The sequence below is a fragment of the Sulfitobacter sp. 1A13353 genome (genome assembly GCF_043557255.1).
Lineage (GTDB): Bacteria > Pseudomonadota > Alphaproteobacteria > Rhodobacterales > Rhodobacteraceae > Sulfitobacter > Sulfitobacter faviae.
The window spans coordinates 164055-268860 of the sequence record NZ_JBIFFS010000008.1 but is presented as its reverse complement, the minus strand read 5'-3'; the positions used below and the strand labels follow the sequence as shown (position 1 = coordinate 268860).

Annotated in this window: 109 protein-coding genes and 41 tRNA genes (1 of these 150 running past the window's edge); 55 read left to right on the top strand and 95 right to left on the bottom strand. The window is 56.2% G+C overall.

Annotated features, from left to right (window positions below):
- The 4 genes from ACGYLO_RS19225 to ACGYLO_RS19210 all read left to right on the top strand — a co-directional run.
- Window positions 1-756: type 4 pilus major pilin (locus ACGYLO_RS19225; protein WP_394377236.1), on the top strand; the 756-nt coding region annotated here is incomplete at its 5' end.
- Window positions 757-772: 16 nt separating this feature from the next.
- Window positions 773-1702: a type 4 pilus major pilin gene (locus tag ACGYLO_RS19220; protein ID WP_394377235.1), complete on the top strand. Its 930-nt coding sequence runs from the start codon at window positions 773-775 to the stop codon at window positions 1700-1702.
- Between the two features lie 425 nt (window positions 1703-2127).
- Complete coding sequence (locus ACGYLO_RS19215) at window positions 2128-3018, top strand: type 4 pilus major pilin (protein ID WP_394377234.1); 891 nt, start codon at window positions 2128-2130, stop codon at window positions 3016-3018.
- Between the two features lie 413 nt (window positions 3019-3431).
- Window positions 3432-4370, top strand: coding sequence for a hypothetical protein (locus tag ACGYLO_RS19210; protein ID WP_394377233.1), 939 nt, complete (start codon window positions 3432-3434; stop codon window positions 4368-4370).
- A gap of 118 nt (window positions 4371-4488) precedes the next feature.
- Here the strand turns inward: ACGYLO_RS19210 and ACGYLO_RS19205 are convergent, their stop codons facing one another.
- Complete coding sequence (locus tag ACGYLO_RS19205) at window positions 4489-5307, bottom strand: phage tail tip lysozyme (protein ID WP_394377232.1); 819 nt, start codon at window positions 5305-5307, stop codon at window positions 4489-4491.
- Window positions 5304-5942, bottom strand: a complete 639-nt coding sequence (locus ACGYLO_RS19200; protein ID WP_394377231.1) for a hypothetical protein — start codon at window positions 5940-5942, stop codon at window positions 5304-5306. Before ACGYLO_RS19200 ends, ACGYLO_RS19205 begins: the two co-directional genes overlap by 4 nt.
- Before the next feature lie 162 nt (window positions 5943-6104).
- On the opposite strand from ACGYLO_RS19200, the gene ACGYLO_RS19195 reads away from it, so the two are divergent.
- The 4 genes from ACGYLO_RS19195 to ACGYLO_RS19180 all read left to right on the top strand — a co-directional run bounded on the left by ACGYLO_RS19195 (window position 6105) and on the right by ACGYLO_RS19180 (window position 11192).
- On the top strand, window positions 6105-7754 hold the full coding sequence (locus ACGYLO_RS19195) for a hypothetical protein (protein ID WP_394377230.1): 1650 nt from the start codon (window positions 6105-6107) through the stop codon (window positions 7752-7754).
- Window positions 7755-7757: 3 nt separating this feature from the next.
- Window positions 7758-9896, top strand: coding sequence for an AAA family ATPase (locus tag ACGYLO_RS19190; RefSeq protein WP_394377229.1), 2139 nt, complete (start codon window positions 7758-7760; stop codon window positions 9894-9896).
- Between the two features lie 82 nt (window positions 9897-9978).
- The gene (locus tag ACGYLO_RS19185) at window positions 9979-10617 is read left to right on the top strand and encodes a hypothetical protein (protein ID WP_394377228.1); all 639 of its coding nucleotides are present in this window, start codon (window positions 9979-9981) and stop codon (window positions 10615-10617) included.
- 2 nt (window positions 10618-10619) lie between these two features.
- Complete coding sequence (locus ACGYLO_RS19180; protein ID WP_394377227.1) at window positions 10620-11192, top strand: hypothetical protein; 573 nt, start codon at window positions 10620-10622, stop codon at window positions 11190-11192.
- A gap of 140 nt (window positions 11193-11332) precedes the next feature.
- Here the strand turns inward: ACGYLO_RS19180 and trxA are convergent, their stop codons facing one another.
- The 3 genes from trxA to ACGYLO_RS19165 all read right to left on the bottom strand — a co-directional run bounded on the left by trxA (window position 11333) and on the right by ACGYLO_RS19165 (window position 13619).
- Window positions 11333-11656, bottom strand: coding sequence for a thioredoxin (gene trxA / locus ACGYLO_RS19175; protein WP_394377226.1), 324 nt, complete (start codon window positions 11654-11656; stop codon window positions 11333-11335).
- Between the two features lie 96 nt (window positions 11657-11752).
- Window positions 11753-12100: a helix-turn-helix domain-containing protein gene (locus ACGYLO_RS19170; protein ID WP_394377225.1), complete on the bottom strand. Its 348-nt coding sequence runs from the start codon at window positions 12098-12100 to the stop codon at window positions 11753-11755.
- A gap of 49 nt (window positions 12101-12149) precedes the next feature.
- Complete coding sequence (locus ACGYLO_RS19165; RefSeq protein WP_394377224.1) at window positions 12150-13619, bottom strand: hypothetical protein; 1470 nt, start codon at window positions 13617-13619, stop codon at window positions 12150-12152.
- A 185-nt stretch (window positions 13620-13804) separates the two neighbouring features.
- On the opposite strand from ACGYLO_RS19165, the gene ACGYLO_RS19160 reads away from it, so the two are divergent.
- The 10 genes from ACGYLO_RS19160 (at window position 13805) to ACGYLO_RS19115 (ending at window position 18060) form a co-directional block, all read left to right on the top strand.
- Window positions 13805-14638, top strand: coding sequence for an RNA ligase family protein (locus tag ACGYLO_RS19160; RefSeq protein WP_394377223.1), 834 nt, complete (start codon window positions 13805-13807; stop codon window positions 14636-14638).
- Window positions 14635-14946, top strand: a complete 312-nt coding sequence (locus ACGYLO_RS19155; RefSeq protein WP_394377222.1) for a hypothetical protein — start codon at window positions 14635-14637, stop codon at window positions 14944-14946. The genes ACGYLO_RS19160 and ACGYLO_RS19155 overlap by 4 nt, the downstream gene beginning before the upstream one ends.
- Window positions 14947-14966: 20 nt before the next feature.
- Complete coding sequence (locus ACGYLO_RS19150; RefSeq protein ID WP_394377221.1) at window positions 14967-15335, top strand: hypothetical protein; 369 nt, start codon at window positions 14967-14969, stop codon at window positions 15333-15335.
- Window positions 15336-15346: 11 nt separating this feature from the next.
- Complete coding sequence (locus tag ACGYLO_RS19145) at window positions 15347-15706, top strand: hypothetical protein (RefSeq protein ID WP_394377220.1); 360 nt, start codon at window positions 15347-15349, stop codon at window positions 15704-15706.
- A 4-nt stretch (window positions 15707-15710) separates the two neighbouring features.
- Window positions 15711-15923 (top strand): hypothetical protein, encoded by a 213-nt coding sequence (locus ACGYLO_RS19140; RefSeq protein ID WP_394377219.1) that lies wholly within the window; start codon window positions 15711-15713, stop codon window positions 15921-15923.
- 13 nt (window positions 15924-15936) lie between these two features.
- Window positions 15937-16212: a hypothetical protein gene (locus ACGYLO_RS19135; protein ID WP_394377218.1), complete on the top strand. Its 276-nt coding sequence runs from the start codon at window positions 15937-15939 to the stop codon at window positions 16210-16212.
- 73 nt (window positions 16213-16285) lie between these two features.
- Complete coding sequence (locus ACGYLO_RS19130; protein ID WP_394377217.1) at window positions 16286-16630, top strand: hypothetical protein; 345 nt, start codon at window positions 16286-16288, stop codon at window positions 16628-16630.
- A gap of 32 nt (window positions 16631-16662) precedes the next feature.
- On the top strand, window positions 16663-16842 hold the full coding sequence (locus tag ACGYLO_RS19125; protein WP_394377216.1) for a hypothetical protein: 180 nt from the start codon (window positions 16663-16665) through the stop codon (window positions 16840-16842).
- Window positions 16839-17141 (top strand): hypothetical protein, encoded by a 303-nt coding sequence (locus ACGYLO_RS19120; protein WP_394377215.1) that lies wholly within the window; start codon window positions 16839-16841, stop codon window positions 17139-17141. The genes ACGYLO_RS19125 and ACGYLO_RS19120 overlap by 4 nt, the downstream gene beginning before the upstream one ends.
- The gene (locus ACGYLO_RS19115; protein ID WP_394377214.1) at window positions 17134-18060 is read left to right on the top strand and encodes a hypothetical protein; all 927 of its coding nucleotides are present in this window, start codon (window positions 17134-17136) and stop codon (window positions 18058-18060) included. The genes ACGYLO_RS19120 and ACGYLO_RS19115 overlap by 8 nt, the downstream gene beginning before the upstream one ends.
- A 10-nt stretch (window positions 18061-18070) precedes the next feature.
- On the opposite strand, the gene ACGYLO_RS19110 is transcribed toward ACGYLO_RS19115, so the two are convergent.
- Together ACGYLO_RS19110 and ACGYLO_RS19105 are read right to left on the bottom strand one after the other, a co-directional pair.
- A complete protein-coding gene (locus tag ACGYLO_RS19110; protein WP_394377213.1) occupies window positions 18071-18751 on the bottom strand; it encodes a hypothetical protein in 681 nt (226 codons plus the stop codon).
- The gene (locus ACGYLO_RS19105; protein ID WP_394377212.1) at window positions 18748-19500 is read right to left on the bottom strand and encodes a hypothetical protein; all 753 of its coding nucleotides are present in this window, start codon (window positions 19498-19500) and stop codon (window positions 18748-18750) included. The genes ACGYLO_RS19110 and ACGYLO_RS19105 overlap by 4 nt, the downstream gene beginning before the upstream one ends.
- A gap of 123 nt (window positions 19501-19623) precedes the next feature.
- On the opposite strand from ACGYLO_RS19105, the gene ACGYLO_RS19100 reads away from it, so the two are divergent.
- Together ACGYLO_RS19100 and ACGYLO_RS19095 are read left to right on the top strand one after the other, a co-directional pair.
- Window positions 19624-19926 carry a hypothetical protein gene (locus ACGYLO_RS19100; protein WP_394377211.1) on the top strand — a complete coding sequence of 101 codons (303 nt, stop codon included), beginning with the start codon at window positions 19624-19626 and terminating at the stop codon, window positions 19924-19926.
- Window positions 19927-19935: 9 nt separating this feature from the next.
- The gene (locus ACGYLO_RS19095) at window positions 19936-20202 is read left to right on the top strand and encodes a hypothetical protein (protein WP_394377210.1); all 267 of its coding nucleotides are present in this window, start codon (window positions 19936-19938) and stop codon (window positions 20200-20202) included.
- A 26-nt stretch (window positions 20203-20228) separates the two neighbouring features.
- Here ACGYLO_RS19095 and ACGYLO_RS19090 read toward each other — a convergent pair whose 3' ends face one another.
- Window positions 20229-20642, bottom strand: a complete 414-nt coding sequence (locus ACGYLO_RS19090; protein ID WP_394377209.1) for a hypothetical protein — start codon at window positions 20640-20642, stop codon at window positions 20229-20231.
- Between the two features lie 125 nt (window positions 20643-20767).
- Here ACGYLO_RS19090 and ACGYLO_RS19085 point away from each other — a divergent pair, with 125 nt between their 5' ends.
- From ACGYLO_RS19085 to ACGYLO_RS19075, 3 genes are all read left to right on the top strand, one after another.
- Window positions 20768-22087, top strand: a complete 1320-nt coding sequence (locus ACGYLO_RS19085; RefSeq protein ID WP_394377208.1) for an AAA family ATPase — start codon at window positions 20768-20770, stop codon at window positions 22085-22087.
- Between the two features lie 31 nt (window positions 22088-22118).
- Window positions 22119-22535, top strand: a complete 417-nt coding sequence (locus tag ACGYLO_RS19080; protein WP_394377207.1) for a hypothetical protein — start codon at window positions 22119-22121, stop codon at window positions 22533-22535.
- Between the two features lie 80 nt (window positions 22536-22615).
- Window positions 22616-23467 carry a DNA polymerase beta superfamily protein gene (locus ACGYLO_RS19075; RefSeq protein ID WP_394377206.1) on the top strand — a complete coding sequence of 284 codons (852 nt, stop codon included), beginning with the start codon at window positions 22616-22618 and terminating at the stop codon, window positions 23465-23467.
- Here ACGYLO_RS19075 and ACGYLO_RS19070 read toward each other — a convergent pair.
- The 3 genes from ACGYLO_RS19070 to ACGYLO_RS19060 form a co-directional block, all read right to left on the bottom strand.
- Complete coding sequence (locus tag ACGYLO_RS19070; RefSeq protein ID WP_394377205.1) at window positions 23442-24140, bottom strand: hypothetical protein; 699 nt, start codon at window positions 24138-24140, stop codon at window positions 23442-23444. The genes ACGYLO_RS19075 and ACGYLO_RS19070 overlap by 26 nt on opposite strands.
- A 68-nt stretch (window positions 24141-24208) precedes the next feature.
- Entirely contained in the window at window positions 24209-24913 is a 705-nt protein-coding gene (locus tag ACGYLO_RS19065) for a hypothetical protein (protein WP_394377204.1), read from the bottom strand.
- Window positions 24910-26382: a hypothetical protein gene (locus ACGYLO_RS19060; protein WP_394377203.1), complete on the bottom strand. Its 1473-nt coding sequence runs from the start codon at window positions 26380-26382 to the stop codon at window positions 24910-24912. The genes ACGYLO_RS19065 and ACGYLO_RS19060 overlap by 4 nt, the downstream gene beginning before the upstream one ends.
- Window positions 26383-26589: 207 nt before the next feature.
- Here ACGYLO_RS19060 and ACGYLO_RS19055 point away from each other — a divergent pair, with 207 nt between their 5' ends.
- Window positions 26590-27258 carry an NYN domain-containing protein gene (locus ACGYLO_RS19055; protein ID WP_394377202.1) on the top strand — a complete coding sequence of 223 codons (669 nt, stop codon included), beginning with the start codon at window positions 26590-26592 and terminating at the stop codon, window positions 27256-27258.
- On the opposite strand, the gene ACGYLO_RS19050 is transcribed toward ACGYLO_RS19055, so the two are convergent.
- Window positions 27247-28128 (bottom strand): alpha/beta fold hydrolase, encoded by an 882-nt coding sequence (locus tag ACGYLO_RS19050; RefSeq protein ID WP_394377201.1) that lies wholly within the window; start codon window positions 28126-28128, stop codon window positions 27247-27249. The genes ACGYLO_RS19055 and ACGYLO_RS19050 overlap by 12 nt on opposite strands.
- Window positions 28129-28256: 128 nt before the next feature.
- Between ACGYLO_RS19050 and ACGYLO_RS19045 the strand changes: the two genes are divergently transcribed.
- Genes ACGYLO_RS19045 through ACGYLO_RS19030 form a run of 4 tightly spaced genes read left to right on the top strand, consistent with a single transcriptional unit; the run spans window position 28257 to window position 30212 of the window.
- Window positions 28257-29036 (top strand): thymidylate synthase, encoded by a 780-nt coding sequence (locus ACGYLO_RS19045; protein WP_394377200.1) that lies wholly within the window; start codon window positions 28257-28259, stop codon window positions 29034-29036.
- Window positions 29036-29518 carry a dihydrofolate reductase gene (locus ACGYLO_RS19040; RefSeq protein ID WP_394377199.1) on the top strand — a complete coding sequence of 161 codons (483 nt, stop codon included), beginning with the start codon at window positions 29036-29038 and terminating at the stop codon, window positions 29516-29518. Before ACGYLO_RS19045 ends, ACGYLO_RS19040 begins: the two co-directional genes overlap by 1 nt.
- Window positions 29515-29883: a hypothetical protein gene (locus tag ACGYLO_RS19035; protein WP_394377198.1), complete on the top strand. Its 369-nt coding sequence runs from the start codon at window positions 29515-29517 to the stop codon at window positions 29881-29883. The genes ACGYLO_RS19040 and ACGYLO_RS19035 overlap by 4 nt, the downstream gene beginning before the upstream one ends.
- Before the next feature lie 20 nt (window positions 29884-29903).
- Entirely contained in the window at window positions 29904-30212 is a 309-nt protein-coding gene (locus tag ACGYLO_RS19030) for a hypothetical protein (RefSeq protein ID WP_394377197.1), read from the top strand.
- Here ACGYLO_RS19030 and ACGYLO_RS19025 read toward each other — a convergent pair.
- Window positions 30192-31520, bottom strand: a complete 1329-nt coding sequence (locus tag ACGYLO_RS19025) for an RNA-guided endonuclease InsQ/TnpB family protein (protein WP_394377196.1) — start codon at window positions 31518-31520, stop codon at window positions 30192-30194. The genes ACGYLO_RS19030 and ACGYLO_RS19025 overlap by 21 nt on opposite strands.
- Before the next feature lie 36 nt (window positions 31521-31556).
- Between ACGYLO_RS19025 and tnpA the strand changes: the two genes are divergently transcribed.
- The 3 genes from tnpA (at window position 31557) to ACGYLO_RS19010 (ending at window position 33399) form a co-directional block, all read left to right on the top strand.
- The gene (tnpA, locus tag ACGYLO_RS19020) at window positions 31557-31955 is read left to right on the top strand and encodes an IS200/IS605 family transposase (RefSeq protein ID WP_394377195.1); all 399 of its coding nucleotides are present in this window, start codon (window positions 31557-31559) and stop codon (window positions 31953-31955) included.
- Window positions 31849-32322, top strand: a complete 474-nt coding sequence (locus ACGYLO_RS19015; protein ID WP_394377194.1) for a rhomboid family intramembrane serine protease — start codon at window positions 31849-31851, stop codon at window positions 32320-32322. The genes tnpA and ACGYLO_RS19015 overlap by 107 nt, the downstream gene beginning before the upstream one ends.
- Before the next feature lie 129 nt (window positions 32323-32451).
- Window positions 32452-33399 (top strand): SCO family protein, encoded by a 948-nt coding sequence (locus ACGYLO_RS19010; RefSeq protein ID WP_394377193.1) that lies wholly within the window; start codon window positions 32452-32454, stop codon window positions 33397-33399.
- A gap of 93 nt (window positions 33400-33492) precedes the next feature.
- On the opposite strand, the gene ACGYLO_RS19005 is transcribed toward ACGYLO_RS19010, so the two are convergent.
- Window positions 33493-33666 (bottom strand): CsbD family protein, encoded by a 174-nt coding sequence (locus ACGYLO_RS19005; protein ID WP_394377192.1) that lies wholly within the window; start codon window positions 33664-33666, stop codon window positions 33493-33495.
- 197 nt (window positions 33667-33863) lie between these two features.
- On the opposite strand from ACGYLO_RS19005, the gene ACGYLO_RS19000 reads away from it, so the two are divergent.
- Window positions 33864-34376: a murein L,D-transpeptidase family protein gene (locus ACGYLO_RS19000; protein ID WP_394377191.1), complete on the top strand. Its 513-nt coding sequence runs from the start codon at window positions 33864-33866 to the stop codon at window positions 34374-34376.
- Window positions 34377-34426: 50 nt separating this feature from the next.
- Window positions 34427-35509, top strand: a complete 1083-nt coding sequence (locus ACGYLO_RS18995; RefSeq protein WP_394377190.1) for a hypothetical protein — start codon at window positions 34427-34429, stop codon at window positions 35507-35509.
- 10 nt (window positions 35510-35519) lie between these two features.
- Here ACGYLO_RS18995 and ACGYLO_RS18990 read toward each other — a convergent pair whose 3' ends face one another.
- From ACGYLO_RS18990 to ACGYLO_RS18980, 3 genes are all read right to left on the bottom strand, one after another.
- The gene (locus tag ACGYLO_RS18990; RefSeq protein ID WP_394377189.1) at window positions 35520-36581 is read right to left on the bottom strand and encodes an HD domain-containing protein; all 1062 of its coding nucleotides are present in this window, start codon (window positions 36579-36581) and stop codon (window positions 35520-35522) included.
- On the bottom strand, window positions 36565-39567 hold the full coding sequence (locus ACGYLO_RS18985; protein WP_394377188.1) for a hypothetical protein: 3003 nt from the start codon (window positions 39565-39567) through the stop codon (window positions 36565-36567). Before ACGYLO_RS18985 ends, ACGYLO_RS18990 begins: the two co-directional genes overlap by 17 nt.
- An 88-nt stretch (window positions 39568-39655) precedes the next feature.
- Window positions 39656-40717 carry a hypothetical protein gene (locus ACGYLO_RS18980; protein WP_394377187.1) on the bottom strand — a complete coding sequence of 354 codons (1062 nt, stop codon included), beginning with the start codon at window positions 40715-40717 and terminating at the stop codon, window positions 39656-39658.
- Window positions 40718-40911: 194 nt separating this feature from the next.
- On the opposite strand from ACGYLO_RS18980, the gene ACGYLO_RS18975 reads away from it, so the two are divergent.
- Genes ACGYLO_RS18975 through ACGYLO_RS18960 form a run of 4 tightly spaced genes read left to right on the top strand, consistent with a single transcriptional unit; the run spans window position 40912 to window position 44174 of the window.
- Window positions 40912-42084 carry a hypothetical protein gene (locus tag ACGYLO_RS18975; RefSeq protein ID WP_394377186.1) on the top strand — a complete coding sequence of 391 codons (1173 nt, stop codon included), beginning with the start codon at window positions 40912-40914 and terminating at the stop codon, window positions 42082-42084.
- A 10-nt stretch (window positions 42085-42094) separates the two neighbouring features.
- Window positions 42095-42685, top strand: a complete 591-nt coding sequence (locus tag ACGYLO_RS18970; RefSeq protein WP_394377185.1) for a hypothetical protein — start codon at window positions 42095-42097, stop codon at window positions 42683-42685.
- A gap of 41 nt (window positions 42686-42726) precedes the next feature.
- Complete coding sequence (locus tag ACGYLO_RS18965; protein WP_394377184.1) at window positions 42727-43338, top strand: GNAT family N-acetyltransferase; 612 nt, start codon at window positions 42727-42729, stop codon at window positions 43336-43338.
- Window positions 43329-44174, top strand: a complete 846-nt coding sequence (locus ACGYLO_RS18960; RefSeq protein ID WP_394377183.1) for an SLOG family protein — start codon at window positions 43329-43331, stop codon at window positions 44172-44174. The genes ACGYLO_RS18965 and ACGYLO_RS18960 overlap by 10 nt, the downstream gene beginning before the upstream one ends.
- A 157-nt stretch (window positions 44175-44331) precedes the next feature.
- Here ACGYLO_RS18960 and ACGYLO_RS18955 read toward each other — a convergent pair whose 3' ends face one another.
- The 3 genes from ACGYLO_RS18955 to ACGYLO_RS18945 all read right to left on the bottom strand — a co-directional run bounded on the left by ACGYLO_RS18955 (window position 44332) and on the right by ACGYLO_RS18945 (window position 46550).
- On the bottom strand, window positions 44332-44694 hold the full coding sequence (locus ACGYLO_RS18955; RefSeq protein WP_394377182.1) for a hypothetical protein: 363 nt from the start codon (window positions 44692-44694) through the stop codon (window positions 44332-44334).
- 68 nt (window positions 44695-44762) lie between these two features.
- Window positions 44763-46124 carry a hypothetical protein gene (locus ACGYLO_RS18950; RefSeq protein ID WP_394377181.1) on the bottom strand — a complete coding sequence of 454 codons (1362 nt, stop codon included), beginning with the start codon at window positions 46122-46124 and terminating at the stop codon, window positions 44763-44765.
- Window positions 46125-46127: 3 nt separating this feature from the next.
- Window positions 46128-46550, bottom strand: coding sequence for a helix-turn-helix domain-containing protein (locus tag ACGYLO_RS18945; RefSeq protein WP_394377180.1), 423 nt, complete (start codon window positions 46548-46550; stop codon window positions 46128-46130).
- Window positions 46551-46801: 251 nt separating this feature from the next.
- Between ACGYLO_RS18945 and ACGYLO_RS18940 the strand changes: the two genes are divergently transcribed.
- The 4 genes from ACGYLO_RS18940 to ACGYLO_RS18925 all read left to right on the top strand — a co-directional run bounded on the left by ACGYLO_RS18940 (window position 46802) and on the right by ACGYLO_RS18925 (window position 49380).
- Window positions 46802-47782 carry a hypothetical protein gene (locus ACGYLO_RS18940; RefSeq protein WP_394377179.1) on the top strand — a complete coding sequence of 327 codons (981 nt, stop codon included), beginning with the start codon at window positions 46802-46804 and terminating at the stop codon, window positions 47780-47782.
- On the top strand, window positions 47779-48066 hold the full coding sequence (locus ACGYLO_RS18935; RefSeq protein ID WP_394377178.1) for a hypothetical protein: 288 nt from the start codon (window positions 47779-47781) through the stop codon (window positions 48064-48066). Before ACGYLO_RS18940 ends, ACGYLO_RS18935 begins: the two co-directional genes overlap by 4 nt.
- An 80-nt stretch (window positions 48067-48146) precedes the next feature.
- Entirely contained in the window at window positions 48147-49052 is a 906-nt protein-coding gene (locus ACGYLO_RS18930; RefSeq protein ID WP_394377177.1) for a hypothetical protein, read from the top strand.
- Window positions 49053-49200: 148 nt separating this feature from the next.
- A complete protein-coding gene (locus tag ACGYLO_RS18925) occupies window positions 49201-49380 on the top strand; it encodes a hypothetical protein (RefSeq protein ID WP_394377176.1) in 180 nt (59 codons plus the stop codon).
- A 150-nt stretch (window positions 49381-49530) separates the two neighbouring features.
- On the opposite strand, the gene ACGYLO_RS18920 is transcribed toward ACGYLO_RS18925, so the two are convergent.
- From ACGYLO_RS18920 to ACGYLO_RS18910, 3 genes are all read right to left on the bottom strand, one after another.
- Window positions 49531-49785 (bottom strand): hypothetical protein, encoded by a 255-nt coding sequence (locus ACGYLO_RS18920; protein WP_394377175.1) that lies wholly within the window; start codon window positions 49783-49785, stop codon window positions 49531-49533.
- A 126-nt stretch (window positions 49786-49911) separates the two neighbouring features.
- Complete coding sequence (locus ACGYLO_RS18915) at window positions 49912-50451, bottom strand: HNH endonuclease (RefSeq protein WP_394377174.1); 540 nt, start codon at window positions 50449-50451, stop codon at window positions 49912-49914.
- Between the two features lie 362 nt (window positions 50452-50813).
- Complete coding sequence (locus tag ACGYLO_RS18910; RefSeq protein WP_394377173.1) at window positions 50814-51071, bottom strand: hypothetical protein; 258 nt, start codon at window positions 51069-51071, stop codon at window positions 50814-50816.
- Window positions 51072-51172: 101 nt separating this feature from the next.
- Here ACGYLO_RS18910 and ACGYLO_RS18905 point away from each other — a divergent pair, with 101 nt between their 5' ends.
- The gene (locus ACGYLO_RS18905; protein ID WP_394377172.1) at window positions 51173-51721 is read left to right on the top strand and encodes an exonuclease domain-containing protein; all 549 of its coding nucleotides are present in this window, start codon (window positions 51173-51175) and stop codon (window positions 51719-51721) included.
- Here the strand turns inward: ACGYLO_RS18905 and ACGYLO_RS18900 are convergent.
- The 8 genes from ACGYLO_RS18900 to ACGYLO_RS18865 form a co-directional block, all read right to left on the bottom strand.
- Window positions 51718-52164 (bottom strand): hypothetical protein, encoded by a 447-nt coding sequence (locus ACGYLO_RS18900; protein ID WP_394377171.1) that lies wholly within the window; start codon window positions 52162-52164, stop codon window positions 51718-51720. The genes ACGYLO_RS18905 and ACGYLO_RS18900 overlap by 4 nt on opposite strands.
- Window positions 52164-52595, bottom strand: a complete 432-nt coding sequence (locus ACGYLO_RS18895; RefSeq protein ID WP_394377170.1) for a GatB/YqeY domain-containing protein — start codon at window positions 52593-52595, stop codon at window positions 52164-52166. The genes ACGYLO_RS18900 and ACGYLO_RS18895 overlap by 1 nt, the downstream gene beginning before the upstream one ends.
- 32 nt (window positions 52596-52627) lie before the next feature.
- A tRNA-Arg gene (locus tag ACGYLO_RS18890) sits at window positions 52628-52705 on the bottom strand.
- Window positions 52706-52717: 12 nt separating this feature from the next.
- Window positions 52718-52793: transfer RNA gene (locus tag ACGYLO_RS18885), tRNA-Arg, on the bottom strand.
- Between the two features lie 64 nt (window positions 52794-52857).
- Window positions 52858-52934 (bottom strand) — tRNA-Met (locus ACGYLO_RS18880).
- A 74-nt stretch (window positions 52935-53008) separates the two neighbouring features.
- Entirely contained in the window at window positions 53009-53287 is a 279-nt protein-coding gene (locus ACGYLO_RS18875; protein ID WP_394377169.1) for a hypothetical protein, read from the bottom strand.
- 85 nt (window positions 53288-53372) lie between these two features.
- Entirely contained in the window at window positions 53373-53789 is a 417-nt protein-coding gene (locus tag ACGYLO_RS18870) for a hypothetical protein (RefSeq protein WP_394377168.1), read from the bottom strand.
- A 305-nt stretch (window positions 53790-54094) separates the two neighbouring features.
- Window positions 54095-54736 (bottom strand): hypothetical protein, encoded by a 642-nt coding sequence (locus tag ACGYLO_RS18865; protein ID WP_394377167.1) that lies wholly within the window; start codon window positions 54734-54736, stop codon window positions 54095-54097.
- A 1061-nt stretch (window positions 54737-55797) separates the two neighbouring features.
- Between ACGYLO_RS18865 and ACGYLO_RS18860 the strand changes: the two genes are divergently transcribed.
- Window positions 55798-57363 carry a calcium-binding protein gene (locus ACGYLO_RS18860; protein ID WP_394377166.1) on the top strand — a complete coding sequence of 522 codons (1566 nt, stop codon included), beginning with the start codon at window positions 55798-55800 and terminating at the stop codon, window positions 57361-57363.
- Between the two features lie 61 nt (window positions 57364-57424).
- On the opposite strand, the gene ACGYLO_RS18855 is transcribed toward ACGYLO_RS18860, so the two are convergent.
- From ACGYLO_RS18855 to ACGYLO_RS18580, 56 genes are all read right to left on the bottom strand, one after another.
- Window positions 57425-57500 (bottom strand) — tRNA-Arg (locus ACGYLO_RS18855).
- A 311-nt stretch (window positions 57501-57811) separates the two neighbouring features.
- Window positions 57812-58036 (bottom strand): hypothetical protein, encoded by a 225-nt coding sequence (locus tag ACGYLO_RS18850; protein WP_394377165.1) that lies wholly within the window; start codon window positions 58034-58036, stop codon window positions 57812-57814.
- A gap of 261 nt (window positions 58037-58297) precedes the next feature.
- A complete protein-coding gene (locus ACGYLO_RS18845; protein ID WP_394377164.1) occupies window positions 58298-58690 on the bottom strand; it encodes a hypothetical protein in 393 nt (130 codons plus the stop codon).
- 29 nt (window positions 58691-58719) lie between these two features.
- Window positions 58720-59013, bottom strand: coding sequence for a hypothetical protein (locus ACGYLO_RS18840; RefSeq protein WP_394377163.1), 294 nt, complete (start codon window positions 59011-59013; stop codon window positions 58720-58722).
- A 219-nt stretch (window positions 59014-59232) separates the two neighbouring features.
- Window positions 59233-59306: transfer RNA gene (locus ACGYLO_RS18835), tRNA-Gln, on the bottom strand.
- 189 nt (window positions 59307-59495) lie between these two features.
- Window positions 59496-59585: transfer RNA gene (locus tag ACGYLO_RS18830), tRNA-Ser, on the bottom strand.
- Window positions 59586-60158: 573 nt separating this feature from the next.
- Window positions 60159-60242: transfer RNA gene (locus tag ACGYLO_RS18825), tRNA-Leu, on the bottom strand.
- 14 nt (window positions 60243-60256) lie between these two features.
- A tRNA-Val gene (locus ACGYLO_RS18820) sits at window positions 60257-60334 on the bottom strand.
- An 85-nt stretch (window positions 60335-60419) separates the two neighbouring features.
- Window positions 60420-60494 (bottom strand) — tRNA-Val (locus ACGYLO_RS18815).
- 8 nt (window positions 60495-60502) lie between these two features.
- Window positions 60503-60577, bottom strand: a tRNA-Thr gene (locus ACGYLO_RS18810).
- 135 nt (window positions 60578-60712) lie between these two features.
- Window positions 60713-61132 carry an HNH endonuclease gene (locus tag ACGYLO_RS18805; protein WP_394377162.1) on the bottom strand — a complete coding sequence of 140 codons (420 nt, stop codon included), beginning with the start codon at window positions 61130-61132 and terminating at the stop codon, window positions 60713-60715.
- 166 nt (window positions 61133-61298) lie between these two features.
- A tRNA-Leu gene (locus ACGYLO_RS18800) sits at window positions 61299-61382 on the bottom strand.
- A gap of 14 nt (window positions 61383-61396) precedes the next feature.
- A tRNA-Thr gene (locus ACGYLO_RS18795) sits at window positions 61397-61472 on the bottom strand.
- 422 nt (window positions 61473-61894) lie between these two features.
- Window positions 61895-61970 (bottom strand) — tRNA-OTHER (locus ACGYLO_RS18790).
- Window positions 61971-62023: 53 nt separating this feature from the next.
- A complete protein-coding gene (locus tag ACGYLO_RS18785) occupies window positions 62024-62440 on the bottom strand; it encodes a hypothetical protein (RefSeq protein ID WP_394377161.1) in 417 nt (138 codons plus the stop codon).
- Window positions 62441-62543: 103 nt separating this feature from the next.
- A tRNA-Val gene (locus ACGYLO_RS18780) sits at window positions 62544-62620 on the bottom strand.
- A 91-nt stretch (window positions 62621-62711) separates the two neighbouring features.
- A tRNA-Ile gene (locus ACGYLO_RS18775) sits at window positions 62712-62788 on the bottom strand.
- Window positions 62789-62935: 147 nt separating this feature from the next.
- A tRNA-Lys gene (locus ACGYLO_RS18770) sits at window positions 62936-63012 on the bottom strand.
- 181 nt (window positions 63013-63193) lie between these two features.
- Window positions 63194-63267: transfer RNA gene (locus ACGYLO_RS18765), tRNA-Gly, on the bottom strand.
- Window positions 63268-63318: 51 nt separating this feature from the next.
- A tRNA-Lys gene (locus ACGYLO_RS18760) sits at window positions 63319-63393 on the bottom strand.
- A 92-nt stretch (window positions 63394-63485) separates the two neighbouring features.
- On the bottom strand, window positions 63486-64163 hold the full coding sequence (locus ACGYLO_RS18755; RefSeq protein WP_394377160.1) for a hypothetical protein: 678 nt from the start codon (window positions 64161-64163) through the stop codon (window positions 63486-63488).
- Window positions 64164-64240: 77 nt separating this feature from the next.
- Window positions 64241-64317: transfer RNA gene (locus tag ACGYLO_RS18750), tRNA-Met, on the bottom strand.
- A 104-nt stretch (window positions 64318-64421) separates the two neighbouring features.
- Window positions 64422-64497: transfer RNA gene (locus ACGYLO_RS18745), tRNA-Gln, on the bottom strand.
- A 122-nt stretch (window positions 64498-64619) separates the two neighbouring features.
- Window positions 64620-64694, bottom strand: a tRNA-Thr gene (locus tag ACGYLO_RS18740).
- Between the two features lie 112 nt (window positions 64695-64806).
- A tRNA-Leu gene (locus ACGYLO_RS18735) sits at window positions 64807-64893 on the bottom strand.
- Between the two features lie 155 nt (window positions 64894-65048).
- A tRNA-Ser gene (locus ACGYLO_RS18730) sits at window positions 65049-65138 on the bottom strand.
- 139 nt (window positions 65139-65277) lie between these two features.
- Window positions 65278-65352: transfer RNA gene (locus tag ACGYLO_RS18725), tRNA-Cys, on the bottom strand.
- A gap of 52 nt (window positions 65353-65404) precedes the next feature.
- Window positions 65405-65632, bottom strand: a complete 228-nt coding sequence (locus tag ACGYLO_RS18720) for a hypothetical protein (RefSeq protein WP_394377159.1) — start codon at window positions 65630-65632, stop codon at window positions 65405-65407.
- Window positions 65633-65916: 284 nt separating this feature from the next.
- Window positions 65917-65992: transfer RNA gene (locus ACGYLO_RS18715), tRNA-Ala, on the bottom strand.
- Between the two features lie 88 nt (window positions 65993-66080).
- A tRNA-Ser gene (locus ACGYLO_RS18710) sits at window positions 66081-66170 on the bottom strand.
- Between the two features lie 19 nt (window positions 66171-66189).
- A tRNA-Trp gene (locus ACGYLO_RS18705) sits at window positions 66190-66265 on the bottom strand.
- A 311-nt stretch (window positions 66266-66576) separates the two neighbouring features.
- A tRNA-Asn gene (locus ACGYLO_RS18700) sits at window positions 66577-66652 on the bottom strand.
- A 325-nt stretch (window positions 66653-66977) separates the two neighbouring features.
- A tRNA-Ala gene (locus ACGYLO_RS18695) sits at window positions 66978-67053 on the bottom strand.
- A gap of 148 nt (window positions 67054-67201) precedes the next feature.
- Window positions 67202-67277: transfer RNA gene (locus ACGYLO_RS18690), tRNA-Asp, on the bottom strand.
- Between the two features lie 102 nt (window positions 67278-67379).
- Window positions 67380-67465, bottom strand: a tRNA-Leu gene (locus ACGYLO_RS18685).
- 346 nt (window positions 67466-67811) lie between these two features.
- Window positions 67812-67888 (bottom strand) — tRNA-Met (locus ACGYLO_RS18680).
- A gap of 58 nt (window positions 67889-67946) precedes the next feature.
- Window positions 67947-68022 (bottom strand) — tRNA-Ile (locus tag ACGYLO_RS18675).
- Window positions 68023-68384: 362 nt separating this feature from the next.
- Window positions 68385-68459 (bottom strand) — tRNA-Gly (locus tag ACGYLO_RS18670).
- Window positions 68460-68857: 398 nt separating this feature from the next.
- Window positions 68858-68943: transfer RNA gene (locus ACGYLO_RS18665), tRNA-Ser, on the bottom strand.
- A gap of 207 nt (window positions 68944-69150) precedes the next feature.
- A tRNA-Ala gene (locus ACGYLO_RS18660) sits at window positions 69151-69214 on the bottom strand.
- 357 nt (window positions 69215-69571) lie between these two features.
- Window positions 69572-69647, bottom strand: a tRNA-His gene (locus ACGYLO_RS18655).
- Window positions 69648-69762: 115 nt separating this feature from the next.
- Window positions 69763-69846, bottom strand: a tRNA-Tyr gene (locus tag ACGYLO_RS18650).
- Window positions 69847-69873: 27 nt separating this feature from the next.
- Window positions 69874-69950 (bottom strand) — tRNA-Arg (locus ACGYLO_RS18645).
- Between the two features lie 111 nt (window positions 69951-70061).
- Window positions 70062-70137, bottom strand: a tRNA-Phe gene (locus ACGYLO_RS18640).
- 373 nt (window positions 70138-70510) lie between these two features.
- Window positions 70511-70587, bottom strand: a tRNA-Pro gene (locus ACGYLO_RS18635).
- Window positions 70588-71530: 943 nt separating this feature from the next.
- Complete coding sequence (locus tag ACGYLO_RS18630) at window positions 71531-71986, bottom strand: hypothetical protein (RefSeq protein ID WP_394377158.1); 456 nt, start codon at window positions 71984-71986, stop codon at window positions 71531-71533.
- Window positions 71987-72277: 291 nt separating this feature from the next.
- Window positions 72278-74716 (bottom strand): DotA/TraY family protein, encoded by a 2439-nt coding sequence (locus ACGYLO_RS18625; protein WP_394377157.1) that lies wholly within the window; start codon window positions 74714-74716, stop codon window positions 72278-72280.
- A gap of 339 nt (window positions 74717-75055) precedes the next feature.
- Complete coding sequence (locus tag ACGYLO_RS18620) at window positions 75056-75637, bottom strand: type 4 pilus major pilin (protein ID WP_394377156.1); 582 nt, start codon at window positions 75635-75637, stop codon at window positions 75056-75058.
- Between the two features lie 352 nt (window positions 75638-75989).
- Window positions 75990-77069, bottom strand: a complete 1080-nt coding sequence (locus tag ACGYLO_RS18615; protein WP_394377155.1) for a type II secretion system F family protein — start codon at window positions 77067-77069, stop codon at window positions 75990-75992.
- An 11-nt stretch (window positions 77070-77080) separates the two neighbouring features.
- Window positions 77081-78805, bottom strand: coding sequence for a GspE/PulE family protein (locus ACGYLO_RS18610; protein WP_394377154.1), 1725 nt, complete (start codon window positions 78803-78805; stop codon window positions 77081-77083).
- 77 nt (window positions 78806-78882) lie between these two features.
- Window positions 78883-79980: a hypothetical protein gene (locus ACGYLO_RS18605; RefSeq protein ID WP_394377153.1), complete on the bottom strand. Its 1098-nt coding sequence runs from the start codon at window positions 79978-79980 to the stop codon at window positions 78883-78885.
- Window positions 79981-80009: 29 nt separating this feature from the next.
- Window positions 80010-81692 (bottom strand): type 4b pilus protein PilO2, encoded by a 1683-nt coding sequence (gene pilO2, locus ACGYLO_RS18600; protein WP_394377152.1) that lies wholly within the window; start codon window positions 81690-81692, stop codon window positions 80010-80012.
- 7 nt (window positions 81693-81699) lie between these two features.
- The gene (locus tag ACGYLO_RS18595; protein WP_394377151.1) at window positions 81700-83217 is read right to left on the bottom strand and encodes a hypothetical protein; all 1518 of its coding nucleotides are present in this window, start codon (window positions 83215-83217) and stop codon (window positions 81700-81702) included.
- A 17-nt stretch (window positions 83218-83234) separates the two neighbouring features.
- Complete coding sequence (locus ACGYLO_RS18590; RefSeq protein WP_394377150.1) at window positions 83235-83621, bottom strand: toxin co-regulated pilus biosynthesis Q family protein; 387 nt, start codon at window positions 83619-83621, stop codon at window positions 83235-83237.
- Window positions 83622-83677: 56 nt separating this feature from the next.
- A complete protein-coding gene (locus ACGYLO_RS18585) occupies window positions 83678-84334 on the bottom strand; it encodes a hypothetical protein (RefSeq protein ID WP_394377149.1) in 657 nt (218 codons plus the stop codon).
- Window positions 84331-84768: a hypothetical protein gene (locus ACGYLO_RS18580; protein ID WP_394377148.1), complete on the bottom strand. Its 438-nt coding sequence runs from the start codon at window positions 84766-84768 to the stop codon at window positions 84331-84333. The genes ACGYLO_RS18585 and ACGYLO_RS18580 overlap by 4 nt, the downstream gene beginning before the upstream one ends.
- Window positions 84769-85009: 241 nt before the next feature.
- On the opposite strand from ACGYLO_RS18580, the gene ACGYLO_RS18575 reads away from it, so the two are divergent.
- The 12 genes from ACGYLO_RS18575 to ACGYLO_RS18520 all read left to right on the top strand — a co-directional run bounded on the left by ACGYLO_RS18575 (window position 85010) and on the right by ACGYLO_RS18520 (window position 99999).
- Window positions 85010-85498, top strand: a complete 489-nt coding sequence (locus tag ACGYLO_RS18575) for a hypothetical protein (protein ID WP_394377147.1) — start codon at window positions 85010-85012, stop codon at window positions 85496-85498.
- Between the two features lie 47 nt (window positions 85499-85545).
- Window positions 85546-86910: a hypothetical protein gene (locus tag ACGYLO_RS18570; protein ID WP_394377146.1), complete on the top strand. Its 1365-nt coding sequence runs from the start codon at window positions 85546-85548 to the stop codon at window positions 86908-86910.
- Window positions 86910-87395: a hypothetical protein gene (locus tag ACGYLO_RS18565; protein WP_394377145.1), complete on the top strand. Its 486-nt coding sequence runs from the start codon at window positions 86910-86912 to the stop codon at window positions 87393-87395. The genes ACGYLO_RS18570 and ACGYLO_RS18565 overlap by 1 nt, the downstream gene beginning before the upstream one ends.
- Before the next feature lie 4 nt (window positions 87396-87399).
- Window positions 87400-88098, top strand: coding sequence for a hypothetical protein (locus ACGYLO_RS18560; protein ID WP_394377144.1), 699 nt, complete (start codon window positions 87400-87402; stop codon window positions 88096-88098).
- A 12-nt stretch (window positions 88099-88110) separates the two neighbouring features.
- Entirely contained in the window at window positions 88111-89766 is a 1656-nt protein-coding gene (locus ACGYLO_RS18555) for a hypothetical protein (protein ID WP_394377143.1), read from the top strand.
- 39 nt (window positions 89767-89805) lie between these two features.
- Entirely contained in the window at window positions 89806-90873 is a 1068-nt protein-coding gene (locus ACGYLO_RS18550) for an ATPase, T2SS/T4P/T4SS family (protein WP_394377142.1), read from the top strand.
- A 206-nt stretch (window positions 90874-91079) separates the two neighbouring features.
- The gene (locus tag ACGYLO_RS18545) at window positions 91080-92057 is read left to right on the top strand and encodes a hypothetical protein (RefSeq protein ID WP_394377141.1); all 978 of its coding nucleotides are present in this window, start codon (window positions 91080-91082) and stop codon (window positions 92055-92057) included.
- Between the two features lies 1 nt (window position 92058).
- Window positions 92059-93171: a hypothetical protein gene (locus ACGYLO_RS18540; RefSeq protein WP_394377140.1), complete on the top strand. Its 1113-nt coding sequence runs from the start codon at window positions 92059-92061 to the stop codon at window positions 93169-93171.
- Between the two features lie 303 nt (window positions 93172-93474).
- Window positions 93475-97074: a type IV secretory system conjugative DNA transfer family protein gene (locus ACGYLO_RS18535; RefSeq protein ID WP_394377139.1), complete on the top strand. Its 3600-nt coding sequence runs from the start codon at window positions 93475-93477 to the stop codon at window positions 97072-97074.
- Window positions 97075-97284: 210 nt separating this feature from the next.
- Window positions 97285-98085 carry a hypothetical protein gene (locus ACGYLO_RS18530; protein WP_394377138.1) on the top strand — a complete coding sequence of 267 codons (801 nt, stop codon included), beginning with the start codon at window positions 97285-97287 and terminating at the stop codon, window positions 98083-98085.
- Between the two features lie 135 nt (window positions 98086-98220).
- Window positions 98221-98754 carry a hypothetical protein gene (locus ACGYLO_RS18525; RefSeq protein WP_394377137.1) on the top strand — a complete coding sequence of 178 codons (534 nt, stop codon included), beginning with the start codon at window positions 98221-98223 and terminating at the stop codon, window positions 98752-98754.
- Window positions 98755-98856: 102 nt separating this feature from the next.
- Window positions 98857-99999 (top strand): ATP-dependent Clp protease proteolytic subunit, encoded by a 1143-nt coding sequence (locus tag ACGYLO_RS18520; RefSeq protein ID WP_394377136.1) that lies wholly within the window; start codon window positions 98857-98859, stop codon window positions 99997-99999.
- Window positions 100000-100005: 6 nt separating this feature from the next.
- Here ACGYLO_RS18520 and ACGYLO_RS18515 read toward each other — a convergent pair whose 3' ends face one another.
- The 8 genes from ACGYLO_RS18515 to ACGYLO_RS18480 form a co-directional block, all read right to left on the bottom strand.
- A complete protein-coding gene (locus tag ACGYLO_RS18515; RefSeq protein WP_394377135.1) occupies window positions 100006-100491 on the bottom strand; it encodes a hypothetical protein in 486 nt (161 codons plus the stop codon).
- A 113-nt stretch (window positions 100492-100604) separates the two neighbouring features.
- On the bottom strand, window positions 100605-101675 hold the full coding sequence (locus ACGYLO_RS18510; RefSeq protein WP_394377134.1) for a 3'-5' exonuclease: 1071 nt from the start codon (window positions 101673-101675) through the stop codon (window positions 100605-100607).
- 85 nt (window positions 101676-101760) lie between these two features.
- The gene (locus ACGYLO_RS18505; protein WP_394377133.1) at window positions 101761-102036 is read right to left on the bottom strand and encodes a hypothetical protein; all 276 of its coding nucleotides are present in this window, start codon (window positions 102034-102036) and stop codon (window positions 101761-101763) included.
- Window positions 102033-102323, bottom strand: a complete 291-nt coding sequence (locus tag ACGYLO_RS18500; RefSeq protein WP_394377132.1) for a hypothetical protein — start codon at window positions 102321-102323, stop codon at window positions 102033-102035. Before ACGYLO_RS18500 ends, ACGYLO_RS18505 begins: the two co-directional genes overlap by 4 nt.
- 12 nt (window positions 102324-102335) lie before the next feature.
- Window positions 102336-102869, bottom strand: a complete 534-nt coding sequence (locus ACGYLO_RS18495; RefSeq protein WP_394377131.1) for a hypothetical protein — start codon at window positions 102867-102869, stop codon at window positions 102336-102338.
- Window positions 102866-103330, bottom strand: coding sequence for an IcmT/TraK family protein (gene icmT, locus ACGYLO_RS18490; RefSeq protein ID WP_394377130.1), 465 nt, complete (start codon window positions 103328-103330; stop codon window positions 102866-102868). The genes ACGYLO_RS18495 and icmT overlap by 4 nt, the downstream gene beginning before the upstream one ends.
- Window positions 103330-104691, bottom strand: coding sequence for a type IV pilus twitching motility protein PilT (locus tag ACGYLO_RS18485; RefSeq protein WP_394377129.1), 1362 nt, complete (start codon window positions 104689-104691; stop codon window positions 103330-103332). Before ACGYLO_RS18485 ends, icmT begins: the two co-directional genes overlap by 1 nt.
- A 16-nt stretch (window positions 104692-104707) precedes the next feature.
- Window positions 104708-104806, bottom strand: partial view of a type IV secretory system conjugative DNA transfer family protein gene (locus ACGYLO_RS18480; RefSeq protein WP_394377128.1) — the final stretch only. 858 nt of this gene lie beyond the right edge of the window; only the last 99 of its 957 coding nucleotides appear in the window; the start codon falls outside the window, past its right edge — the gene reads right to left on this strand; its stop codon occupies window positions 104708-104710.

The following is a 104806-nucleotide window of genomic DNA, read 5'->3' as shown; positions in this document are numbered from 1 at the left end:
GGCGGGATCGTGTTTTTCCAGCAGTCGCAGCTTTCCAATGCCGTGACCGACACCGCCCGCGCCGCGGTGGGGATCTCTGCGCAAGCCCGGGCTTTGTACCAAAACCAAAGGAATTTTGGTGACAACGAAGACCTCACGATCGCCATGATCCGTGCGGGCGTTGTGCCCTCAAACTTCATCGATGGCACTGGTGACGCGATCGCGCACCCCTTTGGCGGGAGCATGGCGGTCACCGGTAATGGCAATGGGTTTGTCATTTCCTACAGCGATATCTCTCAGGCGGCCTGTCTGCGTTTGGCGAGTATCGATGAGACGGGTGTGGGGCCAATGGGTACAGGCCTTTTGGGTCTTACAATCTCCGGCGATCCTATCGACCCAACAACTTCACCAGAAATGAAGGGCGCGGTGACGGCTGAGGAAGTTGCTGCGAATTGCAGCGATGGCGTGGAAATGGCGATCTACTATGCGAAACACCCCAGTGGGGGCTTTTCATATTATTGCGGCCCGCCAGGAATGGTTTGGGAGGAGGCCAATGGGGGTTACAGGGTATCTGGCGTACAGATCCCTGGGGGATATCCCCTCGATCAAGTGCGATCATCTGCAGGACCAACATATACATCGTTTATAAGGCCGAATAATAACCAAGTCATCGATGTCTTTGCAGATTATCGCGGCTATGACGGCTCATGGCACGTATGGGGACAGACGCACCAGCTTGAGCCTTATGAAGTAATGCCTCCCGATGAGGATTGCTGAGGAAAGGCGGGACATCATGAGCATCACATTCAACCTGGTCTTTGCCGCCCGTCGGCGCGCCATATCCCTCATTGAAGGCGTGCTCTACCTCGTCATCGCTCTCGCTGTTATCGTCGGCGGCATCGTCTTTTTCCAGCAATCGCAGCTCAGCAATGCGGTCACCGATACCGCGCGGGCCGCGGTGGGGATATCATCGCAAGCTCGAGCTTTGTACCAAAACCAGACCGGGTTTGGCGACAATGAGGATCTTACGCTGGCCATGATCCGCTCTGGCGCCGTGCCGTCGAACTTCATCGATGGCACAGGCGATGCGATCGCGCATCCTTTCGGTGGGAGCATGTCGGTCACCGGCAATGGCAAGGGCTTTGTCATTTCCTACAGCGACATCTCACAGGCAGCTTGCTTGCGGCTTGCGAGTATCGATGAGACGGGCGTCGGGCCGATGGGCACAGGTATCGTAGGCCTTACGATCTCAGAAGGTGATCCAGTCGATCCTACATCTGCACCGGATATTACCGGTGCAATTAAAGCTGATGCGATGTCCTCCAGCTGTGCCGATGGTGCAGAAATGGCGGTATATTATGCACAATATCCGGGTGCGAAATTTGCAGCTGCCGGTGGGGAATCAAGCAGCAATCTCGATACGGATAACCCTTGGAGTTTCCCATTCCAAAAAAACAGATTCTATGACGTTTGTGGAGGTAGGCCGGCAAGAAGCGACCAGGTTAGGGTTTGGAAGACATGTGCTGCAGATTGGGGTGATGCAACCTACGGATTGCAGGATAACCTTGCCGAAATGTGTGGGCAAAAGCCCTATAAAAGCGGTTGGGATTTCAGACAAGATAATGCGAATTATTGGTATGCAGTAGCCAGACAAGATTGGGATACCTGCAAAATCGCATGGGAATGGCGGGGCTGGAAAGGTCTTGCATATAGTGAAGGATAAAACGCTCATATCTACTTGTTGCGCATTTTGAAACTTACAGCCAAGCAGGCGCCACCGGATGCGCGCCTACCTGCTGCATGCATGTAACCTGGGATGACGAGTGCTGGGTTGCATATTACATGATCCGCTTTAATCGGCGGCGAAAATAGGCGGAGCAATTACCAAAGATTGGCGGGTACGATCGACCATGCCCATGCTATCTATGATGATTGCGAGAGGGGGTGGCAGAACAGGTGTATGCCTATTTCCCTGACGACTTCAGCCATTATTTTTCTGAATACCCGATTGGTGTAAGCCCGAAAGGTTAGCCTAAACTCCAAAATCAGCTGAGTTCTGGGGACGGCGTTGCGAAAACAGTGCTTTGATGGCCTATCAAAACGCTCTGTAAGTTAAGCTCATGGATATAACACAACAGAAGTCACACCATGAAACTCACAGCCATCTTGGGCGCCAGCGCCCGTCGGCGCGCCATCTCCCTCATAGAGGGCGTGCTATATCTCGTCATAGCTCTCGCAGTTATCGTCGGCGGTATCGTTTTCTTCCAGCAGTCTCAGCTTTCCAATGCTGTAACCGACACGGCCCGCGCCGCGGCGGGGATCTCATCGCAAGCTCGGGCGCTCTATCAGAACCAAACCAGTTTCGGAGACAATGAAGACCTAACACTCGCCATGATCCGCGCCGGCGCCGTACCATCGAACTTTATCGATGGCAGTGGCGATGCGATCGCGCATCCTTTCGGTGGGAGCATGTCGGTCACCGGCAATGGCAAGGGCTTCGTCATTTCCTACGATGACATTTCCCAGGCAGCTTGCCTGCGGCTGGCGAGCATCGATGAGACTGGTGTTGGCCCGATGGGCACGGGTATCGTCGGGCTAACCATCGCGCAGGGCGAAACGGTCGACCCAACTGCAGCCCCGGAGATGACAGGTGCTGTGAAAGCTGATGTGACGTCGTCGGCTTGCACCGATGGTACGACGTTGTTGGTTTATTACGCGCAATACCCCGGTTCGAAATTCGTGGAAGCAGATGAGGATCCGGAAGAGCCCCTCGACCTCTGGGGCTACCCTTTTCCGGATGTGACCTTGGTAGAGGCTTGTGGGGTCAAAACTGCACCAGGATATAGTATATGGACAGCTTGTGTAGGTGAATGGTCCGTAAAGCAGTACGGGGCAGGAAACGGAAATGTTATTGCTTTATGTCATGGTGTTAGGCCCAGTCGGTACTACTGGCCGGCCGATAACAGGCCCCCACCTGAATACATAACCAGGGCGGAGAACGCTTGGAATGATTGCTATCTTGGCTTCCAACATCGCTGATGAGGATTTCGTAGTGTAGCATATGTCGATCTAATGGAATTAATTTTCTCGAATGCAGCAGCCTTGTAAGTTGACGTCATATATAAACGCATCTGGCATGCTTCATGACTCACTCCGATACACTAAGCGGGTGTGACAGTTTCCTTAGGCTTCGCGTGATCACTTTTGGGGATGGACAGGCCACACCAAGCCAATGAACTCCAATCGCCTGATCCGAGATGCGGGTGATAGGTGATCAATAAAAAATCGGCCAAAACAAATATGAAACCCGGGATGCTCAACTGCCCCGGCTAGGTTGTTTTCAACTTTGAGCTGCGATTTCCGTGGAGAAACCACCCAGATATACAGCGTTTGTTATTTTCGCATGGGTGTCCCCGTTATGCTTGGATGATACAAACCACGGAAGTCACAACATGAAACTCACAGCCATCTTGGGCGCCAGCGCCCGCCGGCGCGCCATCTCTCTTATCGAGGGCGTGCTCTACCTCGTCATCGCTCTCGCCGTAATCGTCGGTGGCATCGTGTTCTTTCAACAATCGCAGCTCTCGAACCGCGTCACTGACACCGCACGTGCTGCAGTTGGTATCTCATCGCAAATGCGAGCCCTTTATCAAAACCAGAATGTCTTCGGAGACAACGTGGATCTCACAGCTGCCGCAGTGAAGTCTGGCGCTGTACCCTCAAACTTCGTTGGCGGTGAAGCAGGTGAGAGCATCGTGCATCCCTTCAATGGTGGCGGGGTAGCTATTACGGGCCTCGGCCGAGGATTCGTAATGTCTTACTCTGGGATCTCTTCCCCAGCCTGCCAGCGTATGGCTGTGATAGATGAGACAGGCGCTGGACCAATGGGGATCGGTATGGCTGGCGTAACAATCAGGGCGGCTGGTGAAATCGACATTATGGACGGCCCAAGCATGACGGCACCCGTCACCCCGGAAGCGGTATCAGAAGCCTGTAAAACAGGCACCGAGATGGCCGTTTTCTATAGCGCATCCACAGGTGGAGACTTTGACGAGATGATGGCGGGGTTCACGGGTCCTGACTTGGGCAGCGCGGATCGAGACAATCCATGGAGCTATCCTTTCCCAACCCAGAGCGCGTATAGTGCTTGCGGTTTTAAGCCCTCGAGAAGCGACAAAATCGTCATATGGAAGCAATGTCAGGGCCAATGGTCATTGGACCAATACGGCCAGCATGGTGAGAATGGGTATGTCGTGTGCAATGGATCAAAGCCCACCGGCTCGAGTTTTCCGGGCGATCACCCGAACAAAGTATCCTTCCTCGCTAAGGCAAGGGGTGCATGGGAGGATTGCTATCAAGCTGTGTATTACAGACCGCCACCACCCGCATAAGGCCAGCTTTGTTGCTAATTGTTGTATGAAAGTGAGGCGCCAATGGCGCCTCACTCATGACCCTCATGCATGAGGCAAGCCGAGTACCGCTTTACCCAACAAGCCCCCGTGGGGGTGTCTATTTTATCTCAAGAAGTCCGTAAATCTTCTCCCGCGGCGCGCTTACATATGACGCTCGGGTTTCTACCGTATGGGAAGCGGACATCGCTACAGGCACCTCCCTTTCAGACGGCAACGGCCCATAAGACAGCAGGTCCGCCAGTACAGCCTGAACATCGCTCTCAAGGTGATTGAACTCGGCGACATCGGCTTCAGCAAAAGCCCATCCAAGGGGCGGACGCTCGACCTGTGGCACGGGATCCGGGCAGAGTGAGACAACCATCATGCGCCCAGATACTTCAACCTCGTGGTAGGCTTGGCAGCCCGCACCGGTGAAGTCCTCGTCGAGATAGGCCTCCGCATAAGCCACTCGCTCCTCAATGTGTTCATACTGGGGGTGGGGACGCAGGTATCCGTCCATGAAAACCACGGCGGCCTCTTCGGCGGAGCCTGTCTCCAGAACGCGGTCGACGACGTTCGAATAGTCTCCCTTCAGCTCGTGCTGCAGAAAACCGTAGTTTGTCTCGTATTCCGTAAGATCACGCTCACCTGCCCAGGCCTCAAAAGCCTCCCTTCGGCTTGCCGTCCATTGGGCATAGCCCAGGCCGCCGCGGGAGCCGTCAACGAGCGGGGAGATTTCTTGAAGATACCTGAAATTACCCGTCTCACGGGCGAGGTTGCCCGCGACGCCGGCCGCTTGGAAGTCCGCGAAGCCAAAATCTTCTTGCAGGTCACTGACCAGCCGGGCCGGGATGGTTTCAGCCTCAGCAGCAGAGGCGCCGATCATGGCAAAGGAGGCCACGGCACTGGCAAGGATCGTAATTCTGGTTTTGCTCATGGAGCCATATCCATCTCGTCATCGACCTGCTGCGCACGCAGCAGGTCAAGCGGCCAGAGAGCCGGCGTCCGGATCTCACCATCAAGGATGGCAATCTTATAGGAGGCCACAGTCCCGCTCGCCGCAGGCATCGCTGTCTTATTCTCATAGGCTTCCAGTGCCTCTTTGCCCGGGTATACTGCCTCCGCGCGCAACGGCTTGTCGAAGACCGAGACATCGATCCCACCCACGATCGCCGCATTGCCAAGCGAATGAAAGCGCTCCCCCTGCCCTTTGGGATAGAAATGCGGGATCGCCTTTGTGTTCCCTGCGTCGTCACGCTGATATTCCGTCAGAAGCTTGGCGCGGAACGGCACCCATTGGTTTACCTTGTCGAGAAGGTCCTCAAGATCTGTATGCATTTCTGCGCCGATCAACCGCATCGAGTGGCCGCAGTGATCAGCGAAACCGGTGACGGCCGCATGGGCCACCTCAAGGTTTTCAAAGCTCGGATCGTCATGCAGTCGCGCAACCTGCTCATGCGGGAAATTCCGCCCAGCCACGCTTTCCGCGAAGCTCGCGAGGTCATCTGACGCATTTGCGAAAACCTCAGAAATATGAAGAAGGGCTAGATGTGGATTGTGAGCCAGGGTCATGTCCTGATGTCCTTGAATGAGTTGAGAAGTTCATAATTTTGATGTTGATACCCTTGTACCACGGAAAACCGAAAAATCGAGCGTCTTGCGAAAAACGCTATTGCGCCTGATGCGAAAAAGAATATGTAACAGTCATAGTCAGGCAAATTTAGGAGACATTTGATGTCCGCAGCTTCCGCAGCAAAGAAATCATCGGTTTTGAACGATGCCGTCCTCGAGGCGTCCAAACCCAAAACCAAACAGAAGTCCAAAGCCCAAGACACGCTGAATGCGAATATTACGGCAAACCCATTTTACAACGTCATGTTCGACGAGGCTCTCTCGCTGTCCGAGAAACAGGCCGAAGTTGCGAAAATGACGACTTCCACACTGGATCGCAACCGCGACCGTGCGCAGGTCAAAGCCTATGACGAATTCCGTGAATGGCTGAGCGCCCAGCAGACCGAACTGGCCGAACAGGTGATCAACCTGTCCAACGTGGATTCCATGTCGGAACTGCAGTCTGTCCTGAAGGACATGAACACCGATCTGCTGAACTTTGAAGACAACATGAACCCCATCATGTCGATCATCGAGAGCATCCACTATCTGCGCACCAACGGCCTGATGGGCGATGCCTTCAAGCAGATCAAGGAAGACAAAGAGCGCGAAGAGCAGCTGCAGGGCGAGATCGAAGATCTGGAAAACCAAGAGCGCCGGTCCCGTGAAATGATCGCACAGCAGGAAGCCGTCAAGATCCAGGCCAGCACCGAGCGGACCTTCCTTGGCCTTGGTGGTCTGACCAAGGATGCACAGCGCAGCATCGCCGCCGCAGACATCGCCATTGCGGCGGAGCGCGCACAACAGGAAAAGCTGAAAGAGGACATCAAAAACCTCAAGGCTCAGAAGAATGTGCCTTCCGATGATGGCGATGCCGCCGAGCATAAAGCGCGTCTGCGTGAGCTCCTGGACATGTCTGACGAAGCCAACCGCGACCGCGTGATCGCCCTGCGCGACTCTGCCTCGAAGTTCATCACCACGGCTAAAGAGCGCACCGGCTCCCTGCGCGGTCAGTTCGACCAGCTCGCAGGCCAGATCGGCAATGTGGAAGACTCGAACCAGTCGATGATCAAGGTCTATGCGGTGTTGAACGAAGGTATGAAGGACGCCACCAAGGCCAATGCCGAGCTCCGCAAGCCTTTGACAGACGCGCCCGAAGACGAGAGCATCGTCGACAAGATGACCCGCGAAGAAAAACTCCGCGCACTCGATGGTCACGTCTCGCATATCTCCCGCTCGCAGGGCGAAACCATGGCGGCTTACGGCGATCTGAATCAGCAGGCGATCCGGGTTCACACGATGCGCCAGTCCACCGATCAGCAGATCGACACGGCACGCCAGATCAACACCCAGGGTGTGGCGGCAACCGCTGACCGTCTGGCGACCGTTCTGACCGCTGTGAGCGGCGCCGCACTTGGCGAAGCTTCCGAGGCTGCGAAGGATACGCTGAGCCGGATGCGAGAATCTACGAATGATATCTCTTCGCGCGAAGTCATCCGCGTGGCCATGGGCGTGACGACGGTCAACGACCAGCTGGAGACGGTCTTCAAGGAATTGGAAGACATCCGCGAAGTGCAGCAGGCCGCCACCGGCATCGTCCGCAACGGCATGACCGAAATGCAAGAACGCATGGTTCAGCTGCGCGAGAGCGCCAATGCAGCCAAGGAAGATCTGGCTGAGCACATTGCCAGCGCCTCGATCGTTGAAACTGAGCACAGCGGTGAGGGCTCTGCGCAGCAGGCCCCAAAAACCACTGGCTTCCCGGGGGTATAATCGATGTCGGATCATCTCATCACAGGGACGGCCAAACTGGCCGCCCATCCCGACTTCAAGCTGATTGGACGAGACGCGGAGCTCTCGAAGCTCTGCTCCATCCTGGCGCGCAAGCACTCAAGCTCTGTTCTCCTCGTCGGCCCTGCCGGCGTGGGGGCAACCTCCCTCTGCATGGGTCTTCAGGCGATGAAGGGGATGGACAATCCGCCCTTCGATATCGTGTCGAAGTCTCTCTTCTTTCTGGACGTCGACGAGATGTTCTCCTCGGGCGATCCCAATGAGATCGATGCAGCCTTCCGCCGTGGCTTGGCCCGCATGCAGAAAAGCGTCGAGCCTGTGTTGATCATCGAAGATGCTGGTGATTTCGTTGAGGCTTGCCGCGCCCATGGCGCCACGCACTTCATCAACGGCGTCAACGGTCTGATCCGGGACGGCAAGCTGCAAGTCATTCTTGAGACCTGTGACGGCGATGCCTCGAAGGTCCTCGCATGGCATTCAGAGATCCGCGAAGCCTATACGATCCTCGATGTGACCGAGCCTGAAGATCAGGATCTGATCGACATCGTCACCGCGGCAACTGAAAAGCTGCGCGAGCACCACGGCGTTGCGGTCAACGAAGGTGCTATTCACACCGCAGTAGAGCTCACCCAGAAGTATCGCCAGGCTGGCGGCACCTCTGCCCAGCCGAAGCGCTCTATCGCTCTTCTGGACCGCGCTCTGGCGTCCTACCGTCTTGCTGCACATGCCACACCGCCTCAGGCGGCCGATCTGCAGCGCAAGATCGATGCGGGCGCCGCGGCACCCGGTGACAGCGAAACATTGGCCGCGATCCTGTCGCGCCACGCGGCACGTCAGGCAAAGCTCCTGAAGTTCCACGAAGGCCAGAAAGGTGCTGAGCTCGAAATCGTAAAGCTCGAAGAGGCTCTGGAAGAGCTGCGCGCCAAGGCGGCCGAAAATCCGGAAGAAGAAGCGCCCAGCGCCGCACCGGCTTTCGCCCGCCTGACCTCTGGCAAGGGCTTCGGCTCACGCGCTGAACAGGAGATCGTGCAGCGCCTCGCCTCTTTCAAAGACGCTCTGACCCAGCATAAAGCGGACTATGAGGCGGTTGCCGCTGAAATGAACGCAGACCTTGAGCTGTGTCGTGACACTGTCGTGGCTGAATTCGCCCGTATCTCCGGCATCCCGGCGGCAAAGCTGGGTGAAGACGAGAAGGCGATCCTGCGCGAGCTGGAAGCCAACCTCAAGGGCTCCCTCTTCGGTCAGGATCCTGCCGTGGAGAAGGTCGCCAATGCGATCAAAGTCTCCAAAGTGGGCCGCCGCAACAAGGACAAGCCGCTTGCTTCTTTCCTCCTGCCTGGTCCTTCCGGTGTTGGCAAGACCGAGATCGCCAAGCAGGTCGCCCGTCAGTTGCTGGGCGACGCCAAGGCGCTGACCCGGTTCGACATGTCCGAGTATATGGAGCGCCATGCTGTGTCGAAGCTGATCGGTGCCCCTCCGGGCTACGAGGGTTTCGAGGCGGGCGGCATTCTGACCAATGCCATGCGTACGAACCGCAACCGCGTCATTCTCTTCGATGAAATCGAGAAGGCGCACCCGGATGTGTTCAACCTCTTCCTGCAGATCCTCGACGACGGCCGCCTGACCGACAACATCGGGCGTGTGGCAGAGTTTTCGGATGCGATCATCATCATGACCACCAACATCGGCCAGCCCCACTTCCTGGACGAGAGCATCAGCTACGATGACGCGATGGATGGCTGCATGCTGGATCTGGATAACAACTACCGCCCGGAATTCCTGAACCGCTTCAACGGCCGCCAGAACATCATCGGCTTCCAGAAGCTGGAATTGGACTCGATCCAGAAGATCATCCGCCGCGAAGTCGACGATCTGGCCTCCTCCTATGCAGAGCATGGCATCAGCGTCACCTTCTCCGACGCCGAGATCGCCACCTTCTGCGCGGACCGCTACGAGCCCCGCATCGGTGCGCGTGGCCTGCCGGGCATGATCAATTCGGACCTCGAACCGAAGATCGTGAACGCCCTGCTGGATCAGTCTGCGGATGATGGTGCGTCTTTCAACATCACCTACGACAAAGCGGCCCGCCGCTTTGGTGTCGAGATGCTGCGCGCGGCTGCCTGACCCGCGCCCAGCCACGACCGCGCCGGGGAGGCTATGCCCCGGCGCGGCACAATCGTATTCCACAGATCCGAGGACCCTGCCCGTGACCTATGAAAAGAACTTCCTTGAGCGCAGTGCGGCCCGGATTGAATCCGTGGTTTCCGCCGTGGCCGGCATCTTTTCCTTTCTGAACAAAGGCCCGCTGGGATGGGTGCTCCGCAAGCTAGGTCAGTTCGGTCGCTGGTACCGCAGCCGCATCTGGAACCGATATGCCCGCAATGCCGAAGGGCGCCTGACCAAGAAGCGGGTTACCGCCACGGTATTGGCAACACTCCTTGCGCTTTGGATCACGCCAAGCATCATCTATGCCGCTTGGCAGGGCACGCTCATGGCGACCACCTGGGAGAACGAAGAGCTCTACCTCACCGCGGCCGAGGAAGTGGGTGACGACATCCACTCCGTGCGCGGTTGCCGCAAGATCCCCTGTTCTGAAAGCGATGCGATCTATTTCCGCGTTCGTACCAGCCTGATGCATAATCTCTATGCCCTGACCGATCACGGCAGCGTCTTCTACCCTGATTACACCGCCTCCGTTGTGGCGCCGGGCGTGAACCGCTGTGATGTGACCTCCTATGGGTTCCGGGTGAAGGCATTGATGCGCGGTTGGGACATTTATCCCGACATGCTCGACGCCACATGTGTCCCTTATGAAACCGGGACCGAGTTCAGCGAGAGCGAGTGATCATGATCGGACCCCTGCCGCATATCCTTGAACAGCCCCTGATCCCAACCCCGCTGCACGGGCTTAACCCGCGCAGCATCATGGGGCGGGCAAAATGGGACGTGATGCGTCGGCAGGTCTACGCAAAATATGATCATACCTGTGCCGCCTGCGGGGTGAGAGCGCGGAATGCTAAACTCAAGAAGTATCTCGAGGCCCATGAGAGCTTTGAGATCAACTGGGCCAAGAAGCAGATGACCCTGATCAGCATGGAGCCGCTGTGCCATGCTTGTCACGCCTTCGTGCATTCAGGTCTTCTCGAAGTGAAGCTGCAGGCGGGCAAGGTCAGCAAGGAGACCGCAGCCGTGATCCTCGGACACGGTGTTGGTGTACTGGCGCAATCGGGTGGCAAGATGCCACCTGCGTCTGACTACCTCTGCCGCAAGCTGGGTCTTAAGCATGGTCTGCCCGTGGGGGCAGCCCCGCGCCGAACGACCTGGTCAGGCTGGACCATGGTTTGGGATGGTACGATCTACCCCTCTCCCTACAAGACAGAAGCGGAGTGGCGCCGCGCCATGGCGGAGCGGCGGTATTGACCGTTGCGAAAATAAGTCCTTGAAAGGGCCATCTGGTTGGTGCAATGTGATCAAGTCATGGGCCGCCACACTCCCGCAAGGGGTGCAAAAGGGCGGTCCTTCTTCGTTTCAGGGCCGCCCTCTCAATAAGATCCGGGAGGTTACTCCAGAGACGCGGCGATCCAACCCTGCAGCGCCATCTTGGATTGCGCACCCGTCTTGTTGGCGATGATCTCACCCTCATCGTAGAGAAACAGCGCCGGAATGCCGCGCACGCCGAGGCGCGCCGCGGTCTCGGGGTTTTCATCCACGTTGATCTTCACCACCTTGAGGCGGCCATCGAGCTGAGCTGCGATCTCATCCAAGGCCGGACCAACCTGACGGCAGGGCCCGCACCAAGGCGCCCAGAAATCCACGATAACGGGGATATCGCTTAAGGTGACCTCGGCATCGAAGGTCTGGTCTGTTGCTGCTGTGACGCTCATCTCTGGCTCCTGTAAATCAATTGGCCATGATGGGCCGGGCTGTCCAACATAGTTAAAGACGGAGTTTTTCGCAAGCAATACAAACGGCCATACCGGTCAACCTCCATCAACAATCTGTGGCGTCCTTTGACGGGTATCAAGATACGCGAAAAGAGCGTCTTGGATGTCCATAGGAAGCTGGGCGAAGTCGCCATGCATCAAGAAATTGAAATCAATGCGGTGCGCGCGGTGGTAGTACCTCATGACCTCTCGATTGGGGAATTGCCGCGACCTTTCCATATTATTAAGGGCGTTATTTGCTATCCCAGCCCTCTGCGATACTTCAAGTTGCGACAAGCCGGTCACATTTCGGGCGGCCAGGAGACGCACAGCGCATGCGACCTTACCCATATCGCCCAATCTCGCGAGACATTCTTTTTCTTTGATCTTCATGAAGCGCATCATCGACCGATCCGTGAGAGATGTATAGCCGATTTAGAGTGCCTAGCCGAGTTCAGGGCTCCATGCCGCATTCTGCCTCAAAAGATAGCCCTAGACGCTCCAGAAAACGCTCCGCACGAGGCGTGAAGGTCGCATGGTTACGCGCCAGTACAACAGCATCCTCCCAACTATCAATGCAGCCTTCTGTCTCGCCATGATGCCAGGTCTTAGGCTCGCCAAGATGGACATGCGGCATTGCTAGATAGGCCACACCTTCACAATCAGCGATGATGCTCCGCCCGCCTTCTGCGACCCCCTGCCCCGCAAAGGCGCAAGGATGGCCGCCCCCACCAGGCATATGCCCTGGTCCAGCCTCAAGGAAGACGAGACCCTTATCTGATTCCAGAAAATCCAAGGTGCAGTGCATGCGATCTTCCGGCCAATCCCGATCGAGGATCTCGATCGTCTCCTTGTCCCGGCCGCCGTTGCGGATGAAATCCTGGTTCATATAGGCGCCCGCCAGATTTTTATGCTCTGCGAGATCCACGATATCTTGAGCTGCCGCTGCCGCCTCTACAGCGTTCCAGGCATTCTCCGCTGTGGCGCCATCGCCCGTCCAGCCATAGTAATTGGCCACGCCAGTGACCTGACCGGCGCGCACGAAAACCCGCCATTCAGCAGGCCAGACCCCTCGGCCTGCAATCGGCGTATTGGCGCGGTGCAGATCTTCAGCCTCATGGAAGCGCCCCGCCGGCGCCCAGGGCCGGGCGAGATAGGAGACAAAGGGTTTGTGGCCACCGATGCCTGTCTCAAGAAAGCGTGGATCCGAGAAATCGATCAGCCGCCGGTTGCCAGCACGGACCCAGCCACCGCCGATCTCGAAATTCTCCTGCACCTTGGCGGTAACGTCGCCACGGGTCATCAGCCCGCAGCCCACGAGGGCTTTGAGGTTGTTCGACCCGGCAAGATGTGTGCGCACCATCCAGTCTGACGGAACTTCATCCAGGGCGGATTCCATTTTGGCGAAGGTCTCCGCTGCGTTGATCTGCAGCTCTTCGGCTTCTTCTTTTGCGGCATCGAACCTGTCGAACACGGCCTTGCCCAGCTCGGCATCTGATCCTGAAGCGGTGTTCCCAGCCTCAAGGCCTTCTTTGAGACCTTTGGTGATCGTCTCGCGCAGCTTTTTCGGCAGTTGCACACGCCCCAAGAGGACCTCGAGCTCATCATGTGAAAGCCGGGCCACCTCTTTGGCAGGTACGGCTGCAACATCGGCTTCTTCCGCGAGCTTGATCCAAATGCGCAGATCGCAAACGTCGAACTTCTGGGGTGTCTCGCTGTCGATCTCATCGAGATCCGTCCAGCCATCAAGGCGCTCGTTCTCAAAGGCTTCCGTTTGCGCCAGCTTTGAGACCATAGAGACCAGCTCGGCGGGATTTTTACGGGCCAGCGCCGCGGCGCCAACCAACAGCTTGCGCCATCCGGCTTTTTGGCTTTGTTCCGCGCCGATGCGGGCCTGGGCCCCAATGTAGTCTGTGATCTTCATGGTGATCTCCTTGCATTGCGAAAACTATAGGCGTTGAGAATGAAAGTTTCCTGATGAGCCGCCCTCTGCATAAAACAATGATCTTCAAAATCTGGAAAACTTAGCCAAACACTGTTGTGAAAAAGAATATCCTAAACTATATCAAAGTTACTGAATTGCGAAAAATAGGAAATAAGAGCTTCCCAATGGAGACGATCGACAAATATCCCAGAACCCCGCATGCGGCAGGGTCGCGTCTTCAGAAGGGTGATACTTCCGAAGGTCAGGTATCCCTGCGCGAGATGCAAAAGAAGCATCCAAACTGCAAGATGGTCATCGAGGAAAAGCTCGACGGGGCACAGACCGGTCTCTCCTATTCGGATGAGCTAGAGCAACGCCTGCAGTCCCGTGGACATTACCTGAATGGCGGCGCACGCGAGGGTCAGTTCAACCTCTTCAAGGAATGGGCCAACGTTCATGACGCGGCCCTCATGGAGCGTCTGGAGAACCGCTTCACCATGTATGGTGAATGGTGCTTTGCGCGGCACACGCAGTTCTACGACGCCCTGCCTCATTATTTCTTCGAGTTCGACATTCTCGATCGCCAGACCGGCGCCTTCCTGTCGACCCCTGCGCGTCAAGAGCTTCTGTCCGGGCTGCCGGTGGTCTCTGTCCCTGTCCTCGCCGATGATTGGCCGGGCTCCGAGAAGGAGTTGCTGGATCTGGTCGGAACATCAGCATACCGCAGCACGCAGTGGCGTGAGAGCCTCCGTGAGGCTGCGAAAACCGCCGGTGTGGACCCAGAGCAGGCTCTGGCCGAATGTGGTCCCTCCGCGGACCTGATGGAGGGGCTCTACCTCAAAATCGAGAAGGATGGCGAGACCGTCGGCCGCTACAAATGGGTTCACCCCGATTTTGTGCAAACAATCATCGAGGGCGGTGTTCATTGGAGCCAGCGCCCGATGATCCGAAATGGTCTAGCGCCGGGAGCTGACCTGTTCCAAAGCCCCAAATCTCCAACCAGTGAGATCGCCCTATGACCGAGTTGATTGCAGAGTACCGCCTGGTCGCGCGCAAGGTCCACTTCTGTGAGGAGTGTGGTCAGGAGATCCGCCCGGGCACACGCTATACCAGTCAGCGCTGCAAAGACGGCGGCGATGTATGGACCTTCAAAGCCCATACGGACTGCATGGCTTGGAGCCAGGCGTACCGCAACAAGCATAAAGAATGGCACCCCTATGGTGGGTTCATTCCGATGTATGATCTGGTTGAGCCCCATGAGTACAACGCATGGCGCGGCTTCTTTCCGCATGCTGTTTGCCGCATGGCTTTTGCCCGTATCAACTGAATTAGAAAGGCGACCTCATCATGACTTTGAACCCCGGCGATACCGCAGACGAGAACAGCATGATCACAGGTGCAGCCTTCCGCGATTTCTACCAGAACCATTGGCCGAAAGACTTCTATGTCGATGACATCGCCCATGAGTATGAGAACGATATCGGGGAATTTATTCTGGCCGATGATGCTGTAGTGCGACTGGATAATCTCGGTTATGCGGTGAACAGTATGGCTGTGGACGGTATCAAGCCGGGCATCTATCAACCCATGCATTGGCTCTGGAACCGCGTCATGGCGAAGCAGGATAAGCAAATGCTCGTGGCCTTCCATATCGCACCTGACAAAGTAGATGAGCTGGTCAAGGCCGCTGAAAAAGTCGGCGCAAAGCTGATCTGAGGAGAACGATAATGAGCGATACATTGATGCTCGAGGCCACCGGCCTTGGACCGGAACGCCTTCAAGGCTTCCTCAATTTGTGCGAAAATAATCGCATCACAGGCGTTCGTCAGGTGGGCAATGCCCTCCATCTCTTCTATGATGGCGACATGAGCAAGGGCAAACCAGTCACATTTCACCCTTCTTTAATGGTCGATACGATCATGGAATGGTTGGGCCGCTCCAAAAGCACGAATGGCGTCTATGCCGCTCCGGATTTTGGACCAGAGCCGGACATCGATGGAGACTGCAAAAAGGGCTGGCGGATCAAGTCCGGTGGATCGATGGACCCTATTGAGATTCACCCCACCTGGATGATTTTCGGAAAGTAAGCTGATGGCGCGACCTATCGAAGAACGTTTGAACGAAGCTATGGAAGAGCCTCAGGACGTCAGCATGCGTGAAATCTGTGAGATCAGCCGTGATGCGATGGATGAGATCGACCGGTTGAAAGGCCTTTTGAATGCCCATGGTATCAATCCGACATCTGAATATATCTGCAAATGCGGTTTGCGGCGCTCGGCCTCGGCCGGCACCCCGCCTTTTTGAAAGGTGAGATGATATGACCACTTCGGCAGATGCATATATTAACGGGTATGACGCAGCATGTGAGGGCGGGAGCGATGAAAACAACCCCTATCGCTCAGACAACTCTGGCAGGTTATGGGGGAAGTGGCGCCAGGGCTTTCACGATGCCCTTCAAGATCGGAAACCAAAACATAAGAAGCGCAAGATAACTGTGGCGTCTTTGTTCAATGAAAGACCAATGGGCAAGCGTGAGATGACCGAAGAAGAGCGGGCGATCCCTGAGGCCCCTCCTCCGTCGGAACAGCGTTGAAGTCTTAACACCTGCGCATAATTAAACTCTAAGGCTTCTCTTCGAGAAATGACCTGATGCGAAAAATATTACTATGAGCACAGAAGAGCCAGATATGACCCGGCACAATGATATGACAGTCCTCGATTTTGTCATGGCCAGCTTCATCACCGAAATCGGTGAGAGCTGCAGCCAGACCGCACCCCAGGATTTCCAAAAGAGAGCGGCCTTTGATCAGGCACGCATCGAGGGGTTGATCCGCCATGTCACCACATTGGCGCATGGCGGCCGATCGATTGAGGTCTATTCCCTTACCGACAAAGGAAGGCCCGTCGCTTATGCAGCCAAGGCCCGCATGCTGCGGTCCCAGTCCCTGCGAAGTTTCCCTTCCACTGACCTTTGGGACAGCCACCATGCCGCTATGGGCGCTGCCGCCTAAGCCCGCCCCAGACCCATCAAGGAAACGATGTCATGCCGCGCAAGAAGAACAAACGTAAGGATATCCAAAAGACCAAAGAGCGCGAGGCGGCAAAGCTGACCCCGCGGCAAAAGCGTCTTGCACAGCGAATTGAGCGCAGTCCATCCGCGATGTCTGGACTGGAAATGGCTGTGATTGCCTCAGGCATCTTCGGCTCGGAGAAGCCTCGGTGACCTGCTACACCTATCATCTTTATATCGAGTATGACCTCCAGACTGGCGCCTATCATAGCATTAAACTGCGTCGGAATGGCGACCCGACCCTGACCTGGGGAACGGGCGATGCGCAGGCAGATTGGAAGGCCTGTCATGATTTTGCCGAAAGACTGAACCTGAAGATCCAGAAGTCCAGATCAGTTCGAGACTTTGTCAGCGGTGTACCCGGCTGGTGCTTTGACGGTCAGGGCATGCTGCAAGCGGCGCAGAGTGCGCACCGCGCCTGCGATGCAAACACTGAAGATGCACATGTCTGAGCAGAAAAACTTCAGCGCACCGCGTCCCAGGTCCGGCCAGCTCAAGGTTCAATGGGGCAAGCTCTACGATGAGGACCCCGATCTCATCTATGCCGCAGGCGAGGGCGTGCCGCGGGAGGACCGTCACTTGATGCATCATGCTCTATCGGCACCCCGCTGGATGGGTCCGCTGCATGACAAATGGGCCTTCGAGCCGTCGGTTCTCGAAGAGCTCGAAGCGCGCGGCTACGACATCACCACATTGAAGATTTCGATCGCGAAAAAGAGGGAAGACCTCGTGACCGGAGCCCCAGAGCCCGAGCCCAAACCTGAGCCTAAGGCTGATACCTTGCATGAGATCTGTGGGGTCGATCCTGCCGTGTCCATGCAGCTGATCGGACAGGTTGACGAAGAGACCCGTGCCTTCTTCGATGAGAACATCAGCGACTACGCGAATGCCGGCTGGCCGCAGGAGAACAACGACACGGACCATGCCATCGCAAAGCAGTATGGCTTTGATGCGGAGGCTGCGGTCATCCTCGATGCCGAGCAGGACAACGACTTCGCGTGCTTTGCCCGCGATTTCAAATGCAGTGAAGAGCTAAAGAAACGCTTTGATGAAGCGCTTCCAGGTCTTGCGGCATGGGGGACTGACATTCAGGCCTTCTCAGCCTGGTATGCCCATTGCCACACCGACGAGATGGATGTCTGCACCACGCAGGTAAACCTGATCCTCGACAATGAAGCGCAACACCGCCTCTTGTCGATCGACAAAGAGGGCAAGCACCACGTCTGCACCCCGCAGCGTGGTGAGCTGATCTTGCTGGATGCAGGCTGCACCCATGCGGTTCTGCCCAATCAGGCCAAAGGCTTGAACCACATGCGGACGCATCCTATGCGGGCCGCCTTTGTCATCGTGCCGGATGTCTACAACCTCTAAGCCTGAATGTTCAGGGTTCAGGGTTATCGTCATTAAGTTTGACGATATTGACGCCGTCTTTTGCAGTATCAAAAACCCGCAGCTGCATCTCATCGCTGACCTGGCCGATTTGGTGGAGATGCACCCCCATGGGCGACCAAGAGGGTGTCGCGAATGCGGCCACCATTAATGTGCCATCATCAACAACCACAATGTCCTTCATGTCGCGTCGCTCTTCGACACACCTATCGAAATCTGGCCCTTTGGTGAAGACGGAGACCTCTTCGGGAATGACATCAGCTGCGCGCGCGGCCTCATAATCCTCTATGGAACCGCAGACCCAAATGTTGGGAACACGCAAAGGCCCACCCCGATTGGCCTCGAGTGTCTTGAGGGCTGCGCGGATTTCCGACTGCTCAGGATCGCATTCAGGATGTAGGACAATAGGAATACCCTCAGGGATATGCAGATTGTCCGGGATATGCTCTGTCGTCACAGTGATGGTGGCGCCGTGCCCCAAGAGCTGGATCACCATACGAATGCCGTCTGATTGACCATGCTCTGGTTTGGCCAGGATCGTGGCGCCATGCGGCGAGATTTGGCGACCGATTGCCTCGCTCGGACAAAGCACCACCAAACCCTTTCCTGGGACATGCATGCCTGCGCCGCCGGCATCGCGGCGCAGCTGCGCGAGGATCTCGGCGCCCTTCATGGCGCGGGCGTTTCTGTATAGCTGATCTCCGCCTCAACCTCGTTCATGACAACGAGGTTATCGGGGTCGCACATCTTGAAATCAAAAGCGTAGCGGTCATTGAGCGCACAGCAGAGTTGATGCAGGACCTCCTCATCTGGGGAAAGACCCGTCTTCTCAGGCGCTCCCTTCGGCATGCCGACGTCATAGCGCGACATCAGTGCCTCGGCGATATCCATGGGCTTGCCGAGAAGGACGGTATCACGTCCTGCGGGGTTCATGAAAACAGCCGCTTCGGGCGCGGAGGGCCGATCTCCCGTCAATTGGACATGCGGGCGCTTGAAAGGGATGTCTGAGCCTGCCGGCACATGGATGATCTCATTGAGATGGTCCTGCGACGGGGCGAGAAAGAAAACACTGTTGCCATTGGTGGTGACGATCGCGGCGGCGGGGTTGCTCCAGGTCTCTGTTTTCTCGAGCAACTCATGAGCTGGCGTAAAATCCGTGACCCGGATCTTGTACCCTTGTGTGTCGTTTGGATACCACTCAAGCTTCGCGGCAATGGTCCCGATCCCGGGCTCAGCCCCTTCCGGGTACTCCGGCCGGTAGAGGTCGTAAGCCATGCGGAACTCTCCATCGGCCGCACGGTAGCAGGCCACGCCAGCCGTTTCGTGATCTCCGGCCTTCAGGCCCTTCCGGCTTTCCAGAGAGGCCGCGGCGGCACTTGCTGATTGTGAGGCGAGTTGCGGTGGAAATGGGATGAGGGCCATCTTTGGTCTTCCTTCTTGGTGGGGTTTAGCTTGAAGGTAAAACGGACGTGCGAAAAAGACGACGATACACATTGTTCCTCAGGCATGCTGATCTTAGATATATGACAAGCGCAGGAGAGGTTCATGCCCCAGAGACACCACCTATACATCGATTACACCGAAGGCGAAGCCGACAGCTACCGCGGTGTAGTCCTCAAAGGGCCTGACGGGGGCGAGACCCGCTGGATGACCGGGGATCCGATCGCAGACTGGGCCTCCTACCTCGAGCACGCATCGGAAGCGCAGCTTCTGGTTCTCGAAAGCGCGTCAATTACGCATTTCTGCTTTGACAACACCGAGTACCGCTTCGTCGAGAATGAAGACGGCCATGAGGTGCTTGCACTTGAAGATCGCCCTGCCTGGCTAGAAGCCACTTCGGATTTCTGAGGTAAGGGGATGGCATTCGGAAAATACTGGGGACACCTTGGCGCGGTCACAAAGTTCGAACATGCGGGTTGGTACATCCAGCTCGCCCCGTTCGAATTCACCGACCCGGAGGATTGGAAAGGTCTGACCTCCTGGCGCTATCGGATGTCTCGCAACAAGATCACCCCGGGGGTTTGGACAGACAAAAACCCGCGTGGGCGAAAGTTCGAAACCCGTTGCTTCACATCGCGCGAAGAAGTGCGCAAAGCAGCCATGGTCGCGGCTGAGGCTGCATGATCGGAGACACCTAACCGCGGCAGCGCTCAAAAGCATTCATCGAAGATCGCCCGGCGCTCCGCGATTTGTGAAAGATCACGTGCTTCCTCATAACAGGTGATCATGCGCCCAATGATGCCCACTCTGGGCTTTCTGTCAGCTATCTGCAGCAAATTGCTGGCCGAGGTGAACTGGGTCACAGTGACCGCATAGCCGGCCCTGTTATTCGGATGAACCACCTGGGTGAAGCGCACCATACCGAGACCCGGTGTCGCGCCACGGGGATAATGAGGCCCATAAAGATCACTGCACAGCTCTACCCTCCCAGAGGGCAGCCGATAACAAGCCAGACCGTCTACCGCATAGCTCCTGGGCGGCCGCCCGCGATGCAGATCGTATGTATCGCGGGCGGCCTGCGCCGATCGCGCCGCAAGAGCATGGGGAAATGGGAGGTCGCTCACGACGCAGTCCTTGCAAATTGCTTTCATGTGAGGGTAAAAGAACCCATTGCGAAAATCGATATTGGTATAGGAATTTCATGGGGATTTCCTAGAATACCTTCAGTCATTTCGAGGGAGCAAGACACATGGCCGATTGGCTGAACATGATCCTTGAGGATCGGGTCGACCCCGAAACCTTTCACCTCGCCTTTCCCTGGGCCGAGGAGATGATCTGCTGTCCGCATGACAGCCTCCACCATGCGGAGGGCGATCCTTGGGTTCACACCAAGTTGGTTGTCAGTGAGCTGGTGAACTCTGAAGCCTATCTGGCCCTCCCCGACGACCGCCAGGCGATCCTCCGGCTCGCCGCCTGGTTCCACGATGTGGCAAAGCCCGCGACGACTGAGATCTCTTGGCTGTCTTATCTCAGCGCCCCCAAGGACGACGATGAGATCTATCGACCGACCTCATGGACCCCAAAGAGCCCCCAAGGTGCTTTCCCGACCGTGCCGCTGGAAGACCGGATGGGCCGTGTGCGCGTCCGACAGCCTGGCCATGCCCCCTTAGGTGCCTCAATGGCCTATCAGGCGCTGATAGATGCCGGCGCGGAGGCGCGCGATGCCCGTGAGGTACATGCTCATGTTTTCTGGCATCAGCGGCCGTTCTTTCTGATGAGCGAAAACAACAGGCTCCAGCGCGCGATCCGCTTCTCCCATGAGATTGACCGCGGCAACTGGCACGAGCTTTTGACGCTCTGCCGCGCCGACAACCGTGGCCGGGTCTCGATGAACGCCCAGGAAACCTTGGAGGGTTTCGACTATCTCGAGCTAGGCCTCGAAGAGATGGGCGAAAACATCGGCTGTAATCTCGTCCATGAGCCATGGCCCTTCGAGAGCGAAGAGGCGCGGCTGAAATACCTGCGCGGCAAACATGACGGATCGGCTTTCTTCATGCCAGAAAACCCCAACGGCAGCCGCATGATCATGATCTCTGGCCTACCCGGGGCGGGCAAGGACACATTGATCGCCACGCATTATGGCGACTTGCCAGTGGTGTCGCTCGACGACATCCGCGGCCAGATGGATGTGGGCTGGAAAGACAATCAAGGACAGGTTCTCCAGGCTGGCTTTGAGGCCGCGCGTGTCCATATGCGCGCCGGCCAAGACTTTGTCTGGAATGCCACCTGTCTCAGCAGAACCGTGCGCCAAAAGATCCTCGGCCTTGCGCGGGACTATGACTGCATGATCGAAGGCGTATCCTTGGATATCCCGCTGAATGTCGCCAAAGCCCGCAACCGTGGGCGTGATCGCGCGGTTCCAGACCATGTCATGGATAAGCTTGCTCGCAAGCGTGATCCGATCTTGCGTGATGAGGTCCATAGGCTTTGGAGCGCCGACGCCGAGCATCGGCTGACACCGCTCTTTGGTGTGCCTCAGGAAGAACCTGCCGTGGAGTTATCGGCCTGAAACCTGGACGAACCAAGGAGAACTACAGATCATGGCCTTGAAGAGCGCGACACACTTCGATGAACAACACAGGCAGACCGTCATGGTTCTGGCCACTCTGCGTGCTGTGGCCGCAAGCTGCACCTCCGCGACGCGCCTGTTGGGCAACATCAGATGTGATGACATTATGCGTGCCGTAGATGCGCTGATGCCATTGGACGAGTTCTGGCCTGGCGAAACTCAGGACATCAACCCGGCACATATCTATTCACGGCATGACTGGCGCGACGGCGCCGCATCTGACGAGGTTCTAATGGGCGTTCTTGATTGCGCGCTTCACCACCATCGCGACGCCAATCTTGCAGGCCCGCTGAACGCAGGTGAAGTCCAAGACGCAGTCTACCATGTGCTGACCGGGCGCGACCTATCCGCTGACCGGGAGCCGGAAGAAGATCCTCAACCAGGTTGATGTTCGTCACATGCTTCCCTCATTAATAGGAATTTTCGCACCCTCCTCATAGCTTTGGATCAACCAGAGAGGGCCCCGGCATGACAACGAATGCAATGCAGCAAGCGATCAAAGATGAGATCAAGGATCTTGAGCAGGAATATGGCATCGAGGCCCTGCTCGCAGTTGAATACGGCAGCCGGGCCTGGGGTCTTGAGCATGCCGGATCGGATCACGACATCCGCTTGATTTATCGGGACTCACCCCATCAGGCATTCTCACTGTTCCAAGATAGAGAGATGATTGCCCATCCCACCATGGTTGATGGCGTGGAGGTAGATTTGACCTGCTGGTCCCTGCCAAAAGCTTTAAAGCTGGCCACGGTCTCAAATCCTCAACTGAACGAGTTTCTGGCCTGCCCAGTCAGATACCGGTCGGAGGAGGCCTTTGTCGAAGACCTAACGCGGATCTGCAAGGCAGCCTCCCCGCGGGTCATGGCGCATTACTATCGCGGCAGCGCAAAGAAAAACCTGCTGCAGAAGATCTGCGACCAACGCCAAGTTGATGTCAAAGCCACCCTTCAGATGCTGCGCGGCACATTGTCCGCTCAGTGGATCGTTCAAAACCCGGATCAAGGCGCCTTCCCGCCCGTCGATTTCGAAACTCTTCTGGATGCGGTCGATCACAGCAAGGATCGGCTCTACTTTGATGAGACACGCGCGCAGATCGATCGGCTGGTTGCCCTAAAGCGTGAAGGCGGTCACTGCCGTGATCCGCATGACATCTGTCTGATCGAGCAATTTGGATTGGAAGCTATGGAGAGACTGCCAGAGCAGATTGGTCATCTGGACAATCCATACGTGGATCAGGCGCTGGCCGAACAGGCCTTCCAAAACCAATATCCTCAGATCTTCCCTAAAGAAGAGATCAACTACCCGGAGGTATGCCTTTAAACATCAGTATCCTGGCAACATCCCATTGGATGCCTTCTTGAGTGGCAAGCCTTTGAGAGCCGGCATGCGCGTTGCGCCACTCCTGCATGGTTCGAACCCTATTACCCTCTGGGGTCCTTAGTTTGACTACGATCTTGCAGAAATGTTTTACCCGATCGCCCTTCGATGGCTGTTTAGCCACTCCGCGCCGCCAGCCTTTCCCATGGATCTGCTGCATGACGAAAGAGGTCAGCCGGTAGGAACTCGCCTTTTTGAAGCTCTGAGGATCATCATAGCTCCATTGCTTCACCGTATGGGGGATCTTATCTCTACCCCCAAACTTTTCCTCCATCTGTTGTATGACATCTTGGATGATTTCAGCTGCTTCCGGCGATGTTGGATGCACGCTTTTGTGGGGTATATCTCCCACCCCAAGCGGAATCTTTGCATTTGGCGGATGTGGGTGTCCAAGGTGATAATTCACTACACCAACGATCATGGGTACCATCTTGCGTGGTTCAGCGAGTTCATAGCTCTCAAGGTCAAGGTTAAACCATTGGCCTTTGGTAAAAGGGCCAGAATTCTCGCGCATTTTGTCGGCAAGGATTTCAGCAGCCACGCGCCGGATAAAGGGCGGGCCCTTTTTGTATACCCGTCCGCGGTATGTGAAGGGAAAATACTGTTTCGTGGACAAGAGGAAGACCTTCAATAAGGCGAGATGCCCTGCGAAACTCTTCCAATCGTCTGCTTAGGTCAAGCTTTTCAACGGTTTCGACAAACCTGAGATAGGCGCAAATACTCTGAATGTGAATCCATCATCTCGTCTTTCATGGACGCCTTATCATAGGATCTGTCGTGCAGCTTTTGGATCAAGGCCAGCATTTCTGTCTCAAGGCGCTTCTCCGCACGCTTTGATTCATCCAAGGAAGAAATCTGATAATAGGCCTGACCCTTGAGCATAATCGGAAGCTCTTTGAGAACCGCGGCTTTGAAGCTGTCGAGATGGTCGTGGTAGTTCTGAACATGCTCGAGTTCATGTTCGTAGGTGACGCCATATTGGCAGCTTCCCTGTTTGAGGCGTGGGTTCATCCAGATTTTGGGGGTTTCTTGCCCCGACAGAATGGTCATCTCGGCCACACGCACACAGTATCCTTCGGACGAGCTGATACGCTCCAATGTGAAGCCGAGCTGGAATCCGTAGAACATATTTGCCAAGCCCTGCAACTCACCGTTTGTGGAGCGCAACCCACTCAAATTCTGCGGCTTTGCTTTAGTCAGCTCAGGACTGCGTTTGACGATGTCGGTTTTAATGACAGGGGGCTGCAAACAGGTCTCTGCCGGCTGCTTTGAAGCGGTGAGGTAGAGCGTCGATTTATCAATGAAACTGTCGAGAGCACCGGCGCTCGCGACAGAAGGGGATAAAAAGATCAGAGCCAGTGCCTGCGTGAGTTTTTTGTATGTATTCATTCGGTAACCGGTCCCACGCTATAATCGAAGATGTTAAGGATCTCACCGGGCAAGGACCGCGAGATGATCACCGCCTCGCGCAGGTCCAATTCTGGATCAACCGACAGGTCCAGACGCGCCGGCGGCTGGCGATAACTGATCGAGGCAAAGTTTGCAGCCGCAGTCGCGACATCCCGAATGACACCGCTGACAGACATATTCTCGGCTGCCTTCTCTTCTCTGATCTGATTGATCAAGACTGTCACGGGCATCCCCATGATGCTCGCCGCAGCATCGATGGCGCCATCATCTGTTTGGTCGTAGCGCAACTTGTTCACGTAGACTGGCGGGATCAGGTCGAGCGGGTCAGGGGCCCGCGTATGTTTGGCAATCGCTCCTTCTGGAAACGTCCCCATTCGCAGATCTGCTGTCATAGACGCAGAGAGCAAGCCAGTGATCGAAACGTCACCCTCGGCCAGTACATCTCCGGCAGCCATATCAACGGCCCCCTCGCCTGATAGGATTACGGTCGTGAGGCCACCTTCAGAGAATTTCGCAACACTTTGTGGCGGCAGGACATTGGCTGATCGCACCGTCATACTGTCGACATCGAAGTTGATCTCTCCTGTAGCCGCATTGAGGGTATTCCAGATCTTCATCCAATATCCGGAGCTTTTTGGATCCGCGCGATGCCTCAAGGTAAGCGTCGCAGCGGGCACCAATCCAAGGGCGGAAAACTCGGCATTGAACATACCCTCGTCGATGGCCCAGGCGGTGGCGCCGCCATTGATCAAATTTGCAGCTTCCGACGTTTCAACATTTAAGGAGACCAGCTGTTCGGGATCGGCCGCCAGACTGGCCAGACTGCCTGGCAATGTTGTCTCAACATCAAGGAAGGATGACACGGTGGATGAGCCATCGCCACCCACCGCCTGGTACCCTTGCATGGTAAAGCCAATATCGGCGGAACAGGCAGATGGCGTACCTTTGCTATGCTGGCGAAGCTCCATCCGCGATGCACGATATGTGCTATTGTCATCACGGCTCCCTTCAGGTGCTGCGATGATCATCCCAAAGCCACCGACTTCAACGCTTGCCGGTACACCCACGAAGGGGCAGGCATCTGTGACCATATCAAAGTCCCAAAGAGCTGAGAGATGCGCGCGTCCGCCTTTGAATTTAACCGTGTCCGCGCGCAGTAGAAGGATTTCTCCCTCCGGGTTGATCCTGACGTTCTCCGCATCAAACAGGATTGCCGTACCGTCGAAATCCATCTCGAACAGGCTGATGTCTACCCGGCGACCGTCCTCAAGCCTGAGCACTACATCCTTCAGTGTTTCTGTGGTGCCTTGCTGATACCCTTCCGACCAAGAGATCTCCCCTTTCCCCTCGAGGGATGTCAGAAGAACATCTGTCAACGGTCCCGCTGATGCCGAAGTCGACCCCAGCAAGGCGGCCGCGAGAGAAATGCCGGTGATGTATCTTTGCATTTTATGTCTCCCAATCGGGTATGGAGCCCAGTTTCGCATCTTGTTTGTCATGGCGTTTTTCGCAGATTACCAGATTTTCAGAAGAATGTGAGCATTGCTGCCGATAGATCCACAATTTTCTAAATGCCTTGCTGTTTTTCGCATTATGCCGGACACTATGTAAATGAGAACATACCAGAGGAGGGTGCCGGTAGGCATCGATACGCCATGACAACCGATACCCAAGATAAAAAGACCTACATTTTTGTGGATGGTCAGAACTTCTACCTCTCCGCAAGGACAGCCTTTGGTCTGCGCTATCCCAATTTTGATGTCAAAAGTGTTGCGAATATCATCTCTGAACGCGCCACCGGCCGTCCAGCAGATTACGTGACCTTCTATACCGGCATGCCGGTTCATAAGTTTTCCCCCACCTGGCATGGGTTCTGGACCAATAAGCTGCGCGCCATGGAAGAAGACGGGATCGATACTTTTACACGCCCCCTGCGCTACACCTATGAAACGGACCCTCAGGCAGCCACGGGCTTCAAGATCTTGAGCACCCGCGAAAAAGGTATTGATTTGAGGATCGCCCTGGATGCGATGGAAGCCGCAAGGCGTCCCGATTGCGGTGACATTATCATCGTGTCGCGTGACCAGGACTTCCAAGAAGTGATCGAAAAGATTGAAATCATGTGTGCTTTCGAGAACCGTGAGATTGGTCTTTGGTCTTCCTATCCCGATGGCGGCAATGGACCGTCGCACCTGCGGGGCATTGATGGCACTAAGGAAGTTGTCGTGACCCGTGATGACTACGCCAAATGCATCGACAACCATGATTATCGTGGCACCTACACGCCGCGGCAACAAGCCAGCGAGAGCATGTCACCCAGCTGATGCAATGCGAATAAGGGAGTTTGTCACATCCTCTACACGGGTATGATGTGGCATATGCCCAACGCCCGGCAGGGAGGTGAAGCGTGATCCCTTGATCTGCCCCGACAGCCAGAGGCCATGACGGTCGTGATCGAGGACATCATCCATTGTGCCATGCAGGATCTCCACCGGCATGCTGATATTTCCATATTGCGGGATGATCCGACTCAAAGTCTTCCCAAGAGTGGAGACCTGAAGCATCTGATGGCGGAAAAGACGTTCACGCAGGGCCATCTTCGGCCCAAGATGCTCGACGTAACCATTTGGCACGGGCTCTGGGTTGAATAGCTTTTGCATCGACATTTCGATGAAGCGGGGAGATGAGATGGTGGCCAAGGTGGCTTGCCGGATTGTTTTCAAACGCATCAGCATTTCCACCCCCTGGGCCGCGGTGGGAATATGGGTCGATGATGCGGCCGATACCAAGCAAAGACCATCCGGCGCGGTTGGCCGCAGCGTTGCCATCGCCAAAGCAACAGCACCGCCATAGGATTGTCCAAGAATGATTGGTGCGGTGATGCCGCGCATATCGCAGAAACGCCAAAGCAAAGCTGCCTGCTCGAGGGGAGAGACGACCATTTCCTCATTGAGGCCCCGGGTCCAACCATGGCCAGGGCGATCAACTGCAGTCAGCCGCAAATCCGGCGCCATTCGGGCGAGATGCGGCATGATCCTAAAGCTCATATCCCGCGTCGATCCCCCTGCCCCATGCAGCAAAATCACATCGCGCCCTTGTCCCTGGCTGACGTGGTGCATGTCCCAGCCATCAACCTGCTCGAAGGCGCCCTCTGGAGGGTAGTGACCTTCGACTTCTGCATCTTTGCTGTACATGGCTTAATCCTTAGTGGTGGCGCAGGTTTTTCACGCTGTCCGAAAACATATGCATTCGAATGTGGAAAAGCAATTGCCTCGTTTTTCGCAAGCGCCTATGTGATCAATGAAACCCAAGGAGCGAAGCCATGTATCAGTACCACCAAGCCCTGCGCGAAATCCTCGATTACGGGGACGAAACAACAGATCGAACCGGTACTGGCACAATCAGCCGCTTCGGGATGCAGATGCGCTTTCCCTCCTCTGAGGGGTTCCCAATTGTGACCACCAAAAAACTGTATCTGAAGGCCGTCATCCATGAGCTTTTGTGGTTCTTGTCCGGGAATACGAATATCAAATACCTGCAGGAAAATGGTGTCCGGATCTGGAATGAGTGGGCAGACGAGAATGGGGATCTGGGCCCCGTCTATGGCAAGCAGTGGCGCGACTTCAACGGCGTCGACCAGATCGCGAACCTGGTCGAGATGATCAAGACAAGCCCGGACAGCCGGCGCATGATCGTCTCCGCCTGGAACCCCGTTGATGTCCCGAGCATGGCGCTGCCGCCCTGCCATACGATGTTCCAGGTGAAGGTGCTAAACGGTAAGCTCCACCTTCAGCTGCACCAGCGCAGCGGTGATTTCTTCCTTGGAATTCCTTTTAATACAATGAGTTACGCGCTTTTGAGGGATATGCTTGCCTTGGTGACTGGTTATGAGCCGGGCGACTTCATCCATACGATCGGTGATGCGCATATCTACCTCAATCACATCGAGCAGGTCGAGCTACAGCTGTCGCGGGAGCCACGCGATCTGCCGACACTGAGGTTTGCACGCACGCCTTCATCGATCTTTGATTTTAAGTACGAGGACTTCATCATCGAGGGCTATGATCCGCATCCGCGGATCGCAGCTGAAGTCTCCGTCTGATGCTGACCCTGATTGCAGCCCATGACCGCAATGGCGCAATCGGGAGCCAGGGCACCCTGCCCTGGCGCGCGCCTGGAGATCTTGCCGCTTTCCAGCGCGAAACGCTGGGCGGTGCGCTGATCATGGGACGCAGAACTTGGGAAAGCTTGCCGCGGCGGCCGCTACCGGACCGGTTGAACATCGTCGTGAGTGCGACAGATGTCGACGGTGCCGTCATGGCGCGTTCCCCCGAGGAGGCGATCTCCATAGCGCGCAACCATGGATACCATCGCCTCTATGCCGCGGGCGGTGCTGGCATCTACGCAGCCCTTTTGCCCTATGCCCAGCGTCTCGTCCTGACGGAAGTCGATGTCACGGTCGAAAAACCCGACACCTTCCTGCCTCGGATCGACATGTTCTTTTGGCAGCTGATCTCACGCAGTGTCGTTGAAACCACGCCGCATTGCCTGTTGCGTGAGTTTATCCGCAAGGTGTCGGCATGACGGGGCGCCTCCTGCGCTGCTGCACGCTCTTGCTTCTGGCAGGACCCGCTGCGGCGCAAAATGTGTTGGATCCTAAAGCTTTGGCCGGGATCTATCAGCGGCCCGGGATGTCTTGCACATCCGCCGCACCGGGCGAACCTAACGGGCCCGTTCTGGTGGAGGTAGACAGGCTGGTCATCGGTGGGCTTGAATGCGGCTTTACGGCTCGCAGCAGCGTGGCGCGCATGTCTGCGCTGCTCATCGATGCGAGCTGCATGATTTCAAACCGGCCGAAATCGACGCGCCTCTTCGTGAACAAGGGCAACCGCGGCATCACCATTGTCTCGCGCGAACTGGGCACCTTCGTACTGGAGTCCTGCATGTAGATGCGTTTAATTTCAATGATATGATAAAACGAGATTACATACAGGCATTCGTGCGCCGCGCCACGGCGCTTGCTGCCTTTGTCGCAGTGCTTTGGGTGGTCCAAATCGTCAACTCGCTTTTCAGTTACGGCTTAAACCAGAACTTCGGTTTGATCCCCCGACATATCAGCGGGCTGGATGGTGTCATCGCAAGTCCTCTTCTGCACGGAAGCTTCGCGCATCTGATGGCCAATACACCGCCGTTGTTGGTTATGGCTGGGCTTCTGGCAGCCACGGCCACGCGGGCCTTGCTGGCCGTGAATGCCGTTTTAACATCTTCCACCCCCTGAAGAGAGGTGGATTTCCGACGCATGCAATGGGGCATTGAGCCCCTTGCCTGCGCAGGGAGTTGACGCTTCTACGGGCGCTATTGCGGTCCCCTCCACGTCCAGCAACGGTGTGTTCCACCGCCGTGTTCCCGCCGTCTCGCCCCGGAGGGCGCGGTCGCGGATCACCTTTGCCGCATTGGTATCGGCATTGTCCGCCGCGCCGCAGGCGATGCAGACGAAGACCGCTTGGCTCTTGCGGTTCTCCTTGTCTACATGCCCGCAGGCGGCGCATTCCTGGCTCGAGTATGCGGCAGGAACCTTGACCAGCACGCCTCCGGTCTCCTCCAGCTTGTACTCAAGCATCGTCTCGAACTGGTGCCAACCTACGTTCAGGATGGCCCGGTTGAGGCCGCGCTTCTGCGCCACATTCCGACCTGGCTCTGCCAGTGTGCCACGGGCGCTTGCGACCACGTTCTTCGTCCGGAGATCCTCAATCGCAATCAAGCCATAGTCCCGCACCAAGGAGCGGGAGGTAACATGTGCCAGGTGCTTGCGCGCTTTGGCGTTGCTCGACTTCAGTCGCGCGGCCCGGGCCCGGGCTTTCGCGTAACGTCGCGAACCCCGTCGCTTGCGCGACATTTTGCGCTGCGCACGGCGCAGAGCTGTCTCGCGCGCTGCCATGGTCGCTGGCAGCGATACCTGAGTGCCGTCCGACATCGCAAAGGGCACTGCGACACCGCGGTCGACACCGACAGCACCCGTAGGGATATCGTCTTCGGGAATGTCCCAGCGATGCGAGATCGAGACCTCCCAGCCGCCACCGGCGCCGCGGCGCAGGGTGGCGTTGCGGATATCGACTGCGCCCCTTTCACCGCGGCGCAAGGGCCGGGTGTCGCGGTAACGGATCCATCCGATCTTGGGGATCCTGACCTCGGACCATTTTGCATTGAGCTGCCGCACCGAGATCTCGCGGCCCGCCTGTCGAAAGGCGTCGTTTACACCTTTTCGCCGCGGCGTCGGGTAAGAAGCGCGGCCTTCGAAGAAATTCGCAAAAGCGCGATCGAGATCCATCAACGCCTGGTTCTGTGCGGTCTGGCTGACGGCACCGACCCAGTCATAGGCGGCGCGCAGTTCGCTGAGCTCGCGCGACGACCCTTTGGCGCCAAAGCTGCGGCGGGCGCCGCCTGCATATCGCTTGCCGCTCCAGATCCGCCGCTGCTCGAGGGCGAGATTGTAAACGAGACGCACCACACCGGCCGTCTGCGCCAGGAGCATTTTCTGCTCTGGCGTCGGGCGCAGGGTATAGACATGGGCTCTGATCACTTCCATATATCAAAGGTAAGGTTTGGTCTGAGGAAGCGCAAGATGGAATATCGCACGGGACGACATGTAGCTACATCACTGCATGTGCATTTGGTCTTTGTTACAAAGTACCGGCGCGGAATGCTCGACGATGATGCGTTGGCGCGCTTGTGCGGCACCTTCACTTCCGTCGCCGAAGGTTTCGGCGCGGTGCTGGTGGAATGCGATGGCGAGAAAGACCATGTCCACCTTCTGGTGGAATACCCCCCGACCGTGGCGCTGTCGCGCCTCATCAACTCCATGAAAGGGGTCGGGTCCCGGATCCTTTTGAGGGATCGGCCTGACCTGAAGGCCCATGCCTCCAAGGGTTTGTGGTCCCCGTCCTATTTCGCAGCCAGCTGCGGGGGCGCACCGATCGAGATCGTGCGGAATTATGTGGCCAATCAAAGATCAGCCTCATGACAAATCGCCCCTATCCCTCCCCGCCGTGAACAGACGGGGCTTCTCGGGGGATTGGGTGATTGGAATTGGCGGAGGTCTTGTCTGGCTGTTCGGAAGCACCGCCATTCATATCGGTGCGTCAGGGCTTATCTTCGGCTGGTTCGGTTTCCTGGTGGCGCGCGGACTGGTGGATCGCTCTCTCGTTACCTTGGGTGCAGCCCTGCTTACCGGCTTCCTTTATGGCTCCATTCTTTGGGGCGTTCTGCCAGGTCAGCCTGGCGTATCCTGGGAGGGTCATCTATTCGGCGCCATCGCAGGTGCAGTTGCCGCACTTCTAATCCGGACACATGTGCATGCGCCGCGTCTCAGTGGCGTCGATCAGATGTAAACCAAATCCAAATCCAGGCTCCACCTCCAAAAAGTGGACTTGTTCTTTCGTCGATAGACAACCTAAGGTGGAACTGCCGCATTCCCGGCGTCGAGCCCTTCTCAATCAATTCGAGCAACTGGATTTTATATGAAGCATATCATCGCCGCCACCGCCATCAGTATACTCCCGACTGTCGGGATGTCTCAGGACCTCTCCAGCTTCACTCAGTCCCTCCTTGGCTTCTCATGTGATAGTGAAGATCTACCGGACCTGAATATCGTATTCGGTGAATATGATGGGGCACTGCGCATCATCCACCCGGTCGGGCCAAAGGGGCATTTGGTCGAAAAGACCGGATATGGCTATAAATTCAGCTTAGACACGTCAAACGCTTATATGACGAAGAAAGACGATGGCTGGACATTCCACTATTCTGCAGAAGATGGCCCCTTTGAGGCAGAGTGTTCCTCGATGGGAGACATGCCGAAAGAGCTTTCAATCGCCATCTGGCAGATCGTGCTGGGCGGCTCTGACCTGACAACTGTTCCAACCCAACCGAAACCGGATCTGGCCAAGCTCTGCTTCGATAGTGATATTGGAGCGGCAGATATTGGCGGCCCGTTCGAACTGGTTGCCCCTGATGGCAGCTCCGTTACAGATGCCGATATCATTACAGAGCCTACGCTGATCTATTTCGGGTACACCTCATGTCCGGATGTCTGCCCAATTGATGTGGACCGCAACGCGGCGGTGCTCGAGGTTCTTGAGGAGGGCGGGTATTCTGCCAGATCGGCTTTCATCTCGCTGGACCCGAAGCGCGATACGCCCGAAGTGGTAGGGAGCTTCGCACAGGCCATGCATCCGCGCATGCTAGGGCTGACCGGTTCTCATGAACAGGTCAGAAAGGTGACGAAGGCGTATCGCGTTTATTATAAAGCTCACGCACCTATCGACGGCGAGTATCTAATCGATCACTCCACCTTCACCTATTTGGTCACACCGGATGAAGGCGTTCTGCAATTTTTCAGGAGAGAAATGGCGCCTGAACGGATTGCCAAGCAGCTTTCCTGCTACATCGACGCCAAAAAAGGTTAAAGCACCGATGAGATAAAGAGGGCGTGGCCTAGCCGGAAAGAAACACCCCCAGCCTGACGGTCGGGGGTGCGTATATTCGGGATCAGTCTTCGATCAATCGGTGAGCTTGTCTTTGGCGTCACCGACGCCCTTTTGCACTTTGCCCTCGGCCTGATCGGCCTGGCCTTCGCGCTTCATGTCTTCGTTGTTGGTCAGATCACCGGCTTCTTCTTTGATCTTGCCGCCGATGTCTTTTGCTTTGCCTTCGGTCTGGTCGTCATTCGCCATGATACTGCTCCTTTATCTGTGTAACGGGACAACACCTGCGGCCTACACCAGTTCCATTTATGAGGGCTCAAGTTTCCCGCACAGTCCGGCCGTATCGAGTGGTTCCACAAGACATGTGGAAAACCAAGATCATCCCGTTTCCTGCTGAGAGTAAGACGCATACAATTTGCGAATAAACAAACTCTATGGAGCCCCACATGAGCCTTTTGACTCGGCGGAACTTGCTTACCGGCCTCTCTGCGAGCCTTATCACACCCAGCCTTGCCGCACCGGCTATTGCGAAAAGCACCACCAGACAGCACGTCACACAGGTACAGGTTCGTAAGGCCGCCAGGAAAATCGATTTGATTGGCGGCGGCCGCGTATTGCGCAGTTACGACATGCGCCTGGGGTTCTCCCCGATCGGCAAGAAACGCTTCCAGGGCGATGGAAAGACCCCTGAAGGGGCCTACCGCATCGACCGGCGCAATGCTCAGTCCAAGTTCTATCGTAGCATCGGCATTTCCTACCCCAACCGTCACGACATTTCTTATGCCCGCGCCCATGGACGCAGCCCCGGGGGCGCCATCTTCATTCATGGTCAGGTGAATGGTCACAGGCATACCCAGCAACACGACTGGACTTTGGGCTGCGTGGCTGTTTCCAACCGCGATATGGATGAGATTTGGCGTTTTGTGCCTGTAGGATGCGGGATCACGCTTTTCAGCTGAAGTCTTTCGCAATCGGCCCATAGGATGTTTTCGAACATGGAGAATACCCGATGAAAAAAGCTATCAATGAGCTGGCCAGGTCCTTTGCACCAATGATGTATATGGTTGGTCAAAAGCCCAGCCCTGGTGAACGGTTCCGGCAATTTCTCGTTCGGGTTACCGACGAGAAGCCTGAGCTGTTCAAAAACCACTATCTGATGAAGGCGGCGGAGCGGCTACAGCAAATTTATCCCATTTTAAGTCTCGAAGACTTTTACGAATTCAAAAGACAGGAATCAGATCACGTTTTTGATCAGTATGAGAAAGCTCTGCGGGCCTATGTGTCTACAGGTGATCCCAAGAATTCGCTTAGAGCACTTCGTGATGGAAATATCGAGCTTCGAGATCGCTTCCACCGCATGGTGACGTCTGATACGATCTCCAAGATAACGAATGGCAAGAATGACGTTTATGAGGCTCTCATAGAGGTCGATATGCTCGCTGACATCTCTTTTGCACGTTTCGTCCGCGATGCAGATGAACTGGTTGCGGTCACCGATAATAAATATGATTTGAAGCAAATCCTCGAAGACCTGAATATTTCTGTCGAGACCCGTGAGGACTTTGAAGCGCTTCTCGATAAGCGCGATGTGCTGATGGAGCATAAGGGCCTGCGGTATGTGGCGCAAAAACTCTCCTCTGCTATTACCCCGCATCTTTCGCGAGAGGATCGTATCGAACCTCAAGATATCCGGCGTCATTTTGAGTTGAAGAACTCTGCGCCAAAAGATCAGACCTGCACCCCGGCCTCCGTTGCGCTGCCCGGCCTGATGTCTCCGGCGAACCTGGCGCATTTGATATCTGCCGTTGATACGCCTGACAAGCTTGAGCTCGAGGATATCAAATCCATCATGGACACCTATGGCCAGGACCTGGCCCCATTCAACAAGGGTGCTGAAAGCTTTGAAGCTCTGCTGGCCGTAGAACAGGCAAGCATGACCGATTTCATGGCGCGCATGGATTCATCACGTTATCACGGCGAACTCGGCCGACTGCCCTATGCTGATGAGGAAGTCGAGGTGGAACGAAGCCCCGATGGGATGATCCTGCGCGCACGCATTATCGAAGAAAAAGAACTGATCCCTGAATTGTAAAGTCAGCTGGTCAAGGCGCGTCCAGTGTTGGCGCCTCGGACGTCGACAAAGCCTGCTCTACGGCTTCATAGGCAGCCTCTGCGCGCTCATAGAGCGTCTCTGAAGCTCCTCGGCAGGACATGGCCACCCCGAGGGCACCCTTGGCGTAGCGTGCCACCCATTTGTGGTTCCGATCAGTCAGGGCCTTCAGGAGGCTCTCAAGATTGTCGGTTTGATCTGCAAGCTTAATCAGCTGCACCGCGGGTTCCGCATTGGCGTATTCTTCAGCCTGAACCTTTTTACGGTCAGCCGAGGACATGGCCTCCAACTCGGGGCTATCTGTGCAGCCATCTACCAGCTGCGCTACGCGCGCGCCGAAGAGCTCTTCAATCTCGGCGATCGTATGGGGCGTGTCCTCCACGACGTCATGCAGAACCGCGGCGACGATCGCCGCATCCTCGCCGCCGTGAGACGCGACCATCTTCGAGACGCTAATCGGATGAAGAATGTAAGGCCCGCCGCCTTTACGCTCCTGATCGGCATGTGCGCGCGCAGCAATGCGTACGGCAAACGCCAGTGCCTTGTAATGCTCGGCGGTGCTCGCGATGGCACCTTTCCCTATAGAGGATGGAAAATCAGCAATCACAGTCGGCTCCTCCATGGCATGGATAATGAGATCCTCGGTTACTTCAGCCAGCGGGTTTTCCGCACCATCAGATTCCATCTGGTCTGGCTCTTGACCCTGGGTCAAGCCCAATAACTCTTCAAGACTGGCCTCCCAGCTCGCCATATTCCAGATTTCATAGAGATCCTCAGCTTCAGCAGCCGCAACATCGGCAAGACGATCCCCCAGAACGTCCCGCGCGACCTGAACTCCGTCGATGTCATGCAGGGAATAGACATGGATGACGACGGGAACGTAATCATCCTCATCGCAGGCATTCGCCCATTGGACCTCGTCATGATCTTCAACGATCAAGAAGCGGTCGCCCCCATGAACCCGTGCAGCTGCGATTGCATGGATATGGCAGGCCCCGCTGCCATAGATACTGTCGTGGGGGTCTTCGATTCCGCTGCTACGGATGTAGGGCATGATCGTTTACCTTCTCCAGATCGGGCATTCCGACATAAAGACCGGTATGCTTCAAAACAAAATCAGCGCATCCTTCGAAAAACGAAAGCTGAACCGCCCCCATGCGTTCCAGCATTTTCTCAGGCTCACTGGGCGCGCGCAGATAGCTGGACGCCATGTCCAAGCGGGTCAACTTCTCACGCAGACTTCCTGGGAAAACAGCGTCATCCTCACCAGGTAGTACATCTTTGAACTTAAAGCGATGATATGATCCCCCTGGGTCACCGAGATTTGCAGTCTTGAAATTTGGATCTTTGAGGAGGTCTTCAGGCATGAGGACGCGATCAGCACGCATGCCGCAGATCGCCTTACCCTCATCCTTGAGCTGCTGCGCGCGCTGTTTCAGATCATCAAAGTTGAGTTTCGGCTTGCGGTAGACGCGATCAAAGATCGTGCGTACGGCCTCTTCTTCTCCCTTCAACATGAGGTGCATGATCGGGTCGACATAGGCTTCGAACCGGTAAAGCGTGGCGTCTTTCTTCGAGATTTGCCCATATCCGATGGTGCAGCGCAGATGTGGAAGCGAGACAACCTCAACGGAGTTCTTGCGAACCCATTCGATGATCAGCTTTACCCAATAGGCTGTGTCTACCGATTTGTCGGGGTCGATCATGGTCTCGATCACATCGATGGGCCCTTCATCGCCCGGGCCCTCAGTGATTACAGAGCATGCGCGTACATCCCGGAATACCGGGTGACATGTCTCCATATGATTCAATCGATCTGCAGGCGCTTCACCGTGAAGCCGCAGGGCGCCAGGACCGGCTGAGGCGTAGAGGGGTGAAATTCGCTCTGACTTCTTCTGCCACCCTTTGCGCGCGCTATAGGCATGAACATCGACATGGGCGAAGAAGTATTCCTCACCAAGAATGGTTTCGCCGTGCGGATGGCTGACCTCGAGGGCGCCTGCTGCGGTAAGCTCTGCATAATGCGCATCCTCTACACCTTGAGGCAGCTCAGCTTCGATCAAACCCGCCAGCTGGACCACCTTCTTGAAGGCTTTTTCACCTTCCGGGATCGCGCCTTTGGACGAGCTCCGCCACAGAGCGATGGCCTTGCGCGCTGTATCCTCCTTTACGCCTGCATCAACTGTGCGGCGCAGAAACGCTGCGCATGCTTTCTCTTCAGCCTCAAGAATGCGCAGCGCCTCATCGAAAAGGTGGATATATTCGAGATAGTTCTGCCGGTGAATGCGGCTGTTGAAGTAGTAGCGCAGATCATCGGCCGAGGTCTCGTCGATGCAGATGAAACCCTCCGGCGTATGGGTATTGAACTTCCCCCAAGACTTCTCAGTCCATGTCATCTTAACAGGGGTGTGGTAGGTCTTCTCGTTGTCGTTGTAGCTGCGCTTGGACACGGGGCACTTAACAACGAGGGCATCGCCCCGGGTTTCAACGGTCGTAAGCCCAAAGTCCTCCATCATATTCACTTTCCGAAAGGAGAAAGATCGATTGGAGTCCGTATCGAAAATCTGCGGAGCGGAGTCTTCGGTGGCGACTTTTGACCATTGCGCCAGAACACGTGTGCCTGAACGGATCCGCGCCCGGTTCTCTTTGAGGTAGGTCATCACAGAGGGTCGGCCGTCGTGAATGACCCCTTCTTCGTCATGTACAAAGGTGAAGGACTTGGCGTGGACATCTTGCTCAAGCCAATTCTCTTGCTTGCCAATGAAGTCTCCGAAAATATTCTCGCGCTCAGCCAGGCCCCAGAGGATCAACAGGACGCGTTTGTAAAACAAAGCACGGCTGTCGTGATCCGCGCGCTTATCTGAATACTCGACATCCTGGGGCGTGATCATCCGTGCCTCAGTTCCGAAACGCGCCCGTTCGGTAAAGATCGCATCAATCTCGGCCTTGGATGGGAACAGACGATTGGCCTTGGATGTGATCTCATCCGTGGTCACCATGGAGACTTGCTCACCATTCCGGATCAGGATGTGGATTTTTTGGTCCTGCTCATAAGCCGATATCAGAGCCAACAAGGCTGAAACATCTGTGGGTGGGTTGAAGGGGCGCGCGGAACGCCGGACCTTGGCAATTGCCACGCAGCGGTTGAAGGGCAGCATGCGCGCAACGAGATCAGGGTTGTCTTGCAGTAAATGCGGCAGATCCATCATATCGTCACCGTTGAAACCATCGAGCCGACTATGAGTGAAGAGTTCCTCATCAAGGTAGAGCATGCGCTGCATGAAATGCAGCTTATCAGCTGGCCCGGCGCCCTGCCCTCGCACCAGCGAGGTAAAATCTTGCTCCTCTCCCAGCCACAGACGCATGGTCTGCACATTTGCGAGCATGGTCTCGGCCATTTTGCGCTGCTCGGAGATCCCGGCCAGCCCCAACGAGACCTTCTCTTTTTGGAAATTCGCAACGAGATGCATCTTTTCCTGCATCTCAGCGGTCTGCGCTTCCACCCATGATTGGCGCGCTTCGAGAACGGCGATTGCCGTCTCGACCTTGCGCTGGGCTGCGTTCACGTCCCCACTTGGCAGCAGAACGGAGGGGACCTGCGCTTCACCACGTTCCTCCGCAGACTCCGCGGCCGGGGCGGGCAAGGACTTGATGAGGTCTGCGTCGCTTGGCGGGGAAGACATCTTTTCCGTGATCTCGGTGATTTCCCCCATAAGCTCGGCAAGCTCTGCCGCGCGAAGCTCTTCGCCATTCGGCGCATGGGTGAAATTAACCAGTAGATCCTCGATGAGGACCAGAACCGTGCCCCCGCCGAAACGCGGGTGCTCATGCAAGACAACGGTATGGATCTCACCATCGATGATGCGGACATCGCCCAGCAGAAAGATCAAACCATGATCAGGGGCCTCACGCTCAGCGAAATCCTTGAACGCTCCAGTGAGGCGCCACCAGCTGCCCGGTACGATTTCATCGAGTTCAGGTGGGATCCCTGCATTCTTGGTTGCCGACCATGCAGCTGGCAGATTTTCGTCAGAGTGCATAAGGTCCCCAGCTATCTTCAGGTTAATCTTTTTCTCAAGCTACCTACGGCCTAACTTGAGGTCAAATCGTTTTGCGAAAAACACCGAGTTATCCGCGTTCAATCCATGCATTGAGCGCTCGACGGGTTTCGTCATCCGGGGCCTTGTCGCGCATCAAGGCGATCTCGCGTGGCGCGATCTCTTCGAGCACATGGCCCGTATACCGGCCCTGCAGAACAATGCCCGAAGCCTTCCCGCTGCGCGGATCCATCGTGATGGAAAGGCAAGGCGTGTCGAAGCGCACAGGGCCCGCTTTGAGAGCCGCCATGATCTGGTTGATCTGATCCTTGCGCTCCCCTGCACGCTCTAGTTCCTCGCGGGCCTCGGCGTCATTCAAACCCGCCAGCCGCTCGGCATAGGCATTCGGCATGCTTAGAATTGCCTCGCCAACCAAGAATGGCGCCAGGGGTGGGAAGATGATCGTGGCAAGACTTCCAAAGATCAATGCAGACATCGAGCCCTGAGTGAGCGCATCGGATAGAGCCGCAATGCGCATCGTCACCGGGCGCGACACGGCGCGTGTTGCGTCCCCCAAGTATGCGCCCGAAAGCCGCGTAAGGCCGGAAGCCGCGACCCCAGCCCGGGCGGTGACCTCTGAGGTAAGATCGCGCGCACCATCTGTGAGCGCGCCCGCGCTTTTTGTAACAGCCTGTGCGCGTCGGGTTAGTCCGGACATGAAGCCTGATGCCGCTGGCGTATCTGCGGGTGCATCTAGCGCCGGCAGAACGTCGAGCCCAATACCCAATGCGCGCGCCCGAGCCTTATTGAGGCTGCGCAGGTGGATGTCCGCCCGTGTCATGGCCTGCATCAGGTTCTGAACCAGATCATCCCGGCCGGGGCCCTCCTCGAGCGTTTGCAGACCTTCCAGCGCCTGCATGATCGCTGGCACATCGACGACGATAAATGCGCGGATAAGACGCCAGTCATCTGGCGCTGCGGTGAGGTGTTTCTGAATGCCGGCAAGAGCCGCACTGAATTTCGTGATCTGCTTTTGCAGGCCCGGTGCAGAAATGGTTGATTGCTCAGCGCCCCGGCGCGCCATCTCAAGATCACGCCGAACAAGATTGCTGCGGTCTTGACCTGCAGGCTCGACCCAGGGGTTTGTGAACATCAAATCTCTCCATGTAAAACTTTATGAACAATTAAGATGCCCTTTTGCGAATTTCAAGCAATACACAATTTTTGGTAAACGCTCGGGTGAGGGGGTGTGCCCCGCAAGCAGGAGCATATCACCTCCATTCTTGCTGCCCGTATTTTCGCTTGTTTCGGGTATCTTCTATCCAACAGGAAAGGGAAGTCTACATTATGGATAAGCGTAAGAAGGAAAGTCTTTGGTCCGATATCAAGTCGGTCTCGGAAACCCAGGAAGGTCGGCAGGCTATGATGACCACCGGGTCCGTTATTGCTGCTGCCTATCTGGGATATGTCGGACCGGATCTTCTGGTCACGATGCACGATGCTTTGGCCTTCTATGCGCTGAAATACCCCCTGATGGATCCCCAGGCCATGAGCAGCGCCCTTTGGGGCGGTGCGCAATATTACACTGCAGCCGGGCTGGACTTCATCGGCAACCTTTCAGACACGGTCTCCTTCGAGCTGTCCCATACGATGCGCGAAAGCGTTCAGACCGCACGGGAATTCCTCAGCCGCAGCGGGGAGCGCGGGCTTGAGGCGGCACGCGTCACTTTTGATGAAACGTCACAATATGTGGGGCACTATGCCAATGGCGCCCTGCAAAATATCGGGACCGCTCTTCACTCCGGCTATAACGCCGTGAAGGAGCACTGGGGCGCCGTCGTCGCTGTGGGGGCTGCAGTGAAAGAGGCCTATGACTTCTACACGACCGGTGAGAGCATCTTCAAACGTCTCTTCGGACGCGGCAAGAAGGACAGCAAGGCCGAGACACAGGTCGAAGCCAATATCTCGGTCAACGTCGCTATTGGCGGGGCCGGTGTTCTTGCTTCTGCCGATTCAGCCTTGAGCACCGACAAGGTCAAGGATCCTGTCAAAGTGGATATGGATCGCATCATCTGGATCTCTGATCAGCTGCGCGATCAGATCGCAACTCAAGCCTGCGACCTCGAGGGCCTGGGCACTTCTGAGAGGACTCCGCCGCTCAATGCAGAGCAGCGGGCCGAGCGTGACAGGGTCCGTTCCGCTGTGGAACGCGCACTTCATCAGCATGACCTTGGCGTCCCTCAAAACGCGCTGACCAAAATCGGGCTTGCGAGTTCAGATATTGCGAATAAGTTGAATGAACGGTGGGATGAGAGCTCTGTCTCCGCTGGTCGCTTTCAGTCGATCCGAGGACAGGTGCGAAAAACATCCCATATGGAGTATGATCTGACCGACCCGCTCGCGTTCGTGAAGGGGTCTCAGGCAAGCTCCGAGGAGAGCAATGTTGGTGGCGATAAACTCGTGGCTGCAAATGATAACAAATTCGACAGGCCATCGGACGACGGTCCGTGTCTGATGTAAGGAGACGAGAATGAGCCGCAAGATTATTGGGCTGGCCGGCTATCGCCAGGTTGGCAAAAGCAAGATCACGCAGCACCTTTGCGAAAATCACGGCTTTAAATCCGTTCACCCTTTTGGTGTCTGGAAGACCGGGATCGTCGCCATGTACAAGGCGATCGGGATCGACGAGGACACCGCAGTGCGTATGGTGGATGGGGACCTGAAAGACACCCCGCACCCCAGCCTGCCCGACGGGATGGACAGCCGCTTTTTGATGGAGCGTGTTGGGAAATACTCAGGTACGGAACTTGGGCCTCAGTGGACCCTTGGTCTCGCCCTTAAACAGATGGACCAGCTCTATCCCGACGCAGATCTGATCATCGAATCCATTGTTTATGAGGTCGACGTCGTGCGGAGCTTCGGCGGTCATATCATCATGATTGACCGGCCGGGAACGGAAGGCAAAGGCCTCGACACAGATGCAGCCACGAGGCTGATCAATCCCGACAGTCGCTTTCTGAATGACGGCAACGAGCTTGATGTCATGCTGATGGAGTTCGAAGGCCACCTGATGCGCGAAGGCCTGATCTCGCGTTGCGAAAACGATATGGAAGTCGCGTAGCTGTGATTGCGAAAATGAATGTTAGCCCTGAATTTTGCCGCATGATGCTGCAGATCTATCCCGATAAGGTCCTTTCAGGTCCTGATCGGGATGAGGACGACGTCGATATCGATCCAATCATGGGGGCGACATTTCAAACAGCCATGGAGGATTTCTGCACAGATGCGGAGATCCTGCGCGTCGATCCTGAGCTGACAGCAGACTCGCCTGAGATCCGTTATGTGACCAACACCCGCCTGGCGCGGGAAGAGACCTTACTCTCCCTACCCAGCGGGGGGCGCGTCGTGAAAGCAATCAGCTCAGATGGCACCTATATCGGCGTTGCAGCTATCACGCCCCGTGAGGAGGACCCCGATACCTTCCGCCTCGCTGGCCTCTTTACCGGCTCAGCACTTTGCGTCAATGGCCCGATGCGCGGGCGTGGCATTGGTAAGGCGCTGGTCATCGCACGCTTTCTTCTGGATGAAGAACTGCCCACATGGGACCACGACACGCCTGGGTATAGCCCGGCCGGCGCAGATCTCATCGAGAACACCGCAGAGGATCTGGCGGAGCTCTCCCGTTACCTCCTGGGTAAGGCGAGCCGTCGACCAGAGCTGCTGGATCAATACAAATTGGACGTGACCCTTGAGGAGCCCCAACCATGCCCATGAGGCTCTTTCATGGCTTCTACAGCCCGCAGGCTTGCCACGATGAGCCTGACGCCACATTCATCTATGGTGATAACTTCAAACGCTACGGCCGCGGTAAATTCGCGGGACAAGCGATCATTCGCGACATGCCCAATGCCTTGGGCCTCGCCGTCAAACACGAACCAAAACGTGATCCCGGGTCTTATCTGTCGAATGACGACATCGACCTGTTCATCAAGGAACTCCACGCGGTTCATGAGGTCATCGCTCCGAAGCTGCGCAGTGGCGCCACGGTTTATTGGCCTGCGGATGGCCTGGGCACGGGCCTCGCCGAGATGCCAAGACGGGCGCCCCTCCTCTACCAAAAGCTCTGCACCTATTCCTCCGGGCTCTTCCGGCTCAAAGGTGACCTTGATTATGTCTCGGCCATCGTCTGTGGCGGGACTAAGTTCAATAATGCGGCTGCCGCGAACAGCGGCCTGCAAAGGCATCTTGGGAAAGATCTTTCCGCAGGGGCGACCCTCGAGATCATTCAGGGTGGAGCGCAGGGCGCGGACCGGCTTGCAGCAGATTGGGCCGCGGCCCGCGGTGCTATTCAGACGGCTATGAAGGTCAACTTCAAAAGACATGGATATTCCGGGATCGAGATCCTGAACCACGACATGGCCACACGCCTTGAAGCGCGGCGTGATCAGGCGGGCGTGAAGGCTCTGGTGATTGGTATGCCGGGCGGCAACGGCACCGCACATATGTTGCGGGTCGCGCGAGAGCGGGGCCTGGAGGTGCGCAACATCAAAAGCACGGAAGCAGCGCCCACTCAGCCTACAGCGGACCAGCAGACCAGCCTGGACCTTTGACGCTTCAACAAGAGATACAGGCCGGTAACAATGTGCATTTGGCAGCGCCAAAAGCTACCGATCTGTATCAAGATGTATCTGCGATGACGGCGCGCGCCCCTTAGGAGCGCCTTTGCTTCGGCTTGAAGGAAGGCTCAGGTGCGCGCCCGTGTGATCGTCAGCGGAGCGTCTGCCTCGGTAGCTCACTCAGCACATCCGAGATCACTTCACCGGTAATCGTCGAGAATGTGGTGACGATCTTATGTGTGTCCGATGTTGCCACGATCTTCGTCTCACAAGGACCACGGGACATGCGAGATACACCAAAACCATTGGCCGTGTTGCGTGCCGAAACGTCTTCAATCGGGATGTATGCCTGACGCAGGAAGCGACCGGTCAGCGGATTGGCGACATTGGCGCAAAGCTTGACGGATCCCGACAATGGATCCCTGCCAGCAGCCTGAGACTGCGCAAGTGTCTCAGTGGATGCCATCAGACTAAGAGTCAGGGACAGGAGCATGGTTTTTCGCTTCAAATTCACGACAGTTCTTCCTTCTAAGGATTCCGGTGGACGTAAAAAAGGGCCGCCCAATAAGGCGGCCCATAAGATCACTTATTGCCGAGATAACTGTCAGGCAGTGCTGTAGACAACGCCTCGGGCGAAGGCACGCCATTGATCACCTTTGCGCCCTCTTCCGTATTGAAGATCAGGAAAGGGACGCCGGGAATCTCATATTCCCTCATGATATTTGCGTTATGGATCAAGCTGTCACGAAGCTGCCCAGGCAGATCTTCCCAATTGCCTGGCTTGAGCGGGCTGCGACCGCCGGACAGGCCAAGCTCATGCTCAAGGAAAGCGATCGGAGGTTCATCAGCCAGCAGGATGGAGGCAATATACTTGCCCGACCGCTCTGACAAAACCGGTGCCAGGATGATGCGCAACTGAAGCTCGCCTGATGCGATCGAGCCCTCCAAATTAGCAATGGTTTTCGCACAATAGGGGCAGGTCGGATCGATGAACGCATATGCCACGGGCGCATCCATTTTGCCGATCCCGAACCACATTGCATCGGTGCGTACTTCCTTCAAGAGCGTGTCGGCAACGGTGTCGCCGGTTGTCTCGATGGACTGCTCGTCAGATGCCACCCCTTCGGCAACCACAGTCTCAACAGCGCTTTGCTCAACAGCTGTCTCTTTCACGGCTGCCTCTGGCTGAGGTTCATTCTGGGTTTCAGAATGTCTTAGCTCGCTGTGGTCTTCAGTAGGTGCTGCCTCTGCTTCCTTGTGACGTCGCACGATTTCCTCAGTCCATACCTGCACAGCGGTTTGAAACTCTTGTTCGTTTTTCACATCCTTGAGAAGTTCCACCAAAGCCGCCATCAAGATTTTCTTGTCGGCTTCAGAAAAACCTTCAAGCGTGGCATGCATATCTTCAGTAACCGAGGCTGCATCGGTAGCTGCATGCTTTGAGGCCTCCTCTGCCGCAGGTGCTGTACCAGCAGTCGCGCCCGATGTCTCTACAGGGCCAAGACCATCGATCTGTGCCTCGATGTTCTCGAGGCCGGATTCCATCGCGGTGATCTCATCGGAGGTCAGCACGCCCCCTTCGGGGATCAAAGAGACGCCGGGGGAGGTTTGACCTGTTGCCGGTTCTGCTACGACAGGATGAGGTGCTTCAGGTGCGATCTCAAAAGCGCGCACTGGCTGGCCACCGGTGAAAGCGGAGCCGAGGTCACGACCGTCGTTGCTGAACACGGTACCAGCCATCGCAGTGCGGCCATCGGGGGAAACCATCCAGATGCCCTGATAGCCCTCAAGGCTATAGATATCCATGCCAGCAAGCTGGCCCTGATAGGCCACGCCATCGAGTTGGCTCAAAAACTCAGGCATCTCTGCCTGCTGTGCGAAGGCAGTTGAGGCCGAGAGTGTCGCAACGCCTGCGAGCAGAAGCGTCTTGAGGCGGGTTGTCATGGGTTACTCCTCGTAATAGTCGGAAAATTCCTCGGGAGACATATTGTCAGCAATCGCCGAGAACATGTCCGGATCCGAGCTGGAGAGCGCCAGTGCTGCGAGGTATTTCACCTCTACGCCATATACCGGCGCCAGTTGGGAAATCACCCAGCCGGGAGGATAACAGGTGGTCTCATACTGGCTGAGTTTGCGTGCAGAGGCGATGCCAGCAGCTTCAGCAGCCGCCGCGAGTGTCAGATCTTTGTCATCGCGCATCGCTTTGAGTTTCGCACCGAATGCCTTGCGACGATCCTTTTTCGCTTTTGCTTCAGCGGGATCTGTCTGCGGACGCCCCCGTGACCGCACAGCGAAGCGTTCGGAGCTGTTCTCCCCCACTTCGGCCTGAAGTTCCGAAAACGGTATGATCTTCATATTTTTCTCAGTCATGGTGTACTGTTCCTTTTAATAGATCTCGCACTCTGCGACACTACAAATCTTGTTGTTTTTCTCATTCAACTGTCCGCTTGGTTAAGTTATAGGTCAAAACATGGTGCAAAACACCTTATGGAAATAAGTTTTCCACTGCTTTTCGCAACCTTTATGAAGGAATATATATTCAGCGCGAACCTGAGACCACGAGCAAGACACCGCCACCCGCAGAACCCTGCCCCTGTAACGAGACACAGAAAGAAAGCCCGATGACCGAAGCAAACTACAAAGTAAAACTGGATCCGCGCGCCGCAGACCTAATGACGTATCTGACGGGCACCAATGATTTCGAGTTTCACGACGTACAAATGTATACCTGGATGGCGAAGGCCCATTTCGGCGTAGACGCTGATGGCCGAGACTTCCGTCTGACCTTGGCGGGACATGGCGTCTATGAACTTGCCTGGAAGGCTTGGGATGGCAATTACAGTGATCGTCCGCAGGAAGGTCATATTGAGCAGACCCCGGCCGGCAAAGCGGCGCGTGACGCGGCAGCAGAGCTTGGCCGCAAACTCACCGGCCACAACCTGAAGGTTGACGGCTGGACGGACTTCTCAGGACTTGCCAATGGCCGCGTCTTGAAGCCCACGGGGGACGACGATGATCACAGCTTCATCCTCCTCGAGCTGAACGATAAGCAGTTTGCTATTGTCCTGGGCGATAATCCGAACCCGGATCTGACCGATGTCCCCGCTGAATATGAAGAGCAACCCTTCGCACAGGGTCGCTCCTCACGCTACGACATCCCGCGGGTCGCAATGTCTTGCTCGATCAACATCCTGGATAAGGCAGCATTCTGCGAAGCGATGGACGTCAAAACCCTTTCCGAGGTCGATGGATCGACCCTCGCGAGCAAGATGACCGTCCTTTCTGTCGATGCGAAAACAGCGGGTCTATCTGAAATCGAATGCAGTGCCCCCACTGTGAAGAAAGGCTTTCTCGCCTTCGAGACCCGAGCACATGTCGAGGATTTCGGCGCGCTGGTTCGAGAAGCCCGCGGCTGCTACGCTGATTGCTGGGGGGATGACGATTGGTATCCCGCATCGCCCGAAGACGCATTCTATGAGATTGCCCTTGCCTCGAACGCAAATCCTTCACCAGATGTGATGGGCTTCGAGATCGTCGGCATGAAGCCGATTGAGCCCGATGAAGTCCCAATGACCGAAACTGCTGAGGAGCCGAGCCTGTGACCCGCGACCTACCGCACAATGGCAGCGACCATGAAGAAAATCATCACTGGCGCCACATCAAACGCGGCACCTGGACCGGGGGACTTGCGTCGCCAAGCAACCCTATTCCTCAGGTCTGTGACCGTGCCGGGGTGCATCTGCTCTGCGCCGGATCGAATTCCGCGCTGACAGGGTTCGAGACGCCGGAAGCCGCGGAGCAGTACAGGTCGCGGTATCTCGACAACCTTTGGAAAACTGTCGATTTGCGTGATCCCGAACCGGCTGAAGATCTGCCAGCGCCCTGAACCGCGCTGACGTTGACAAAGCAGCGGTAATAGCTTTGCAATCAGAATGTATTGGGCGCCTTGAACGGGGATATTCTCAGATGAAGTCTTTAATTCCTATCCTGCTGGCGGCCTCGATCGCCGTCCCCGCTGCCGCTCAGGATTTTGGTAGCGCCTTACTGATGGGCCTTGGAAGTAGCGCTCTCGATAAGGGCTCTGATATGCTCAAAGAGGCGCCCGAAGGCTTTGATCGCTTCATGAGAGATACGGAAGCAGGCCGGAATTACGCTTCAGAGGCTGCCTGCCTGGGAGAGTTGCAGGTGGGCATCAATGCCGGCACTCTCATGGCAAACATGCTGCCCTTTTCTACCGTGGAGGCATTTGAGGATCGCCGGGGACCTGTTGGTCGCTTCCGGATTATGCTCAACGGTGAAAAGCATCACTTTGAAGTGGCCTGCGACGGGCGTAAAATGACAACGACTACCCTGCCTTGGGGTGAGGCACCGGATCGGGACGCATTGGCAGATCGCTCCAGCCTTGATGCTGGCGCGGGTCTCTTGCTTCTGCTTCACATCCAAGGTGCATTCAAGGAAGAGGAAAAAGTCTCGGCCGCCCCCACCAAGAAGCATATCGATGAGAGTTTCAACGTAGAGGCACTCATCGCTGACATCGTTCGAAATTCGGAGGAGTATGCGCTTGGCAAAGAAATCTCCCCATGCTGGAATATCGGCGCTCTGTCCACAGAGGCTTCGAAAACGATCGTTGAAGTAGCTCTGCGGTTCAATGCGGATGGTACGCCAATTGCTTCATCAATGCGAATGGTCGTCAGCTCTGGTGGATCGGACTCCGCAGCCCAACAGGCTTTCGAGGCCGCAAAGCGCGCCATTATCCGCTGCGGGGCGCGGGGATATAACCTGGAAGCCGCAGACATTTCGGATGACAAGCTGATCATCCTGTCGTTTGATCCGGGCCGCACAGGGCAGGCCCAAGGGATCGTTGTCAAGTAGGGCGCGCCGCGCGCCTTCCCCACCTTCAACAGTTTTTTCGCAAAACCACCTCCCCATGATCCCCATCATAGGGTAATCTCCCTATCGAGACGTCAGCGGTAACAGCACGCCGGCTACGCACCCTTTTTGCAAGATGAACGAGATTACCATGGGCACCAAAACACTGAAGAAGCTGAGCCAAAAATCCAAAAACAAGCCAGCCGCGATCGCACTGAAGATCCAGAAACGCTCATGGCTGGTCCTGGCCTTCTTTCTGATCCCGGCCACTGCTGCGGCAATCATGATCCCGCTTGGTCTTTGGGTCCCCGGACTTGCCTGGCTGGAATAGCCTACCTTTTCTCTGATCAAAGCAAACCAAGGGAAGATCTTCTCTTACGCCAGTATCGCCCTGGCGTGACCGATCTGTTCAACTCCGAAGCACAGAGACGACAAAAGCCCCACCAGATGGCGGGGCTTTTTGAACGATCAGCAGTGAGGGTCAGTCTTTGAATTTGACCTTCAACAGGCCCAAGCGGATTGAATCCACCAACCGCATCTCGTTGCTGAGTACCGGAAGAACCATGATTAGAGGGATAGTTGGTGCCATGCCGCCGACGATTGCGAAGCCTCGGAAAGCCGGGAAGATACCGACGGCCAGAATGGTCAGGCAGCTAAAGGATACAACGATGCTGGCAATGATGATGGTCGAGAGCCAGGGCATCCACACGGGTCGTTTAAAAAGATCATCGTCCAAGAGGCATTCTCCTTCAGCGTTGAGCCACAGCTAGAGATTTGAAGACTGCGTTGCAAGCTCTGCACAAGCGATTGGGAGAAACAAAAAACCGGCCCCGCATACTGCGGAGCCGGTGACTTTGGAGCCTCAGTCCTGCTCGAGGACACCAGACCAGTAGAGGTATGACAGCCAGTCCGAGTGCAGCTCTTTCTTGATAAGATGCGCTTTACGAGCCATGTCACGCGGATCCATAGGCTTTGGCATCCGTTTCGGGCGGATCAGCTTGTCGCCCTTGCGCGAGTTGCAAGGCATGCAGGCCGAGACCACATTCTCCGGGCTGTTCCGTCCACCCCGCGCGCGCGGGATCACGTGGTCGAATGTCAGATCCTTGGTCGAGAACCGCTCGCCGCAGTAGAGGCAGCGAAATTCATCACGCAGGAAGATGTTCAGCCGATTGAAAGCGACCTTCTGCGGCACTTTGATGTAGCGGGTCAGTGCCACGACACTGGGTGGGCGGTAGGTGAGGTTCGCCGAGCGGAATTCGACATCATACTCCTCCAGCACCGTGACCCGGTCCGAGAGGACCGCGCGCATCGCGCGCTCGAAGCCCCAGGTCGAGAGCGGGTGGATCCGAACCGGCTGAAAGTCAGCGTTCAGAACAAGGGCGGGGTAGTTCGGGGAGTGCATGATGGTCTCCTTCTCTTGAAAAATGCTCCCGTATCGGATGCCTTGTGAGTGGCGAACTGCGTTAAAGGGTTGATGAAAAAGCCGCGCCCCGGGTAGGGTACGCGGTCGGTGTTGCGGGAGTGCCCCGCGGGGTTAGCCGTCCTGATTTGGGTCAGGGGACCGACGGAGGAACTTCAAAGCGACCAGGCAGACCATCGAGCTCAGCACCAAGGCGGGGCCCTGACCAGGACTGGCGCCTGGCCAATCCCTGCTTGCCGGTTGAGGTGTGGTGTGCGCTCATGGCGACCTCCTCTGAAGCTTTCGGGTACATCAAGCTTCACCCGCGCAGACGAAAACACGAAGAAGAAACTTCGCAATGATCATCACCAATAGTAAGAGTGTGGCTTTTTACCCAATGGCCAGGCAATCCCATCAGGGTCAGCACCGCGAAGGATCGCGCGCTCAAGACGGCGCTGTTCGCGGCGTGTCGGGCGGATATGAAACATCATGTTATGCCCGCTCGAACAGCTCGAGTAGAGGCGATGCACGTTATCTTCGCCACCAAGGCGACGGACCATGTGCTTATAATCGGACATCCCGAGGTCTTTCGTCCGCGGGCGTTTGCGTTTGTAGTGGGCCATCTTGGCCTCCATAGGTTGTTGCTACCTACATGGCGGTCTCCTTTCATCTGATTGGTTTTCGCAGTATACTCGATGCACCGAACAAGTCATGGAAAACAGGCATGGAAATCAAGGTCAGGGATCTTTTTTACATCGATTTCGAGGCTTCAAGCCTCTCAGCTGAGTCCTGGCCGATCGAGATTGGCATCGCCTGGATCGAGGGCGCCAGCGTGCAGTCCTGGTCGACATTGATCAGGCCGGATGCATCATGGGATCTCGAGGATTGGTCAGCGCAGTCCGCAAAGGTCCACAATATCCCCTATGAAGAAGTCATGGCTGCGCCCCGGGCGATTGATGTGGCGCATGAGGTGAAGGCCCGCTTGGAGGGCAAGACACCGGTCAGCGATAATCCTGAATTTGAGACGCGGTGGATGGCCAAGCTGCTGAAGCTCGCCGACACCCCTTCCCCCGAGTTTCTGGACTATGATCTTCTAGCCCATTCAGCCTGCCATAATCACCCGGCCGCTCTGGACCGGGTCTATGAGAGGCTTGAGCGCACACGCGTGCCGCATCGCGCCGGGAAGGATGCGGAGCGGCTCGCCAAGGGCATCCTGAGGGGTTTGAAGGTGATGCGGGAAGGCGAGCCCTCCACGGCACCAGATCCGGCCTAAGAAGCCGTCTCATCACCCAGCATGATGTCCAGAACATCTGATAGCTCCGCAGAACGGGCGACCGCCTCTTCATGGGCACGCTGCCGCGCAACCTCCATCTCTGCAGGATGCCGCGCGGGATCGTAGTCCTCTGGATCAGAACCGACGATTTGCACCTTCATTTCGAAGCTATCTGGCATGGGGCCGTTGAGCTTGAATTGATTTTCAATGCGTTCATACATCTCTGGCGGCAAATGATCCTTGAGACCTTCACAATACCCGACAGCGGAGTACCATACTGGTTCAGCTTTGTACCCTCTGGGTCGGCAGATGTAGTAGAAGTCCCATTCCGTCCAGCCGACCCCGTGAAGAATAGCCAGATCAGACCCGTAGACGAGGACCACCTGCCCAAAAAGCGGGCGGGCCTTTTCGGCAAGCTTATCGAAAGTGAGGACGTTGTCCATCAGGCCAGCAACTCACGGACGATGGCGGAGGCAGTCTTGCCATCATGGAGACCGGCGCGCTCATCTTTCAGGGCAGCCATGACCTGGCCCATGTTGGCGCCCCCATCAATCTTCTCCTGGGCAAAAGCCCGGAGCTCATCCTCGGTCATCTGCTGAGGCAGGAACTCTTCCAAGAGAGCCTTCTCGGCCCGCGCCGCGGCTGCAGCGTCATCCTTGCTGCGCGCCTCGTAGAGAGAAATGTTCTCATCGACCTTCTTCAGCGTTGATTTGATCTCGGCGATCACCTCGGCATCAGTCAAGTCACGCGGCGGCTTCAGGGTCTTGGCGCGTGTTTCCATCTCACCCTTCAAGGTAATGAGCGTGGCTGCCTGCGGAGATTTCGCCTTACGCAGCTCAAGGCTCCGGGCTTGGATTTTAGAGAGAAGCGTCATTCGAGTAGGCCTTCCTTGTTAACTTGCGAATTTGGCGATCCGGGCGGGATTCGAACCCGCACTATCAACCGCTTAGAAGGCGGCTGCTTATCCAGTCAAGCTTCCGGACCGGGTGTGTTTTTTGGTGTCCCGAGGTGGATTCGAACCACCGACTTCCCCTTTAGGAGAGGGGCGCTCTATCCACTGAGCTACCGAGACAAATTCCTGTTATTACAGACATATACGTAGCATGCGGGATGCAATAGGTATATTGCGAAAAAAATGGTGGGAGATGTTGGACTCGAACCAACGACCACGAGCGTTATGAGCGCTGAGCTCTACCAACTGAGCTAATCTCCCGTTGCAAAAAGAAATACAACGCTCCCTGCGAATTTGCAATAGGATAGGAAATAAAATTACCTATGTTCGGCTGATTATCTTAGACGCAGCTTATACCGGTCTTCAGACCAGCCAAGCTTTGAATCGCGGACTTCGATCTCCACGAAGTCGATATCACCGTCAATCAAGACCCCCGATAGGGATCTGGTACGGGTGCCTGACCTGTCCTGGGGCATATGCATTTCCCTAACACCGATCTCACGACCTGAGGGGTCGAGAATGCGCCATGCAGTGACGTAGTCATCCCAACCCTTATCCTCATGGGTGATTGTAGCTGTGAAGTCCCATAGATCACCGTTACGCTTGGCGCTCACAGTGTCGATCACCGGCGTCTCAGCGAATGCAGATGAAGCCTGGAGTCCAAGCGCTGCGATTACTGCCAGCTGAAGAATATGCATATTATGCGGGCTCCGGTGTTTCATTCATCAGCTCGTCAACATCCATAAGGATGCTGCGCATTTCTTCAAGTGGATGATCATCTGTATTCTCAGCGTCATCTGGCGTCTCATCACTGACCACCACCATAAGCTCATCCATGATTTTTAATGGATCGCTGACATCTGTTTGCTCCAGAGCACCGCTGGTTGACTGCCATTGTACTTGAACCTTACCCTCTACCTCAGGATAGGCGTCGAAGATCTCTTTGAGGACCTCTGCTGGCACGCGGTCCGACTGAATGGTGCCCGCATAGATCGCATGCGCATTGGCGTCGATTTTATTGACAGCCCAACCATCATGCGCGCCGGGCTGGCAACGTTCTGTCCCATTGACCGGAAAGACCTGAAGGTATGATCCGTTGTGCTTCGCTTCTGACATTTTGAATTCCAATTACTGCTTGAGCTGACCATAACCCAAGTGCGAGAAATGCCAAGACTACATTATCAGGTTAACCACTTTAAGCCTATTCCTGTTGGACCGCCTGGCTTGCCAGGATCAGATCAACCACAACAACGGAGCGCGGATCGACCGAGGATTGGTAGCCGGTTTCGCCATGCTCAACCCGAACCCTTTTAGGGCTGACCGAGACCACCTGCATAACACCCTGTTCGAACCCCGCATGACTGTTGTGCGCACTCCAGAGAACACGCGAACCGACGCTGACCTTCTGACCCAGGCAATCCCTATGCATATTCACGCTCCTCAATGTGGAACTTAGTGGCGGCCTTCAGATCCCACTGGAAACGATCTTCCAGAATGGACTGTACCTTATCGCACTGTTCCGGACGTGTCTGACGCACCGAGGCATTGGTTTTCTGGACCTTTACGCCAAGGCGTTCATAGAGATGGACTGCCTCTTTAATGTCGATGAGTGTCACCGGCCCCAAGTCCGGCCGCGCCCAGCGATACTGGCTTTTGCGCGCGATCGGCGTTTTCTCCATGACATTATAATAGGGCAGAAAGGTCCCATCGTAGTTGATCGGATCAGTGAAAACCTCGAGGCTATCAGCCAGCCAGTCGGCGAAGGGTCGGTCCGTGTCATTGCGCAGGCGCTCGATCCAAGCTGCGCTGGCGCCGCCACCGGGCTTCGAGGTGGGGCGAAAATCAGTCATATAGTTATAGATCGATACCATCCGGTCAAACGGATCCCGGATCAGGCAGTAGATATCCCAGTTCTCATAGCCAGCTGGGATCCCCGGCCGCTCCATGTGGCGATATAGCGTGATGGCCTTTGGATAGGTTGCCTGTACCGCGTCGCGCAGCGCTGTCGAGCCGGTCCGCGGCGGTTGAATGATGACGCTCTGGATTTCTGGCACGATCAGCATGATAAATTCCATTCAATATAGCATTGCGAAAAGTATTATGTCGCACCATTCAGCGGCGCAAGGTTTGCACCGCGATAATTAGGTATAAGGCCTGCCGATGTGCTGTTACGCCAAAGACCTGTCTTCCTCTCCCGGATCTCCACCCCTGCAACACCAGGCAGATGATCCGGGAAGGACCCTGGTGCGTTTTTTGCAGGTTTCCGGCGAGGTGACACAATGGTGACCTCACTGGAACTCGGGTACGATACCTCCACAGGTTCAGCTTAGGCGGGCTGACTGCCGTGGGATTAACGCCCCGGTGATGAAAGAGGGGTCACTCTTTAAAGGATGGCTGCTCTTAAGCCTACCTGCCGGTGGTTCCCTATATGCGCTTCACCATAAAGCGCGGATGATGCCATACCCATTCCCAAGCATCTTTGCGGCCACCAATACTTCCTTCAAGGTCCGCTCCCCTGCTGTGCGCCGTATAAAACAAAGCGCCCCTGATTTTTAACGCCCCTAGCAGATGAGGCGATCCTGAGGCGATCATCGCATCAGGATGACGTAGAGGTAAGGCCTGAGCCACACACCTCTAGTTGGTTCGATCTCTCGACCTCCGCCCTTCGACAGCCCCCTGTCTCCAAGCACCTTCCAAATCCAGAAGGCGAAGCGGCCGCTAAACTTTAGCCGAGAGATCTGAGGGCAGAGGCATCCTGAAGTCTATTCAGGAAAGTGTGCCGAGGGGAGCGTCCTCCCTGCCCTTTTCGTGACCATCACGCCTTGCAGCATCACGGCCTTAACTGGATGCCAGGCTAACAGTTGCCTGGCGCGGGAGGGTTACGGCTCCAACCGAGGCTTCAAAGGTCTTGAGACCTCCAAAGAAATGCCCTGTGGGTTTCCTAGCAGGGTTGCTCCTGCGAAAAAACAGAGAACGTCATGTTATCCACAATTCAGATTTAGCACCTCACAGCCCGATAAAATAATGGGTTCCAGAGATAGATGTGGAAAACCTTTATTGGGGATTTGCATGGTGAAACAGTTGCGATGATTGTTGCGAAAAGCAAAACAGCGGGATCAAGCAAATGCAATTTCTCTTCGCACTCCTCGGCCTTCTTGGTGCTATTGGCATGGCCGGCGGCGGCGGCTCAAAAGACAAGGATGAGCCCTCCTCTCCAGATGAGCCGAGTACACCCGATCAACCGGATGAACCTGAAACTGGACCTGATGGCCCCGCTGAAGATCGGGACCTTCCCGAACCACCAAATGAAGAAGACATCTGGGGTTTTTACGAGGTAGGCACAGAAGCGGACGACCGCCTTACCGGATCGGCGTTCGAGGATGTTCTGATTGGCGGCGGCGGTGAAGACAAGATCAACGGCTATAGCGGTGATGACTACCTGTCCGCCATGAACGCCACCGGCCTCACCGGCATCTATGGGCAAGACGGCAATGATACGATCATCGGGTCGGTCCCAGGTGGCGGCCAGATCCATATTGGCGCGGGCGACGGTGATGACCGCATCATCATGGATCTGACCAACGACGAAGGACGCCAAGGACACCATGTCTATTCTGGCCGCGGTGAGGATCGTTTCGAGTTTGAGAACATTGATCAGATCAATTCGCCCGTTATTGGCCGGCTTGATGATTTTGACGCCTCGCGCGACAAAATCTTCATCGAAGGCGAGGAGATCGACCTCACGGCGCCGCCCGCCGGTGTGGATGTTGTATCTTATATGGACGAACAGTGGCTGCGCATCGATGACAAAGCGCTCTATGCCCTTGAAGGTGCCTATAATGGCGGATCGATGCAGCATTTTGCGCCCCTACCCGATGACATGTCTCAGCTCGAAGTCGTCGACTGGGTGGACCAGAAGAATCTCGTGTCCAAAGACGAGGTCAACGTGGAGGAACTCTACCTCAATGAGATCGAGGTTCTGGGTCAACATGGTGTCGGCACCGAGGGCGATGATTGGATTTTTGACGAGCAGCTGAACGGTCACAACAACCCGACCTCCGACCCTATCGAAGGTGTCGACCATACGGATTTGGAGGGCAGTGCCTCGACCTACATTCTGGCAGGCGCTGGCGATGACGTCGTCGACGCGGGCAAGGGTTTTGACACCGTCTATGGCGGCGACGGCAATGACTATATCGCCGGCGGTATCGATGATGACCAGCTTTTCGGCGGGGCTGGCAATGATGTCCTCTTTGGTGGGTCAGACAACGACTTGCTCTCCGGCGGTCGCGGTGACGACCGCCTTGAGGGTGGCACCGGAGATGACACGCTGATCGGCGGTGCCGGCAAGGATGAGATGACCGGTGGCGATGGCGCAGATACCTTCGCTTTCGAAGCCGGTGACCTGAAGGTCTGGTCTGATCTTGAAGGCAGCGACGCCGAGAAATACGCCCAACTCGATGTCATCGAGGACTTCAAAATTGGCGAGGACAGCATTTCCTTTGGCGATGACATGGGAGTCAGCGAATTGAGTGATCTCTCAATCTGGCGCGTCGACATCGAGGATGAGGGCATGTTTGCCGTCCAGATCCGCGACACCGAAGAGCGCTTCCTGGTCAATGCTGATGACGATGAGGGTGATGATGAAAACTGGGGCGACATGAGCGACGAAGAAAACTTCATCTTCTAACGCCGCACACAGATGCGAAAAACGCCCCGCATTTTCAGTCTGCGGGGCGTTTTTGTGTGTTTGGCGCCCTGACCAGGATTCGAACCTGGGGCCCTCGGTTTCGGAAACCGATACTCTCTCCACTGAGCTACCAGGGCAGAAAACTGCACAGCAGTTTTTATGTGTAGCTCAGATCGGCAGCACCTCTTTAGAGGTGCGAGAGATCACTGAGCTATCAAGGCAGGCTCCTGAATACATTCAGGACCAATGATAGCGTAACCCGGCAGTGCATTGTGAAATGCACGTGCCAGCGATATCGCATTCATGCGATACGCGTCGCTCCAACGAGTTTCCTTCGGAAATCTCTGGGAGTGGGAGAGCTACCAGGGCTGAAACTGCACAGCAGTTTTTATGGGCAGCTCAGCCCGGCAGGATGGTCGTATAACCATCCGAGAGGGGAGCTACCCGTTTAGGCGATATGCCCGCGGCTGTCCTCACGGTAGCGCGCGACTGTCTCATAAGTGACCTGACGCATCTCTGAGATAGTCTCCACCGAGCGGACGGCGACAGCGCGTGTCCAATTGGCGATACGGGCCGTCAGACGGCCGCCCTCCTGAGAGATATTGAAGTCCAGCGCCCCATCGAGTGTGCCGCGCACAGAAGTATTATCGATATGCTCAATTTTCAAAGCCATGTTTTTCTTCCTTTATGCCAACGCGAACCGGATTGTCCGATCGTCGGCGCGTTTCTTTTTGTAGGGCACGACGGATATAAGATGGCTGTTTCTGACAGCAAATGCTGCCAGTACAGTCCAAACTTCTCCGCAGTGCCGGGAGTGTTGAGGGGGCAAAGCTATGTCCAGTATCCTGCCCGAGGCAGTATTTCGAACGGCATTACCCGGGATTGCCACTTGGCGCGCCCTTTTGGCGTCATGCTACAAGTGGTTGATGCGTATTTAAGCTACCGCCTCTGGAAAAGCAATGCCTGCTTTTTCGCGTTGCTCTTCCATCCATGCTACATCCCCTTCGAGATCCACCTGAACGATCAGGTCAGCCTCAGTGAAGACCTTGGAAAGACAGCTCTCGAGGTCTGCCTTGCTGGCATCGAGCGGACGCGCACAATGCTGCGCGACCTTGCGCAGCTTGTCATGCAGTCGCGCCACCTTTGCGCGCTCCCGCTCGAGCTCGGAAAAGCTGTCGTAGTAACGGGTTTTTGCGCGAAGCTTCGCGAGCTCCTTCTCGAGCCCGTCAGGCGTTACTTCTGGCGCCAGGCTGATGCGCACGCTGTCTGCCCCGATGGCGACGCGGTGATTTTCGATGACATCATCGAAGGTCTTCTCTGTATGCATGATGATGCCTCCTGTTGTGAGATTTGGGTTTAGGTCGTTTCTGGCAAAGGAGTACCTGCTTTGCGGCGAGCATCCTTCATCCAGGCAATGTCGACATCGAGATCAATATCCGGGACCTCAATGTTGTTGTCGTCCAGTTCCTGGCGTAGGCGAGCAATCTCGGCCTGGGCGCGCTCAAGCTTGGTAAAGCCCGCGTAGACATCCATCTGCTTCATAACAGTTCGGATGCTGTCGGCGAGAGCATCGGGTCGTGTATCAATTGGCATTTCCGTGCCCTCCTTTTCATTGAATTGGCTACCCACCAGGGTTTCGACCTGCGACATGGTCGCCCTGATCGCATGCGCTTTCGTGCTTCCTGTCGCTTCGAAACCCCTTGCGGGTCGTCGCAACGCTCCCCCGGAGCGTTTCTTGCAATTGGCTGCCCACCAGGGTTTCGAGACGGCGACATGGTCGCACCGATCGCATTCGCTCTCGTGCTCCCTGTCGCTTCGACCCCCTGTAATAGGTGCATCGCAACGCTCTGGGTGAGCGTTGCGATCAAATGGCTGCCCACCAGGGGGTCGAACCCCGATCTCAAGATCCAGAATCTCGTGTCCTACCGTTAGACGAGTGGGCAAAGTGGATGCGATGGCGCATCCGTTGTTCGGTGGACGGCCCGGCAGTGCCGGGCCGTCATGCTGTCCAGGAACCTTCTCCAGAGCACCCTCTTGCCCTAAGGTCTTACAGGGGATTTTTCCAAATCGGCTCGCAAGATAAAGCCAGCCCGTCCGCCACTACGCGCTCCACGGTCCGGCCAGCAATCTCATGGCGGATGGCAAGGGATTCGAACCCTTGGAACCCTTACAGGCTCTCCAGCTTTCAAAACTGGCGCATTTGACCGCTCTGCCAGCCATCCGTATTCGTCGATCATCGGCACGAGCCCGGTGAGGACCGGTGCGTGGTGCCACCCACCTTCCCGGTCTGCTCTCCACTCATCCGTTACTCCCGGAAGCTAACCGGTTCCACGAGAAGCCATCACCCGGGCTTGGCAATTCCCGGTCACTGGCGTTGCAGAGCCTCCCCAGGTCAGCTTAACAGGCCTTCCTATAGCCCACCGGACCCGTGCGGATGATCGATTGTGTTTGATGCCACCCACTACATGGCGTCCGATACTGGCCTCTTACAGGCACGGCCTCAGAAAAGGCGCGGCGTGGACCCGCAGGACATCCTACTTCATCTTTAACGACCTCAGGGCATATGTGAGGTCGACCGCCGGGCCGCATCATGACGTGCGACACAGGCTGTTCTAATCTGCATAGCTCGGAGGCGCTCTGCTGCGCGCTCAGCGCCTTTGGAGGTCGTTGTTGCCCACCCGGTGGCTCTGGCGGCCACCGGGCGCTACGGGCGCTCCTTGAGCCTCTGCGCAGGGGTTGCCTGCAGGCAGCAAGGATCCGGATCACCCCCGAAGGAGCTTCCCCGATGCTGTTGTTGGTACCAGTGGCCGGACTTGAACCGGCACGCCTTGCGGCAGGAGCGTTTGAAACTCCCATGTCTACCATTCCAACACACTGGCATCTCTTCATAAAATGGTGCGACCGCCTGGATTTGAACCAGGGGCTTCCTGCGTGTAGGGCAGGCACTCTCCTGCGGCGCCCTCACGGCCGCCGCGTCCTGAACTTCATTCTCTCCCCCGGAGAGAATGATCGCTCCGCGACCGCTTAGAACCCACTGAGTTACGAGCCCATGAATTTGGTGCGATTACCTGGGCTTGAACCAGGGGCCTCCTGCGTGTCGGGCAGGCGCTCTACCGCTGAGCTATAATCGCGAAACTGATGGTGCCGGACGAGGGACTCGAACCCACGACCTGCTGTTTACGAAACAGCTGCTCTCCCACTGAGCTAGTCCGGCATTGAAGATGGCGTACCATCTTCTCCGGACAGCTCAGCCCGGCAGGTGATCCATGCGCATTGCGCAAACTGGATCACTGAGAGGGAAGCTAGTCCGGCAAAGCCAGAGCTATGTCTCTGGCAAACTAGATAAATTCTACGGCATTTCGGTGGTGATGAATGTCCCATCATAGAGCACCCCTGCTCTTTGCAGGATCTTACGTGCTCCATGATCATCGAACAGCGGCCCCGGCCGGCGCCGGCCGCCCGGCAGGATCTCGTTGCCCCATTTGTCGTAGGTCTGATCTGCAGCGAACCCTTCGGGCAGCACCGGATCATCGATCCCGCAGGCCGCGCGGATTTCTTCGACTGAAAGCACCATCATCTCTGCCTTGAGATGGCACTGCGAACAGAGGGAGGATCCGTTCGACAGATAATATCCGCCGTCCGCAAAGAGTTTTCGCTCGAGGATGTGATGGGCGTCCACCGCTGGGGCGCCGCATGTCACGCATATATTGCGATCGCGCTTGAAGACGCCCTCCCGGAAACTATCGCGGTCGAGCAGCTGGTCTGTCATGGCGCTCCCCTTTTGGTCTTGCCGGTTGAATTGGTCGCAGGGCTCAGACGGTAATGAGCCGCCCCTCCGGAGATTGCTGGCCGCCCTGCTCTGCCATACTTCGCGCCGGCCCCGCGGGTCTCGACGCCGCGGGGTATCGGCGGGTTTCAGGCATTCTCTTTGTATTTGGTACCGGTGACCGGATTCGAACCGGCACTCCTATCGGAAGGGGTTTTTAAGACCCCGATGTCTACCATTCCAACACACCGGCATGATTGCGAATAATGGTGCCCCCACCAAGGTTCGAACTCGGGACATCTTGATTACAAATCAAGCGCTCTACCAACTGAGCTATAAGGGCATGAAGCTGCACAGCAGCTTTAAATTGTAGCGTCACCCGGCAGTGCATCGTAAGATGCATGAGAGGGAGAGCTACAAGGGCATTCACGCTCATTGAGCGTGAAAATTAGAGCTCAGGTCGGCAACACCTTGCAAAAGGTGTGAGAGACAACTGAGCTACAAGGGCATAAAGCTGCATCGCAGCTTTAGAGTGGAGCTCAGCCCGGCAAGATGGTCGCATGACCGTCTGAGAGGGAACTGAGCTATAAGGGCATGAAGCTGCACAGCAGCTTTATATTGTAGCGTTACCCGACAGTGCATCGTGAGATGCATGAGCCAGTGATATCGCATTCATGCGATACGCGTCGCTCCAACGAGTTTCCTTCGGAAATCTCTGGGAGAGGGAGAGCTATAAGGGCATTCATGTAAAGAACGCATTGTCTATGGTTGCGCAGGCTGGAATTGAACCAGCGTAGACAGATTTATGAGACCTGCCGGGGACAACAACACCCACCGCGCGTGCAGAAGGCCCCGGACGGGGTCGCCTGCAGACATGGTGTAACCAATGAGCTCTCACATTGCGTAGCTAGGTTCGATTTCCAAAGCGCGTAGCTTGGCTCTCCTACTCCGCTCTAAAGCAGCGGTCAGCCGGGCAATGTTATCGTTTCCAAGAAACCTACGCGCATCCATCGCGTTATCGCTTGTGGTATTGCCACGCAGGACAGGGAGCGCACCGCTGCGGTGATTTGCTTGATCAATATTCCGCAGAAAGTAGTCGAAACACCCCTGTAGGCCACTCACCTTGCTGGCGTCCACAAACTGTTGGCGATGATCGCCATTAAGGGTCAGGAATACCGCCCCTCGATACACGATAGAAGTGGTCTTCGACCGTGGATTTGATATCGAGGCATTCAAGCTCACCTGGAAAGATCCGCGGTCAATTACAGCGTTCAGCGCAACACCACCTTCAGCTGGCTTTTGTTTTCTCATGAACATCGAATTCTTCTCCGAGCGGATAAATCTGGAGGCGCACTCCATAAATTCGAGAATGCAGTGAACATTGCGAAAAAGCCAACAGGCGGGCTGATTGAATTGGTAGGTCCTGATGGATTTGAACCATCGACTTTCTCCATGTGAGGGAGGTGCTCTACCGGGCTGAGCTAAGGACCCATGAGGTGTCGCATGGCGACCCGACGGTCCTTGGCGTAACCCGGCAGTGCATCTGAAGATGCATGAAAGGGAAAGCTAAGGACCCCAAATTTGGTTGTCCCACCTGGAATCGAACCAGGCACCTCAGAGTTATCAGCTCTGTGCTCTAGCCAACTGAGCTATGGGACAGTGAATATCCTGGCGGCAATGATTTACGACCTTTGCTCTTACCTCCTGGAACGGTCAGGCGGGCGGCCAGGTATCTTCACATCGGAACTGCCCGGCTATCCGGGCACCTCGGAAGTGAAATCGACGCCTTTTGGTGAGCAAAAGGCTTGGAGAACCGTCTGAGATTCGAACTCAGGATCAGAGATTAAAAGTCCCTTGCTTTAGGCCAACTAAGCTAACGGTCCGGTATGTTTAAAAGGGTCTTCACCCCGTTTTGCGCCTGCTGCGCGGATCTCATCCTGTCGCATATGGCCTCCTCTTTTGATGTTTGCGATTTTGGAGCCGGCAACCGGAGCGACCCGGAGCATCATGAATGCCAGAGCTTCATTTCCCGCCGTGGACAGAGCTCTTAGCCGGCAGTGTATTTGGAGCGGGCGACGGGAATCGAACCCGTATCGTAAGCTTGGAAGGCTTCTGCATTACCACTATGCTACGCCCGCGCTCGGCCGAGGCCGATCTGTTGCACAAACCCAATCTGGGTTGCGCGAAAATGGAGAACCCTCTCGGGATCGAACCGAGGGCCTGCTGATTAAAAGTCAGCTGCTCTACCACTGAGCTAAGGGTCCAAAAAGCCATCTCATGGCTTTGAACACTTAGCTCAGACCGGCAGGCGATCCGTCAGGATCTGCCGAGAGGTGAGCTAAGGGTTCATACCGCTTTACGACGGTGTGGTCGTATCAGTAACAGCGTCAGTTTCTTCAACTTCGGCTTCGATGGAAGCGATCATGTCCTCGAACAGACTGCAGGTGTTTTGGTCGAAGGCCGACAGGCGATCGCCGAAATCAGTACCAGCTGCAGAAAAATCAGGATTTTCACCGCCGATCTTGCCGAGGATCAGGCCTGCAAGAACATGCGCTTCGCCCATATCCCAAGCAAGCTTGGCATGTTGGCTGCCCCGGGCGCCCACGCTGATGACATTCGACCGCGTGGGGTCACTGCAGAGCCGGGCGCGGAATACCGCAATTGCCTCTCTATCCTCGTCACTGAGGGGCGCGGCAGGATCCGGAACGGAGCCACGAGCCTTCACGCATGCTTCATACATGCGCTCTGCGGCCATCTCGAAGACCTTAGCGTAGCCCTTGGCCGACATTTCATCCACAGAGTCTTTATCAAAGACCGATCTGAAGGCCTCCAGCGCGCCATTCTCGACCTGCAGATCGATGCAGGCGTCGCAGATGTGACCACCCACCGCGAGGGATTCAGGCGCCGGGGCGACCCAGACTAGCTTGGTCTCATCGTATTTCGTCGACCCATAACCGCCATGGACATAATCGCCATGATGCGTGTTGTCCTGGTCATGATCTTTTCCGCAAACCTGGCAATCGTATTCGAACATCTTTTCTCCAATGCAGTGTTTCTTCTACAATAAGTGGATGTCTCGGACTTCGCCATATGCCATGCGAAATATGTTATTGGTGGTGCAGGAAGGACTTGAACCTTCGGCCTTCTAATTATGAGTCAGACGCTCTAACCACCTGAGCTACTGCACCACTTTGAGGTTCAAAGAACCTCAATGGGCAGTAGCGTCACCCGGCAGTCGTTCATGCCTACCGGCTTGAACGACGAGAGGGAGAGCTACTGCACCGTTTTATAATGGCTGGGGTGGCTGGATTCGAACCAGCGGTACACGGTACCAAAAACCGATGCCTTACCAACTTGGCTACACCCCATCACGCGCAAGGCGCGAACTGGTGCTGCGAGGGAGACGTCATCCCGGCTGCGCATGAAGCGCCGCAGCTTATCTCCTGGCCTGACCCGATGTACGCCTCGATCAGGCTCAGAAACTGAAATCTGGTGCCGCAGGAGAGGATTAAACTCTCGACCTCTCCCATACCAAGGGAGCGCTCTATCACTGAGCTACAGCGGCATTGATCGCAATGCGATCAAGGGTCGTAGCTCAGTCCCGGCAGTCGCTTCGAAGGAGCGATGAGAGGGAGAGCTACAGCGGCGGCAGAATTGGATTATTCCATCTGCGAAAATGGTGCGGATGAGAGGACTCGAACCTCCACGATCTTTCGATCACTGATATCTGAGACCAGCGCGGCTACCAATTACGCCACATCCGCATGTTATTGATCGAGCTCAGGCCCCGCACGCGTAACACCCATCATCAGTGGGGTAGTGGCAACGGTCTTCATGCACGGGATCATCGATAGGTGAGAACCGCTGAGCTCGGAACGCCAGCATATCTGCTGCCGATCGGAAATCAGCTTCCATAGGGTGGCGGAAGATAAGGGATTCGAACCCTTGGGACCCTTTTGGGCCCGCCGCCTTTCCAAGGCGGTGCCTTCGACCACTCAGCCAATCTTCCATTACCCCACGGGTATAATATTTCCCCTACCCGGCCCGCTGGCCTGCCCGGGTATTCGCTTTCGCGTTGCGGGTTGCTCTTCCTCCTTGCGGTCGGAAGTGGGGAAATTAGGTTCTTTGCAGTTTTTGCAAAGAAGTGTTGGAGGCCGGTCCCGGAATTGAACCGGGGTACCTGGGTTTGCAATCCAGTGCGTCAGCCACTCCGCCAACCGGCCATACTATGCCTCTAAGATGTCAGCCACACAGCCAACAGGTCATGCGATGCCTCTAAGGCTCCGGCCCGTCGGACCCCTTGAACGCTTCACGAATTACATCATCACCCTGATTTTGGAGGTCTTCGAGCGCATCTGCGAATTCGGCTGATAGCCCTTTCTGCGAGATAAACCGCAGCGCAAGGTAGGTCAGGTGTTCATCGATCACAGCATCGAATGCTGCGATGTTTTCGACCCTATGATCACCTTCACTGTGCTCCCAATTTTTTGCGGTCAGCGACATACATATTTTCCTTTCGGCATTCTAAGGGTTCTGGCGTTTCTTCGATACGGCCGGCGCTTTTGAAACACCATCTGGCCGTATCAAGATCCTCAAGAACGTCTTCCTTATGCAGGATATGACAAGCTACTGAAAAGGCTTACTGCCTATGTTTCGCGGAAGGCTTGGCGCTCTCATCGCTCTGCGAGCGTCTGCCGCGCCGCACACCTTCCTGTGTAAGGTGTTTGACATTCTCATCGCTTCTGCAAAGCGACTGCCATGCCACACACCTTCCTGTGTAAGGTGTTTGGTGGAGCCAAGGGGAATCGAACCCCTGACCTCTTGCATGCCATGCAAGCGCTCTCCCATCTGAGCTATGGCCCCAAAGGGTCTCATTGAGACCCGCGGGCCATGGCGCCATCCGGCAGTGCATCTTTAGATGCATGAGAGGGTGAGCTATGGCCCCGTGTTATGGCGGAGAGACTGGGATTTGAACCCAGGGTGCGTTTGCACGCACGCCGACTTTCGAGGCCGGTGCATTAAACCGCTCTGCCACCTCTCCGTGATTTGCGGTTCTTTATTGGCAAGGGTGGCCGGGCTTGAACCGACGACATTTGGTTTTGGAGACCAACGCTCTACCAACTGAGCTACACCCCTATATGAACAGCAAAGCTGTTCAGCGGGTGTAGCGTAAACCGGCAGTCGCTTAGGGGCGAAGGCCCGAAGCGACGAGAGGAAGAGCTACACCCCTATGAGAATTGGCGGACCGTTAGCCGCCCCGGGTTGGACCCCGAGACATTTGACCCCGTGCTCATGCACAGACTTGATACCCCGCGACGACCCGCACGCGGCAGAAATGGCTCCCCAGGTAGGGCTCGAGCCGGCGGCATGGTCGCTGACGCTCCATGCCGCTTCTCGCCCACCCTGTGCGGGTCCGCTGAACAGCTTCATCACTGTTCTTTCTAAATTGGCTCCCCAGGCAGGGCTCGAACCTGCGACAATCTGATTAACAGTCAGGCGCTCTACCAACTGAGCTACTGGGAAAGAGGGGGCGCACCCCCGTTCGGAGCTCAGCCCGGCAGTCGCTCGAAGAGCGATGGGAGGGACTGAGCTACTGGGAAATAGAGGAAAATATCCTCGTTGTTGGTGTCCCCGGCCGGACTTTAACCGGCGCCCTCTTCACGGTCCGGACCGTGAATTGCTCCTTCTCCGAGCTGCGGGGACTGGATGAAAACGTCTAGCCGGGGTCAGTGCCTGAAGGATCCCTCCTTCAACCGCACCCCGCCAGGGCTGCGCCGCGGTATCCCGCTGACCCGTGCTCCCTGACCGCGCCCAATCGCGCGCCACAGTTCGATCGTTTCATCCAATTTGGTGGACCCATTCGGACTCGAACCGAACACCTCCGCCTTGCAAAAGCGGCGCTCTCCCAGATGAGCTATAGGCCCAGATATGGCTGCAGAGCAGCCAGCTGGCCTATAGCGCAAACCGATAGGCGATCCGAGATGCATTGCATCCAATGTGGATCTGCCGAAAGGGAGAGCTATAGGCCCAGATACAACTGCAAAGCAGCCGTTCTATCTGATTTCAGGGACATGGCGAAGCGTACGGGGTTCGAACCCGTGATCTCCTACGTGACAGGCAGGCGTCTTAACCGCTCGACTAACGCTCCAAGAGAAAAATCGTTTAGATTTACTCGTAGGAGGGACGGGTATGCTTGCGCATATCCCTGCCTCCATGAGGGCCATGCCCTTGAAATCAGACGTGAAAGTGATGGTGCCCAGGGTGAGACTCGAACTCACACGGCCTTTCGGCCACTGACCCCTCAAGCCAGCGCGTCTACCATTCCACCACCTGGGCAATTTGTATTTGGAGACCGGATTGCGAACGTAACCGTTGGGGAGCGACCCCTTGGGCGTATTCTCCGATCTTTTGAGTTCGTCCTTCAGGTAGCTACTCCCTATCCCGAACCCCCTAAGACCTTACCGGCGACCTCCGCGGCTCCCGCGGCGCTCTGCCTGAGCTGCTCCAAATGTCGTGTCACCCGCCTGCTCGAGGCGGGTGATGTTCTTGTTGTGTTGGTTGCGCAGGTCGGACTTGAGACTGCGTCATGATCGCTTGTCGTCGCCCTTCGGCTCCTCACGCTCTCTGTCGCTTCAAATCCATCCCTGGATGCAATCAAAAGCACCTATGTGCTTTCTTACTATGGTTGCGCAGGTCGGATTTGAACCGACGACCTCGTGGTTATGAGCCACGCGAGATAACCATCTTCTCCACCGCGCATGCAGAGGGCCCCTCAGGGTCGCCTGCAAACAGGGTGGTGTTGTTGCTCGTAAGAGAATGGTGGTGGCACGAGGGATCGAACCTCGGACATCAGGATTATCGGTCCTGCGCTCTACCAGCTGAGCTATGCCACCGCCGTGCGGACCACAGGCCCGCAATAGGGCACTGCTCAGTCCGGTAGTCGCTTTCGGCATTGAAACCGAAGGCGATGAGAGAAAGCTGAGCTATGCCACCATTGCCGGGAGATCATTCCCAGCTTGTCGTTCTGCCTGGCCGGAACAGGTCCAGCATCCTCCCTCATAGCGGGCCGCTTTAGCATTTAAGCTACAGGCATTCCCTCAGATGATCAGTCCGAGGCGGCGAATGGCAAAGCGCTTTGCCACGTCGCGTGAGATGACACCTTCCGATGTTCTGGTAGAACTGCGGGGAACCTAACCCCCGATCTCGGCTGCGCTGAGTTACAACGTCCGTCCTATAGTATGGAAGTCCCGTGTTCTGGAGCGGACAAGGAGATTCGAACTCCCGACCCCAACCTTGGCAAGGTTGTGCTCTACCCCTGAGCTATGTCCGCATCGATTGTTTGGCCCGCGCATCTGGTGTCTCACCAGAACCTCCCTGTCGACAACAGGCGCTCTTTCTCGCCGTGCCGGAGCTCCGGGAGGGCGTTTAAGCTATGCGCGGATATCGTTCGAGAATGCCTGTGGCGGGGGCTAAGTCCCTCCAGGTGTTGCGGCCTGGACTTCGCCCTAGCAACGTCGGACCGCGATGCTCTCCCAAGGTTTTTGCAATCCTCGGGCTCCTGTCGCGCCGCCCCCGGCAAAGATATTCTCGTTGTTATGGCGGGGCGACCGGGAGTCGGTCCGGCGTCATGGTCGTATGTCGTAGCCTCTGGCAACCATACTCCCCTGACGCTTCGCCTCCCGGCCCCTCGTCGCATCTCAGCCCCTCCTCGAGAGCCCGAGCCTATTATGGCGGAGCGACCGGGAGTCGAACCCGGTGACCCCGAAGGGCCTACAGATTAGCAGTCTGCTGCATTACCGTCCTGCCCCCGCTCCAAGGGTTTCGGTGTTTGTTCGGCGCGGATGGTTCTAACCCATCATCGAGAGGTGCTACCCCTCAGCATCATGCCAGACGCGCCTGACGGCCCTCTTCCGTGACCCCTACCCCAAGGAAACGACGCCCCGGGGCGGTAGCGACCGGTAACGCCGGCCGCGGGTTGAGATCCGTGTTTTGTTGCGGCTCGAAGGCCGTGTGAATTACCTGACCGGCGGGATTTGAACCCGCGACCTGCCTGCAAGGCTGCTCTACCAGCTGAGCTACGGTCTTTCTCACCATCCATATCTCCGTCACGGCCGCTCAGGCTGGACAAAGTGGTCGGGCCCGACCACGGTGAGAACGTTTCGTCTGCGGGATAGTCCGCGAAAATGGAACCGAAGGCCGGCCTCGAGACGGCGCCATGGTCGACCGCGCGGGCTTTGCCCTTCCATCTCCCTGTCGCTTCAATCCCGCACTTCGGTTGGAACGCCATGCATCTCATGCATGGCTTTCCATTATTGGAACCGAAGCCCGGCCTCGAGACGGCGACATGGTCGATGGCGCGGGCCCTGCCCTTCCATCTTCCTGTCGCTTCAATCCCAAGCATCGGTTGGAGCGCCATGCATCTCATGCATGCCTTTCCACTATTGGTACCGAAGCTTGGGCTTGAACCAAGGACCTCCTGATCCACAATCAGGCGCTCTACCAGCTGAGCTACGACGGCATAGGGGATCGTTTTCGATCCGCCTCGTTGCTCGGCTCCCGGTAGTCGTTTTCCAACGATTGAAAGCGATGAGAGGGCAGCTGAGCTACAACGGCATTGTTGAACTGGCAGGTCATGGTGGGTCGCCCAGGAATCGAACCTGGCGTGCTTCTCAGCGACGGAGTTACAATCCGCGACCGCACCTTGCGGAGTGCGACCCAAAAAGAGCTGCCAGCCCTTTTGAAAATGGTGCCCTGGGGAGGATTCGAACCCCCGACCTCACCGTTCGTAGCGGTGCGCTCTATCCAGCTGAGCTACCAGGGCAGGCATCAGAACGCGTTCTGATGGTCTGGTAGCTCACCGTCGGCAACACCTCGTGAGAGGTGTGAGAGCCGAGCTACCAAGGCATAATGCTGTGATACATGCCTGTGAATTTGGTGCGACGAAATGGAATCGAACCACTGACACCCTGAGCTTCAATCAGGTGCTCTACCAACTGAGCTACCGACGCATTTGACCCAGAGGGTCAAAGTTGAGGAAGCTCAGATCCGGCAACACATTGTGAAATGTGTGAGAGGAATGAGCTACCGACGCAAAGGACCGGATATCGGTCCTGAGATGACTTTCCGTGGGGCCCAGGTCCCGTTTGGGATCTGCCAGGATCCCTACTTCGCCCACTGGCATGAACCGCCCCTCCGCGGGGCGCCCGGATCACCCGGAAAGCCATCTCCTACCCGCAGGGGTGTGCTCTACCATGTTCGGGAGCACACCCCGGCGAAGATCGTATGCAGAACGATGCGTTGCAAGGTGCTGCGAAATTGGTCCAAGTCGATGTTTCATCATCGACGTTGCGACCAACTTTTTAAGCACTAAGTGCTTGAAATTGGTCGGAGTAAAGAGATTCGAACTCTTGACCCCCGGTACCCAAAACCGGTGCGCTACCAGACTGCGCCATACTCCGAGAGAGGGTTTACGGTACCCTCCGAACCGACCTTTCCTGCTTTCACATCAACCAGTTGGCCGAGGATCGCTTTGCACCGAAATGCGCGAACCTTGCTGCGAAAACCAAGGATTTGACGCGACCCGCATGTCATCATGCAAGGATCTCGTCTTTGCCATACACGGTTGGTCTCCCACATCATCGGATCGAAATCCTAGTGGCCGTGTCGGCTTTTACCATCGATGTCAAATAGCGTGACGCAAACTCTGAAGTCTGGTCCCGGCTCGGATTCGATGGATCTCTGTTTTGAAATCTTGATCGAGGATCTTTGCCGGTAGTTGGCTGGGCGTTTCCGCCCGGGCCGGTCCGGTGATCCTCGTGTCGACCTTTAGGAGGTCATGAGGGCACCGGTGTGACTGGGTTGTCCTGGATTTGTAATCTGGGCACTCGAGCCCCGATCACATGACAGGTCAACTACTCGCCACATATAGGTAGAGAGCTGTGCAAAAAGCTTATGCAATGCGATGCGTGTCATTTTGTGTGCCCTCCATTCCGGCGTTGTGTTCGAGGCAGCTGAGTGCCGCCCGATGACATAGAGATAGACCAAGTTCGTAATAAAAGAAAACCCCTAAAATGAATTTTTCGCAAAATAATTTCCAGATACACTCTATCCTATTGATTTTCTTGGTGTATTTTTTGTATCTCTGATTTTGGTTGAGCAACACGCCAGAATTCGGCCTGTAACCCCCATTCTTCATCGGCGCTTGATGTAGTTCGGTATATCAAGAACAGCGTTTGATGCAGAATTATACATCAGTCCGCAGACCCCTCTCCTTCCGCCTCCTAAGCCCAAAACGTCATGGCAATGCGTGATGACGCGCGTTTCGAGCAGGACCACCAAACGAAAAAACCCCCGGCTCGCCGGGGGTTTGAAGATCAGGACGTCCTGTATTCCGATCGTTCCTTATTTGCTGCTCAAGTACCAGTACAAGAAGCCGAAGAACAGGACGCCCTTCCATATGAAGCCGAACATGGCAACGCCTGTCAGGGCGAACATCAGGAATACCAGGGCAGCGAAGCCAAGCATGGCGGGCACCAAGACGATCAAGCCAAGGGTGAAGAGGAAGATACCGAGCCGGGCCAGAGGGCCTGCCTCATAACCTTCCCGGACACCAACGATCACCGCAACCGACAGCAGAAGGAAGGGCAGAGCCAGCAGCGAGTAGTTGGTGCCGACCAGTTCGATGGTGAACTCAGGGACTGCAGCGATCAGAGCCAGCGGATAGAAGCCCGCATGTGCCAGGAAGACGCCGAAGTCGACAAGAAGGTTATAGGAGCGCTTCTTGGAAGCCTTTTGTTTCACACCGGAAGAAAGGAGCGCCAGCTCTTCAGTAGAGACATTCTGTTCAACGTAAGCCATGATGGACGTCCTTTTTCGCAGTTATTCTGTTGCTATTAAAGATGATGACCCAAGATGTAGTTGTCAAGTGATCCATGTAATAATTTTTCCTAACTTTATTTTTTTCGCACTCTCGTCCCCTGTGGATGGGATATCCGAAGATATCCCATCCCCCTAAGACTGACATCGTCTTACACCAAATCGACAAGGGTTCCTGAACATTCCAAGTCACCAAGAACCACAAATGTCGGTCTCAAAGGAAAAGGCCCCGGCGCTGCCGGGGCCTTTCTAATTCTATTGTAGCGAGGAAGGTCAGGACCCTTTGGACACGCCCTTCTTTGCGCGCCACTGCTCGCCCTTGACGCGAAGCTTGCCACCAAGGCCTGAGCCCTTCACGAACTTGCCGTTTGCGCCAACCTTGCCCATGCCCTGCTCGAGCTGGTTGCCCACGGTGTTGACGCCGACTGCACCAGCTGCAGCTGCACCTTTGACCATGCCTTCGCCGCCGCCGATCTGAACTTCAGAACCCATCCAGCGCATTACGCGGTTCGGGAATTCCGATACCAGAGAGAAACTGCGCTCCAGCAAAAGTCCGTAGGCTGTCACAGTAAGGATTGTGTAGCCGATGGTGCCGAAGAGCCAGATGATAGGGCTTGTTCCGACGATGCTTGATGTGGCGTAGAAGAGGCCTGCCGAGATGAGATCCGATACAATCCGGAAAATCAGCATGCCTACAATGAAACCAAGGACCATGAGTGTCGGCGTCATGAAGAGCGACAGAACCATCAGCCAGCCTTGCTTGCCGGCTTCACCGGAGATCCCCTCCCCATCCATGCGCAGATGCGACAAGGCCCAGAGGTTTACCGCAACGATCGCCTCGGTGATCAGCAGGAAATAACCGGAGATCGCCAGCACCCAGTACAAGAAAGGCATAATTGGCAAGATGAAGCTCAGCGATACACCAGCCGACAGCAAGATCGAGTAGACAGGCAGGAGAGCTACAGCCGCGCCCCCACCTGTAAAGAAGCCCGTGGCTGCGGTCGCAACCAGAATGGCTGAGCCCGCATGGATCAGATTGTGGCCCAAGCCAATCAATCCAACCATTGGGTCAGAACCTCCTGCACCAGGGTCGAAGGCGTTCATGAACCCCTCAGTCATAGAGTTTAGCGTACCGCCGACAATCTTATCCCAGAAGCTTGCGCTGCTGCCATCAGCATCAGCAGAGATGTCTGCCATCATCGATGTCGGGATCTTGTAGTCAAACGATGCCAGCTCCAGGGAAGAGGTCTGGAAGAGGTCACCGTATTTGCCGAGGATCGCCAGAGTTTCTTCTCTGGACGGCAAGCCCGCAGTATCACCAGAAGTGAAATTACGGCGCCAGAAACCCGACCCATTCGCGGCGTGATAGATGTCCGACGCGGAGTTGCCATTGGCAAGAACACTGAGATAGCCCGGCTTCACCGCATTCGGTGCGGCTTCTGATAGACTTGAGAGCTCATTGTTAAGCTTGGCCATCAAGATGTACCAGGATCCAGCACCCATCCAGCCTTCACCGTAACAACCAACCATGGCTTCACGACCCTCCTGGGCACCGGAAATGCCTGTCTCGGAGAAACAACCATCACCCCCGTTGATGCGACGCAGCAAGCTGTCACGGGCGCGGCTTACGCCAAACTCGTCCGATGTGGCTTTGGCGCGGATGTTGTTCACCAGTGTGGAGAGCTCGTTGTTTGCAGCGTCGTGTACAGTTGCAATCGCCGGTCCAATCGAAGCAGGTGGGACATCACTCGTGGCGATCTGATTGTAATTTGCTTCAGTGATCGCCAGCATGCCGTTGTAGGCATTCTCAAGGATCGCCTTATGCCCGTTCCGAAAGTCCGTGATCAGCTCATTCGCTTTCGCTGTCGACATATTCGCATTTTGGACCGCGGTCTGTGGCGTATCCGCTGCATTCACAATCTTGAGCAGATATTCAGGTGTGTTCGGTGTCGTCCAGGAACCGCAAAGCCCCCTATCCACCACCGCTGTGCCATTGTTGATGGCTGTTGTACTGGTTATGAAGTGGCTATTCTCTGATGAGATGCGAACCACATCCGCATTGGCGTTCGCCCCCTGCACCTGACGTTTAAGCGTCGATACACATGCTGCCTGATCAAAGAGTGTGGCCATGACCTCGGGATCAAAATTCACGACGGGCGCCGCGATTGGAAGGTCTCCCGAAATAACCTGAGAGGCAGTGGCACCCCAGATTGCAGAAGCCATCTTGGTAGAACCCTGAACCACATAGGCTACGCCGGACTGAGCCAGGTTGTACCCATCATTGACCGGAACCAGCATACCAACGGCGAATACAAGACGCAGAGGCGCCCAAAGCGACGACCAGCGCTGCCCCAAAACAGAGCCCTCATGTGCTGACTGCATCACACCGATCGTGACGTTGTAGAAGAACATCAGACCACCAATGAGTAGAACGATCACATTGAAGTATGAGATGATGTTCGCAAAAATGCTTGGATTCCCTGGTCCCGTAACCGACGGGAAGAGCGGCCCGAACATCTGATTCAGGAAAACCGAACTGTAAGGATCGCCGAGGCCATCCCCAAAGAAGTCCCAAAGCGAGGTCGTGGTTGGGGGTGCGGCCGCCGCGGCGCCCGGCATCGCAACGAACGCCAATGCAAGCATGACAGCCACCATTGCTGGTATCACTCCCTGCAGGCCGCCGGTCCTTGTCTTTTTATTATCGCGCCACATGGCAGATCCTCGGATTAATGATTTCTCGGTCGATCATCGCACAAGCGGGTGGAAATTCCGATACTCTTGCTTTTCGCAGATTACTCATTTCATTCCTTATCCACATGAAAAAGGCGACCGCGCCATTTTCTGTGGTCGGTACAGGCCCGAACGCCTGTCGCCAGCACTCCACCGCTTTTTAGGTATCGCAAAATAATAACACGGCTGAACTGCCCAGACATCGAGATGCATCAAGACACGTAGCACAGCTTTTAGTAGAACTTCTGTTTTCGCAAATGAAAACGCCCACCCGATTTCTCGGGTGGGCGCCTCGGTCTTCAGGTTGCCCTGAAGGATCGATTAGCGTGTGTAGAACACGGTGACATCGACGTCGTCGGCGCAGTTCGCAGCTGCATCAGCGGCGGTCACGGGAGCAACCTGACCCGGTGCAGCAGGTGTGGTCTCCGAGTAAGCGATCGCCGAGTTGTCGTCAGCAATGGTCAGGCCTTCGATGCCGGTACCGAGGGGGCCTTCGCCACCTTCACCAACGGTCGCCAGACGCAGACAGGCTGCTTCGGACATATCAACGAAGGTCATTGCGAAGCCGCCGCCGTTGCCGTTCACAGTCACATCACCACCGAAGGGGTGAACGATGCCGGTGTCGCTCTGGAAGTTCGAAGGAACCGAGCCGGAAGCCAGAACGGCGCCTGTCAGTTCTGCTTCACCAAACGAACGCTGGCTCTGGTACAGGCCGCGGACCTGGCTGGAGATGCCGACGCCGGCACGTGCAGTGTCAGTCACCTGGTTGGACAGCTGAGCCTGCTGGAAGAACACGATACCGCCGACGATCACGGCCAGGGCGATGACGAGGTACAGAACCGCTTCGATCAGGGAGATGCCGCGCTTGCGTGCTGCGGTCGACAGAGTGGAGAGCTTTTTCATTGTGTCTTGTCTTTCTTTAAAGGCCTATTCCGGCCGTTGCTTTTTTGTGGCGCTGTTTCCCGCACCACGTTGGGACAAGTTCAAATTACCTCACCAGCTTCATTTTTCGCAACGCGTGCGACCGGTCGGCATTGTGGAAAACTCATTATTCGGTCTGAATCGCGTCTTTTTTCGCAATTTAGCGGAACATTCTTTGTTTTTCGAAGTTCTGAAACTTGATCCATAAAGATGTTCATTATTTTTTATGAAGGATAACGGTGTTTTAGCGGGTATTAGTTAAGTTTTAACGCATCCTGAAACGCAAAAGACCCGGTCAAATGACCGGGCCTTTCTACTTCTATTTGGACTTCTCTTACTGAAGTTTCTGCGCGATCAGATCCTGCAGGCCATACATGCCACCCACGATCCCGAGAATGACGGCAAAGACGATACACATGGTGACGGATCTCAGGACACCCATCGAGGCTTCAATCTTCTGCTGGGACGTAATGAGCGAGTCCTTGGCCAGCCGCGAGAGCTGCTGGGAAAGGTCGGCAGTCTCGGCAAAAATCTTCAGGGACAGATTCAATTCCTGATCTGGCCAACCAGTGCCTGTGCGATAAAGTGCAGCACCAAAGTTTTCGCCATTCAACATGTGACGATACACCAGCTTCAAACGGTACTTCACATAGGGCTGCGACAAGGGCATGACCTTCTCTACGGCGCCAATCACTGGCATGCCGCCCTGGGTCAGTGCCGCGACCGACGTCATGAACGAAATGCCTGTATACATACGGTAGGTGGAATAGATCGGTAGTTTGTCAGCGTAGACGCGGCCAAAACGGATCCACCGCTTCAAGGACAGGATCACCAGCGTCAGTGTGATGAAGATCGTCATTGTGATCGGGAAGGCCAGGTTCTCGGCAAACCTGTTGAGGAAGGCCAGAAAGGCTGCAGGTCCCACCCAGTATTCCATCGCAAGCAATGGCTCGATCTTCGGGGTCACGGATTTGCCAAAGTAGAACATCAGGCCATAGATTGCCGAAAGCAAAACGACCGGATAGGTGAGACCGCCTTTGATGGTCGACATGATCTTCGCCTTGCCAACCAGCATTTCACAATATTCATCAATGAACCTCGGAAAGTCATCAGAGCTCTCGATCGCCTCAAGCACCATAACATCATCAATTGGCACCCAGGGTTTGATTGCTTGGCCAAAGCCTTCACCGTTGACCATGCCGGCAATAATATCGGCCACGACAACCGCAAGTGTTTCGTTCTTCTTCTTTCCTTCCTTGGAAGCAACGATGTAGATCATCTGCAAAGCATCGGTTTTTGGCATACCAGTACGGGTCAAAGCTCCCATCTGCTGGTAGAATTTGAGGCGCTTGTCGAATCCGAAGAACATCTTCGCGAACTTCTTCTCAAAAGCGCTGTGACCATATTTTGCCATCCTGCTTCCCCTTATTCCAGTGTTGCTTCGAGCTCAGCCACATCCTCCCGCAAACGCGGAATGAGGTTGGAGAAGTTCTTGATGTATTCGGATACGAGATCGACTTCTTCTTCGACCTCATCGATGTCCAGCAAGCCGGCCCCAACCTTCGTCAACGCGTGGTGCATGACCGGACGGCCGCCGAGACCCCCCTCCTCCACCGGCTTGACCCAATATTGGAACATCTCGCGGCGCATGCCTTTGGAATAGAGGCTCAGCAGCTCCGGATCGGTTGGCACGGTTTCAGCCACAACAGTCCGGCTGGCGAGACCCAGCTTGCATTCGCTGCAGCCCTTGCCGCGGGCGTAGAGCTCGTCGGGCCCCTTGCCGAAAATGTGGACCATTTGCTCGACCAGCTCGTTGGACACGCGTCCCTTCTCGAGCGCCTCTTCCATGGTGGTGCGGCAGTTCTTACAGATCACACCACAAAGACGCTGATAGATCAGACCGCGAACAATGCCCGGGTCTTCCAGCTTCCAGCTCTCGACCCCAAGGTCGGTCAGGCGGTCGAGAATGCCGAGGGCGTAGCCGGCGTGAACTGTCGACCAAAGCGCGTGGCCGGTCATCACCGCCTGAATGGCGAGATAGGCGGTTTCCTTGCTTCGAATTTCCCCCACAACAATGATGTTCGGGTCCGAACGCAAAGCGGATTTCATCGCTTCGACGAAACCATCAGTGCCGTCGGGCTTCTTCTTCACCGGACACTGAATCGCGCCGGGCAGCTCGAGCTCAACCGGTTCTTCAATGGTGAACATCGAGATTTCTTTGTTTTTCTCAAGGTACATCTTGTTCAATGTACGCTGCAAAGTCGTCGTCTTACCCGAGGACACCTTCCCGGCAAGAATATAGAGACCATTGGTCCGGCGGCGGAAAGAGATGATGTCCTTGATCTGGTCATCATTGTAGCCCAGCGTATCAATCTCGACCTCATTGGCCGGCGTCGAGAACTTCAGACGTGCGACAAGCGCACCGCGGTTCTCGGATGTCGGGGAATACTGCAGACGCAACATATCGACCCCGGGCGGAAGAACGCCCGACTTCATATTCAGAGCGCCCTGCTGGAAAGACATGACAGATGAGTTTTCGCCGACGTCAGAGGCGACCGAGAATGCGGCCTGCATGACTGCCATGCCTTCATCAGGCGGCATCGAACCGATTTCCTGCACACGGCCGAACACGCGGATCTTCACCTCGGTATAGCGGCGCAGTACCCTCATGTGGATATCCGACGCCTTCCGGCTGGCAGCGAGAGCAATAAGGTCCTTCAGCTTCCGCTGGCGCTCGACTTCGGGCACATCACTCTCAACCTCGTCCATGCCGTAGCTTTTGTCGAAAGCCTCATAGAGATTGACCATGAAGGCCGTATCGACCTCGAGGAAATATCGCGGCTCGACATTGGCCCGCTTGGCTTTGACCAGGACCGCTTTGACATCAGGAGACCAACGCGAGTTCGTGGCAATGGCGCAGACGCCATTCGAGAAGACAGCGATACGGCGACGGTCGTCTTCGGTGACATCAATCTCACCGACTTCACCCGTCAACAAGGCAGCATCCGTCATATTCATGAGGTATTCTTTGCGATCATCCTCACTCATGCCCGTGAAGAAACCATCATCCCCGCCAGGCTTGAGGCTACCTCCACTACCGCCCTGGGCGCCGGTGCCCCCTTTTTTAGGCGACACCGTGGGTTTGTTCATCACTGCCATCTTTTGTTATCCTGTTTTTTTCGCATGTCTACACACACTATGTCAGCGAAAGCCGAACTCTGAGGGGGTCACAGGGAAAGTCTTGTGGATTGTCCATCTTTTGTGACTTCCACGAAATCTGAGGCAATGCGTTTGACCGTGTAGCCGTTGACGATCCTGTCGCCAATTTTGATTACCTGGCGGTCGCCCGCGACATCGATCACTGAGGTGAAGACGCCGTGGGAGCCATAGATCTCACGCACCGACACTTGGTCCAGGCTTCCTGCCTTCTCGGCGTCAGCCTCCGCTTCTGCCGCCGCTTCTGCTTCAGCAGCACGCTTGGCAATCTCAACAGCACCAAGGATTTCAGCCTCACGCTGTTCAAGACGGGCCTCGGCCTCCTGCAGCAGGGTGCCCAGGCGACCCTCGATATCAGGGGTGTCTTGCGTATTGGCCACTGGTGCGTCAGCGTCAGGATCCTGGTATCCTGTCCCATCATCGCGCACAGGAAGGCTTGCGACCTCATTTTGCATGGGATCCACACCGCCTGTGGTGTCTACCGTGGCGCCACTGTTCAACGCCTCGGCGAGCCGCTGTTGCAGCTCGATGTACGCGATACGCGCGCGGATCGCCGCGGGCGTGTCATCGAATGTTTTAAAGACGCCCGGCGAAACTTCGATCGGCGTATCCGGACCAAGGGCGGTCAGAGCTTCTTCGATTTTCCTTTGATGCTTGATCTGCTCATCCATCATCATGATGGATTCCGCCACCGCCCGCTGACGGCCGATAACACCGCTGTCGTCGAGGAGCATGGTCGCCGCATCCGTGATTGGATCCCCGTCTATTTCGTAGATGCGCTCTTGCACAAAATCTTCCTCAGCAGGCTCCCCGGGGGTGCCGTCAGCACTGATAACGACGTCGGCGCCATTCTCGATCGCTTCAGCGATGTCCTCTTCGCTGAAGCTCACCACAGCAGCCGCATCAACGCCCGCGTCAGCTCCGTTATTCACAGTGGTTTGAAAGGTCTGTTCGCCGGTCGCGTCGTTGGCGGCTTTGCTACCTGCGTTGACCGGCAGCCGATCTACGGTACGGGTCAGCACATTGCCTTCCTGTGCGACCACAGGGAGCGCCATCTGACCAAGGATCACGGCTGCCAGTGCGATGCTGATATTCTTTTTCGTAGTCATTGTTGTTTCCTCAAAGTTGGATGGTGCCATCACATGGGCAAAACTGCCGGGTGGTAGATGCGGAATGAGATGTTCCAGACCCGTGATTTGATGTTGTAGACGGCATCCACAGGCACGCGCGCCGGGATATCGCTAAAGAGCCTCAAGTAATCCTCGATCGCCCCGCTGGTCTGAAAGCTCACCTGGTGGAAGTTAAAGACCGGCTCCCGCAACTTCACGCGCTGCTCCGGCGTGATCCGCTGGACTGACGCTGTCAGCTCCACCTTTGCACCGGTCGTTTGCAAGCGGCGACGGAGAACAGACTCGATGCGCGCGCCCTCCCAGGGTTCGGGCAGAACTTCAGTTTTGACGTCAAACAAGATCGAATTGCCGTATGTCGCCGACGTCCCGTTGGCATCGATGTTTGGCGGGGGCTCGTTAGGATCGAAGTTCGCTGTCAACCACGGCACAGTTCCGCCAACATTCGTCCATGAGGTCGCAACCCGCGCAGCCTTCTTATCTGCGTGGAAAGTGCAAGAGATTACGTCCTGTCGCCATCCGGGAATAAAACGCATCGCCCCTTCGATGACCGGCGTGCAGTCATTGATGAAGCCCAAAACCGATGGGGAGTCGAACCAGGGGTAGTCCGAAGGGGAAATCCGAACGGAAGCATCGCGCTGCTGTTCAAGCAGACGTTCTTGCTCAGCTTGGGTCTCGAGGTGAGACTGATACATGCTGTGCGCCACGATCCCCACCACCACGAGGACACCTGCAACGATCAAGCGCGGCAAATAGGTTTTGACCGGGTTTACAGGCTTCAGAGCGATGCCGAAGGATGGCGCCAGCGCATCTTGAATGCGGTAATCCTCAGTGCCACCGATCTCCCAGTAATCGGGAGCGATGCGGCGTTGCCAGTCTGGCGCCTGCATGTTTTCAAGAAACAGCATCCGCGCTTCATCTTCATCACGCAGAAGCTGGTCTTCATAGACCTGGCCGTTACGAAGGGCGACAATCCACCAGATATCCGCATTCTCGCCAATGCGGAACGCAGCAACCCAGGAGTCGCCCATCTGCTCTGGATTAAAGCAGGTAACACCCGCCTTGAAGCCAGGCTTGATCGCGTTGGACCCATCTGAAAAGCCCAGCTGGTTGGCATCCCGGAAGTTTGCGGCCAGGGAATAATATGCCTCTTCGCTCGATACGGCCTTCGCCTGTGTCTTTATCGATTCACTTGGCCGCGTGGAATCCCACAGCATGTTGAGAACGACATTCTTCTTGCCGATCTTCAGCGTCTGGTAGTTATCAAACTCATAATCAGGCGCGTTGCCCGTCTCGATCTCCGCCAAGCCGGAACCATCGCGCGTCGCGCGCTCCGCAGGCCCTTTTTTGGCAGACCCCTTCCCCAAGAGGGCGTTGATCTTTTCCTTGAGGCCATCGAGCTTCGAACCAGAAGGTTCCTTTTTCGCATTCCTATCAAGACTCAGCGACAGCTCCTTAACCGTCTCGAGGGTTTCTGAATCACCCTGCTTAGATTTAGTCTTCTTCACCCGAGAAAGAATGCGGGTCATAAAGCCTTTGGGAACATCAATCACAGGCTCCTCACCTGCGAGCTTACCGCCCTCGACATCCTCGAAGGGAGGCTGATCAGACAGATCCTCCGGATGGACAGAGAGGTCATCCCCCACCGTCTCCTCCAGTGCCTCGGCCTGCTTCTTTTTGCTGAAGAACTTCATACCAGCCTCAGAACTTGCCGCTTCCGATGTCGCGGTTGGACTTGAGGATCCTCGGCGTGATCATCACAACCGTGGTGACCCGCTCGGTCTCCGCAAGCTTCGACCGTCCCAGGCCGAGAAACCCACCACCCGAGGCCCCGGTGCGACGATCGACGGAATTCCGATTCCGCTCGAAGCCGGAAAGGATCAGCGTGCTGCCATTCTGCAGTACGGTCTGCTGCGAGAATTTCGTGCTCGACACCTCAGGCAACTGAACCTGAGACTCATCACTGCCGAATGTCTCCAAAGACTGGAGCTCCGACAGGCTCAAGGAATATTCGACCATGATGTCGTTGGTGTTCATGATCCGCGGGTAGAGCTGAAGCGTGAAGCCAACTTCTTGCGTTTGAGGCTGAGGGATCCGGGTCTCATCTCCGGATGTCTCGTCGGTCTCCACCGAATAGGATGCGATGTAGGAGACACTGTCGATCACCTCAACCGGCACCGGACGGTTGTTGACCGTGGTCACACCTGTACGGGTGTCGATAGTTGCCTTGCCCTGAGTGGAAATGGCCTCCATGAAGGCCTTGAACTCCACCGGCCCGTCCACAATGGACAGGTTCATGCCTCCAGTGGAATCGCCGCTGCCGCGGGCGGTGGTCAAGGCACCAAAGGATTTGGTGCCTTCCTTGATGGCCAGATCCAGATCGAAGCCGGCGCCGTTCGTCTCTTTGGACACTACGGACAGAACATTCACATCAAAGGCGATCTGCTGGGTCATGTTCTTGGAAATTTCGTCGACATAGGCCCGGATGTCCGCATGGGAGTCCACCTTGGCTGTCACCGACAGAAGGCCGCTGGAGCGGCTGATGTTGTAGACGACATCATCCCCAAGGATGCCCTTCACGGATTCCTCAAATTCACCCCAGAAGTCAGTGGAATAACCGCTGGAGGCGCTGCCCACGCTGGAACCGCCGCTGGTGGTCGATGGGATTACCGGAATCTGGTACTGGCGTGTGACATAGTCGCGGAAGATGATCTTACCGTCCGAATAGCTCCACTCGACGCCAAAGCTTGTCGAGACCTCGCCCAAAACCTCGGAGAGTTTGCCAGAGTAGTTGGGACGGAGCATGCGGTTGCCATTGCCCTTGGAGATGTTCACGCCATCCTCAGCCGACGGACCCAGGGATGCGATATGCTCGATCCCGGTAATGGATGTCAGACGCTCAGCCACCTGCACAAGGCTCAATGGGTCGCGAGAGGACATGACCACAGCATTGGGGGTCTGCACATGAGCCGGCAATAGGGCGGAAGCGTTGCTACGCTCTTTCAGAGGCGCCACAAATACACCATCAGAGACCTGAGCCCCACCCCCGCGCACCGACGGCGAATTGGTAAAACTGTCCATCGCACCGTCTGCGCGCGCAAGACCACGATCCGTATTGGCGTCAACCTGGTCGAAACTGGAGCCTTCCATGGAACAGGCCGAAACAGCCAGACAGGCCGTCAACATTACAAGGCCGTTGGCCGAGGTCTTAATGGTCATTTTAAACACCTATCAAATTATTCGCTTGTGATCGTCAGCGCATCTACGTGGATGACACGATTGCCGCGGTAGAGGGTGACAGAGAGCTCGGGGTTGCTTTGGTGGACCGCATCCACCAGGCGCCCGACTGTGTCTTCGAAAGAGCCGTAAAAAGTTGCCGATGCCCGGATCCGGTAGTCCGTCGGATTGTCCCAAATGACGCTCCACTCCGGCTCAGAGATGCGCGCCCAGCCTTCCAAGGTAGATTTCAGCGTTGATCCTGCCAAAGCTGCCCAGGCGTCCGAGCCGAGACCCTCCACCCCAGCCATATTCCCATCGCTTGCCTGCAGCGGAGAAGCCGCCATGCCTGCCGAGAAAATTGAAGCTGCAAGAAGCATGAGTGTCTGTCTGCGCGTGCCTTTCATATCTGTGGACCTTTTCTTCATATCATAATGTGCCTTCGTTTTTCGCAAGCAAGGTGTCATCCGCTAAATCCTTCAAGTTTTCCCTGAATGCGGTCACCGCTTTCCAGAACGAGGTAAAATGCGTCTTCGGTGTCGCGCACCGCCATGATCCGGCCAAATTCACCCAGGATCATGCCGACCCGCACGTTGAGCTTTGAAAGAGGATCGCCGACGCGACCGACGATGGTCTCGCCGCTTGGTGTCCTTGTCAGCTCCCAGTCTTTCAGGAAGATATTGCGGGGCGTGATGAAATCTTCCTCGCCACGGTCAATCATCGATAATGTCGGCACAGCCATGTCCCGGTTCGCTTCATCGCGGGAGATACGCTCGACTTCAATCTTGGCCGCATCGAGGTTCAAAAGCTCATTGCGCATATCGGGGTCGATACTGGCAACTTTGATTGAGGCAAGCTGCGCACGCATCTGGGCGCTGCTGTCAAAAGGCTGTGCAGCGCTGCGCTCATAAAGCTCGCGGATCTTCAGCTCGTTCTCCCCAACAGCCTGTGCCTGCTGGATCTTCATCACATCATCATAGGGATTGGGCATCACCATGCGCGGTGCGCGGGTTTCCATATAGCGCTGATTTTGCTGATCAATGCCATCTTCAGGGATCGCCGCCCCTGCGCAAAGACCTGCCAGGGTGAGTGTCATGGAAAAGAGTGGGAAGTTTTTCATTCTGGACCTCTGTCGCGGTTGTTGAGGATCTTCTCGATGCGCTCGATACGGTCTTCCGAGAAGACGTCAGCGAGCAGCGCGCGGCGCGCGAAAGAACCAATGGTTGCATAGATATTGTAACGCGAGGGCTCGGAGCGATTGTCGTATTTCCCCGCTACGATCTCATCCAGCACCTCACCGTTGCTGCGCGCCATGGCCAATAGAAAACCCATGCGGACATCCGGCGGAAGATAGGCGACGATCTGAATGATGTCGCGGCGCGCCCGTTTCGGAAAGTCATTGTCCAGACTTGCCTCAAAGGCGCGCACCGAAATCTGTTGCAGGCGCAGGGACAGTGGCTGCACGGCGCCCTTGACCACCCACGTCTCACGCCCCTTCAACCATTCACTGGTTGAGACGAGAGCGCGGCTGACGCTGGGTGGAAAGTTCGACATATGAGCTCCTGGCATGGCGGATTGGCGGCTATGGTATATTGCGAAAATATAACCTGACGCGGCATCTTACGCCACACACTATCCTCTTCTGGCTTCCGTGATGAGCCTCTGAAAGACTGATTTATGTGGAAAAGCCTCCCAGGAGCCGTTTTTGAGGAACAAAATTAGGCAAGAGCATTTGCGAAAAATGCACCTATAATAGTATCTTCAGGAAACAGGGCAGAACCGGAAGGTCATACAGATGCAGCAACTCTTTCTCAAAGTCGCAGACAGCGCAGGGGTCTCTTTCAAACTCGGCGACATCGTTGCGCCAGGCGTTTCTGCACTGCGCAGTGCGGATGTGGCATCTGATCTCATCAGTCTAGCGGGGATCACGCTCAATATCGCCGGGCCGGGAATCCTTGATGAAGGCAACACGCTCGGGGAGGAGAGCCTCCGGGATTTGATCTTCAAGACTTTTCCTGGCGCCGAAGAGCGTATCGATGTCGAGCTGACTGCGGCGATCATCTTTGACTATGCCTTGGAAGTCGCCCCGCGGATCGCAGGCGAAGAGCATGTGATCGATGTGGCGGCGCTCAGCGCCCATACAAATTTCATGCGTGAAACCTTTGGTGATATCCCTGTCGAGCCAGAATTCATCCAACGCATCGGCCAATACGCGCAGATGCAGATCAACCTTCAAGATCTCGCTGCGCGCAACGAGCCCGCGGCGAATGGCGAGGCCGGATAATGTCTCAGAACCCTAACGCCCCAACGCCGGACCAGGAAGCTGGCCGTATGCTTGTCATTGCGGTCGTCCTCGTCGCATTGGCTTTCCTTGTAATCGCGATGATGCAGGAGGAGATCAGCGCCTTTGCAGGGGCGGTCTCTTACCTGCATGTCTATCCTTTCGCGAAACTGGTAGAGGTTTTCCCTTCGCTAAGGGAGGTCCCGGTCGCTGGTCCGTTCTTCTTCGCGCGCGTTGAGATGGCGAAGCTGTTCCTTGATCAGGGAAACTTTGCCTATATGGATCCTGGTCAGCGTCGTGCCGTTCTGACGGCGGCCGGCCTTTGCGCCATGCCGATCTATTTCCCCTTCATGATCTACGCGGGCACAGCGGGACGGAATTTCAGGCCCGATGTTGTCTATAAGACGCCCTACAGTCTGGATCAGATGATCTGGACGCAGTCCGAGTATTGGCTGACCTCGCGCAACGCCCGCCATGTGAATCCCTTGAAGATGCCGGAGGTCTCTGCTGGCACGCTGGCGCGCAGGGTGATCGAGACCACCGAGAAGCGGCCCTCCAAACATCAAGGTTGCGGTGATTTGGTTCACCTCGCTCCCGCAGCAGTTTCCCCTGCCCCCTGGAACCGTGCGATGCGCCCTGAAGAATGGCTGGTGGCGAATGGTCTTTGCCTCGACATGACGCATATTAACGCGGCCCGAGAAAGAGAGTGGAAGTATCCCGACCAACTACTTGAGTCTCGCGGGTCCTGGAATGACCTGACTTTGGAAACCTTGATGGAGGCTCTGGCGGGGCAGCTGCGCACTCCCTGGAAGGGCTACGCAAATATGCGGCCCTGCCACAAGGCGATCTGTGCTGTCATGTGCCTGTTTTACTTCTACGATATCAAAGGCGGCAATGAGCTCTTGAATGACCTTGGGGGCATCAATGACAGCACCCGCGGTGCCGCGGGTCGGATGGATGATGCCATTCTGGCCGAAGAAGGGCTTATGGCACGTATTGACGGTATTCTTCAGGGCAAGCCCGGTGCTCAGATGCTGGAGATCGCAAATCGCCATGCTTGGCTGGAAAGCGCTTTCCCGGCCATGCTGACTTATGCCCGCAAAGACCGTGGCGTGCTGCCCGCAGCTGCTTTCCTGTGGCTCAAAGCCGAAGATCGGGCGCTTTGGTATATTCTCGATAATGTCGGCTCAGAGGCTGTGATGATCGAGTCCTCCGGTGCGATGGCCCATTTCAGGGCTGAGCATCAGATTGGTAAGCCGATCCGCAGACCTGCCGTATATCAAGCCGCGCGCGCCTTGCTGGAAGATTACCTCGATATGACCCCTGAACGCGTCGTGGCTCGTCATGACAAAGAGGTCCGCGGTTGGACGGCTGGCGAAAAGCTTGATCGGCTCTTTACAGGTAAGGATATCTGATGCTGCCGCTCGTACCGGTCATGTTTATTGCGACCATCGCCATGACAATTTTCTATACGATGTCATTGAGTTATGACGAACTTCAGGTCGATCCATCGATCGCGAATGATTTCCTCATGGTGCATGAATATCGGATTGATGTTGCGGGCCGTGACAGCGTCACAGATGGCCCCATCACAGACATGCCAGGGTATCCGTTCGAAAGCTTCTACAGTTACTACACCGAAGTTCACGAGACAGACAGGTTCATAGCCATTGCAACATGGCCGGACGGGGAGAATGCCTCAATCTCCCTGCCAGATGTGACCTCCCACAGCATCCTCGCACAGTACGATGGTCAGCTTCAGCAAGGCATGTATGCCGGCACATTCCGTCCGGATGACACAGGGTCCGGCGGGACGCTCGCGGGGTTCGAACTCAACGGACTTGATCGAGAACCAGATAGCGAAACCGCTGTTCTCCTAAAAGTATTTATAAAGGACTAACCCGATGATCATCATGACACTCCTTATTGCCTGGTGCTGCATCCTGGCACTCCCGCATCTGGCACTCTTCGATCTCAAAAGAGATGGTGCGACAGAGACATTTGATTTCGACTTCGGCCATATGACAATAGCTGTCGGTGTGGGGTCCTTGGGTCTCGCCCTGAGCACGATCTTCACCGACCTGCCTGCGCACAGCAAGTTTGTGATGGTTCTTATCGGTTCCATTCTGATGCTCGGAGCTTGGATCGACAGGGTTTCGGCCTGGGCGCCTGACATACTAATGATGCCCTTCTGCATTGCGATTTTTCTCGTTTCACCAGATATCGAAAGTCTCATGGATGCGTGTATCGCTTTGGGCCTTGGTGTGGCACTTTTCTTGATCTGCGTCGCACTCTGGGTGCCCCAAGATATGCTGGGAATGAAGTTTGCACCTCCTGCGGACCTGATGGCCCTGGCCTCTCCCTTCGTCCTTTTTGGGATTTCCATGGAAACGACAATGATTTTCGTGGTAACATCGGTCTTGCTGGTACTTGCGCTCAAGTCTTCTCGATTTGCAGCACTTCTGTCACGCCCCGAGGCTGTTGCTGATGGGGCTCGTGACGTAGAGTTCACTGAAAAGAAGGCTGTGACGTTCCTTAGTGTCATGTTCCCAGTGATCTTCGTAGCACTCGTTGCGAAAAACCTAACTCCACTGTATTCCTGAAGAGGGTTTCAGATGTCCGACCGCAAAAGAACTCTCCGTAACAGCCCGGCAAACAGGAAACGCGGTGTCACGCTTCTTGAAGCCATCTTGTACCTGACGGTCGCCTCATCGGTGATCGTGATGTTCGCTGACTTGATCAATACTGAGTCAAAACGACAGGAAGATATTGCTGTCGCCCAAAACATGAACATGATGATTAACGCATCGCAACGTTATGTGGCCTCAGAATACGATGCGATCCGTGAGCGGCTGCTCGCCCGCGCAGATCTGGGCGATGAAGCGCATCTTTCTGTGCCGGTTCAGCAGCTCGCAAGCAATGGATATCTGCCTGAATCCTTCACTGCCGAGGGCGAAAACCTTTTCGGTCAAAACTATGTTTTGCTCCTGCGCGCTGTATCAGCGCTCGACATGAGCGTCCCACAGGCAACGATGCAGTTGAATGAAATCGATGCAGATGGTGATAACAATATCGACACGCATCTCGTTGACCGGGACAACAGCAATGATGAAATGACCATTGAATCCATTTTGGTCACAACAGGCGGAGAGCCTGTTCCTGCGGCCCGAGGGCCCGCCATCGCTGTGCGAACCCAGAAGCTGACCGCTGGCTTTGTTTCGGAAGCAGGTCTGTCCCGTGGATCCTACGGCACATTCGCCTTCGACATTTCAGGTTTCGTGGATTTCCCGGAATACCCTACAACTGGGCATTTTGCGAATATCATTTCGTTGTCCCGTTTCTCGACGCTCGACTTTACCGGCACAGGGACTGGCAATGGGGTGCCTGATCCAATGCAGCGCTGCTCCGAGATTCTCGATACAGCGGGTATGAGTGTCACCTCACCAGATTATCTGGCCTGTCTTTCGACCAACGACATGTATAACGAGATCGTTTTCAACTCATATGATACGAATGGCGATGGTATCGACGATGTCTTCCCCGGCATCTCAGGCGTGAACACCATTGCGATGTCTGGCGGCACGGATACGGATGGCGATGGTCTGCCCGACCGCTTTGCGGACATCTCGGATGTCTACAACATTGAGATGGGCGCGCCCGTAGACACGGATGGCGATGGCACGCCTGACAGGTTCTCAGAAATTACCAATGTTGCCCGGCTGGCCTGCGATAACAGCACCGGCACGGTGGTTGAGGGCACGACGGTTATTGATTGCGCCAATATCCTCGCCAATGGCGATATGATCGTTGCTGGAGACCTGATCACCAGCGGCGATTTGACCGCCGACCGATTCATCTCAACTGACATGGGAGACCAGGACCTCTCGGAAGGCATCTACAACGCATTGCTTCTGTCCTCTGGTAGCCTAATGCCCAAGCCGCAGTGCCCGGCCGTGACCGCCGATGGGGCTTTCCAGATGGAGCCGCGCATCTTCGTCGTGCCGGCCGCCTATTCCCACCCCGGTGGTCTGCCCACCGTTGGTGTCCGCGCCTATGCTGAGAACGCAAGCGCATCAGACTGGCGGGTGCGTCTGTATAACTTTGTCGATGAAGACCGCTGCACCAGTTCGATTTCTGACCCTCTCACCACCAACACAGCAGATTACCGGGCTGAGAACGCAGCAAAGTGCTCATCTTCTGACGGTCTCGCAGATGTCTATGAAGTGTCTGAAAACGCCGGGCGCGTCATGGCAATGACCCGCTGTTACTAACCTGAATAACAACAATAAAAACAAGAGGGACAGCAGTAAATGTGGAATGCAGGGAATGAAGTTAAGGCAGGCGAGATCAAGGGGGAGCGTCTCGCGCACTACCACTTCAATGACCTCTATATCAGTACGGACAGGACGGTCGCGCCAATCGCGCGGCGTCTGGTTCTAACAGGCGTAGATCAGCGCGTCATCAACGGGGTTCACCCGGTCCCCCGCATGGTGCTGCCGGATCTCGAGGGGCTGCGCAAAGCCATCCATGATGCCTCCATGGAGCGTGGCTATTTCGAGCGTGAAATCCAGATTGTCTATGATGAGGTTGCCTATCGTGGCGCCCTCATCGCAGAGCCCGACGCGCCCGGGACCAACCCGTATGAGGCTAAGGCTCCGGAGTTTCAAACCTGGTGCCTGCGGCGCATCGGGAACGCCCCTCCCAAGCTTTCCGAGCTGAAACTCCCGAACTTCCTCTATAAAGTGCTGAAAGAAAGCGTGACAAACCGCGGGTTGGTTTTGATCTCCGGCTCCTTCGGCTCAGGCAAGACAACCACCTCGGCGGCCTGCCTGCAGACCTGGGTTGAAGATGCCAATGAAGTTGGGATCACGCTTGAAGACCCGCCTGAGTTCCCACTGGCAGTGCCTGAGGGAAAGGGGATGATCTACCAGATAAACGTCTCCGATCGCGACCCTGCGGAAGCCATTAAACACATGCGTCGCCATGCGCCACGTTTCGTCTTCCTAGGAGAGATCCGCACGCCGGAAACAGCGCGCGAATTGCTGCATATGTCCGCCTCAGGTCCGCTGGTGCTCTGCACGATCCACGCCTCAGACCCCATCCAGGCATTGACCTCCCTCATCCTCTTTGCCTCCTCGGCGATGGAGCCCGATATGGCGCGGCAACTTGCGGCGCGCTGTATTTCCCTGATTGTTCATCAAGAGATGTCGAATGGGATCGTCCAGGCGAAGCTTCTAGAGATCAAAGACGATGATTTCGGGATCCAGTCGAAGATCCGTACGGGTCGCTACGACCTCATCTATGAGGATTTCGAGACCCAGCGCATCCGCCGCAATAACCCAGGTGGGTTCAGCTCAATGGGAAAAGCAAAACGGTAAATCTTTTAGGCATACTTGCGGTGGGTGATGGATTGTCCACATAAATCAGCATATCATCGGCCGTTTCGCGGCGATCCTGCCGCATCGCATTTGCTCGAAATAAGCCGCTCATGTATATTATTCGCAAAGGGCAGACGCGCGACTGCGCCTCTCTGCCTGGCATATCGCCATCAAGATGATCGTTCATTCTGCAGGAAAGATAACTCATGAAGAAGACACAAATCCTCGGAATCGTAGCTGTTGCCTCGACCATGGCCATGGCCATGGCCACATCCGCAGGCGCACAGACGCAGTGGATCAAGGACAAGATGTCCGATCAATGTTCTGCCGCCTCGAAAGATAAGATCGCGGAAAATGTGCGTAAAAACATCGAGGACAGTGTCCGCCGGGCTGAAGCCAGCATTCAAGCGCCGGCCTCGGTCGTGGATCTGTCTTGCATGAGCGACCTGCTCGGCGCGAATATCGACGTCTTCTCTCAAGATTGGAGCAACATCGGCGGGTTCAGTATCGATGGTATGATCAACGATGTTGTCGGTGGCCTCAAGTCCGGCCTCAATGTGCAAACATTGTCCTCTGGCGTGGAGCGCGCCATCTGCGACTTCGCTAAGGAGAAATTCGAAGGTGTCACCGCGGGCCTTACAGGCTCATTGTCAGACATCACAAACGGCCTTGAGATGCCCGACTTCGGTGATGGCTTCGGCCTGCTCAACACTGGCTATAACGGGGATTCCACAGGCGGCACGACAGGTGGAACCACAGGTGGCACCACGGGTGACCCAGATGTGTCTGACGAAGATACAGGTGGCGGCAGTACGGATGGGAATTCATCTCCGACTGGGCCTATGGGCATCCTCGGGGATGCTCTTGTTGGACAGACACTCACCGCACGCCCAAACAGCATTGAGGACGCCGATGGGATCGTCAGTGGCTCCGGCCAATTCCAGTGGCTCAGCAACGGCCAACCCATTCCAGGGGCGACGTCGCAGACATACCGGGTGACTTCAACCGATCAGGGCGACCAGCTCTCAGTAAGTTACAGCTACCGCGATCAGGCCGGGAATACCGAAAGCGTTGTGAGCACCCCTCGCCCCGCCGTGCCCCCAACGACCGTAATGACCAACAGCACAAGCAGCACAGAGAGTGCCATCCAGGACATCTGGAATTCCATCGGCGGAGGAAACTGATATGGGAACTTTCCTGAAAAAATTCACGACTACAGCTTTGGTCGGCATCGTGGGCAGCGCCGTGTTCTACACGCCGGCTCATGCCGTAAGCTCCGCCTATGTGAGGGCCCAGCACAACAAGACCCGCAGTCATGTCAGCAAAGAGAATGAGAAGGTGCGCGAGCAGGTGAAAACCTCGATCGAGCTGCAGACCGAACTTCTTATCGAAGCACTTAAGGGCCAGGCCCGTGAGAACTCCAACTACCAGCAGATGCAGGTCGAAGGCGCCCAGCGCATCGAGGATGCGGCACAGATCAACCACACCAACCGGCTGAAGGATGAATTCCGCGCCAAAGCGGAAAGCGGCGCGTTCGATCCGAACCCCTTCGCCTGTATGTTGGCCGATATTTTTGGCGGCCAGGGAAGCGGCGGTGGCGGCGGTGCGACCGGCAATGGCAGTGATGTCGCAGCGCGTGTGGGGGATTGGTATAAAGGCAAGAACCCTGCTGTTCAGGAAGGCGGCGTTACTCTTACCAAGCACATATCCGACAAGAAGGACGAATTTGCGGGCTATGGTGGCAAAGCAGACGCCACCACAGATTGGAGCCTGCTGCTTGAGAACCCCTCCATTGACCTGACGGATCCGAAAATGGCTGAGGTGGCCGAAATCATCGTCAGAAACGGTCTGGACTCGACACCCGATCGGGATATCAACCCAGCCGAGAAACTCACCCCTGAGGGTCTGGATCGTATCGCCAAACGAAGCGAGACCGACACCCGCCTGGGTGCGTCAAATGAATCCATCAAGATGGCGCTTAATATGGCCAGCCAAGTGATGGAAGGCAAAGCTCGGGATGAGATGGCCAAGCTTGCCGAGCAATCGGCTTACAACCGGCCCATCCCGTCCAAGATCTCGGAGCTCCAGCAGCTCGATATCATGACGGTCTGGCACTACGCTCCTACAGGCGACCGTCAGGAGACTTTTTCTGCCGGAATGAGCGAGCAGGCCTGGCTGCAAGAAATTCACCATGTGATGTCTGTGAATACCCGCATTCAGTATCTTCAGCTTGAACTGATGGCACGCGACGCAGTGGTCAACGCCTATACCCTCTCGACCATGAACGACGACGACTGATCGAGGGCAGAGGGATGAATGCCTCAGGGGGATCACATAGGGCACCAAAGGGCCGGCAGCAGAACTCAACCTGCATGTCGGCCCTTCTGTGGATCACCTCTCCACTGACACTCCAGCTTTCTCTCCTCGTGGCCCTGCTTGTGGTTGCCCCTCGAAGCAGCCTCACATCCTCAGTGACGGTCACCACCCTGACAATCTTTTTTTTATCCGCCTGGCTCATCACGGCTGTGCGGGAAATCTTAAGTGGGCTCCCCCACAGCAAACATTCTCATGAGACAGCAGCGTCTCTGATGGAGACGTAAGATGGCCAAGTTTACCGCATCACAACCAACACTGCCTACAGATGCGGAGTCCGTCGACTCCCGCTTCATGCGGCGTCCTGTCAAAGGGATCGGCGCTCAGGTCTCGGATACGCTGACACGTCCAGATACGGTCATGGTCGTTATGCTGCTTTCAGCGTTGATCATGCTGATCATGCCCTGGACTTTCATCTTCTCGGCGCTTGTGGCCACGGGCTATTACATCTGGGCGGCATCGCGCAAATATCGTCTGCCGTTCAAGGCGCCCATCAACTGGGGCGGCACCGACTACGGCGCTCCGAAGCCTGGCCGCCCAGGGCAATACGCCACCGCATCCGGCATTCTCTATTTCGGTCGGGATGAGCAGTCCCTCGAGGAGCTTTGGATCGAGAACGGCGATGCGCGCCGGCATGGCTTCTTCATTGGGACCACCGGTTCAGGTAAATCCTTGCCGATGGACGCGCTGGTACTCACGCCCCATGGCTGGATGAAGAATGCTGACATCATCCCGGGTCAGGAAGTCTGCCACCCCGATGGCGGAACCTCTGTGGTCCAGTCGATCCACCGGCAGGGTGAGATCCCCGCGGTGCGCTTCCACTTTTCGGATGGCCGTACGGCTGATTGTTCGCGTGATCACCTTTGGCACATCCGCACGCGCTCGAAGCCGGGCGCTACGGCCCCTGTAGAGACACCCTTCGAGGGGAAGATCATGGAAGCCTGTGATCTGGGCATCCTGCACGGCCTTTACAAAGACAGCATGGAGATCTGCACGCCCCTGCCCCAACCCCATACAGGTCAGCCTATCACTGGCGATCAGATGAGCGGCGCAGATGCGCGCTATGCGGCAGATCAAGGGATGAATGCGCTGGACTACATGCCCTCCATCATGGGCACCCCTGAGGAGCGTCGGCATTTCTTGTCAGACTATCTGCGCGCCAAGGCGCCAACCTGTCTGGTGACAGATTACGGTCTGCGTGTTTGCGGCCTCCCGCGGGCTGATGCGATCAGCATCAAACAGATCGCCTGGTCCCTGGGTGGCGTCGCCACCACCTTCATTGGTGCGGGCACCAAGATGGATGTGCTCTTCATGGTCAAAGAAATGACCGACTTCCATCCTGACGCTGGCTCCTGCAGGTTCCCCAATGATCTTGGACTCGAGATCACCGAGGTTGAACCTCTCGATGAGCAGGATGATGTGGAGATGTCCTGCATCAAAGTCGACCGCGAAGACGGCCTCTATGTCATGGAAAACCACATCGTCACCCATAACACCGAGCTCTTGCTTGGGGTGGTAAGCCAAACCCTGATGTGGTCCTCAGGCTTTCTGTTCATCGATGGTAAGGGTACGACCGAATTCTACGCGCGTTCCTGGACGCTCTGTAAGCGCTTCGGGCGCGAGGACGATCTGCGCGTTTTGAACTTCACCGACCCCGGTGGCGACCCCGACGCCCCGGCCGGTGGCCCAGCCACCCAATCCAACACCCTCAACCCCTTCGCCAAGGGATCGCCAGACCAGCTGATGAACATCGTGGTCTCGCTGATGGGCGATGCCGGCGGCGGCAACGACATGTGGAAATCACGTGCCGTCTCGCTGGTGACCGCGATGATGATGGGGCTTTGCGAATTGCGCGACAGCGGGGAAATCCTGCTCAACGTTCAGACCATTCGTGACTTCCTGTTTTTGGGTAAGGGGTTCGAGAAGGACAAGCTTGGCGGACGCAAAATCAAGAAGCTCGAAGATGCCCCCGAAGAAGCTTGGGAAGAGCTGCGCGGACGGGCTGGTTTGATCGAGCTTTACATGCGTGCTTTGAAGGGTGATTTGTCGACAGCGACGAAACTCGCAATGAAGGGTTTCTTCGATACTTTGCCCGGTTTTTCGATCGACAAAGCGATGAACGGGGACAACCAGGAAACCAAGGCCAACGAGCAATATGGCTTTCTTTCCATGCAGTTAACTAAACCTCTCGGCTCTTTGGCGGACGGTTACGGCCACATTTTCCGGACACCTCTCGGCGAGATCGACATGGACGATGTTGTGCTCAATCGGCGCATCCTCGTGGTGCTTTTGCCAGCCCTTCAGAAGGCTCCTGAGGAGATGCAAAACTGCGGCAAAATCGTCGTGACGATGGCGAAGATTATGATGGGTAACGCCTCAGGTTTCTCGCTGCAGGGGACCAAGCAGGAGATTGTCGAAGCCAAGCAGACCCGCGCGCCTTCTCCCTTCATCGTGGTGCTCGATGAGGCGGGCTACTACATGGTCAAAGGTATCGACGTGATGATGGCCCAGGCCCGTTCTTTGGGCTTTATGATTATCGTCGCCGGTCAGGATATGGCCGCGATGCAGGCCATCGATCCGCAGATCGCCGAAACCGCGGCGGCCAACGCCTCGATCCTGGCTGTGGGCAAGACCGTGGATGGCAACAAGACCATTCAGTTCGTCCAGCAGCTGATCGGCAAGGCCACCGTCTCCGTCACTGGGGGCTACCAGGCCAAAACCGGTGCTATGGGCGGTGTGAACTGGGAAGACCGTATGGATGCCTCCTTCCAGGAGGTCGACAAGGTGACTGTCGCTGAGTTCCAATCACTCTCGGAAGGCCAGTTCTACCTCCTGTTCAACGGTAAGACCGTGCGCGCCGCGACCTTCTTTATCGGCGACAATTTCGCTGAGAACTTCTCGGTGAATAAATTCCTCAAGGTCCGTGGTCCGACGGACCGGGTCCCCGGCCTCGATCAGAGCGTCGAGGAGGACTTCCTTGAAGGTTATGTCCGCGTCGCCAAGAAGTTCAGCCATGACTTCCGCATGTCGGATGTGGCCGATGATCCGCTCGACAGCATCACCCAGATCAAACGCCTGCATGACCTGGCGCTGGCAAAGACCAAGAAGATCAACGCAGAAAAGACGCAGTCCGCTTGGCTGGCTGGCATGCTTGGCGTGCTGGGGGTCGATGAATCCGTGGATCTGAGCGACATCGAGATTGATGATGACGATGATGAGGATCCAGATTGGGATACCGAGAAGGATGAGGCCGCCCCGACCCGGCCTGACATGTCCGATCTCGCCCGTCGCCGTATGAACCAGATGCCGGATCTCGACGATGAAGACATCCCCTCTGGCCGTCGAGGCGCCGTACCGCCGCGGGGCCGCCCGCAGCTGGGCGAGCAGCGCCGTCCCTCGTCCGCAAGCGGACGGGAGCGCCCTGCCCTCGCAAATGCGCCTGAGACGATCGCAGCGACTGTTTCTGACGGTCTGGACAAGGCAACCACCTCGGAGACCGTCCGGGGTCGCCACGGCGCACTGGTGGGCCTCTTGGCGCAGGAGAAGAAGGCTGTGGATGAAGCCAAGTCCTCCGGCAGCATCACTGACCTCAACAGCGAGAAGCCCGACGTCAAGAAAGAGACCCTTGGGTCGATGTTCACTGCCATGTCGAGCCAGATGAACCGTATGGAACGCCTGCTGGTCTCTGAACTGTCGGAAGGCAACATCGGTGCTGAGATCATGCAGCGGGCGATCTCGATCAACCCGATGCCGCTGCCGGGCACAGAAGCCGAGGATTACATCAAGAGCCGTCTGCAAAGTCTGGAAGAGCAATTCAGCGAAGAATGAGCTGAACATATTGGAGAGACAAAAAGCAATTCTCAGAAGAATGGTGGGAATATCATCGCCGAAGGCGAAGCACTTCAGCCCAGCATGATATTAGCTGGGCTGAAGCATTGCAAAGCTGCAACATCCTAAATGGCTCACAGAAGCCTCTATTGTTTAAATCTCGATATCAGCAAACCTTATCGTCATCGACTTACCCTGGGAGGGAAGGACATGAAGAAGGTTGTTATACATATCAGCGTTTGTGCAGTTCTAGCTGCATCTACAGCTGGCGCAACAAGCTTTGCGGATGGGGAGCACTACGACGACTTTATGCGAAGGTTCGGGCATGACCCGATGACCCCAAGGATCACGCAGGACCAGATAAATAGGGGTTTCGATGCGTCCTGCCCATATCCAATTGGCTCTGGCCGGTGTAGATCTGGCAGTGGCAGTGGCAGCGCTGGCGGCGGCGGCGGCGGTAGTGGCGGTGGCGGCGGTGGCAACGATGAAACGTACGAAGAAAGCCCCGAAGATCAAAGAGAGCGCAAAGGATCTCTCGTTGGCGGCGCCCGCGACTTGTATGAGTTTGGAAAGGAGAAGGGGGCCAAATTTGGAATAAAGCGCGGCTTAAAGCATGCGGTGAACCAACTCCTAACAGGAAGCGCGAAATGGATGGTAGGTGGCTTTATCGGCATCTCTGTAGATGTTTTCTGGCCTACACGACTTGCTAAGAACGATGTCCTGCCTCCACCCAAAAAGAAGAATAATAAGAAGAAGCTGATGGATCCCAATGGTAAGGTGCTTGGTAACACTGAAGTCGATCCCACCTGGGATCCCAGTGATGCGCGCAATCCTCAAATGAGACCCCAGAATGACAGGCCAACGATACAAAAAGAAGCCGACAGCAACGATTCTAAGGATACGACGAAAGAGGATTTGCAGCCAGATAAAGGCTCTAATGACAACAATTCGGACGACAATGGATCGGGTGATACCGACACCGATAACGATGTAGAAATGCACCTTATCTAAATGAATAAAGGTGATGTAATTGTAAGTCCCCCATTCTGGGGGGGACTTCTCGATGCTAACTGGATTGTGGAAAACCTTATCTCAAAGATTGTGCTTTGCGAAAAATGGCATTGATGTGTTCCGAGAGGAATTATAATGAAAATCGCTACTTTTGACCCAGGCAAGGTTGCCTCCTTCGCTGTCTACGACACCCAGAAGCCCCATCTCATCGAGATCGGTGAGATCGATGTGATCGGTGTCGGCCGGCTGCTGCGTCCTTGTGGACAGCATATCAAGGAAGTCCTCGCCGGTGCCGATGTGGGCCTCGTCGAAGAGGTGGGCGCCATGAAAGGCCAAGGCGTCTCCTCGATGTTCACCTTCGGCATGTGCTTTGGGGCGATCCTCAACACCATTGGCTCCTGCGGCATTCAACTCGAGACCGTCACGCCCGCGCAGTGGAAGCGTTCCACCCGGATCTCCGCGAAATCCGATGAGGATGTGAAGACCCTGGCGCGCGCCTATGCCACGCAGCTTTTCCCACAGCACAAGGACATCTTCAGGGTCAAAAAGAACCACGGCATGGCCGAAGCTTGCCTGATGGCGCGCTGGTACTTTCTGAAGGGCCCGGGCTGCGATGTTTCTGATGATGAGGTCAAACAGGTGCTCGAGGTGGAGCAGGATCTGGTCTGACTGGGCAGCGCCCGGCGCGGTTGGAAATCGCACGTCGTCCTTCTTTTAGCCACGGTCGCATGGTAACTCAATTTCATTGAATTGATGAATTTGGAGCTCACCATGCGGCGCATTCACCCCCTTCTGCTGTCTCTCAGCATCTGTGCCTTCGGCTTGGTTGGCGCATCGGAGGCCGCAGAGATTGATTTTGTCCCCGGCCTCTCCCCTGATCAGAAAGCAATTCTGATACGCGGTCCCATTGAGCCGGGCGATGACGACCGCTTCTATGAGATTGCCGAGCAGACCCCGCGCGCCATCGTTTATCTGGAATCGCCCGGAGGCCATGTGACCACGGGCCTGTCGATCGGCGCTGAAATCGCGATCCGAGGCTACACCACCCTGGTTCTGGAGGGGCCCGGCTGCCACTCGATCTGTGCTGTGATCTGGGTGGCCGGGGTGCGCCGCTACATGTCGCCCGAGGCTCAGATCAGCGTGCATGCCGCCTACCGCCTGCGCAGTGACGCGAATGGGGGTAGCGAGGCCTCTGAATCGGGACAAGCCAATGCCCAGATCGGCGCCTTTCTGAACGAGCTTGGCCTTAGCTATGATGCGGTGGGCTATTTCACCTTCGCGGGCCCCAGTGATGATCTTTTGCCCATCACGCCGGAGATCGCTCAGGCCCTGAGCATCGATGTCTATATCCAGAACCCCGGTGGGGCCATTACGCCTGCAGAGCGCCCGACGCCGCGGCGCATTACCCAAAACGTCTCGGATTATGCCGGACTGGTGACGCATTGTGCCGTGCTGTTTGGTGTGGAGGACAGCTTCTGGCGCGGGCAAGCACAAACTGTCCTGCGCGCAGGCCATGACATCTTCGGAGGCGAGACCTTCGTGCCGCTGTTGAGCGAGTTTTCCGACAGAACGAAAGCGGAGATCAAGGATAAGGGCGCCGTGCGCTGGTGCCTTTCCACCGAAGAAAACCTGCGACGTCAGGGGCTGCCCACGGGCATCAGCGGGCCGAGCTTTGACTGCGCAAAGGCAGCGACGCGCACCGAAAGAACGATCTGCGCAACGCCAGACCTCTGGACGGCTGACCGGGCGATGTCAGCCCTGTATTTCCACTACAAGCGGAACGCAGGTGCCTACCGCGCGCGCGACTTTCTCACCTCCCAGCGCGCCTGGTTGGGGCGACGGAATGCCTGCGGAGATAATCTGAGCTGCCTCGTGGAGAGATACTCATCAAGACTGTTTGAGTTCGGAGCCTGAGAGGAATCACTCGATAATCTGCACTTCGCAAAGGGCTGGGACAGAGATGTACTGAGGGACCCGTCCAGAGGCATTGACGAAGCCGTCGAGTGCATCGCATCGACGCGGGATGATGACCTGCTGGTTGGTGCCGCGCAATCTGCGCATCTGCCATTGGTCCGCCCGGAAGATCCCATCCGCCGCATACATTCTCTGACCGGTGGTGGCATAGGCCACCCGGTAGATAGGGTAGAGAAACCCCTGCTGGCTTGCATGGATCCCCAGATAGCGTGCGGTTGATCCTGAAGGGATCTGTGCGAAGGCGCAGCTTCCATTTCTCAGAGTTGAATCATTGCGCAGGAATTGCTGTGCGTTGACCACGCCATCCAAAGATTTGTGCAGCCCAGCTTCCTCAAAACAGACCAGGCGGTAGGGCCTATCCTGCGATATCGCAGGCGGTGCCACCGCCATGAGGGTCGCCACCATCACGCCAATCAAGCCCAGCCTCAACATCGCAACCCCCAACTCATCACATGCGAAGGCTATGACAGATGCCTCCCGATACAAAGGGAAACCCAGCACCTGAGTGCTGGGTCTTTTATATCTGGCGAGGACTGAGAGTACACTCAGAGATCAAAGGTCGGCTCAGCCTCAAGATTGCGCTGCTGAGAGGCCTCTTCCAGTGACTTGACCTCTGCCGTGCGGAAGAACTCCTTCTTGCCTGGCTTGCGGTCTGTGTAACGGCTCACAGCCGCTACATGGTAGCATGGCAGGGCAACCTCGCGCTTATAGACCTCTGTACGCATGAACTCAGCCTCCGCGGCGAGAGAAGCCTCATCGCCTGGAATCTCTTTATGCCATGCCTTGTAGCCATAGGCTTCTGATCCGTCGGCCGCCCAGCGGTAGCCGCGCTCCTTCAGCAGATCTTTGCGGTCAAAGGGGGCATTTTCGGCGATGAGGAAAATCGACGGGACATTGCCACGCTCCAGCATCTCGGCAAAAGCTGACCGGCCGTTCTCGTCTTTGCTGTTCAGAACAAAGGCCGTTGCCAGACAGTCGGAGTTGGCGCGGTGGGAGCCGTAGACCAACCCTTCAGAGAGGGCGAGCACCTCAAGGGAGCGGCCATTCTTGCCACGCATGATCCATTCGACCTGATTGGCGGTGCAGTGCCAGTCGACCTGATCAAAGCCGCAGTCCGGGAAGTTGGCTTCGCACATCTTGCGGTCGAAAGCCGCGTTATGTGCCAGCACGATCGAAACGCCCGCAACGATCTCCCTCACCTCGGCCGGATCGATGCTGTGACCCTTGACCATCTCATTGGTAATGCCGGTGAGCGCGACGACCTCATCCGGGATTGGACCCTTCTTCGGTTCATTGAACTCGTCATAGACCCTGCCCAGCGCAAGGATTCCATGTTCGTCATAGGTGAACTCGACCATGGCAAGTTCGATGACTTCGTCTGTCTTGTGATCGAGACCCGTTGTTTCAGTATCGATAACGATACCCTTTTTCGCATTCGCCAGGCGCTCGGGGTCTGTGACCGTGGGGAACTTGCCGGAATCGATGATATTCATCAGCGACAGGCCAGAAGCCCGCAGGGACTTCATCAGGATGTCCATCCCCATGGCCGAGCCCGCGAGGTTCTTGATGATACTGTCGATCTTGGCCTGACGTTCGGCCGCCTTGTCATTGGACATGAGGTCCCCTTTTCATAATGCTAGTCTGGGAGGCGGCGCCTCTCGTTTCTGCAAGACTGTGCGCAGCTTGCGAAAACGGCAAGGTTTACTGTTTCAGAATATCCGTCTCACGCACCGGCATAGCACCGGTGCGGGGGAACTCGGTGACCAGCGCCTGGTCGGCCTCAAGGGCCTCGGTCACCAACTCTTCCGGGATATCCAGGCCAAGCCGCTCGCCCTCACCGAAGAGTTCGATCTGCTTCTCAAGGATCCGGTATCCTTCCACCAGAAATGGCAGACGTGGGCGCAAGACAATATGCATCTCGCCCACGTCGGAGATCATGATCTCGACCGTCTTTTCACGCTCCCCCGCGTCGCTCATTTGTCCAAGCCTTCCCGTGTCTCATAGCGGACAGCAGGTTTCACCGGCTTGACCTCATGAACCCGTGCGGGACGTGTGGGCGCATCGCCAAGGTGCTGAGGCTTCTTCAGGTTGACGCCCTCATGAGGCACCTGCCCGTAACGGCCGCAAGTGGTGGCATAGGGATCATTGCAGTTGGGCGCTTCTGTGTAAGGCATAAGCCCCTCAAAATAGAAGCCTGCCTGCGCCGGGGCCCCTGCCCCCAAAAAGGATGCGGCGAGAGCCGCGAGGATCATCGTCTGTTTCATGGTTTTGCTCCTTCAAAGCTCTTGGATTATCGGGTCGATATGGGGTCTGATCTCCACGCATTGTGCGAGGGCATCATGCAGCCAAACCGGTGCCGCCAGGATGATCCGGTCATATTCCCTGGCGTCGCCGATCGTCTGATCTACGATATGCGAAAGCGCGCCGCGCAGATGCGCCCGGGCACTCTCGATGAAGCTCTTGGTGTTCACATCCTGGCCATAGAGACGCAGGGAGGAGCGCAAAGCTTTGGTGAGCATCGCAAGGTTCGCCATCCGCAGGCTCTCGCCGTGATGATCGATCTCGATGTCGCAGAGCGAAGACCATCCAAAGACTGCAGTCCAGGCGCTCAAAGAGCGCCCACCATCGTCAAGCACGTTGACGCGGGTTTCACCCGGGCCAATGCTGATGAAAACGACATTCTGATTGTCCTCGATGCCCTCGATGATGTCTTGGGAGAACACATCCGTGAAGATGTTGATCTTGTCGCGCACAACACGGAAGCCGTGGCCATCCTTGGCACCCGGAAAGAGGATGGGGTCATCGCTCATGCCGCGTCATCCTTTTTCAACGAGAGGCTCGCATCAGATGCGGGATCGCTTGCGGACGCTGTTGGCTTAGCGGCTTTACCCCCCAGGCCGAACTTTGCCAGAAGGCCCGTTTTGACCGGCCCCTGGGCAGCCAAATCCTCACGAGCGGCTTCATACATCAACTTGCGCATGTAGGGCACAGCCTCATAGGAGAAATCGACCGCGGTGCGTTCTTCGAACACGCCCCGGGCTGTGCGTTTCTTCCCGATGAAACGCGCCCGTATGAAGCGCACGATCGAGCTCGCTGAAATACCCTTCCGGTCAAAATACCAAAAAACCATCATCGTGAGCATGGCAATGGACAGGGTCCAGATGCGCATATGAATGAAGGTTGGCAGCAAGACGAGAACCACGCGCCCATCAAAGATCAGGAACTTTGCGGGCTTCATCGTTTCGCGCCAGAACACTGAGCGGCCGTACATCAGGTATCCTCCCGCGGGGGTGTTTCGATTGCCTTCAGGCCCGCCAGCGCGAAGGCTTCTTCGCGTGAGATAATCCCCTCCACATAAAGCGGCTTCACCACATCAAGAAGCGACTGACACATGTCTTCAGGGCCCCGGCCCTCGGCATTGCCTTTGACCTCTTCACCGAGCACGGCCGGCCAGTCGTTGACCGGCATGTTGGCAAGCTTCTCTTTGAGGCGCGGAGTGAACTTGATATATTCGCGCACCGGAACAACGCCCGGCTTATCGATGCGCTTGGCAAGATACTGAACCATGCAAAAGCGCAGGGCCGAAATCAGGTCAAAAGCACGGGCGCCGCGTTCGTTCGCTGGGAATGTCGACAGCAAGCGACGAATGGTGTCGGATACGTCGTTGGCGTGTGTCGTGGTGTAGACCAGGTGACCGGTCAGTGAGGCTTCAAGCGAGGCCGAGATGGTCTCATAGTCGCGCGCCTCGCCCACGATAATGATATTTGGCTTCCGCCGCAGGGCGGAGTGGACGCCAACAGCAAAGCTCTTGATGTGCTTGCCGACCTCAGACTGGCCGATAAGTGACGATGAGCCCGACATGCCGCTCATAACATCACGGAAGGTGTATTCGATCGGCGCCTGGATATCGACGATCTTCACCGGCTTGTCGATGTCCTGCAGATGCGAGTTGGTGACCGCGGCCAGAGTTGTCGACTTACCGGAGCCCGTACCGCCACCAACAATAACAATGCCGTTTTGCGGCTTCATGGCCCCGAGCAAGCTGCTGCCCAGCTTTGCCATATCCTGCTCTGCGTCATCCTTCTTGGCTGACACATGCCCCTCTGCGCGCTTGACCTTACCTTCTGAGCCATCGAGCTGCACCAATTTCAGATCCGGCGTTTTTGAGGGCAAGGCACGCATGGTGATCTCAACACCCTGACCGTCCCGGCCATAGATGCCTGTCGCATTCACACGGAAGCGCTGACGCGTGCCATTGACGAGGTTGAGCTCGTAGGAGAAGTCCAAAACACGCTGGCCGTTGATCTCTGTGCGCGCGTTGGCCCCTTTATAGACCTCCATCAAAACCTGATCGACCTCGGAGGGAGACCAGGGCTTGCGGGTGGCACGGTAGAGCACACCGTGAATTTCAGCACGGGGCTGTTGGTCAGATTGAATGGTAACGTCCGAAGCGCCCGAGAGAACGGCTGACATCAAGAACTCACGGAAATCTGTATCCGTGATCCGGGAAGGCTCTTCATCGAGCATGAATGCTTCAAGCCGTTCCCGGTCGAGAACAGCGGGTTTGCTGTTCTCGACGCCTTTGGAGACCCTGCGGGATGTGGCTGAAAGCCTTTGTGTGCTTTCTTCCATGATATGGTCCCCGATTTTATTTCAGGAGATCATCTGCCAGCGAAAGCGGCGGAATTTTCCCGGATTGCACGATGAGCTTGTCGCGCTCGGAGACAGTGCGGACAGACCAGCGCTT

Bases quoted from the DNA above. Each gene is read 5' to 3' on its own strand.
- ACGYLO_RS19220 (WP_394377235.1), top strand. From the start codon at position 773: ATGAGCATCACATTCAACCTGGTCTTTGCCGCCCGTCGGCGCGCCATA.
- ACGYLO_RS19215 (WP_394377234.1), top strand. From the start codon at position 2,128: ATGAAACTCACAGCCATCTTGGGCGCCAGCGCCCGTCGGCGCGCCATC.
- ACGYLO_RS19210 (WP_394377233.1), top strand. From the start codon at position 3,432: ATGAAACTCACAGCCATCTTGGGCGCCAGCGCCCGCCGGCGCGCCATC.
- ACGYLO_RS19205 (WP_394377232.1), bottom strand. From the start codon at position 5,307: ATGAGCAAAACCAGAATTACGATCCTTGCCAGTGCCGTGGCCTCCTTT.
- ACGYLO_RS19200 (WP_394377231.1), bottom strand. From the start codon at position 5,942: ATGACCCTGGCTCACAATCCACATCTAGCCCTTCTTCATATTTCTGAG.
- ACGYLO_RS19195 (WP_394377230.1), top strand. From the start codon at position 6,105: ATGTCCGCAGCTTCCGCAGCAAAGAAATCATCGGTTTTGAACGATGCC.
- ACGYLO_RS19190 (WP_394377229.1), top strand. From the start codon at position 7,758: ATGTCGGATCATCTCATCACAGGGACGGCCAAACTGGCCGCCCATCCC.
- ACGYLO_RS19180 (WP_394377227.1), top strand. From the start codon at position 10,620: ATGATCGGACCCCTGCCGCATATCCTTGAACAGCCCCTGATCCCAACC.
- trxA (WP_394377226.1), bottom strand. From the start codon at position 11,656: ATGAGCGTCACAGCAGCAACAGACCAGACCTTCGATGCCGAGGTCACC.
- ACGYLO_RS19170 (WP_394377225.1), bottom strand. From the start codon at position 12,100: ATGATGCGCTTCATGAAGATCAAAGAAAAAGAATGTCTCGCGAGATTG.
- ACGYLO_RS19165 (WP_394377224.1), bottom strand. From the start codon at position 13,619: ATGAAGATCACAGACTACATTGGGGCCCAGGCCCGCATCGGCGCGGAA.
- ACGYLO_RS19160 (WP_394377223.1), top strand. From the start codon at position 13,805: ATGGAGACGATCGACAAATATCCCAGAACCCCGCATGCGGCAGGGTCG.
- ACGYLO_RS19155 (WP_394377222.1), top strand. From the start codon at position 14,635: ATGACCGAGTTGATTGCAGAGTACCGCCTGGTCGCGCGCAAGGTCCAC.
- ACGYLO_RS19150 (WP_394377221.1), top strand. From the start codon at position 14,967: ATGACTTTGAACCCCGGCGATACCGCAGACGAGAACAGCATGATCACA.
- ACGYLO_RS19145 (WP_394377220.1), top strand. From the start codon at position 15,347: ATGAGCGATACATTGATGCTCGAGGCCACCGGCCTTGGACCGGAACGC.
- ACGYLO_RS19140 (WP_394377219.1), top strand. From the start codon at position 15,711: ATGGCGCGACCTATCGAAGAACGTTTGAACGAAGCTATGGAAGAGCCT.
- ACGYLO_RS19135 (WP_394377218.1), top strand. From the start codon at position 15,937: ATGACCACTTCGGCAGATGCATATATTAACGGGTATGACGCAGCATGT.
- ACGYLO_RS19130 (WP_394377217.1), top strand. From the start codon at position 16,286: ATGAGCACAGAAGAGCCAGATATGACCCGGCACAATGATATGACAGTC.
- ACGYLO_RS19125 (WP_394377216.1), top strand. From the start codon at position 16,663: ATGCCGCGCAAGAAGAACAAACGTAAGGATATCCAAAAGACCAAAGAG.
- ACGYLO_RS19115 (WP_394377214.1), top strand. From the start codon at position 17,134: ATGTCTGAGCAGAAAAACTTCAGCGCACCGCGTCCCAGGTCCGGCCAG.
- ACGYLO_RS19110 (WP_394377213.1), bottom strand. From the start codon at position 18,751: ATGAAGGGCGCCGAGATCCTCGCGCAGCTGCGCCGCGATGCCGGCGGC.
- ACGYLO_RS19105 (WP_394377212.1), bottom strand. From the start codon at position 19,500: ATGGCCCTCATCCCATTTCCACCGCAACTCGCCTCACAATCAGCAAGT.
- ACGYLO_RS19100 (WP_394377211.1), top strand. From the start codon at position 19,624: ATGCCCCAGAGACACCACCTATACATCGATTACACCGAAGGCGAAGCC.
- ACGYLO_RS19095 (WP_394377210.1), top strand. From the start codon at position 19,936: ATGGCATTCGGAAAATACTGGGGACACCTTGGCGCGGTCACAAAGTTC.
- ACGYLO_RS19085 (WP_394377208.1), top strand. From the start codon at position 20,768: ATGGCCGATTGGCTGAACATGATCCTTGAGGATCGGGTCGACCCCGAA.
- ACGYLO_RS19080 (WP_394377207.1), top strand. From the start codon at position 22,119: ATGGCCTTGAAGAGCGCGACACACTTCGATGAACAACACAGGCAGACC.
- ACGYLO_RS19075 (WP_394377206.1), top strand. From the start codon at position 22,616: ATGACAACGAATGCAATGCAGCAAGCGATCAAAGATGAGATCAAGGAT.
- ACGYLO_RS19065 (WP_394377204.1), bottom strand. From the start codon at position 24,913: ATGAATACATACAAAAAACTCACGCAGGCACTGGCTCTGATCTTTTTA.
- ACGYLO_RS19060 (WP_394377203.1), bottom strand. From the start codon at position 26,382: ATGCAAAGATACATCACCGGCATTTCTCTCGCGGCCGCCTTGCTGGGG.
- ACGYLO_RS19055 (WP_394377202.1), top strand. From the start codon at position 26,590: ATGACAACCGATACCCAAGATAAAAAGACCTACATTTTTGTGGATGGT.
- ACGYLO_RS19050 (WP_394377201.1), bottom strand. From the start codon at position 28,128: ATGTACAGCAAAGATGCAGAAGTCGAAGGTCACTACCCTCCAGAGGGC.
- ACGYLO_RS19045 (WP_394377200.1), top strand. From the start codon at position 28,257: ATGTATCAGTACCACCAAGCCCTGCGCGAAATCCTCGATTACGGGGAC.
- ACGYLO_RS19040 (WP_394377199.1), top strand. From the start codon at position 29,036: ATGCTGACCCTGATTGCAGCCCATGACCGCAATGGCGCAATCGGGAGC.
- ACGYLO_RS19035 (WP_394377198.1), top strand. From the start codon at position 29,515: ATGACGGGGCGCCTCCTGCGCTGCTGCACGCTCTTGCTTCTGGCAGGA.
- ACGYLO_RS19030 (WP_394377197.1), top strand. From the start codon at position 29,904: ATGATAAAACGAGATTACATACAGGCATTCGTGCGCCGCGCCACGGCG.
- ACGYLO_RS19025 (WP_394377196.1), bottom strand. From the start codon at position 31,520: ATGGAAGTGATCAGAGCCCATGTCTATACCCTGCGCCCGACGCCAGAG.
- tnpA (WP_394377195.1), top strand. From the start codon at position 31,557: ATGGAATATCGCACGGGACGACATGTAGCTACATCACTGCATGTGCAT.
- ACGYLO_RS19015 (WP_394377194.1), top strand. From the start codon at position 31,849: ATGCCTCCAAGGGTTTGTGGTCCCCGTCCTATTTCGCAGCCAGCTGCG.
- ACGYLO_RS19010 (WP_394377193.1), top strand. From the start codon at position 32,452: ATGAAGCATATCATCGCCGCCACCGCCATCAGTATACTCCCGACTGTC.
- ACGYLO_RS19005 (WP_394377192.1), bottom strand. From the start codon at position 33,666: ATGGCGAATGACGACCAGACCGAAGGCAAAGCAAAAGACATCGGCGGC.
- ACGYLO_RS19000 (WP_394377191.1), top strand. From the start codon at position 33,864: ATGAGCCTTTTGACTCGGCGGAACTTGCTTACCGGCCTCTCTGCGAGC.
- ACGYLO_RS18995 (WP_394377190.1), top strand. From the start codon at position 34,427: ATGAAAAAAGCTATCAATGAGCTGGCCAGGTCCTTTGCACCAATGATG.
- ACGYLO_RS18990 (WP_394377189.1), bottom strand. From the start codon at position 36,581: ATGCCCTACATCCGTAGCAGCGGAATCGAAGACCCCCACGACAGTATC.
- ACGYLO_RS18985 (WP_394377188.1), bottom strand. From the start codon at position 39,567: ATGCACTCTGACGAAAATCTGCCAGCTGCATGGTCGGCAACCAAGAAT.
- ACGYLO_RS18980 (WP_394377187.1), bottom strand. From the start codon at position 40,717: ATGTTCACAAACCCCTGGGTCGAGCCTGCAGGTCAAGACCGCAGCAAT.
- ACGYLO_RS18975 (WP_394377186.1), top strand. From the start codon at position 40,912: ATGGATAAGCGTAAGAAGGAAAGTCTTTGGTCCGATATCAAGTCGGTC.
- ACGYLO_RS18970 (WP_394377185.1), top strand. From the start codon at position 42,095: ATGAGCCGCAAGATTATTGGGCTGGCCGGCTATCGCCAGGTTGGCAAA.
- ACGYLO_RS18965 (WP_394377184.1), top strand. From the start codon at position 42,727: ATGATGCTGCAGATCTATCCCGATAAGGTCCTTTCAGGTCCTGATCGG.
- ACGYLO_RS18960 (WP_394377183.1), top strand. From the start codon at position 43,329: ATGCCCATGAGGCTCTTTCATGGCTTCTACAGCCCGCAGGCTTGCCAC.
- ACGYLO_RS18950 (WP_394377181.1), bottom strand. From the start codon at position 46,124: ATGACAACCCGCCTCAAGACGCTTCTGCTCGCAGGCGTTGCGACACTC.
- ACGYLO_RS18945 (WP_394377180.1), bottom strand. From the start codon at position 46,550: ATGACTGAGAAAAATATGAAGATCATACCGTTTTCGGAACTTCAGGCC.
- ACGYLO_RS18940 (WP_394377179.1), top strand. From the start codon at position 46,802: ATGACCGAAGCAAACTACAAAGTAAAACTGGATCCGCGCGCCGCAGAC.
- ACGYLO_RS18930 (WP_394377177.1), top strand. From the start codon at position 48,147: ATGAAGTCTTTAATTCCTATCCTGCTGGCGGCCTCGATCGCCGTCCCC.
- ACGYLO_RS18925 (WP_394377176.1), top strand. From the start codon at position 49,201: ATGGGCACCAAAACACTGAAGAAGCTGAGCCAAAAATCCAAAAACAAG.
- ACGYLO_RS18915 (WP_394377174.1), bottom strand. From the start codon at position 50,451: ATGCACTCCCCGAACTACCCCGCCCTTGTTCTGAACGCTGACTTTCAG.
- ACGYLO_RS18910 (WP_394377173.1), bottom strand. From the start codon at position 51,071: ATGGCCCACTACAAACGCAAACGCCCGCGGACGAAAGACCTCGGGATG.
- ACGYLO_RS18905 (WP_394377172.1), top strand. From the start codon at position 51,173: ATGGAAATCAAGGTCAGGGATCTTTTTTACATCGATTTCGAGGCTTCA.
- ACGYLO_RS18900 (WP_394377171.1), bottom strand. From the start codon at position 52,164: ATGGACAACGTCCTCACTTTCGATAAGCTTGCCGAAAAGGCCCGCCCG.
- ACGYLO_RS18895 (WP_394377170.1), bottom strand. From the start codon at position 52,595: ATGACGCTTCTCTCTAAAATCCAAGCCCGGAGCCTTGAGCTGCGTAAG.
- ACGYLO_RS18870 (WP_394377168.1), bottom strand. From the start codon at position 53,789: ATGTCAGAAGCGAAGCACAACGGATCATACCTTCAGGTCTTTCCGGTC.
- ACGYLO_RS18865 (WP_394377167.1), bottom strand. From the start codon at position 54,736: ATGCTGATCGTGCCAGAAATCCAGAGCGTCATCATTCAACCGCCGCGG.
- ACGYLO_RS18860 (WP_394377166.1), top strand. From the start codon at position 55,798: ATGCAATTTCTCTTCGCACTCCTCGGCCTTCTTGGTGCTATTGGCATG.
- ACGYLO_RS18850 (WP_394377165.1), bottom strand. From the start codon at position 58,036: ATGGCTTTGAAAATTGAGCATATCGATAATACTTCTGTGCGCGGCACA.
- ACGYLO_RS18845 (WP_394377164.1), bottom strand. From the start codon at position 58,690: ATGCATACAGAGAAGACCTTCGATGATGTCATCGAAAATCACCGCGTC.
- ACGYLO_RS18840 (WP_394377163.1), bottom strand. From the start codon at position 59,013: ATGTCGCAGGTCGAAACCCTGGTGGGTAGCCAATTCAATGAAAAGGAG.
- ACGYLO_RS18805 (WP_394377162.1), bottom strand. From the start codon at position 61,132: ATGACAGACCAGCTGCTCGACCGCGATAGTTTCCGGGAGGGCGTCTTC.
- ACGYLO_RS18785 (WP_394377161.1), bottom strand. From the start codon at position 62,440: ATGAGAAAACAAAAGCCAGCTGAAGGTGGTGTTGCGCTGAACGCTGTA.
- ACGYLO_RS18755 (WP_394377160.1), bottom strand. From the start codon at position 64,163: ATGTTCGAATACGATTGCCAGGTTTGCGGAAAAGATCATGACCAGGAC.
- ACGYLO_RS18720 (WP_394377159.1), bottom strand. From the start codon at position 65,632: ATGTCGCTGACCGCAAAAAATTGGGAGCACAGTGAAGGTGATCATAGG.
- ACGYLO_RS18630 (WP_394377158.1), bottom strand. From the start codon at position 71,986: ATGGCTTACGTTGAACAGAATGTCTCTACTGAAGAGCTGGCGCTCCTT.
- ACGYLO_RS18625 (WP_394377157.1), bottom strand. From the start codon at position 74,716: ATGTGGCGCGATAATAAAAAGACAAGGACCGGCGGCCTGCAGGGAGTG.
- ACGYLO_RS18620 (WP_394377156.1), bottom strand. From the start codon at position 75,637: ATGAAAAAGCTCTCCACTCTGTCGACCGCAGCACGCAAGCGCGGCATC.
- ACGYLO_RS18615 (WP_394377155.1), bottom strand. From the start codon at position 77,069: ATGGCAAAATATGGTCACAGCGCTTTTGAGAAGAAGTTCGCGAAGATG.
- ACGYLO_RS18610 (WP_394377154.1), bottom strand. From the start codon at position 78,805: ATGAACAAACCCACGGTGTCGCCTAAAAAAGGGGGCACCGGCGCCCAG.
- ACGYLO_RS18605 (WP_394377153.1), bottom strand. From the start codon at position 79,980: ATGACTACGAAAAAGAATATCAGCATCGCACTGGCAGCCGTGATCCTT.
- pilO2 (WP_394377152.1), bottom strand. From the start codon at position 81,692: ATGAAGTTCTTCAGCAAAAAGAAGCAGGCCGAGGCACTGGAGGAGACG.
- ACGYLO_RS18595 (WP_394377151.1), bottom strand. From the start codon at position 83,217: ATGACCATTAAGACCTCGGCCAACGGCCTTGTAATGTTGACGGCCTGT.
- ACGYLO_RS18590 (WP_394377150.1), bottom strand. From the start codon at position 83,621: ATGAAAGGCACGCGCAGACAGACACTCATGCTTCTTGCAGCTTCAATT.
- ACGYLO_RS18585 (WP_394377149.1), bottom strand. From the start codon at position 84,334: ATGAAAAACTTCCCACTCTTTTCCATGACACTCACCCTGGCAGGTCTT.
- ACGYLO_RS18580 (WP_394377148.1), bottom strand. From the start codon at position 84,768: ATGTCGAACTTTCCACCCAGCGTCAGCCGCGCTCTCGTCTCAACCAGT.
- ACGYLO_RS18575 (WP_394377147.1), top strand. From the start codon at position 85,010: ATGCAGCAACTCTTTCTCAAAGTCGCAGACAGCGCAGGGGTCTCTTTC.
- ACGYLO_RS18570 (WP_394377146.1), top strand. From the start codon at position 85,546: ATGCTTGTCATTGCGGTCGTCCTCGTCGCATTGGCTTTCCTTGTAATC.
- ACGYLO_RS18565 (WP_394377145.1), top strand. From the start codon at position 86,910: ATGCTGCCGCTCGTACCGGTCATGTTTATTGCGACCATCGCCATGACA.
- ACGYLO_RS18560 (WP_394377144.1), top strand. From the start codon at position 87,400: ATGATCATCATGACACTCCTTATTGCCTGGTGCTGCATCCTGGCACTC.
- ACGYLO_RS18555 (WP_394377143.1), top strand. From the start codon at position 88,111: ATGTCCGACCGCAAAAGAACTCTCCGTAACAGCCCGGCAAACAGGAAA.
- ACGYLO_RS18550 (WP_394377142.1), top strand. From the start codon at position 89,806: ATGTGGAATGCAGGGAATGAAGTTAAGGCAGGCGAGATCAAGGGGGAG.
- ACGYLO_RS18545 (WP_394377141.1), top strand. From the start codon at position 91,080: ATGAAGAAGACACAAATCCTCGGAATCGTAGCTGTTGCCTCGACCATG.
- ACGYLO_RS18540 (WP_394377140.1), top strand. From the start codon at position 92,059: ATGGGAACTTTCCTGAAAAAATTCACGACTACAGCTTTGGTCGGCATC.
- ACGYLO_RS18535 (WP_394377139.1), top strand. From the start codon at position 93,475: ATGGCCAAGTTTACCGCATCACAACCAACACTGCCTACAGATGCGGAG.
- ACGYLO_RS18530 (WP_394377138.1), top strand. From the start codon at position 97,285: ATGAAGAAGGTTGTTATACATATCAGCGTTTGTGCAGTTCTAGCTGCA.
- ACGYLO_RS18525 (WP_394377137.1), top strand. From the start codon at position 98,221: ATGAAAATCGCTACTTTTGACCCAGGCAAGGTTGCCTCCTTCGCTGTC.
- ACGYLO_RS18520 (WP_394377136.1), top strand. From the start codon at position 98,857: ATGCGGCGCATTCACCCCCTTCTGCTGTCTCTCAGCATCTGTGCCTTC.
- ACGYLO_RS18515 (WP_394377135.1), bottom strand. From the start codon at position 100,491: ATGTTGAGGCTGGGCTTGATTGGCGTGATGGTGGCGACCCTCATGGCG.
- ACGYLO_RS18510 (WP_394377134.1), bottom strand. From the start codon at position 101,675: ATGTCCAATGACAAGGCGGCCGAACGTCAGGCCAAGATCGACAGTATC.
- ACGYLO_RS18505 (WP_394377133.1), bottom strand. From the start codon at position 102,036: ATGAGCGACGCGGGGGAGCGTGAAAAGACGGTCGAGATCATGATCTCC.
- ACGYLO_RS18500 (WP_394377132.1), bottom strand. From the start codon at position 102,323: ATGAAACAGACGATGATCCTCGCGGCTCTCGCCGCATCCTTTTTGGGG.
- ACGYLO_RS18495 (WP_394377131.1), bottom strand. From the start codon at position 102,869: ATGAGCGATGACCCCATCCTCTTTCCGGGTGCCAAGGATGGCCACGGC.
- icmT (WP_394377130.1), bottom strand. From the start codon at position 103,330: ATGTACGGCCGCTCAGTGTTCTGGCGCGAAACGATGAAGCCCGCAAAG.
- ACGYLO_RS18485 (WP_394377129.1), bottom strand. From the start codon at position 104,691: ATGGAAGAAAGCACACAAAGGCTTTCAGCCACATCCCGCAGGGTCTCC.